A 115,343-nucleotide genomic window follows, 5' to 3' on the forward strand; every position below is an offset into this window, starting at 1 on the left:
GCGTAAAGTTCCAGTAGATTGCCGCGCGACATTTGGTGAAGTTGGTAATGCCGAGCACATGCTACGCCAGTTAGGCAAAGCAGGTGCTAAGCGCTGGAGAGGCGTACGCCCTACAGTTCGAGGTGTTGCAATGAACCCAGTAGACCATCCACATGGTGGTGGTGAAGGCCGTACTTCTGGTGGACGTCATCCAGTGAGTCCATGGGGTGTGCCGACTAAGGGTTATAAAACTCGTAGCAACAAGCGCACTGATAAGTACATCGTACGTCGTCGTAATAAATAGTAAGAGGATTCGCCATGCCACGTTCTCTCAAGAAAGGTCCCTTCATTGACCTGCACTTGCTGAAGAAGGTAGAGAAAGCGATGGAAGCGGGAGACAAAAAGCCAATTAAGACTTGGTCTCGTCGCTCAATGATCATCCCTAATATGATTGGGTTGACCATCGCTGTCCATAATGGTCGTCAGCACGTACCTGTGTTCGTAACTGACGAAATGATCGGCCACAAGCTTGGTGAATTTTCACCAACTCGCACTTATCGCGGCCATGCTGCAGATAAGAAAGCGAAGAAGCGTTAATACGGGAGGAATAAGATGGAAGTTTTAGCTAAACATCGTTTTGCTCGTACGTCTGCGCAGAAGGCCCGTCTAGTTGCTGATCAAATTCGCGGATTGCCTGTTTCTAAGGCACTCGAGATTTTGACATTCAGCCCCAAGAAAGCCGCCGTACTAGTAAAAAAAGTACTTGACTCAGCTATCGCAAACGCCGAACACAACGAAGGTGCTGACATTGATGAGCTTAAAGTTGGAGCCGTCTTCGTAGATGAAGGCCCAACAATGAAGCGTATCATGCCACGTGCTAAAGGCCGCGCTGATCGTATCATGAAGCGTACCAGTCACATTACTGTGGTTGTAGCAGATCGCTAGGAGAAGAGAGCAATGGGACAGAAAGTACATCCTAATGGTATCCGTCTGGGTATCACTAAGCCTTGGATCTCTACCTGGTACGCAGATAAGTCAGACTATGCAAATAATCTGAACAGCGACTGGGAAGTGCGTCAATATTTAACTGAAAAGTTAAAAGCCGCATCAGTATCTAAGATTGTTATTGAACGCCCAGCGAAAAGCATCCGCGTTACTATTCACACAGCCCGTCCAGGCATTGTGATTGGTAAGAAAGGTGAAGACGTTGAAGTATTACGTGCCTATGTGTCTAAAATCACTGGTACTACTGCTCAAATCAACATCGCTGAGATCCGTAAGCCTGAATTAGACGCTAAGCTCGTTGCTGACTCTATTGCTCAGCAGTTAGAGCGTCGTGTTATGTTCCGTCGTGCTATGAAGCGCGCAGTACAAAACGCAATGCGCATTGGTGCTCAAGGTATCAAAGTTCAAGTGAGCGGCCGTTTAGGCGGCGCTGAAATTGCGCGTGCAGAATGGTATCGTGAAGGTCGTGTACCTTTGCATACTTTGCGTGCTGATATCGACTATTCAACCGCAGAAAGTCACACTCAATACGGTGTGATTGGTATTAAAGTTTGGATCTTCAAAGGCGAAGTTCTAGACGGTTTAGTACCTGCTATTGAAGAGCCTAAGCAGCAACCTAAGCGTAAGCCTCGTGGTAAATAGGAGAAACTTTTATGCTGCAACCTAAACGTATGAAGTTTCGCAAGATGTTCAAAGGCCGCAACCGTGGTCTAGCGAACGGTACTGAAGTTAGCTTTGGTACTTTCGGTTTGAAAGCAGTCGGCCGTGGCCGTTTAACTGCTCGTCAAATCGAATCTGCACGTCGTGCCATGACACGTCATGTTAAACGTCAAGGACAAATTTGGATTCGAGTTTTCCCTGACAAGCCAATTACCTCTAAGCCTCTTGAAGTGCGTATGGGTAAAGGTAAAGGTAACGTTGAATACTGGGTATGTCAGATTCAACCTGGTAAGGTTCTTTATGAGATGGATGGTGTTCCTGAGTCGTTGGCTCGTGAAGCCTTCGCTTTGGCTTCTGCCAAACTTCCTCTGAAGACTACCTTCGTAACTAAGACGGTGATGTAATGAAAGCGAGCGAACTAAGAGAAAAGAGCGTTGAAGAACTTAACGCTGAATTACTTGGTCTGCTGCGTGAGCAGTTTAACCTGCGTATGCAACACGCTACTGGTCAGTTGACTCAAACGAATCAGTTGAAACTAGTGCGTCGTAACATTGCACGTGTTAAGACCATTATTACTTCTAAGGCAGGTGTGTAATGTCTGATAAAGCCCGTACTTTGCAAGGTAAAGTAATTAGCAACAAAATGGACAAGTCTATTACTGTTGCTATTGAGCGCCAAGTGAAACATCCTATTTATGGGAAGTACATTAAGCGTACAACTAAGATCCATGCACATGACGAAACTAATCAGTGTAATGAAGGGGATTTCGTGGCTATTAGCCAGTGTCGTCCTCTATCTAAGACTAAGTCTTGGACACTAGCTGAAGTAGTAACAAAAGCCTAATTTCGATTAGGTTAACGTAAACGGCCCCAGTATTTGGGGCCGTTTGTTTTTTTTGCTATGCATTCCAAAAATGTGTGTTATACTTGCGCGCCAATTTTGAGTAAATTATTACTTGAATTTGGTTCAAATATACTCCCATAGTGGGATTGTGTAGTAACGATAGCGGAGCACTTGAAATGATCCAAATGCAATCGACTCTAGACGTCGCATGTAACAGCGGCGCACGCAGAGTTCAGTGTATTAAGGTCTTGGGTGGCTCTCATCGTCGTTATGCCGGTATCGGCGACATTATCAAAGTTTCTGTTAAAGAAGCGATTCCTCGCGCTAAAGCGAAGAAAGGTGATGTATATAACGCGGTGGTAGTCCGTACTAAGAAAGGCGTACGTCGTCCAGACGGTTCTGTCATTCGCTTCGATCGGAATGCAGCGGTATTGCTTAACGCAAACCTTGCACCGATTGGTACTCGTATCTTTGGCCCAGTGACACGTGAATTGCGTAATGATAAATTCATGAAAATTGTCTCGCTGGCACCAGAAGTACTGTAAGGAGCTTCAAATGGCAGCTAAAATCCGTCGTGAAGACGAAGTAATTATATTAGCAGGTAAAGACAAGGGTAGCCGCGGTAAGGTTTCTCAAGTTCTACCTACTGGTAAGTTAATTGTTGAAGGCTTTAATCTTGTTAAAAAGCACCAGAAACCTAACCCTCAATTGGGTGTTGCTGGCGGCGTTATCGAGAAAGAAGCACCGATGCAAGCATCAAACGTTGCGATCTTTAACCAAGCCACAGGCAAGGCAGATCGTGTTGGTTTCCGATTTGAAGACGGCAAAAAAGTCCGTTTCTTTAAATCGAACAGCGAACTCGTTAAGTAATTTGGAGTAAACGATGGCGAAACTGCATGATAAATATCAAGAGACTGTAGTTGCTGAACTAGCTAAAAAGTTCGGCTACAGCAGTGTCATGCAAGTCCCTCGGATTGAAAAAATCACCCTAAACATGGGTGTGGGCGAAGCTGTTGCAGATAAGAAAGTTATGGAGCATGCGCTCCGTGACATGACTGCAATCGCTGGCCAGAAACCAATTGTAACTGTTGCTCGTAAATCAGTTGCTGGTTTTAAAATCCGTGAAGGCTACCCTATTGGCTGTAAAGTGACCCTACGCGGTGAGCGTATGTGGGAATTTTTAGAGCGTTTAGTTGACATTGCAATACCACGTATTCGTGATTTCCGAGGCTTAAGCGCTAAAGCGTTTGACGGCCGTGGTAATTACGCAATGGGCGTGCGTGAGCAGATCATCTTCCCAGAAATCGATTATGATAAAATCGATAAAATTCGTGGTATGGATATTGTTATCACTACTACTGCGAAGAATGATGAAGAAGGTCGTGCTTTGTTAGACGCTTTTAACTTCCCATTCAAGAAATAAGGGTAGCATAATGGCAAAAACATCTATGAAAGCACGTGAAGCAAAACGTGCGCAGCTCGTAGCTAAATATGCTGAAAAGCGTTTAGCACTTAAGGCTATAATCAGCAGCCCTGCAACTTCTGAAGAAGATCGCTGGGATGCCGTACTTAAGTTACAAGCTCTACCACGTGATTCTAGCGCTGCGCGTCAACGCAACCGCTGTAATCAAACTGGTCGCCCACATGGTTTTCTACGTAAATTCGGCTTAAGCCGTATTAAATTACGTGAAGCAACCATGCGTGGTGAAGTTCCTGGTCTGCGTAAGGCCAGCTGGTAAGCACTTGTCACGGAGTAAGCTAATATGAGCATGCAAGATCCTATTGCGGATATGTTAACCCGTATTCGTAACGGCCAAGCTGCTAACCACGTATCTGTTAAGATGCCTTCAGCTAAGTTAAAAGTAGCAATTGCGAAATTACTTAAAGATGAAGGTTTCATTACTGAATACGCCGTAGCAGATGAAGCTAAGCCTGAATTAGAAATTACGTTAAAGTATTTTCAAGGCAAACCAGTCGTTGAGACTATCCAGCGTGTAAGTCGCCCTGGTCTTCGTATTTACAAAGGTAAAGACGAGCTACCAAAGGTGATGGGCGGTCTGGGTATCGCAATTGTGTCCACTTCTCAAGGCTTGATGACTGATCGCGCCGCCCGCCAAAATGGCACGGGTGGCGAGGTTATCTGCTACGTAGCGTAAGGAGCTAGAAATGTCTCGTGTTGCAAAAGCACCAGTCACTGTTCCTGCTGGCGTAGAGGTGACTTTAAACGAACAGACCTTAACTGTTAAAGGCAGTAAAGGAAGTCTGACTCGAGTAATCAACAATGCGGTAAATGTTGTTATCGAAGATGCACAAGTAAAGTTTCTTCCTGTCGATGGCGTTTCTAACGCTTGGGCACAGGCTGGTACTGCACGTGCACTAGTAAACAACATGGTTGTTGGTGTATCTCAAGGTTTTGTGAAAAAACTTAAATTAGTTGGTGTAGGTTACCGTGCAAAGATTGCTGGTAGTGACTTAGATTTAACGTTGGGTTTCTCACATCCATTAGTACACAAACTGCCCGCAGGCGTTACTGCAGAGTGTCCTAGCCAAACTGAAATCGTGCTTTCGGGCGTTGATAAACAAGTTGTTGGTCAGGTTGCTGCTGAAATTCGCGGATATCGTCCACCAGAGCCTTACAAAGGCAAAGGTGTTCGTTATGATGACGAAATAGTACGCCGTAAAGAGGCTAAGAAGAAGTAGGTAACGCGATATGGATAAGAAAACATCTCGCTTACGTCGCGCGTTACGTGCACGTAAGAAGATCCAAGAGCTGGGCGTGAATCGTCTGGTTGTACATCGTACACCGCGTCACATTTATGCTCAGGTGATCAATCCTGAAGCTCAGGTGTTGGCAGTTGCTTCAACCGTGGAAAAAGCGGTTAAAGAGCTACTAAAGAGTACCGGTAACGTTGATGCGGCTAAAGCAGTAGGTAAAATTGTTGCTGAGCGTGCGATCGAGAAGGGCGTAGCAACAGTTGCGTTCGACCGTTCTGGTTTCAAGTATCATGGTCGTGTAGCTGCACTAGCAGATGCCGCTCGTGAAGCTGGCCTGAAGTTCTAAGGGGTTATAAAAATGGCTAAATTAGAAGCTCAGCAAAAAGACGATCTGCAAGAGAAATTAATTGCAGTTAATCGTGTTTCTAAAGTAGTTAAGGGCGGTCGTATCTTTAGCTTCACAGCACTAACAGTAGTGGGTGACGGTAACGGTAAGATTGGCTATGGCTATGGTAAAGCGCGTGAAGTTCCAGCTGCTATTCAAAAAGCAATGGAAAAAGCCCGTCGTAATATGGTGACAGTGGAGTTGAATGCAGGTACTTTGCATCACCCAGTTAAGGGTCGTCATACTGGTTCTAAAGTTTATATGCAACCAGCATCACAGGGTACCGGTATTATTGCCGGTGGCGCAATGCGTGCCGTATTGGAAGTAGCAGGCGTTCATAACGTTCTGTCAAAAGCATACGGTTCTACTAACCCGATCAACATCGTTCGCGCAACTGTCGATGCGTTGGTGCACATGAAGTCACCAGCTCAAATCGCAGCAAAACGTGGCCTGAATGTTGATGAGATTCGGGGGTAATGCACCATGGCTACTAAAACTTTAAAAGTCACACAGACTAAAAGCAGCATTGGTCGTTTACCAAAACACCGTGCAACCTTAACCGGTTTAGGCCTACGCCGCATTAATCACACTGTTGAAGTTGAAGATACACCTTCAGTTCGCGGTATGATTAACAAGGTGTACTACATGGTTTCGGTGGAGGAATTAGGATAATGCGTCTAAATACTCTATCTCCAGCAGCAGGTTCTAAATCTGCTCCTAAGCGTGTAGGCCGTGGTATCGGTTCAGGTTTAGGTAAAACAGCGGGACGTGGCCATAAAGGTCAGAAGTCTCGTTCAGGCGGCGGTGTTCGCGTCGGTTTCGAAGGTGGTCAAATGCCACTTAAGATTCGTTTACCTAAGTTTGGCTTTACTTCGCGTCGCGCTTTGGTAACAGCTGAAGTTCGTTTACTCGAACTAGCAAAAGTTAACGGTGATGTTGTCGATTTGAATGCACTGAAAGATGCGAACGTTATTACTCGCAACATCCAGTTTGCGAAAATCGTTCTTTCAGGTACCATTGACCGCCCAGTGACTGTAAAAGGTCTCAAGGTAACCAAAGGTGCTCGTGCAGCTATTGAAGCTGCCGGTGGCAAGATCGAGGAATAATACGTCGATGGCAAAACCAGGACTTGATTTAAAAAGCGCGAAAGGCGGTTTATCTGAACTGAAAACTCGTCTTCTGTTCGTGATTGGTGCGATTATCGTCTTTAGAGCCGGTTCGTTCGTGCCAATTCCTGGTATTGACGCAGCTGTATTGGCAGAGCTATTTGCTCAGCAAAAAGATACCATCCTTGGCATGTTTAACATGTTCTCGGGTGGTGCCTTAGAGCGTGCTTCTATCTTCGCATTGGGTATTATGCCGTATATTTCGGCATCTATCATAATGCAGTTATTGACTGTTGTGCATCCTGCACTCGCTGAATTGAAAAAGGAAGGCGAATCAGGACGCAAGAAAATTAGTCAATATACTAGATATGGCACACTCGTGTTGGGTACGCTGCAATCTGTCGGTATTGCAACGGGTTTACCAAATCTGATGCCTGGTCTTGTGGCCAATCCCGGATTTGGTTTCTACTTCGTTGCAGTTGTGAGCTTAGTAACAGGAACTATGTTCCTTATGTGGCTAGGTGAGCAAATTACCGAACGTGGTATTGGTAATGGTATCTCGATTTTAATTTTCGCAGGTATTGTTGCTGGTCTACCATCGGCCATCGGCTCAACAGCCGAGCAGGCGCGTCAAGGTGACATGAATGTATTGGTACTACTGTTGCTCGCAGTGATTGTATTTGCTGTAACTTATTTAGTGGTATTTGTGGAACGTGGTCAACGTCGTATTGTCGTTAATTACGCTAAACGCCAACAAGGCCGTAAGGTTTTTGCAGCGCAAAGCACACATTTACCATTAAAAATAAATATGGCAGGTGTGATTCCACCAATTTTTGCTTCCAGCATTATTTTGTTTCCAGGCACACTAGCTCAGTGGTTTGGTTCAAATGAGTCCATGTCATGGTTAAGCGATTTCGCTTTAGCTGTGTCTCCAGGACAACCGCTGTACTCATTATTGTATGCGACAGCAATCATCTTTTTCTGTTTCTTCTATACTGCGTTGGTATTTAACCCTCGCGAAACAGCTGATAACTTGAAAAAGAGTGGTGCATTCATTCCTGGGATCCGTCCCGGAGAACAGACTTCGCGTTACATTGATAAAGTCATGACACGTTTAACCTTAGCGGGTGCGTTGTACATTACCTTTATCTGCTTAATTCCGGAGTTCATGTTAATTGCGTGGAAAGTACAGTTCTATTTTGGCGGTACTTCACTACTTATTATAGTAGTCGTAATCATGGACTTCATGGCTCAGGTTCAGACCCATATGATGTCACATCAGTATGAGTCTGTGATGAAGAAAGCCAATCTTGTTAACAAAGCGAATTTAGATCGTTTTGGTAAATAAGATTTGTTTTACGGAGTGATGAAATGAAAGTTCGAGCTTCCGTTAAGAAGATCTGCCGTAATTGCAAGATCGTCAAGCGTAGTGGTGTTGTTCGTGTTATTTGTATTGAACCTAAACACAAACAGCGTCAAGGCTAGAAAGAAGTTTGGTCAGCTCAATAATGGGCTGACCAAAATATTGTTTGCAAATTTGTTGTCTGTCGAGTATCCTTTCGGGCTTTTCGCAGATAGCCTTTAACTTTAAGGAGTGCATAGTGGCCCGTATCGCTGGCATTAACATTCCTGATCAAAAGCATACAGTCATTGCGTTGACTGCTATTTTTGGTATTGGACGTACACGCGCTAGAGCAATCTGCGCATCTACTTCAATTGCTGAAGATGCTAAGATCAAGGAATTGAGCGAAGCTCAAATAGATATCCTACGCGAAGAAGTCGCCAAATACACTGTAGAAGGTGACTTGCGTCGTGAGATTTCAATGAACATCAAGCGTCTTATGGATCTTGGTTGTTATCGTGGTCTCCGCCATCGTCGTAGCCTGCCCCTTCGTGGGCAACGTACTAAGACCAATGCGCGTACGCGTAAAGGTCCACGTAAGCCAATCAGAAAGTAACGGGAAGGTAAACCAAAATGGCTAAAGTTCCGTCACGTTCTCCGCGTAAGCGCGTACGTAAACAGGTTGCAGATGGCATGGCTCATATCCATGCGTCTTTCAACAACACAATTGTCACCATTACGGATCGTCAAGGTAATGCGTTGTCATGGGCTACCTCAGGTGGTTCTGGTTTCCGTGGTTCACGTAAATCAACGCCATTCGCTGCGCAGGTTGCTGCTGAGCGTGCAGGTATTGCTGCTCAAGACTACGGTGTTAAAAACCTTGAAGTTTTCGTGAAGGGTCCTGGTCCAGGTCGTGAATCAGCCATTCGTGCGCTGAACGCTGTTGGTTATAAAATTACCAACATTACCGATGTGACGCCTATCCCTCATAATGGCTGTCGTCCACCTAAAAAGCGTCGTGTATAACACTGCGTATATAGGATAGTTGGAGAAAGATCATGGCAAGATACTTGGGTCCCAAGCTCAAGCTCAGCCGCAGAGAAGGTACAGACCTTTTCCTAAAAAGCGGTGTGAGAGCAATCGATTCGAAGTGTAAGCTAGAAACTGCACCTGGACAACATGGCGCTCGTAAGCCACGTTTGTCTGAGTATGGTATTCAGTTACGCGAGAAACAAAAAGTTCGTCGTATTTACGGTGTGCTAGAAAAGCAATTCCGTAATTACTACAAAGAAGCTGCACGTCTAAAAGGCAATACTGGTGAAAACCTGTTGCAACTTTTAGAAGTCCGCCTAGATAACGTCGTTTATCGTATGGGTTTCGGTTCTACTCGTGCAGAATCACGTCAGCTAGTAAGCCATAAATCTGTTATGGTTAACGGTCGTGTTGTTAACATTCCGTCATTCAAAGTGTCTGCGAATGATGTTGTAAGCATCCGTGAAAAGTCACGTACTCAAGCTCGTATTAAAGCGGCTTTAGAAGTGGCTGGTCAACGCGAAAAGCCTACATGGGTAGAAGTCGACAATGCGAAAATGGAAGGTGCTTTCAAGCGCGTTCCAGAACGTAGCGATTTGTCTGCGGATATTAACGAACAGCTGATCGTCGAGCTTTACTCTAAGTAAAGCTAACAAACAAGAGAGGACACAATGCAGGGTTCTGTTACAGAATTTCTTAAACCGCGTCTCGTTGATATTGAGCAGGTTAATTCAACTCGCGCCAAAGTTACACTAGAGCCACTAGAACGTGGTTTTGGCCATACCTTAGGTAACGCGTTGCGTCGCATCCTATTGTCGTCTATGCCTGGCTGTGCAGTTACTGAAGTCGAAATTGACGGCGTACTGCATGAATACAGCAGTAAGGAAGGCGTACAAGAAGATATCCTTGAGATATTGCTTAATCTTAAGGGATTAGCAGTGACCATCGAGGGTAAAGACGAGGCTTTGCTTACATTAAGCAAGTCCGGCACAGGCCCTGTTACAGCAGCAGATATCACGCATGATGGTGATGTTACCATCGTGAATCCTGATCATGTTATCTGTCACTTGACTGGTAACAATGATATCAGCATGCGTATCCGCGTTGAGCGTGGTCGTGGTTATGTGCCAGCTTCGGCTCGTGCACAGACTGAAGACGATGATCGCCCAATCGGTCGTTTGCTGGTTGATGCTTCTTTTTCACCTGTTGCTCGCATTGCTTATAATGTTGAAGCAGCTCGTGTTGAACAGCGTACTGACTTAGACAAACTTGTGATAGATATGACCACAAACGGTACTATCGATCCTGAGGAAGCAATTCGTCGTTCTGCAACTATTTTAGCTGAACAGCTAGATGCGTTTGTTGAACTACGTGATGTTACTGAGCAGGCTGTTGTAGAAGAGAAACCGGAGTTCGATCCGATTTTGCTGCGTCCTGTCGACGATTTAGAGCTAACTGTACGTTCGGCTAACTGTTTAAAAGCCGAAGCGATTCATTACATCGGAGATCTGGTACAACGCACTGAAGTTGAGTTGCTTAAGACCCCTAACTTAGGTAAGAAATCTCTTACTGAAATTAAGGATGTTTTAGCGTCTCGCGGACTGTCGTTAGGTATGCGTCTAGAAAACTGGCCACCGGCTAGTTTAGCTGACGACCTATAAGTCTCAGGTTAGTACAGATTTAGGTTATAAGGATTAGGTCATGCGCCATCGTAAGAGTGGTCGTCAACTAAACCGCAACAGCAGTCATCGCCAAGCTATGTTCCGTAACATGGCTTGTTCAATAGTTCGTCATGAGATTATCAAGACAACTGTAGCTAAAGCGAAAGAACTGCGTCGCGTTGTTGAACCTCTAATAACACTTGCTAAAGTTGACAGCGTTGCAAATCGCCGTTTAGCTTTCGCTCGTACCCGCGACGCTGAAGTTGTAGGTAAGTTATTTACTGAATTGGGTCCACGCTTCCAGGAACGTCCTGGTGGTTACACTCGTATTCTTAAGTGCGGTCTACGTACCGGTGATAAAGCCCCAATGGCTTACATCGAGTTAGTAGGTCGTCCTGAAGCTGCTGAAGCTGTTGAAGTTGAAGCTGCTGAGTAATTAATTACTCACCGAAAAACCGAGCTTAGGCTCGGTTTTTTTTTCTTCTTTTTTAACATAGACTGCGTTTTAAGCATCACCTTTATTTATCTGTAATCCATTCCTTTTTATTGTTCATCTTGGTACAGCGCCTGCTATTTACGTGTAACCTTCTATTTGATTATTTTTGCAATGATTCTCTATTCAGTAAGCGAGATGAACTAAACACTCATTTTCTAGATTCTCTGATCTATTAATTATTGTACAACTCCGTTTAGTAAATCGTATCATTAATGTGCTTGTATTAAGGCCATATTAGCAATATTAACCATGTCTAAGATTAAGTTGTTACTAACAAGAGTGAGATGCTTAAGCTGTTCTTATATAGCCCAAAAATAGGAGCTCCGTTTAATTCAATGTTCAGCGCCTGCGATCAGCATATTCTGTAGAGTTTATTCAAACCACTGATATATGGTGCGCGGTCATGCAACGTTGTTTTTTTAAAGAACATGATAAATTGAATAAGGAACTTTGTATTTATATTGAGTGACTCAGTAATTAGCATCATTGTTGTTAATAGTGATGCACAGTTTCCTCCTATCTTCCTGAAACAAGCTTTTATGTAGTCAATAATATTGTCTGTTATCGAGTTTACATTGACCATAGACGAATTTGCATCGATCTATCTGCTAAAGCCGTTGTTTAGCGGATTGGGAAGCTTGAATGTAGGCAGCTAATACCATTGGTTGGAAGGGGTTACTTAAACAAGCCTATCCCATATTTTAATACTTGTATTAAAAGCTCATTGCTCGTCTAATCGATAAACTAAGAGACTTAATTTGTTTCAGATAAGCGGTATGCGACGTTACAAGACATTCTTGTAGTTGCTTTAGTCACCAATACTTTTGTTCGTTTGTGCAGAGAGTCTACCTATAGCACTGATGACAGACATATATCCTCATTAAATGTACTCTAAATCCTTTCATTGTAATGAGTAGCTAAAATAATACTGATTATCCGTCGATTACAATTGGAATTTTGATCATAAAAAAAGCCTCCGAAGAGGCTTTTTATTACAAATAGATTTTATTTGTCTTCAAGAGCTTTTTGATTATATGTTGGTTTTTCATGCGTTTGTCCCATAGCTTCAGCAACTTCAGGTGGCATGTAATTTTCATCATGTTTCGCGAGTACTTCAGTGGCTTCTAGTTTTCCAGACTCAACCAGTACGCCTTGGGCAACGATACCTTGTCCTTCTCTAAATAAGTCCGGTAGTAAATCGTCATAGGTGACGAAAACGGTCCCACCCGCTGAATCATGTACTGCAAACTCCACGTGTAGGCTATCTGGATCGCGTTTCATCGATCCTATTGTTACCATGCCACCGACTCTGATCCGTTGTCCAACTTCAGGCATTACACCTGTATCGTTTTTCCCGTGGGTAATTTCATACGGTGTATAGAATAAATTCAAGTTTGAATTTAGCGCGTACAATAGTAATGAAGCAACGGCTGCAACGCCCGCAATTAATGCAACGGCGAGGGTTAATCTCTTTTTACGTCTTGGATTCACGGTTATTACCTCTTGTTTCTTTCAGGCGTTGTTCACGCGTTATCTTTTTAGCAATTTCGATCAGAACTTTACGTTTTTGTCTAATGCTTAGGGTTATCAATGTTGCCAGACAGCCGAACGTTACACCATAGGATAGCCAAACGTAAAATGCGTAACCGCCCATATCAAGAAAGTCTTTGAATGAATCAAATTGCATTATTTTGCCTCCTCTGCTGTAGCTAAATCTCTCACCCAAGGGCGCATACCATTGCGCGCAAGGATCTCTGTTCTATAACGGATCAAAGTAATCGCCCCAATCATCATACCAAAGCCAAAAATGTTAATTAGCAGTGGGTATAACATATCAGTCGACATCGTTGATTTTTCTGTGATTTTAATGGTAGATGGTTGATGTAAACTACTCCACCAATCCACGGAGTATTTAATAATTGGTATATTAATTACACCTACAATCGCCAGAATTCCAGAAGCCCTAGCGGCGAGGACTTTATCTTCAAATGATGCATACAGTGAGATCACACCAAGGTAAAGAAACAGCAATACCAATTCAGATGTCAAACGTGCATCCCATACCCACCAAGTTCCCCACATAGGTTTACCCCATGCAGCACCTGTTAATAAGGCAATAAAGGTAATTACGGCGCCAATAGGAGCAATTGCTGCAGCGGCCCAATCTGCCGACTTTATCTGCCAAACTAAGCCAATAAATGAAGCAATAGCCATACCCATATAAGCGGCCATTGACATAGACGCAGCAGGTACATGGATAAAGATGATTCGGTAACTGTCACCTTGTTGGTAATCTGTTGGGGCAAACAATAAACCCCAAATACTGCCTGTTCCAACCAGCAATATTGCCAGTGTACTAAACCAAGGCAACAATGTGCCTGACAATTTATATGCCCGTTCAGGGTCTGCGTAAGAATGTAACCATTTCCACATTAGTTTGTGCTCACACGTAAAGAGGCGCCAATTGCGAAAGGTGCCAAGATTAAAGAACCGACCAACATTGCAGCAAGAATCGCAAGTTGACCATCATAAGCCATATTCAGTCCTGCAGCGTCAATCGCACTAGTGGCAAAAATAAGTACAGGTATATATAAAGGTAGAATAAGTAAACTTAACAGCACGCCTCCTTTTCGAAGTCCTACTGTTAGTGCAACACCTATTGCACCAAGTAACGACAATATCGGTGTACCTAATGCTAATGTTGACATCAATGCACCGTAACTATTGTCTTCTAGATGCAACAGTACAGCCAGTAATGGTGCGACTAGAATTAATGGCACACCAGTAAGTATCCAATGTGCAAGTACTTTCGCCAGAACCATTAATGCTAACGGTTGTGGGCTCAGTAGCATTTGCTCTAAGCTACCATCGTTGTAATCTGCTTTAAATAAACGTTCCAATGACAACATCGATGCAAGTAAGGCCGCTACCCAGATAATGCCAGGTGCAACTCTAGTCAAAACTTGAGGTTCTGGTCCAATACCTAATGGGAAAAGAGTGACCACTAAAATAAAGAATAACAACGGGTTAAAAATGTCACCTCGATGTCGAATAGCAATTCTCAAATCACGTTGCAAAAGCGTCATGAATGCTGTTGTGTAACTAATTCCTCGTTTCATTCAAATACCTTATACAAAGCGATAGTCGAGAGTGATTTTACGTAACATGGCATCACTAATAATGCTCATATCCTGATGTGTGGTTAATATTACACATCCACCCGATTCTGCATGTTGAATAAAAAGTTGCTCTAATTCTTCTACACCTTTTTTATCAATAGCGGTAAAAGGTTCGTCGAGGATCCATATTTTACAATTACTGTGTTGTAATCTTGCTAATGCGGTACGTCGATGTTGTCCCGCAGATAAATGACCTGCTAGTGCTTCTTCAAAACCGGTTAAATTGACTTTCGCCAAAATTGCAGTGGTATCGAAATCATCATAGCCACTAATTCTTAAATTGAAGTTAAGATTTTCTTCTGCTGTTAGCTCACTTTTTACGCCAGCTAAATGCCCAAGATATAGTAAGTCGTGATTAAATTCGTCTCTACAGCGATTGATGTTTTCACCACTATATTCAACTTCACCAGCATAGGGACGTGACAAACCAGCAATAATTCGTAAAAGACTGGTTTTACCTGCACCATTAGGGCCTTCAATCTGGACAATATCCCCCGCATTGATATTAAAACTCAGTCCATCAAATAGAATGCGCTCTTCCCGAATACAGGTTAATTCGTTGGCACTTAATAGCACTTGTGATTGGTTTGATATGGTCACTTATCCCTCTTATTTTACTTGAGGATGAATTCGAAATGATATTAACACAAACACTTTTATCGGTTTAGCTTTGTCACTGATTAAGTGCTAGCAATTTGATATGGTTCCAAAATTATGTATTTAGTTTGAACTTTTTCATCGATTACTAATATATTACCTTAACTACACAGGTTGTCTTGATTTAGAGCCTAAGCTGAGATTGTTATCACAAAAAGATGAGTTTTTTTGCTAATTGTAGTAATCTAACGTTGCTAAAAATGAGTCTGCCTTCTAAATCAAAGGGCAGCGTTAAGCTTTGTATATTTGCAATTAGGAACGATGAATATGAAAAAATTGTTAGCAATGACTGCAGTAGCTGCCTTAACTTTGTCTGCAAATGTATTTGCTCAAGAAGGTGAAGCTATTTATAATAAAGCGTGTCAAGTATGTCACAGCATGGGTGTGGCCGGTGCGCCTAAAGTTCATGACACTGCGGCATGGGAACCACGTCTAGCAAAAGGTTTAGATGCCTTAGTGGGTTCAGTTAAGTCTGGTTTAAACGCAATGCCACCAGGTGGTATGTGTACTGACTGTACTGATGAAGATTACAAAAACGCAATTCAGTTTATGTCTAAGTAGTTTTCAACTAAATCAAAAAACCGGCTTTGTAGCCGGTTTTTTTATGGGTTAATTTCAGTGATGCTAACTTTTAACATCACTAATATTACACAGTGCTATTGCACTAAGGTATCCAGAGTTAGTGTAGCATTGCCACCCACCTTAACGGCTTTAATGTTACCCTTTAGGTCACCAGACTGTGGTTTCACGCTGCCATTTTTTGACAGTACTGCAATGATTTCTACTTCTCCGACAGAACTCAGTTTTACATCACCACCCATAGAAGTACTGTCATCTAGTGTGACAGTGACAGGTAAGCTGCTAGCACTGATTTTAGTTGCTGCTAGCGGTACTTTTGGGCCTTGAGTTGCTCGTGCGAAAATAAACACAGTATCGGTATCAGCTACTTTGTCTGCTAATTCTGGAGCAATAGAAATTTCAATTGCGACTGTATTAGCATTGCTCGTAACAGCTGGCTTTTGAGTTGACTCACCATTAGGCATTGCCGAGCCTTCATTAAGGCGCATGTTTGCAGATTCAATTGCATTCATTAATGCTGTTCTATCAACATCATCACGATCGCTGTCTAAGATCATCTGCCAAGCATTGATAGCTTTTTTGTAATCAGCGGTAAAGAATGCATCCATACCAACAAGAAGTAGTGTAGAAGGGTCTTGTGGGTCTAAGGCTAAAGATTGATCAATCACAGCTTGAATCGCCGGCGACATCTGCTGATTCGCTTTATAGTATAGCGCGGTTGCTTTAGGCCCAAGGAGTTCTGCTTGCGTGCCGACAAGTTCCATTACCTTATCAAATGCGCCAATGGCTTTATCATATTGATTGGCAGATATATAAGCATGGCCAAGGCTAAACCAAGCTTGGCTATCGTCTGGCTGTGCCTGCACCTTCGCTTCCATCATCTGCACCCGTTGCGACATAATTTGCGCAGGATCCATACCTTGATGAGGATTGCTTGCTTGTGGTGGGTTAGCTAATTCGTTGTAAGCACCGAGGTGTTGATATAAGTAACCAGATACTGCTAATAGACACAGGGTCATAAAAGCAGGCCATAATGCGGTTTTTGATTTAATTTCTACATCAAGGGAGTCATCACCCTTCTGGCTCATGTCCTGAAGTAGATTTATCTCTAATTCTTTCTTTAATGCCTCGAATTCGACCTGATCTAATAATTGGTCTTGCAATTCCTTTTCAAGAATGGAGATGCGTTCAGCAAAAAGTTCAAGGTTAGTTTGTCTACGAACACCTGATTCTTCAGCTTGTAACAGCTTTTGTTGGCGAAAATGTGGAACCCAAATCATGATTAGGCCGATGAGTACGACAAGCGCAATAAATATCCAAAATGTGGTCATTGTTTCAATATTCACTTTTAGGTTAACAGAGAAAGCGGTTTTTCCGCAGTGCTTGGAATCTTGATTATACGTAAAGATTATTAATTGAATAGTAATATAAGGAAGATATGAATCTAAATCCTGAGAGTTGCGTACTGGTTCACAGATTGAATTGTTTGTCTAACTTAAGACGAAACTTTGTTAAGGTAACCATGTCAGACTGGTTGTTATAAATTTTCGTTTTGATTGAATAGATACTCATAATGAGACTAGTGACCCAATTTTGTACGAAAATGGCAGACAGAAGCCATAGCAAGTTCTAAAATGCGTTAAAATTCGTTTAAGCTAATGTGCGTATATTAGTTTCACCGCATTAATTAGTACTGCCGTGATTTGTTTGTTTCAGATCCGCTAATTTTTTTAGACTAAGGAATACCCATGATTCCAGAACTTGGACATTTCTCGCTAATTCTCGGTTTGGCTTTTGCCTTACTGCTAGCTAGCGTGCCGTTATATGGTTCCGCACGTAAAGACCAGTATCTTGTTCGCTATGCCTGGCCACTGACATACGGAATGTTTTTTTTCATCAGTCTCTCCGTTATAGCGCTAGGGTACAGCTTTGCTGTTGATGATTTCTCTGTGGCTTATGTCGCCCATCACTCTAATTCTCAACTACCAATATTCTTTAAAATTGCGGCGGTATGGGGTGGTCATGAAGGTTCATTATTATTCTGGGTATTCGCGTTGTCTGTATGGACTGCATCAGTGGCACTGTTTAGTAAGGGCTTAGAAGAAGTCTTTACTGCAAGGGTGTTATCTGTTTTAGCGATGATCGTTGTTGGCTTCGGTTTATTCATGATCCTAACTTCTAGTCCATTTGAACGGATATTCCCTATTCCTCTAGAAGGGCGAGATTTAAACCCAATGTTGCAAGATGTTGGCTTAATCTTCCATCCGCCAATGTTGTATCTAGGGTATGTGGGTTTCTCGGTATGTTTTGCTTTTGCTATTGCAGCCCTTATGAGTGGCAGACTTGATTCTGCTTGGGCACGCTGGAGTCGTCCTTGGACTTTAGCTGCATGGATATTTCTAACTGGTGGTATTTCACTTGGTTCTTGGTGGGCTTACTACGAATTAGGTTGGGGCGGCTGGTGGTTCTGGGACCCAGTTGAAAATGCATCATTTATGCCTTGGTTAGTCGGTACTGCTTTAGTGCACTCATTAATTGTGACGGAAAAGCGTGGGGCATTCCGTAACTGGACTGTATTGCTGTCTATCTTTGCCTTCTCATTAAGTTTACTCGGCACCTTTATTGTACGTTCGGGCGTTCTTACTTCAGTGCATTCTTTTGCAGCAGATCCAAGTCGTGGCTTGTTTATCTTGTTGTTGTTAGGTATTGCCATTGGTGGTTCATTAACTTTGTTTGCCTTCCGAGCAAGCGAAATGAGTAGCCCTGCACGATTTGAGCTTAAATCGAAAGAAACCATGTTACTAATCTGTAATGTGTTACTCACTGTTGCGGCAGGTACCGTTTTGCTGGGTACGCTTTATCCGTTACTGATCGATGCATTAGGCATGGGTAAAATTTCTGTTGGCCCTCCATATTTTAATGCCGTATTTGTCCCTATCGTGTTAGTGCTATTTGGCTTTATGGGTATTGGTCCAATTATTCGCTGGAAGAAATCTAAACCGGGTGAAATTAAAAAGCAGTTACTTGTGCCTGCTATTATCGCGTTAGTGGTTGGTGTGTCGGCTCCATTTGTTGCTGATGGTCAATTTAATGCTTGGGTGATGTGTGGTGTAGCGGCTACAACGTGGATCATGCTATCAACTTTGCGGGCTGCTTATAATATTGTAAGCAACAAAGAAGGTGGTATCAGTCTTAATAAAATGGGCCGTAGCCAATTAGGTATGATCGTCGCTCATTTTGGTATTGCTGTGTCGGTAATGGGCGCAACTATCGTGTCTAATTACTCGATTGAAAAAAGCGTGCGTATGGGACCAGGAATTAGCCAAGAACTGGCTGGTTATACATTTAAGTATTTAGAAACTAAAAATGTAGTAGGTCCAAACTATACCGCTCAACAAGGTCAAATCGAAATCTACAAAGATGATGAATTTATTACCTTGTTAAAGCCTGATCGTCGTCAATATAATGTTCGAACTATGGATATGACCGAAGCGGGTATTGATTGGGGATTGTTCCGCGATTTATATGTCACTATGGGCGATCCAATTAGTTTAACTGAGTTTGCTGTGCGTCTTAATTACAAGCCATTTGTTCGTTGGTTATGGTTTGGCTCGATCTTCATGATGATAGGTGGGTTCCTTGCAGCATCAGATAAGCGTTATCGTGTGAAGCAGGTTGCAACAGAAGATGCAGCAAAAGCAAAATTAGCGACAGCTTAATATACTCGGAGACATTATGAAGAAGTTTGTACTGTTTATACCTTTGGTTATATTTTTGGGTATGGGCGTGTTTTTATACAAAGGATTATTTCTAAATCCTAAAGTGCTTGATTCTGCATTAGAAGGAAAGCCAGTTCCGGCTTTCCAACTTGAGCGCTTAGAAGTGCCTAGTGAAGTGTTAACTGAGAAAGATCTTCCAGCAAAAGTGTCTATGTTGAACTTTTGGGCAACTTGGTGTCCGGCATGTAAGTATGAACATCCTTATTTGATGATGCTGTCTAAACGTAACTTATTACCTATATATGGTATCAATTATCGTGACGAGAGAGCATTAGCTGTTAAGGAGTTAACTACTCAAGGTGATCCATACACAGTTAACATCTTTGACAAAGATGGTCGCTTAGGTCTTGATCTTGGAGTTTATGGAGCACCGGAAACTTTTATCGTCGACCACAACGGTATTATTCGTTATCGCTATGCCGGTCCTATAGATCAAACAGTATGGACACAAACCTTGTATCCAATGATCCAGCAATTACAAGCTGAAGCTAAAGTCGATGGAGCATCGTAATGAAATTCATATTTAAAATGATGGTGGCTTGTACGAGTTTACTTTTTACTCTGACGGTAATGGCGACACCTGTTGATACTTATGAATTTCAATCGGCAGATAATCAACAAAGAGCATTGTCACTAGCACACCAATTGCGTTGCCCACAGTGTCAGAATCAAAACTTAGTCGATTCAAACTCTCCGGTTGCCCAAGATTTACGTCTTGAGGTGTATACCATGGTCGATAGTGGTAAGTCAGATTCAGAGATTATTGAATTTATGACCAGCCGCTATGGCGATTTTGTCTTGTACAATCCAAAGTTAGACTCGAAAACTTATATTCTATGGCTTGGTCCATTTGGATTACTTGTTTTGGGTCTCTTTATTGGTTTTATCTTCGTGCGTAAGCAGCGTATCCAGGCAACAGAATCGACAACCTTGTCGACAGAGCAACAAGCCGAGTTAGATGCGCTATTAAATCGTAGTAAGACAACTAAGTAACATAATGGAGTATTAACCTTGAAACAGTGGTTTGCGTTTATATTCACTAGCTTCTTTCTTATGGGTACTGCAAGTGTGGCTAATGCATACCCCGGCATGCAAGCTGCGGCTAAGCAAACCTCTGAATCAACTCTCGAACGCATAAATATATTGCCGCAACCATTCCCAATTGCTCTGGTCGATTTTACTAATCTCGTTGGTCAGTCGGTTAACTTTGAACAATATAAGGGTAAAGTGGTTGTTGTTAATCTTTGGGCTACTTGGTGTCCGCCGTGTGTAAGAGAACTTCCTGCACTCAATCGATTAAATCAAACTCTAAATGCAGAACATTTTGCATTATTGCCCATTTCTATTGATGCAGAAGCTGTGGCTATTGTGCAACCATTTTTGGAGTCTCTTGGATTAGGCGAATTTAATTCGTATTTCGATCCGCAACAACAACTACGTGATGTCTTTCCGCTTGATACGATACCTGCAACATTTATCTTAAATGAGCAAGGTGAGCTGGTGGCTTATGTACGTTCGTATGTCGATTGGGATGATACAAGTGTGGCTACCTTCCTTGAACAGTTTCGCCAGAACGCTAAAGAAGTACAATAAACAGTCATAAAATAGCTTAAAATACGAAAAAGGATCGCTTTTGGTGAAAAGATCGCCAAGCGATCCTTTTTTATTAAAAAAGGCCTTGCGCAAAAACGTGTGGTGCCTATAATGCGCATCCACTGACACGGCAGACAGCGCAAGCGGTTACCGAGTCAGGTTGAATTAAGTGCTTCAAAACACTGATTTCAAGGTGAAAGGAAAGTTTGAAAAAACACTTGACGCCAACACGGGAAAGCGTAGAATACGCACCCCAAGCCAACGACCTAGCGTCTTATGGTGATGTCTGAAAAATTGATATCAACGTTCTTTAACAATCTAAACAAGAAATCTGTGTGGACATTCACAGGTATTGAGTTATTCGAAATTGTCTTCTGTTCTTCGGAATGTTGGCAATCAAAAAATTTAAACTCAATGCAACGATGAATGTTCATAGTAATATGTACAAACATTATTTAGATTCTTCCGAGTCTAATTAATGAAATCAGAATTCATTGAGCCGAAACCTTTTGGTTTCAAAAAAACTTTAATTGAAGAGTTTGATCATGGCTCAGATTGAACGCTGGCGGCAGGCCTAACACATGCAAGTCGAGCGGTAACACAAGGGAGCTTGCTCCTGAGGTGACGAGCGGCGGACGGGTGAGTAATGCCTAGGGATCTGCCCAGTCGAGGGGGATAACAGTTGGAAACGACTGCTAATACCGCATACGCCCTACGGGGGAAAGGAGGGGACCTTCGGGCCTTCCGCGATTGGATGAACCTAGGTGGGATTAGCTAGTTGGTGAGGTAATGGCTCACCAAGGCGACGATCCCTAGCTGTTCTGAGAGGATGATCAGCCACACTGGGACTGAGACACGGCCCAGACTCCTACGGGAGGCAGCAGTGGGGAATATTGCACAATGGGGGAAACCCTGATGCAGCCATGCCGCGTGTGTGAAGAAGGCCTTCGGGTTGTAAAGCACTTTCAGTAGGGAGGAAAGGTAATAGTTTAATAAACTATTACTGTGACGTTACCTACAGAAGAAGGACCGGCTAACTCCGTGCCAGCAGCCGCGGTAATACGGAGGGTCCGAGCGTTAATCGGAATTACTGGGCGTAAAGCGTGCGCAGGCGGTTTGTTAAGCCAGATGTGAAATCCCCGGGCTCAACCTGGGAATTGCATTTGGAACTGGCGAACTAGAGTCTTGTAGAGGGGGGTAGAATTCCAGGTGTAGCGGTGAAATGCGTAGATATCTGGAGGAATACCGGTGGCGAAGGCGGCCCCCTGGACAAAGACTGACGCTCATGCACGAAAGCGTGGGGAGCAAACAGGATTAGATACCCTGGTAGTCCACGCCGTAAACGATGTCTACTCGGAGTTTGGTGACTTAGTCACTGGGCTCCCAAGCTAACGCATTAAGTAGACCGCCTGGGGAGTACGGCCGCAAGGTTAAAACTCAAATGAATTGACGGGGGCCCGCACAAGCGGTGGAGCATGTGGTTTAATTCGATGCAACGCGAAGAACCTTACCTACTCTTGACATCCACAGAAGAGACCAGAGATGGACTTGTGCCTTCGGGAACTGTGAGACAGGTGCTGCATGGCTGTCGTCAGCTCGTGTTGTGAAATGTTGGGTTAAGTCCCGCAACGAGCGCAACCCCTATCCTTATTTGCCAGCACGTAATGGTGGGAACTCTAGGGAGACTGCCGGTGATAAACCGGAGGAAGGTGGGGACGACGTCAAGTCATCATGGCCCTTACGAGTAGGGCTACACACGTGCTACAATGGCGTATACAGAGGGTTGCAAAGCCGCGAGGTGGAGCTAATCTCACAAAGTACGTCGTAGTCCGGATCGGAGTCTGCAACTCGACTCCGTGAAGTCGGAATCGCTAGTAATCGTGGATCAGAATGCCACGGTGAATACGTTCCCGGGCCTTGTACACACCGCCCGTCACACCATGGGAGTGGGCTGCAAAAGAAGTGGGTAGTTTAACCTTCGGGAGAACGCTCACCACTTTGTGGTTCATGACTGGGGTGAAGTCGTAACAAGGTAGCCCTAGGGGAACCTGGGGCTGGATCACCTCCTTACCTATACGACTAACTCAATACCTAAAGTGCAGAGATGCATGTGAGTGTTCACACAGATTACTTGTTAACTTCTTCGGAAGTAGAGTGAAACACACCGTTTGCCGGTTAAGTGTTGTTCTTTAACAATTTGGAAAGCTGATAGTACTAACTAAAGGCGCATAAATGATGATTCGTTGTCGTTTGTGTGATCACGTTAGTGCGAAAAACGTTAATGCGAAAGCATTAACACTTGAGTTCTCAAAACACTGTTTAAGTGTCTTGAATATTCTAAAAAACTAAGGCGAGTCCACTTCCTACCCTGGAGGTGAGACAAGTAAAAACCAGCTGGTCATGATATGACCCAGAGCTCTTCTCTTGTTAATTCAAGGGTGTGAAACTCATTTGGGTTGTATGGTTAAGTGACCAAGCGTATACGGTGGATGCCTTGGCAGTCAGAGGCGATGAAGGACGTAATAACTTGCGAAAAGCGTTGGCGAGCTAGTAATAAGCATTTGAGCTAACGATATCCGAATGGGGAAACCCACATGCATAAGCATGTATCACAACATGAATACATAGTGTTGTGAGGCAAACCCGGGGAACTGAAACATCTAAGTACCCGGAGGAAAAGAAATCAACCGAGATTCCCCTAGTAGCGGCGAGCGAACGGGGATTAGCCCTTAAGTCTATGGGGTGTTAGTGGAATGTGTTGGAAAGCACAGCGGCACAGGGTGATAGCCCCGTACATGAAAACTAACCATAGATGAAAACGAGTAAGGCGGGACACGTGACATCCTGTTTGAATATGGGGGGACCATCCTCCAAGGCTAAATACTCCTGACTGACCGATAGTGAACCAGTACCGTGAGGGAAAGGCGAAAAGAACCCCTGTGAGGGGAGTGAAATAGAACCTGAAACCGTATACGTACAAGCAGTGGGAGCGGTTCTTGAGACCGTGACTGCGTACCTTTTGTATAATGGGTCAGCGACTTACATTTTGTAGCGAGGTTAAGCGAATAGCGGAGCCGTAGGGAAACCGAGTGTTAACTGCGCGTTTAGTTGCAAGGTGTAGACCCGAAACCGAGTGATCTAGCCATGGGCAGGTTGAAGGTTGAGTAACATCAACTGGAGGACCGAACCGACTTATGTTGAAAAATGAGCGGATGACTTGTGGCTGGGGGTGAAAGGCCAATCAAACTCGGAGATATCTGGTTCTCCTCGAAAGCTATTTAGGTAGCGCCTCGAGCGAATACCATTGGGGGTAGAGCACTGTTAAGGCTAGGGGGTCATCCCGACTTACCAACCCTTTGCAAACTCCGAATACCAATGAGTACTACTCGGGAGACAGACAGCGGGTGCTAACGTCCGTTGTCAAAAGGGAAACAACCCAGACCGTCAGCTAAGGTCCCAAAGTGTATGTTAAGTGGGAAACGATGTGGGAAGGCTTAGACAGCTAGGATGTTGGCTTAGAAGCAGCCATCATTTAAAGAAAGCGTAATAGCTCACTAGTCGAGTCGGCCTGCGCGGAAGATTTAACGGGGCTAAACATACCACCGAAGCTACGGGTGCATTTCATTAGAAGTGCGCGGTAGAGGAGCGTTCTGTAAGCGGTTGAAGGTGAAGGGGTAACCCACACTGGACGTATCAGAAGTGCGAATGCTGACATGAGTAACGATAAAGGGAGTGAAAAACTCCCTCGCCGGAAGACCAAGGGTTCCTGTCCAACGTTAATCGGGGCAGGGTGAGTCGACCCCTAAGGTGAGGCCGAAAGGCGTAATCGATGGGAAACAGATTAATATTTCTGTACTTCCGCTAACTGCGATGGAGAGACGGAGAAGGCTAGGCTAGCGCGGCGTTGGTAGTCCGCGTTTAAGGTGGTAGGTTGATTTCTTAGGCAAATCCGGGAAATCGTACTTTAATGTACAGGCTGAGAGCTGATGACGAGTCACTACGGTGATGAAGTAGTTGATGCCATGCTTCCAGGAAAATCTTCTAAGCTTCAGGTTAGCGGGAATCGTACCCCAAACCGACACAGGTGGTCGGGTAGAGAATACCAAGGCGCTTGAGAGAACTCGGCTGAAGGAACTAGGCAAAATGGTACCGTAACTTCGGGAGAAGGTACGCTGCTGTTGGTGATGGGACTTGCTCCCTAAGCTGACGGCAGTCGCAGATACCAGGTGGCTGCAACTGTTTATCAAAAACACAGCACTGTGCAAAATCGCAAGATGACGTATACGGTGTGACGCCTGCCCGGTGCCGGAAGGTTAATTGATTGGGTTATCTTCGGAGAAGCTCATGATCGAAGCCCCGGTAAACGGCGGCCGTAACTATAACGGTCCTAAGGTAGCGAAATTCCTTGTCGGGTAAGTTCCGACCTGCACGAATGGCGTAATGATGGCCACGCTGTCTCCAGCCGAGACTCAGTGAAGTTGAAATTGCGGTGAAGATGCCGTATACCCGCGGCTAGACGGAAAGACCCCGTGAACCTTTACTATAGCTTGGCACTGAACATTGAACCTACATGTGTAGGATAGGTGGGAGACTTTGAAGCTTGGACGCTAGTCTGAGTGGAGTCAATCTTGAAATACCACCCTTGTAGTTTTGATGTTCTAACTCTGGCCCCTTATCGGGGTTGAGGACAGTGCCTGGTGGGTAGTTTGACTGGGGCGGTCTCCTCCCAAAGAGTAACGGAGGAGCACGAAGGTTGGCTAAGTACGGTCGGACATCGTACGGTTAGTGCAATGGCATAAGCCAGCTTAACTGCGAGACATACACGTCGAGCAGGTACGAAAGTAGGTCATAGTGATCCGGTGGTTCTGAATGGAAGGGCCATCGCTCAACGGATAAAAGGTACTCCGGGGATAACAGGCTGATACCGCCCAAGAGTTCATATCGACGGCGGTGTTTGGCACCTCGATGTCGGCTCATCACATCCTGGGGCTGAAGTCGGTCCCAAGGGTATGGCTGTTCGCCATTTAAAGTGGTACGCGAGCTGGGTTCAGAACGTCGTGAGACAGTTCGGTCCCTATCTGCCGTGGGCGTTGGATGATTGAAGGGAGCTGCTCCTAGTACGAGAGGACCGGAGTGGACGAACCGCTGGTGTTCGGGTTGTCATGCCAATGGCATTGCCCGGTAGCTACGTTCGGAATCGATAACCGCTGAAAGCATCTAAGCGGGAAGCGAGCCCTAAGATGAGTCATCCCTAGAGCTTTAAGCTCTCTAAAGGGCCGTAGGAGACTACTACGTTGATAGGCAAGGTGTGTAAGCGTTGTGAGGCGTTGAGCTAACTTGTACTAATGACCCGTGAGGCTTAACCATACAACCCAGATGGGTTTTACTGACCTTAGTGTTAGAATGAGGCGCTTAAACAGTGTGAACTCAAGACTCTTGATAAGAGTAAAAGCAATCAGCTTTCCGAATTATTATTTAATGCATCAAGAATAGTGCGTTAGATAAACAAATTTGTCTGGAAACCATAGAGCTGTGGCACCACCTGATCCCATTCCGAACTCAGAAGTGAAACACAGTATCGCCGATGGTAGTGTGGGGTCTCCCCATGCGAGAGTAGGTCATTTCCAGGCGCCTAATTATCTCGTTAAGAGATGCTCGAAAGAGCAAGTCTCCTAGTTATGACATACTAGCGACTTAAAAAGCATTTAGCATCGTGCGCAAGCAATTTGCTAAAGGAGCGGTAGTTCAGTTGGTTAGAATACCGGCCTGTCACGCCGGGGGGCGCGGGTTCGAGTCCCGTCCGCTCCGCCAACTTAAGATGAAGGCCTCTGCAGCAATGCAGAGGCCTTTTTCGTATCAGAAAATACGAAAAAATTAAAGATAGAGTGGTATTTCTTGCCCACCCATGGTCCTCAAGGCATTTGAGCATACATGCTCTTCGTCGCTTAGCTGATTAGACTGCCAATAAACTGCAGGCAGCCTGTCACGCATTTGGGTGCGGGTTCATTCTTATGATAATCAGCGTCCGCTCCGCCAACTTAAGATGAAGGCCTCTGCAGAAATGCAGAGGCCTTTTTCGTATCAGAAAATACGAAAAGATTAAAGATAGAGTGGTATTTCTTGACTAACCATAGTCTTCACGACATGTGGGCATGCATGCTCTTCGTCGCTTAGCTGATTAGGCTGTCAATAAACTGCAGGTGGCCTGTCACGCATGGGTACGCGGGTTCACTCTTATGATATCAGCCTGCGCTCCGCCAACTTAAGATGAAGGCCTTTGCTGTAATGCAAAGGCCTTTTTCGTATCAGAAAATACGAAAAGATTAAAGGTCGAGTGGTCTTTCTTGACTAACCATGGCCTTCACGACATGTGGGCATACATGCTCTTCGTCGCTTGGTTGATTAGGCTGTCAATAAACTGCAGGCGGCCTGTCACGCCGGCGAACGCAGGCTCACTCTGATGATAATCAGCACCAGCTCCGCGAATGACATCGAAGCCTAGTCTCACGACGAGGATTTTTGTATCTGAAATTTATGATATTTCCCTATATAGACAGCAGTGCGCAGTGCGTAAACCGAACTATGTTGTTGAAATGGGTGAGTAGTCATCTCAGTTCTGGACTCTTTATAAATCAAATGTGCTTGGTCATGCCAAATACAGAGGATCACATTTGAAAATTTGTTTTTGAAATATTCATTTGATAGCAGCTTTGTCCCTCATAGATGTTTACTTATTTCTGTTTTATTAGTGTTTAATCACTTCAATTTAGTTATCTCAAGCGTTATACAGCTTTTATGCAGCTGTTTCCAAATGCATAACTATCGTTTTATTGAGCATGCCTATATTATTTGTATGCCTTATGTATTGCTGATAACTCGTACAAAGATCATTAGCTAAACGATCTAATTTAGTTATTTTGAGATGTTACTGTTGAGTTGTTGTAATTCATTCAGCTACTTATTAGTTAATTTTCTATAAATACGATCTATTTTCTTGCCATTCACATATTGGTCCCCTAACTTAAGTGCCAATAGCATGGGATAAGGAATAACAATGAAGTTAGAAATGATTTGTACTGGTGAAGAGGTACTATCTGGTCAGATAGTGGATACCAATGCTGCTTGGGTTGCTAATACCTTGATGGAATTAGGCATTGAGATGCAACATAGAGTGACAGTTGGCGATCGGATGGATGACCTTGTTGCCGCATTCCAAGAGCGTAGTAAGCATGCTGATGTCATTATCGTTAATGGTGGTTTGGGGCCTACTAGTGATGATATGTCTGCATTAGCCATGGCGAAAGCTAAAGGCGAAGAACTTGTCGAAAATGTACAATGGCGTGAACATTTAGAAGATTGGTTTACCCGTAATAATCGTGTAATGGCTAAGAGTAATTTGAAGCAAGCTTGGTTACCAGCTTCTGCTGTGATGGTTGATAATCCAGTCGGAACAGCATGCGGCTTTAGAGTGAAGTTGAATAATGCGTGGTTATTCTTTACACCAGGTGTGCCTTTTGAATTAAAGCACATGGTCACAGAGCAATTTATTCCATTTATTACTGAAGAGTTTGGTGTTCAAGAAAAGTCAGCTTTAGAAAAATTACTTACTATTGGTCATGGAGAGTCATCTTTAGCGGATACTCTATCAGAGATCACTTTACCAGCTGGAATTGAGTTAGGTTATCGTTCTTCAATGCCACACATTGAAATTAAGATATTTGCTCGTGGTGATAAAGCTATTCGTCAGTTACCTGATGTAACAAAGCAGGTTAAAGCTTTATTAGGTTGTGCGGTTGTTGCTGAAAATCGCCCAACATTAGCAGCAGAGATCCATCATCGATTATACCAGTCTGGTTTTAGCCTTAGTGTGGCAGAGTCTTGTACTGGTGGCATGATCACCAGTCAATTGATCGATTTTGCAGGTAGTTCTTCGTACTTGCATCATGGTTTAGTGACTTACAGTAATGAGTCTAAAGTGAAAGTGCTGGGCGTTAATCCACAGATCTTAGATGATCATGGTGCAGTATCTATTCCTACTGTTGAAGCAATGGCGCAAGGTGTTCGAGGCATTTTAGACAGTGATTTTGCATTAGCCACTAGCGGTATTGCAGGCCCTGATGGAGGATCTGATGACAAACCTGTTGGAACAGTTGCAATAGCATTAGCAACTAAACACGGTGTATATAGCCAAATGGTGAAGTTACCTAAACGATCACGCCAGCTTGTAAGAAGTATGAGTACGGCAATTGCTTACGATATGCTACGTCGTGCATTACTTGAAGAGGCCGTTATTGTTGATTATCCGTCAATACCTCGGTTTGCCAAGTAAGTTTATTCTAGCTTGCTTATCACTGTTATAAGCAAGCTAGATTTAATGACTAGGCTGTAAGGTCTTCAGGCAATTGATTGTTTTTAGCTTTTTGATAAAAGTAAGCAACCGTTAGTAAAATCACTCCAATCAAAATAAAGGCGACGATTTTTTGAATTAATTCAAATGACGCCATATCTACAAAAATCACTTTGATACACGCTAAAGTAAATAGTAATGCCGCTAACCTGACGAGGCTTGCTTGTTGAGGTCTCAAACTGATAAACATCACCGCACTTGCATGTACTACTAATAACACTGCACTCATTGGCGCAGCCATGCTGGTGTCTAATTGGTAACTCCAGAGTAAATAGCTTATTACCAATAAAGCATGCCATGCCCATTTTAGTGCGTTGTGAGAGACTATTTTTCTGTGTGCTCTAATGCCTAACTTAGCGGTTAGTAAATATCGAGCTAATAAAACAAGCACTCCAAACTCTGCTAAATTAATCAGTAAGCTATTAATGTTTAACGTCAGCTGTGTTTCACTGTGAAGCACAATCGGTAAAATGGCACAGATAAAGATTGCCGTGTAAGCCAAGCTATAACTAGGTGCTAAGGCCTGCTTTAAATGTCGACCTATACGAGTGCTTCTTTCGGTAATCACACTGAAATATCCGCAAATAATTAAAGCAGTAATTGCCCATGATGGGTGGATTAGGTTCGTAACTGTTTGACTCAATACAGCGATTACTAAGGCAATATAATATGGACCAATATGCCATTGAAGCGTAGTCATTTGCTGCCACTTCTCAGGTAACTGAGTATAACGCCAGCTAATGAGCCCAATAAATGATAAACCAAGCACCAATGCGATTAGTCCTTGCCACAGTTCTGCTAGACACATTGCTGCTGTAACCATGGTTGCTAATACCGTGAGTATTTGCGACTCATAGCGAAGACTCTTGTGATTAACAAGGTATGCTAATCCTAAGCTCATGAGGCTGCTTAGCCATAATGCGATAGCAATATAGTCTGGATAACTACGAACGATTTTAGGTAATAGCAGCAATGGTAAGGCTAAATAACATGCCAACTGAACATAGTAAGCAAAACGGATTAACTTAGCGTCGGCGTAATATTTTTTGTACCAATAATACGCGAGTAACAGTCCGGTAAAGAGCTCGATACGGGCTAACTTAGCGTTCATAGCTTGGTCTGCAAAACTCAAGCTATTGGCGTCTACCATGCCAATAATCACTAATCCTAGTAGAGGCAGTTGCACTATCCAGGCTAATACTTCGCTAAAGCGTAGGGTGTGTTTAGCACTCATGTACAGTAGTAATAAGCTGATTAATGGCAATGTATTAAGCCAATATTGCTCAGTGATAAAGAAGCTAATGAGTAATAAGGTAACCGTATAAAGCACTCCAAGTAACTCTCTGATAAACCGTACAGCTAGGTGCTCAAATGTCATTAAATCAGCTTGATGGCGGCTAAGAAGCTTTTGTGCTGCAAAAGTCATTGCACAGGTAAGTGCCATCGATAAGCTCAATAATGCTTGATACCCTAATAAGCCATTATTGTCATAGTGTGGCAGGGTTAGTACATCAAATACGTTAGCAAAACTGCTGATTATGCCCAGTATCAGCAAGACATAAGCTTCTGCTCTAATAGGGTTAAATTGTTGTTTACAGCCAATCCACAGTAACAATAATCCCTCTAATAACAACACTAATCCCATCAGTTCGACGCTGAGTAAAAACAGTGCGGCAAAACCAGCAAAGCTTCCGGCAAAAGCCAAGGCAAGTGCATTAATATCTTTATCGCGTTTAATTACCCAATATAACAACCCACACAGCAATGCATTAAGTGCAAATAGCTCACCAGCAAAAATACTCCATTCCGTTAGGGTGTAGAGAGTAAAAACCATGAGTGCGATTGGAACCGCTAGCAGTCTTGGTGTTAACGCAGACTTGATGACAAATAATAAGCTGGCAATACCGTAGAGGTAGAAGAGCCCATTGATCATCAATAATGCTAAGCCGGTTTGCCAATCAATGACAGACAGCGGCAATTGAATAAATAAGCTGAGTATTTGTATGCAAGCGATATGGAGTAATGCAGTTATTTCGATGAGTATCGGCCAAACTAATTTGTGGCTTTGTACCATCGAGCAGATACCGATAAGCATTAAATACGGCAGGTACAATAATGGTGTTTGACCACCATCAAGTAACATCAATGGCGCAAGTGAACCACCAAGTAAGGCGACAATGGCCACCACTTTGGTGTCGAGTTTAAATGATAAACCATAACCAAAAACGGTGTTGAGTAACAGTAAACCAAAGCAGGCTGTATCGGGAATAAGCTGAAAATACGGCCCTAAGAAATACAAACACAAGTAGTTAAGAATAAGCCCAAGACCAACAAGCCCTGAACCAAAATCTTGCATGCCCGGTCGTTTTTGTCGAATGAATACACCACCGACAATAATGCTATTTGCTACGCCTAAACCTAATAACGCTTTACCCAGCTCTGAAAACCAGTTGTTAATAGAAAACTGCAATAAGTAACCAAACCCAAGTGTCAGGGTAATGATGCCGGCAACGGTCATCAAAAATACAGCACCTAAACCCTTAGTTTGGTAATGTTGATAAAAGCTTTTTGCTTGTTCGGTTAACCCAGACAATGGTGCCAGCGCAGATGTGCTGAATTCGCCAATAGCTTCAGCTAATTGAGAGACCATGGCACTTAGCGCACTTTGTCTGGCTGGTGACTTTGTGACTATCGAGGTTTGTTGCGCTGTTATGGATGGCGCTGACGCTGAATGATTTGTGTCTAACGGTTGGCGTTCCCAAGCGGAAGAAGAGTATTGAGGTTTATCGGCAACGATATTGCCGCTCGAATCGTTTGCTCGACTCTCATACACAGGAACATGTAAGTTTTTGTCAGCCAAGCTAATGTGTTGTTCATTGTTGTTTTGCGCTTGTACTTGCAGGGCCAAAGCATCAAGTTGCTGGCTGAATTTAGCTAACTGCTGATTTACATCGGCCTGTTGTGCACCTTGCTGTGAGACTAACTCAGCCAGCTGTGCTTTTAATGTGGCTACGTCATCCATTAACGGCATCATTTATCCCATGATTATTATGCACTCCAATATTGCCAAGTTATTGTACGTGGTTCTGATTGATTAGGAAATGCTCAGTTTTCTGATACTTGAGATATTTAAGTGTTGATAGATGTATGGATTTCGATATGTTTGAAACAACAAAAAAGCACCTCGGAAGGTGCTTTCTGTTACTACGAAAATAACTTTAAAACTTAACCACTAGTTTGCCCTGTTGTACGGCAATTTCTTTGGTCATTTTAGCCATTAATGCTTGATTACTGTCGCGAGTGTCTAAAGTGTACACTGGCTGGTTTTCAAGATAATTACGTAAAAATCCCATTAGTTGTGGTGTTGCCTGGCTGATGTAGCGTTCAATATCAGCGGGTTCAGACTCAACTTTCACTAAGGTTAACTGTCGAAGATAGACACTCTTGGTATTACTGTCATACCAAGGCACTGCCTCAAAAGTCGTTTTCAGTTTTGCATGGATCGGTAAAAGTGGGTTGTTAACTGTAATCATTGTTGCTGCTGTCACTGCCATGGTATTTGGCTTAGCGCCCAACACGACCTGCATATCATTTAGCTTAAGTGATACACCAATTAACTTGTTGCCCTGTTTTACCTCAAAATGCATGTCTTTATTAAGGTACTGTTCAATTTCAGACTCGGTGATGCTGTACTGACTGGCACAGCCAGTCAGTAACAATAACAATCCCAGTCCAAGGGTTTTAACCAAGGTTATCATCCAGTGTTTCTCATTCCTGCTGCAACGCCGGCAATGGTCAGCATAAGTGCTAGCTGAACATCAGCAGACGGTTCAACTTCTCTACGTGTACGGGCTAATAGCTCGGTTTGTAAGAAGTTAAGTGGATCTATGTAAGGGTTGCGCAGTTTAACAGACTCACGGCTCCAAGGCGTATGTGACATTAACTCTGTCGCTTGGGTTAATGATAATACTGCTTCAATCCCCAATTGCAGACGTTGACGTAACTTCTCACCTAAATGATGTAACTCTGGCTTCACTAAACATAGCTCGTAGTACTTGGCTAAGTTAGGTTCTGCTTTGGTGTAGACCATTTCGAGCATTGAAATACGAGTTTCAAAGAAAGGCCATTGCTCTTCCATTTCACGCAATAATTCCAACTCGCCGCGATCTGCCGCATCTTGTAATGCTTCGCCAGCACCAAGCCAAGCGGGTAGCATTAAGCGGTTTTGTGACCAAGCAAAAATCCACGGAATCGCGCGTAAGCTTTCAATACCACCATCAACTTTACGCTTAGCTGGGCGACTGCCTAGTGGCAACTTACCGAGCTCAACTTCTGGTGTGGCAGATCTAAAATACTCAACAAAGTCCGGTTCTTCACGTACGATGCCGCGATAATGCAGTACTGACTCTTCAGCAATACGCTGCATGCAATCACGCCACGATTTTTTAGGCTCCGGTGGTGGTAACAATGTCGCTTCTAATACCGCTGAGGTATATAGCGCTAAACTTTGTACCGCTAATTTTGGTAAGCCAAACTTAAAGCGGATCATTTCGCCTTGTTCTGTCACACGGATGCGACCATCTACCGAACCTGGTGGTTGCGATAAAATGGCTTTATGAGCTGGTCCGCCCCCACGACCGATAGAACCGCCACGACCATGGAACAACATTAATTTAACGTCAGCTTTTTTACACACCGCAACTAACTGTTCTTGTGCACGATACTGCGCCCAGGCAGCTGCCATTACGCCGGCATCTTTAGCTGAGTCAGAATAACCAATCATCACTTCTTGCATGCCTTTGGTGTAACCACGATACCAATCAATATTCAGTAGCGAAGTCATACAGTCAGCGGCACCCTCTAAGTCAGCGAGGGTTTCGAATAATGGCACTACGCGCATTGGATTAGTGCAACCGGCTTCTTTTAGCAGTAATAATACGGTTAATACGTCAGATGGCTTGCTGGCCATTGATATCACATAAGAGCCCAGTGCATTAACAGGCTGCTGGGCGACTAAGTTGCAGGTTCTGACAACTTCAGCGACATCATCCGTCGGTTTCCAATTTGTTGGGATCAGTGGACGTTTACTGGTTAACTCGCGCAGTAAAAACGCTTGTTTTTCATTTTCGTCCCAATGGTTGTAATCACCCATACCCAAATAACGAGTCAGTTCAGCAATCACGTCACTATGGCGGGTAGCATCTTGGCGAATATCTAGGCGTAACATGTGAATACCAAAACACGCTAAACGACGTAAGATGTCGAGTAACAGGCCATTAGCAATCAGCTTCATACCACAATCGGTCAAACTCTTATAAAGCAGTTCAAGAGGTTCAAGCAAATCTGATTTATGCCAAATTAGCTCGCTGGTATCAACGTCAGGTTTTTTACCTTCAAGACGTGCGTTAAGGTAATCGATGGTGCCATGTAATTGGCAGCGTAATTTGCGTAACACATCGCGATACGGTTCTTTACTGTTATCTGTTAACGCTGATAATTCAGCATTCGCTTGTTCCATCGACAATTCGCCAAGCAAGCTCACAATATCTTTTAAGTACAATCTTGCTGCTGCATGACGATTGCGATCAAGTACTTCTTGGGTGACGAGAGACGTTACAAACGGATTTCCGTCGCGGTCTCCGCCCATCCAGCTTGAAAATCTCACCGGAGAGACATCAATAGGTAATTGCTGGCCGGTCTTTTGCTCAACTTGATCATTGAGTTGACGCAGAAAGTCAGGAATAGCTTGCCACAAAGACGTTTCGATAGTGCTTAAACCCCAACGTGCTTCATCTACAGGAGTTGGGCGTTCGTTACGAATTTCGTTGGTGTGCCAAATTTGGGCAATAAGCTGACGCAGACGCAGAGTGCTTTGTTGGCGTTCGCGATCAGTCAGTTGGCTGTTTTCTTGTTCCGTTAAGCAATCAACTACAGCCGCATATTTTTGAATTAGCGTGCGGCGTGAAATCTCGGTTGGATGCGCTGTTAATACTAAATCGATGTCTAAGTTTTTTAAGCTCTTAATTACATCTTTTTTATCTAAATCAGTATCAAGCATGCGTCCAAGTAGTTGCTCTACTGGATCGGGCACACACACGAGTTCGTCGCAATTACGGCTAATGGTGTGAAATTGTTCTGCGATATTGGCTAAGTTTAAAAATTGGTTGAAGGCTTTGGCGAAAGGGACCAGTTCTTCGTCTGGTAAAGCGGTTAATAATGCCAACATTTGCTCACGAGAGGCTTCGTCACCCTGGCGAGATTTTTTTGCTAAAATTCGAATTTGTTCTACTTTTTCTAAAAATGCATCGCCTAAATGGTTTTGCATTGTTTCGCCTAATATCTGGCCTAAATGCCCCACATTTGATCGAAGTGACGCATACATATCTGCCGTTTGCTCTGTCATACTTACTCCCGAAAAAAAGAACGATTTTGCCAATAACTCTTACATCACAATACCCAGCGTATCAAAATCGGTCAATACGCAGGCACTGTATTTTGTAATTTTATTTCGTAAAAAAGTTACATTTTGATTTAACTTTCACCGATTATTGATGTTTACTTAATGCAGGCATGAAAAATCATTTTTTTGATCAATTCTACCGTTGGCGTTAAGTATTCTAGGCCAATAAATTCATCTGGCTGGTGGGCTTGGTTAATGCTACCTGGGCCTAGTACTAAGGTTTGGCAACCTAGTTTGTTGATATAAGGTGCTTCAGTTGAATAGTTGACCACTTCTGCTTCGTTGCCAGACAATTCTGCAACGAGTTTGGTCCATGGATTATCTGCTTTTCCTGCAAACGATTCAGCGCCTGGGTACAAAGTACTGACACTTATGCTGCCAGGATACTCTTTACTGATGTCAGATAAGTAGTTCAACACCATTAATTCCAGATCCGCTAACTCCATTCCCGGTAAAGGGCGAATATCTAAGTGTAAATCACAACAACCACAAATACGGTTTGCGGCATCACCGCCATGAATATGGCCAAAGTTCATGGTTGGGTAGGGGACAGTAAACGCATCTTCGCGATAATTCTCGCTTAAGTGCTGCTTTAGCTTCATTAGCTGGCTAATGACTTTATGCATAACTTCAATAGCATTAAGGCCGCGAGCAGGATCAGATGAATGACCACTTCGACCAATCACGCGGATCCCTTGGGCTAAATGCCCCTTATGCATATAGACAGGTTTTAAGCTGGTGGGTTCACCAATAACCGCATAATCAGGTGCGATAACTTTTGAGTCGGCAAATGCTTTAGCGCCGCTCATGGTGGTTTCTTCATCTGCACTAGCAAAAATAGTCAGCGGACGTTTGAACTGATCCAACGGCATGTCTTTTAATGCTTCGAGTACCAACGCAAAAAAGCCTTTCATGTCGCAAGTGCCTAAGCCGTACCAACGATTGTCTTTTTCAACCATCTCAAATGGACTTTGGCTCCAACGGCCTTCATCAAAGGGCACTGTATCTGTATGGCCCGCAAGTAAAAGCCCACCACTGCCGCTGCCTATTCTGGCAATCAGGTTCTGTTTATTACGCGAGTCTTCGACCGTGGGGGTTTCGCATTCAAAACCCAGTTCACTGAACCAATTCTGCAACAAGTTGATAACTGCATGATTACTCATATCGTGTTCTGCTTCGAGTGCACTGACTGATGGTGCTGCAATCAGCTGTGTAAAACAACTTTTTAGATCTGGTAGTGTGCTCATGGGTTATCCTAAAAAATAATATGTAAAATACTTATTCACATATATTGCATAATTAATATTGTGTGATAGTCTAGCAAACAGCATTAACCGACACCATAAATAGAACGATAGAAATGAAAATAAACATGTGCTTTCTAACTGCTAAAACCACTATATCAATAATCAACGCGAACTTCCTGCGACGATAGTTCAAAATTAGGCGGCCCCCGTCTAAATAGGCTATGCTGACACTTTCTCTCATTATTTAAAAAGAAAACAAACTTATGAAAAGCATCGCAATTATTGGCGCCAGTGGTTATACCGGTGCACAAATTACCTCGTTAATTAACGCAGACTGCAACTTCAGCGTTCAAGGGTTGTATGTGTCGGAAAACAGTTTAGATAAAGGCCGTAAATTAGCCGACCTTTATCCTACATACAGCCACATGGCTTATACGCTTTCGCCGTTATCTGATGACGCTAAAAAGAAAATTGTTGCCGAAGCCGATGCCGTGGTTTTAGCGACTGAGCATTCAGTCAGCCTAGAGCTTGCTGCATGGTTTTACCAGCAAGGTTTAGCGGTATTCGATTTAAGTGGTGCATACCGTTTTGCCGATGTGGCGCAGTATCCTAAATGGTACGGTTTTGAACATACTCACCCTGATGTATTGGCTCAGGCGGTGTACGGTTTAGCAGAGTGGAACAGCGAACAAATTAAACAAACAAGAATGATTGCCGTACCAGGTTGTTATCCTACGGCATCACTTACTGCACTAAAACCGCTTAAACCATTCTTAACTGAAATGTACCCAGTCATTAATGCCGTTAGTGGTGTAACAGGTGCAGGCCGTAAAGCACAGTTACATACCAGTTTCTGCGAAGTTAGCCTTACACCATACGGTGTATTGGGCCACAGGCATCAGCCTGAGATAGCGACACATTTAGGTCAAGAAGTCATTTTTACGCCGCATTTAGGCAACTTTAAGCGTGGTATTTTGGCAACGATTACCGTGCAACTAAAACCAGGCACCACAGAAGCCGATGTCGCTAAAGCATATAGCGTGTACGACAACGCGCCAATTGTGACGGTAAAGCACAATCAATTCCCTAAAGTTGATGATGTGGTTAACACCCCCAATTGTCATTTAGGTTGGAAGTATGATGCCAACAGCGGTTATTTAGTGGTCGCCAGTGCGATAGACAATTTAATGAAAGGTGCTGCTAGCCAAGGGCTACAGTGCATTAAAATCCATTTCGGTGTGTAATTAACTCGCATTAGTGAAGGAATAAAAATAATGGCTACAAAATCAGTATTAGTCTTAAAAGTCGGTGGTGCGTTACTTCAATGCGAAATGGGCATGGCGCGTTTAATGGCAGCAGCAGCCGAAATGCTTGCAGCGGGTCAACAAGTCATATTAGTCCATGGTGGTGGTTGTTTGGTTGATGAGCAATTAACCGCTAACGGCAAAGAAACAGTTAAATTAGACGGGTTACGTGTTACGCCAGAAGATCAAATTCCTATTATTGTTGGCGCGCTAGCAGGTACCTCAAACAAAATTTTACAAGCAGCAGCTGCAAAAGCAGGCATTGTTAGTGTAGGCATGAGCTTAGGCGACGGCAATGTTGTTACTGCAAAAATCAAAGATGAACGTTTAGGACTCGTGGGCGAAGTTGAGCCAAAAGACGCCACCTACTTAAACTTTATTTTAAGCCAAGGTTGGATGCCAATTTGTAGCTCGATTGCCATTTCTAGCCAAGGCGAAATATTAAACGTCAACGCAGATCAAGCCGCAACAGCCTTAGCCAAATTAGTTAACGGTACGTTAGTGTTATTGTCAGACGTATCGGGTGTATTAGATGGTAAAGGTCAATTAATTCATAGTTTAAACAAAAGCGAAATCGAACATCTTGTTGCCCAAGGGGTGATTGAAAAAGGGATGAAAGTTAAAGTAGAAGCCGCATTGGAAGTTGCTCAATGGATGGGTAAACCCGTGCAAGTTGCTTCATGGCGCGATGCCGAACAGTTAAAAACCTTAGTCAAAGGTGGGTCCGTCGGGACTCAAATACAACCTTAATGGAGTAGTAGTATATGCAGCACCTATTGTCGATAAAAGAGTTAACTCAATCTCAGCTTTTAGCCATCATTGATCTGGCTAAAAAAATTAAGAATAACCCCGCTGAGTACCGTCGTGCTTTAGATGGTAAAAGCGTTGTGATGTTGTTTGAAAAGCCTTCACTGCGCACCCGAGTCAGCTTTGACATTGGCATTAATAAATTAGGTGGTCACTGCTTATACTTAGACCAACAAAATGGCGCGTTAGGTCAGCGTGAAACAGTAGCTGATTTTGCGACAAACATTTCATGCTGGGCCGATGCTATTGTGGCAAGAACATACTCGCACACCACCATCGAGCAATTAGCTCAACATGGCAGCGTACCGGTCATTAATGCTTTATCTGACTTGTATCACCCATGCCAAGCTTTAGCTGACTTTTTAACATTAGCTGAGCAGTTTGATGATGTAAGCCAAGCAAAACTGGCTTATGTTGGTGATGGTAATAACGTCACTCATTCATTGATTTATGGTGCAGCGATTTTAGGCATGACCATGACAGTGATTTGTCCTGAAGGGGCATTCCCTGATGCGCTAATCGTGACTGAAGCACAAGCGTTAGCAAAGCAAAATGGCGGCAAGTTAACCCTAAGCGCTGACATTAATGCCATTGAAGGCCATGATGCTATTTACACCGACACTTGGATTTCTATGGGTGATGAAACACCGCTTGCTGATATTAAAGCCCGTTTTGCACCGTACCAAGTTAATAGCGAACTAATGGCTCAAGCTGGCGCAAAATTCTTTATGCATTGCTTACCAGCACATCGTGGTGTGGAAGTGACAGATGAAGTGATGGATGGCGAAGGTTCATTGATTTTACATCAAGCAGAAAACCGCATGCATGCACAAAATGCAGTATTAGTGACCTTATTAAGTTAGTCACCTTATTTAAGTTATTCAAAAATTAAGACAATAATGCCGTTGGCGTTATTAACATTGACCATATACGTAATCGATTCTAGGAAATAAACATGTCTAATGCAGTGAAAAAAACCGGCGTTAAAAAAGTGGTATTGGCATATTCAGGTGGTTTAGACACCTCGGCTATTATCCCGTGGCTAAAAGAAACTTATGACGACTGCGAAATCATCGCATTTTGTGCTGACGTAGGCCAAGGCGAAGAAGAGCTCGTTGGTTTAACAGAAAAAGCCTTAGCATCAGGTGCTTCTGAGTGCCATATCGTCGATCTAAAAGAAGAGTTTGTTGCTGACTACATCTACCCAACTATCGCAACGGGTGCTATTTACGAAGGTACATACTTGCTAGGTACGTCAATGGCGCGTCCTATTATTGCTAAGGCGCAAGTAGAAGTAGCCCGTAAAGTCGGCGCTGACGCGGTATGTCATGGTTGTACTGGTAAAGGTAACGACCAAGTTCGTTTTGAAGGTTGTTTTGCTGCATTAGCACCAGACCTAAAAGTAATTGCACCTTGGCGTGAGTGGGAAATGCGTAGCCGTGAAGATTTATTGGCTTACCTTGCCGAGCGTGATATCAAAACTAGCGCATCAGCAACCAAAATTTACAGCCGTGATGCAAACGCATGGCACATTTCGCACGAAGGTGGCGAGTTAGAAGATCCATGGAACGAGCCATCAAAAGGCGTGTGGACATTAACAGTAGCACCAGAAGATGCACCAAATGAGCCTGAATATGTATCGTTAGCGGTTAAGCATGGTCGTGTGACTCATGTAAATGACGAAGCATTATCGCCATATGCCGCACTTATGAAGCTAAATGACATTGCTGGTAAACACGGTGTAGGTCGTATCGACATTACTGAAAACCGTTTAGTGGGCATGAAGTCTCGTGGTTGTTATGAAACACCAGGCGGTACTGTAATGTTTGCTGGTCTTCGTGCCATTGAAGAATTAGTGTTAGACAAAACTAGCCGTACTTGGCGCGAGCAAATTGCTGGCCAAATGTCGCACTTAGTGTACGACGGTCGTTGGTTTACCCCTTTATGTAAATCACTTATCGCAGCGTCAGAATCATTAGCTGAGTCAGTTAACGGTGATGTAGTGATTAAGCTGTATAAAGGCCAAGCGACAGCAGTTAAAAAGCGTTCGCCAAACAGCTTGTATTCAGAATCTTTCGCAACGTTTGGTGAAGATGACGTATACGATCAAAAACATGCTGAAGGCTTTATCCGTTTGTACTCTTTAGCGAGCCGCATTCGTGCGCTAAACACTAAATAGAGTAACGCCAACGATATAAAGGCGCTGCAAAGCGCCTTTCTTATAATGACTTTTGGCAAACAGAGAGTCATTACAAGAAAGAGAATATGACTTACAGCTATATTATTAAACACCCAGTTCTTAAAACAGTTTTCAAAACAGAGGATACCGACATGGCGTTATGGGGCGGAAGATTTCAGGGCGAAACCAGTGCACTTTTCAAGTTATTTAATGACTCACTGCCAGTGGATTACCGCTTATTTGAACAAGATGTAGTCGGTTCTATCGCATGGGCAGACGCCATTGCTAGCGTCGGTATTATTACTGCCAAAGAATGTACTGATCTAAAAGCAGCATTAAACGAATTGCTGGTGGAAGTAGGTAACGATCCTCAAGCTATTATTAGCAACGGCGCTGAAGATATTCACAGCTTTGTTGAACAAAAGCTGATTGCCAAAGTGGGCGATTTAGGTAAAAAACTCCACACGGGCCGTTCACGTAACGACCAAGTCGCCACAGATTTAAAACTGTGGTGCAAAAAAGAAGGCGCTGCATTACTTGCGCGTTTAGGTACATTACATGCAGAGTTGATTGCATTAGCCGAGCGTGAAGTTGACGCAGTGATGCCGGGGTACACCCATTTACAGCGTGCTCAGCCGGTTACATTTGGTCACTGGGCGTTAGCCTATGTAGAAATGTACGAGCGTGACATTAGCCGCCTGCAAGATGCTCTAAACCGTGCCGATTCATGTCCATTAGGTTCTGGCGCACTCGCTGGTACTGCTTATCCGATTGATCGCCACGCGTTAGCGGCGGCATTAAACTTTGCTCGCCCAACCTTAAACAGCTTAGACAGTGTGTCGGATCGCGACCATGTGGTTGAATTATGCAGCGCAGCGTCAATCAGCATGATGCATTTAAGCCGCATGGCTGAAGATTTAATCTTCTTCAACTCTGGCGAAGCTAACTTTATCTCACTAGCCGATGAAGTCACCTCTGGCTCATCTTTAATGCCACAAAAGAAAAACCCTGATGCTTTAGAGCTTATTCGTGGTAAAACCGGCCGTGTTTATGGCAGCTTAATGGGTATTTTAACCACCATGAAAGCCTTGCCATTAGCGTACAACAAAGACATGCAAGAAGACAAAGAAGGCTTGTTTGACGTAGTCGACAGCTGGGCTATTTGCTTAGACATGGCAGCATTAGTATTGTCGGGCTTAAAAGTGAATCGTCCACAAGCCTTGGTTGCAGCTCAGCAAGGTTATGCTAACGCAACTGAACTTGCAGATTATCTTGTGGCTAAAGGCATGCCGTTCCGTGAAGCACATCATGTAGTGGGCGAGGTGGTGGTATTTGCCATTGGTGAGCAAAAGCCGATTGAAGACTTAAGCGTGGCTGAGCTACAAAAATTTGCCAATGTGATTAGCGATGATGTGTATCCAAACCTTACGATTGAAGCGTGTTTAGAAAAACGTGATGTATTAGGTGGCACCGCCATCAATCAAGTGCAAGCGGTTATCGCGGCTAAAAAAGCATAGCCTTAAGAGCATAACGATAAGTATCTTTTTCGATAGCATCGAGATAGATATTAGTAATCAAGCCCTGTTGATATTTATCGGCGGGGCTTGTTTGTTTTCGCCACCAGAAACCATAAACCATAACTAGAGCACACTATAGAGCAGTCATTTATTTAGCCATGCAGCGTATGCAAGGTTGCGGTCGTTTGTATCGCTCTTATGTATTCAATTTAAGAACAATGCACATCAGGCTGTCACCACTCTAGCTATCGATTTTACTCATCGATTTTACTCATCGATTTTACTCATCGATATTACTCATCGATATTACTCATAAGATCGCCACGCCAACATTGGGTTAAATTTTTTTACAAGTTTGAGTAATTACTTAAAACATCTGTGTCAAATACTATAACGTCCCATTTAAGTTGTTATTGCCTACCACTAAATACTGGAATGCTAGCCTGTTTAAATTGTTATTTGTTAATTCAAACACTCGGTCTATTTTGACAATAAATAGGGCAATTTTTTGTGGTTGCATTGTTTTGATTCTGCTCTATGTTGATGTTGGAGTTGTAATAAAAAATCCAATATGAATAACAAAATAATAAAGTTCTGTTAACAGTGCTGTTAGCGCTGCAGCAGATAAAATAAGAGGACAACCCAATGACAAAATCGATATTTTTACTGTTGGCAGGCTTATTAACTGGCGCCGCTCAAGCAGCCGTTGGTAGCTACCCAGTAGTGTTAGTGCATGGCTTTCAACCGGATAATTTACAGAGTAAACCGACTGGTACGCAGGTAGCTGACAATGGCTCAGAGTACTGGGCGCAATATTGGCGTGATCGTGCTGATGCACGCATTGATTGGCCATCGCAAGAGCGCATTGCCAATAAAATAACCAGTCAGTATGTATGGCCTAAATTGCAACAGATGTCGCGAGAGGGGACATGTGCCAGCGGTTGTGTATTTGTGACCCATTCTACTGGCGATTTAGTGATGCGTTATATTATTGATAACCAAGCGCTATGGTTGCAAAACGCAGGTTTAAAGCCGCTTAATATTGTCGCCACATTTGACTTTTCTGGCGCGGGTGGTGGGGTTGAATTGGCTGATTTGGCGGTTAATGTCGCCAGTGGTTCAGGTTTGATAGATGCAACATTGAAACTAGCTGTGTCGTTATGGTTAGGAGAACTGCCGTCGTCATCCAATATTGGGGTATTGAATGATTTACGCGTAAATACTGCACGCCAATTGGCAGCGTTTCCTGAAAGTCGAGTACCACGTTTACGTTTTGCTGGGGCAGGGTCTGACTTTCTCGGTGTGACAGGGGCATTTTTACCCGGCGAAGATGATGGTGTTGTTGCCAGTCATTCTAGTTGTGGTGCCGCGGCCGTCGGCAGTTACAACAGTTGTTCGCGCAGTGTAGCATTTGATGGCAAGCTCACCTCTACTAATGGCCCTAGCGGATTTATGCCTTATCACTACCCAATGTTGATGAGTGAAGGCTATAGCCATGGCGACACTATTTTAAATAGCGCTAAAGATGAAGTAACTTCTGCCAATAGTAGTGCCAATTATCTCAATGGCGATAACTTGCAATTCAACACCTATGATGAAAAACGTGGCTGGTGGATATTTAGTTCACGTTATAGAGTGGTTAATCATTCGAATAAAACCAGTATGTCAGCGCTTGTGTATCAAGCGGCTAACTAAGCGTATATGAAATATAAAAAAATCATTATAACAATAGCCCTACTCGCTACGGCAGTAGGGTTTTGGGTTGACACTTCTGAGTCGGCACTTGAGCCACCTCAGAGTGCCGCTGTTATCGAGCAAGATGATACTGCGCCAACCAAGCCGAAAGTGGTAAAATCCATGCCAGCTAAAACGATGACCGTGGTTGAAAAGCTTCCACAACCGATCAGTAATAGTTTTCAGCTTATGGCAGAGGCTTATGCTAGCGAACTTGAGCTGCCATCTTACTCAATGCCTTTATCGGTTGATGATACGCACTTACTTAACCCCAATGCTTACATTCCTCAGCCGGTGCAACTCCAAGATGGAGCCAGTGCTAGCATTGTGTTGCCTAAGTATCGTTTCAGTTTTCCTGAACCAGTGGTCATTAATCTTGAAGTTAATGGCTTGCTCGTTACTGGGGCGAGTGCTGCATTACACAGCGAACTTACAAGTGGTTCGGAGCCGTTAATTAGCGAAACCATGCTAGGTGCCGATGGCAAATGGGCGATACAACTGAATGCTGAAGAGGATTGGAATGGTCCAATGGAGGTCAGTGTTACCTTTCGCGCTAAGGGCAAAAAGCAAACGTTAAAAACAGGCATAGAATATAGTCATCCTACGGCAACCATAACCGGAGTGGGGGATATCCGCGCTGAAGGTAGTGATATGTTGATACCGGTTAAATTGGATGTTGAGCAAGCGGGTTATTATCGTTTACGGGCCAATCTATATACAGCAGATAAGCAGCCGATTGCCTTGCTAACGGATTCCGACAAGCTGACTGAAGGCTCTGTGGTACTGGATCTTAAAGCCTATAAAGGGGTGTTAGCGCAATATAAAGGCCCTTATGTTCTGAGTACATTTGTATTGGAGCGCCGCCCAGCAGTACCCGGTGAATTAACTCAGTACGGCCACAGTGAGGAACCTGCCTACGAGTTAGGCGATTTTGCTGTTGAGTCGCTATCTGATGAGCCATGGCAACCCGATGAGCAAGAAATGCAGCGACTTGAGTTTTTGCAAAAAATGGCAGCAGACTAGGTTTTAACCATTGTTGTTTACATTATCTAAAGCCCGCATTAGCTAATAACGCAGGCTTAATTTATGTATATATAACGTCAAAGTAGCCATGTTTACAGTATTAATTTGTGCAAATAAGTAATGCGGTATGACTATAAAATGGATAGCCCACTTAGTTATTTTTGTTTCAACAGTATCAATGTGTTTTTAGATTATTTTGCGTTAAACATTTTATATTTTGTAGTGATACTACTGAAGAGCATAAACCTCGAATATATGAGGTTTATAATGTAAGGATGGTGTTAAATTGCCGCGGAATATGCAACCAAGTTACACAGGCTGTGTTTGCTGTACTTGGTTTCTGCCACCGCGTTTGGCGCAATACATAGCCATGTCTGCTCGGCTAAAAAGGTCTTGTATTACCTTGTCTCCGGCTGTTAAAGAGCTTACGCCAATAGACACAGTAACGTTAATGTTGTTATTTGTTTGAGTGGTGTGAAATGAGTGTTTGGCAATATGTTCTCGAATACGCTCAGCAATGATCATTGCACCTTCACCGTCGGTCATCGGTAAGATGATGGTAAACTCCTCACCACCGATTCTGGACAATGAATCTGATTGTCGCAGTAAATCACTGCATATTTGGGCAAACTGTTTGAGTATGCTATCTCCGCCATCATGACCAAAATTGTCATTAATCACTTTAAAGTAATCGATGTCGATAACCAACAATGATAACTGTTGATTAAACCTTATGGCTCTGGCGCATTCTTGTTTTGCCAGTTGGTTATATGAGCGACGATTATGCATGCCGGTTAGTTGATCGGTGTTAACTAAACTTTCGATTTGTTGATGTGCTTGTTCTAGTGATGTTTGTGCCTGTTTTAGGTTGGTGATATCTGCGCCCATAATAATGGTGTAACCACTGTCTAAGTTAATCCTGGTCATTTTAAACCAACGCCCATCAGACAGGTCTGTTTCATACTGGTTCAGAGCCTTTTCTGAATGCAGTTTATGCAGATTTTCCAGCCATTGTTCAAAATCATCAGTATTGATAATAACGCCTTGCTTAGTTTCCCAAGCGTGGCGTAATAAATCGCCTGATTTTTTGCCAATAGCATCTTCTGCGGTAGTGCCAAAGATGCTGGCGAAGTGCTGATTACAGTAGATAACTTCTTTATCTTGGTTGAGTACACCGAAACAATTTGGAGTGAGTTTTAATGCATCCAAGAGGATGGGCTCTAAATTGACTGGTGGACTTTGTGGCATAGGATACTCAACAATGTGACGATACTTGGGCGTAATTATAAAGGAAAAACGTTACTTTTTGGTAACAAACTAACCGGTGCTATGACTCTGTTGCTAGAGGAATAAAGCTTGTCCACTGTTTTTATTGACGTTTTTTAAATCGAGTAGGGGAAAATAAAATTATTTATCCCTCAGTCTAAAGAATGATAACGATGAGGCGCAGCAAGCATAAAAAAGCCCAGTCATTATCGCTAAGACTGGGCTGTTAATGCAGATTAATTACGCGTTAGTTAATGCGCTTTTTAGCTCGCTAGGTTTCATCGGAATTTTACGTAACCGTACACCCACAGCTTGATAGATTGCATTAGCAATCGCTGGAGCAACAGGGGTTACAGCCGGTTCACCTAAGCCAGATGGTGGCATTTTGCTTGGGATAAATTCGATGATAACTTCCGGTGTCTGACCTAAGCGCAGCGGAGTATAAGTATCAAAGTTTGAGTCTTTATACTGACCATTAAGCAGTTCAGTACCTTCATACAACGCCATAGATAATCCCCACAATGCAGCACCCTGGCATTGGGCCTCTGCGCCGTTAGGATCAACAATAATGCCGGCATCGATGGCGATAACCAATTTCTGCACATTGACAATACCGTTGCTTTTATCCACATGCACTTGTACTGCGCACGATACCCAGGTTGGCATATCACGTTCTTGGCCAAAGGTTGATGCAATGCCAAGCCCTGTATCTTTGGCTTGTGGCGTGCCCCAGCCAATCATCTCGGCAGCTTTTTTCAATACTGCGGCTTGGCGAGCAGCGCCACCTTCGGCAACGGGTGTGCTCCCAGCATTTCGGCCTTCGGCAATTAGCATGTCGAGGCGGAACTGTAATGGATCTTTACCCGCGTGATGCGCAGCTTCATCCATAAAGCTTTCAACAGCCCAACCTGTCCAGCCAGGTCCAACTGAACGTAACCAACCCGGTCTGAACGTTGCAATCGCAAGGTCATTCGATACAGCACGCACTTTTTGAGCGCCAACAGTGTACCAATGGTCTGCTCCGGCAATCGAAAACGGATCAAATGGTTCGCCATTAGTGCCTTTTGGCATAAACCCTGGTGCTAATACTTGAGTTGGCCAACCTGCTGTGGCGTGATGTTCCATTGCGGTAACCGCTTTTTTGTCATCAAACGCCATTTTTAACTGTTGAACAGATGCAGATCGCGCGCTATCAAATAACATGTCTTGTGGACGCATCATCACCATTTTAACGGGTTTACCGCCTAACGCTTTAGAGGTCAACGCAGCTGGAATGGTGTAATCGCCGTTAAGTCTGCGGCCAAAGCCACCGCCTAACATGTAGCTACGAATCACAATGTTAGCTTCTTCTTCGCCTAATGCCGTGGCCAATACGGGAAGGGTAAGCGATTGCCACTGACAACCTGAATGCACTTCCCATATGCCGTCTTGGTTTTTAAATACCAGTGCATTAAGCGGTTCCATTTGTGCATGGAGTACCGTGCTGGTGATGTATTCTTCTGCAATGGTACTTTTTGCACTCGCAAATACTGGACCAGTGTCAGTATTGCCTGTGTCTAAAATACTGCCTTTGGTTTGGTCGCCAAGTAATCGCTTACCATGAGCAATAATGTCTGCTTCAGACACGTTGGCCGTTTTACCTGCGTCCCATGTTACTTTCACGAGCTTCGAGGCTTTTTGGGCCGCATTAAAGCTGCTGGCGATAACCATTAACCAACCTGGCACACTGCCACTGGCATCATCTAGTATGATAGTTTGTTGATAACCCTTAACGGCTTTTGCAGCAGAGTCGTCAAACTTAACCACTTTGGAGCCATAACGTGTAGGAGGCAAAATAGGGTTGGCGTACACCATGCCATCAACTTTCGCGTCGATACCAAATATGGTTTTACCGTTAGTCTTGTTGGCAATATCAAGAGACGTCACCTGTTGGCCAACCAGTTTAAGATCGGCATTCGGCTTCAATGGCAGGGTTTTAAGTTCTTCTTCAGTAAACTGACGTGTTAAGCCTAGGGTGACTAACTCACCGTAAGACATTTCGCCTTTACTTGAGATTATTTTACCGTTACTGGCTTTACAGTCTTTTGCTGCAATACCCCATTTTTTAGCCGCAGCTTCAATTAACGCTGTACGGCCAGCAGCACCCGCTTGACGGTAAACTGGCCAGCTTTGCGAAATAGACCAACTGCCGCCGGTAACCATGTAACCCCAACGCGGGTCACTGTCGACATGGATAATCTCGACATCATCCCATAAAGCTTCTAGTTCATCAGCAAGAATACGCGCAATAGCAGTGCCGACATGTTGGCCCATTTCTGAGCGCATAATGTTGACTTTAATTTTGCCTGCGGTATCGATTGAGTACCATAAAGACGGTTCGTAAATATCGCCTTCGCTTGGGAGTACTTTACCGTCTGGGCTAGCAGGATCCATTGCCGCCATCAAATGGCGAGGAAAACCAAAGCTGACACCTACAGCGGTCATCGCAATTAAAAAACCACGGCGGGTTATACCAGCCGATCCACGTTTAGGCATTCTGCTCATCGTTGTTCTCCTTAATTGCGTTTGCAGCTTCATGAATGGCACCACGAATACGAACGTAGGTCATACAACGACATAAGTTTCCGCCCATCACTGCGTCAATGTCTTTGTCTGAAGGTTCAGGAATGTCTTTTAGTAGCGCTGCAGCTTGCATAATTTGACCCGACTGGCAGTAACCACACTGTGGTACCTGCAGCTTTTGCCAAGATATTTGCAATGGGTGATCGCCCTTTTCAGAAAGTCCTTCAATCGTAGTGATTTCGGCTCCTTCAACTGACGATATAGGGGTTATGCATGAACGTGTGGCACGTCCGCCAACATGGACGGTACAGGCACCACATGTACCAATACCACAGCCAAATTTTGTGCCGGTCATGTCCAGTTCATCACGAATAACCCACAGTAGAGGAGTATCACTCTCTACATCGGCAGTCATCGGTTTGCCGTTTAAAATAAATTTTGCCATTGTCACTTCTCCAGTGAATTAGTGCTCAAATCGGGGTTGATTGCGGATCTCGCCCACTTGTTGTTGTAATTTCGGCCAGGTGTTTTCCCCAGCTGCTTGACGTAAATAAGCCGCTATAGCAGTAATGTCTTCATCGCTAAGAGCATCACGGAACCCTGGCATTACCACACCGCTAATGCCTTGATCGCTGCGCACGCCATCCAGTATTACGTTAATTAGGTTAGTTGGATCATTAAGATGTGTTGCCGAGCCGATAGTAATTAATGGACGACCTTTAACTAACTGGTCGCTGTTGTAGTGGCATGCTTGGCAAGCTGTAGCATATAAGCGTGCACCTTCATCAATCCGCTGATCCGGTTGTTGATGTTGTGCCGCGATAGCTGCTTGTAACGTGCTACTTGAGTCAGGATCGTCGGTGTTGTTGGTACGGGCAATTTCAGCAAAGTAACCACTAATGGCTTCTATGTCACTGTCTGGAAGGGCTGATAAGCCTTTGTGCATAACTGGCGCCATTGGGCCTGCCGCACTTCCATGGTAAGGCGAGTTACCCGTAGTTAGGTATTCATAGAAGTCTTGTGCGCGCCACGGGATAGGTGAAGTGCTTGTTGATGTTAATGATGGTGCTATCCAACCATCAATGGCTGCACCTTGGTACATTTGGTCGTACTTTTCGCCGCCCAACGCATTACGTGGAGTATGGCATGCACCACAGTGAGCAATACCTTCCGCTAAGTAAGCACCGCGATTCCATTCGGCAGATTGCTTGCTGTTGACCTCAAAAGCTTGGGTATCAGCAAACAACAGTTTCCAACCCGCCTGAAACCAGCGGATGTTGAGCGGAAACGGAATACCGTTATCTTTTTTAACTTGGTTAACTGCTGGAACAGACGTCATGATGTAAGCGTAAATAGCGTTAATGTCATCATCGGTCATTTTATTAAAGTGTTCAAAAGGGAATGCAGGTAATAAATGGTGTCCATCGCGGCTCACACCTGTGCGCATGGCGCGAGCGAAAGCGGCTTGTGACCAGCCACCAATACCGGTTTCAACATCGGGAGTGATGTTACTTGAATAAATGGTGCCAAAGTCAGTATGCATTTCATAGTTACCAGCATAGGCTGTGCCACCAGGTGGTGTATGACAAGTACTGCAATAACCTGCTGCGGCAAGGATTTTACCCTGTTCGATAACTTGTGGAGAATAATCAGTTTGAGTTGGTACGACGGGATCAATTGCAGGGTGCCAAGCATATATACTGAATATACCGAGTCCAACAATAGCTGCGCCACATACGCCGTAAACGATGCGCTTTAGCATATTACATTGCCTTATTTTAAATAAAAAATGATATAGAGAAGGGAATATCTCATCTAAACATTCCCTGTTCGACTGCGTATTATTATTGTGATTGGTCAAATATTAATCCTATGCAAGGTATAGCCCTTTGTCCAGCATTGATATTGACTGATCTGTTATTGTATTAGAATAAAATAATACAGTACTGCGCTGACGAGTAACATGTGGATTGTTAAATAAATTGATTTCGTTAATTCACTGTTAATTCACAGTTTTCAAGGTTGCTGCTATGTTGCGGTAATCTTAGTTATCTATGATTAAAATGAGTAGCCATGCCAGATTCATAAAGTGAGGAAATACTGCCGAAAAAACGATTATTGGCCATTAAGATATATGTCGGTGTTTATTAACTATTTACTCATCTGTGACCAGATGATTTTATCGCTGAGCAGGTACTCAATATGGTGATTATGTACCTCGGCGATTATGTCCCCTCAATATGATTGTTCATTGCAATAGTTTCCACAATCATGATTAAGCCACAATATATCGCTACAGCACTTTTAGATCTCATTCTGACAGTTATTCCTTAGTGCTTGAGCACAATCAACTTGTATTTAGCAAAGATATTCTGGATAATTAATGCAAATCATTATCATTTGCGTTAAATGGCTGGAGATCGAATTAGATGGAACTCGTCAGTGTATCTTCTTTATGGCTTGGTTGTTTGTTTGCCTATTTGGCATCTGACAAGCAACAGCTTATTAGTTTGCCTTTTCCTAAATTACTGGCTTGGAGCTTATGCGGTTTATCGGTGGTATTTGCAGTATGGGGATTTAGCCATACTTACAGTGTATTAGTCGCCAGTTTGGTGGTGCTGATTTGCATGATGACCATGTGGATATTACTGGTGCTGGTGGCCTCGCACTATAAAGGTCGTAGTATCTGGGTGAGTTCGTTAGGCTTTGCGCTGTTTGTCAGTATCTTACTTGTTGGGGTTAAATAACCATGTGGCCTAAATCTGTTGCTGCATTTTTGTGGGGATTATTACTGGCGATCAGTTTAATGCTCATTGTTTTTCGAACATTACCGGCTGCAGTAGATGTAAAACTATTTGTTGGGCTAATGCTGGGTTTTTGTGTGTGGGTTGGGGTGATGACATTTTGTTATAGCCGCAACAGCGCAAAAGCGGCGAGTGTCGTATGCGCAAAATGGCTTGTGGCCAGTAGCCTTATTAATACGTTGTTATTTTATTCGCAAAACTAACTATTTTTTTCTCAAACCTAAGTCATGAATACCTCAATGAAACCAGACTCTCCCGTACAGCACAAAGTCGTTAAAAATCTCATCGAAGCCCACAGTTGGCTTGGGTTAATTATTTCACCTTTACTGTTTTTGGTATTTTGGGCTGGCGCGGTGACCTTGTTTCACGATGAAATTGCCCAGTGGGCCATTACGCCTCATCATCCAGTCGATAATACCCAAGCAGATATTCCTTTAGCGAAACTGGTAGAGCAAAAGTTGGCTGAATACCCAGTAGATCAAGCTGGCCGATTTCGAATAAATATGCCGACTGAGCTAGTACCTTATTATATTTTTTACTTCGATGTGTTTGGAGATACTCCGCAATCGGACCGCCAGTCGATGGCGATATTGGTTGACCCTAAAAGCGGCGAAACCGTTGCGGGCAAAGATGACTTTTACTTATCGCAATTTATTTACCGCTTGCATTACAACCTTGATTTACCCGGTGGCAGTTATCTTATTGGGGTCGTGACGCTGATTTTTTTGTTTGCACTCGTGTCAGGTATTTTTATCCATGCGCGTAAATTACTGAAACATTTCTTTTTGTATCGGGTTGATAAACAGCGCCGGGATAAATTACTCGATCTTCATACTGTAGTCGGAGTAATGACAATTCCCTTTACCTTGATGTATGCGCTAAGCGGCTTGATCCTTAACTTGGCCATAGTGTTCCAACTGGCTTTTGTGGTGTTTATTTATCAGGGCGATCGACAAGCATTGTTTAACGATGCCGGTTTTAATCGTACCAGCGAACCGCGAAGTGAAACGTCACTGGATATGAGCAATGCATTTACCTTAATTGAACAAACTAAACAGCAATCGAATTTTGAGTTACGTAATATTATTTTCCACCATTACGGCGCCGATAATGCTCTGGTACAAGTGCGTGGAACCGACACGGTTAATTTTGCTCAACGAGATGAAGTGACCTACCGGGTGCAGGATGGCACTGTGATGGATAAGGTTAATGCCGATAATTACAATGTATTCCGCCAGGGTAGAGATGTATTAGTGACATTGCATTTTAGTAATTTTGCTGGCTTAGATATCCGTATTTTGTACTTTATTTTGGCGATGGCCATCAGCGCCATGATTGTTACCGGCAATATGTTATGGATAAATAAGCGCAGTGCTCAGCGCCAATCTTCACAGCGCAGTATTGCTATAGTAACCGCGATGACGATTGGTGGCTGTGGTGGCATTATTGTCGCGACAGCAGTTGGATTTTTGTGTGAGCGACTATTACCTGCAACCTTATCAGGGCGAAGTGAATGGTTAGTGGGGTGTTTTGTAACGTCACTATTGCTCGTTATGTTGTGCAGTATAAAAGTGACCGATATTAAGCGTCATCTCAGCCAGTTGCTGTTACTCACCAGTGGCATATTAATCATCACGATTGTTGCAGATTGGCTGTTATTTTCTGAGCAAATAATAGCGTTATGGCAAAGTGGTTATCATGGGGTCATCGGGATACAAGTTGGCATGATGCTGGTAACGGCAGTGTGTTTATTGACCGCCAATAAGTTAGGTGTATCACCTCGGTCGCAGCCAGCAATGGTTAAAAATATTACTCCCGCTAATGGATAGCGGATTGTAATAAAACTAACCCTATTAAGCCTGTGAAGGAAACTATCACAGGCTTAATCATCAACTAAGCGCATCTAGGGTAAATCAAAAATCAATGCAGTTGCTTGAGTGTCCGTTGGGTTAACCAAGGTCACCGTGGTTATGTCGGTGAGTTTAGCGCCATCACCTATGGTTAACTGCTGATCTTCAATATTGAGCTCGCCAGCCACCTGATGAACATACATTTTACGGTCAGTTGCAATCTGATAGGTTATTTCAGATTTAGACGCCAAAATCAGTTGTGACAATGTCGCATTTTGCTTGATTTGCAAGGTACCGTTTTCACCCGTTGGCGTAGCAATCGTGGTTAACCCCACTGCTTGACCGAAGTTTTTTTGCTGATACCCTGGTGTATTGCCTAAGGTATTAGGCTGGATCCAAATTTGTAAAAACTTCAATGGGTCGGTTTTAGAGGCATTGTATTCACTGTGAGTTATGCCGCTGCCAGCAGACATAAGTTGGAACTCACCAGCAGGTAATACTTCAACGTTACCCTCACTGTCTTTATGGGCAATTGAGCCTTCAAGTACATAGCTGATAATTTCCATGTCACGGTGGCCGTGAGTGGCAAATCCGGCACCGGGGGCGACGCTGTCGTCATTAATCACTCGCAAGGCGGAAAAGCCCATATGATAAGGGTCATAATAACTCCCAAATGAGAAGCTATGTTTACTGTCTAACCAGCCAAAATTAGCTTTGCCGCGTTCGCTTGCTGGACGTAAAGTGATCATGATGTTCTCCTAAAGCTCAATGTAAATGTTTATACCAATCAGATCTTTGCTCTAATTTGATTGGTATTCATCGCAACTCGGGTTACTTAGTTAATCGAGTCGTAATCGCGTTATCGATGGCAAGTTTGCCTGAACCCGATAAGGCCAGTGACACGCTGGCGGCCAATAGTGCTAACGCAAATTCATAGCCGTTATTTGCCATAAATAAACCGTTGCTGATATGTACACTAGCAATGGCGATAATCATGGTGAATGCTAATAAAACTGCGGCAGGACGAGTCAGCAAGCCTAGTAGAATGAACAGTCCGCCAACCAATTCAGCGCTACCGGCTAAGAAAGCCATTAACACGCCAGGTTCGATGCCAATTGATGCCATCCATTGTCCTGTACCTTCAAGGCCATAACCGCCAAACCAACCAAATAGTTTTTGGCCGCCGTGAGCCATAAAAATAATCCCAACAGGTAAGCGTAATGCCAATGTGCTGAAACCTGCAGTAGAATTTGTGATGCGTTTAACGAGTGCTTTCATGGTATGTATCCTCAATAAATTTAAACATTGTTTGTTTTGTCGTGAGCCTTTCTCACTGGTTGATAAGAAGTATATTGAGACTTGATTGAATAAAAAATCGGAATAAACTGACGTAAAGATTCAAATTATTTGAATACGGAGGAATGATGCAAAATCCGATCACTATCGACGCATTACGCGCCTTAGATGCAATTGAACGTAAGGGCAGTTTTGCTGCTGCAGCAGCATCGTTATATCGAGTGCCATCAGCACTGACTTACACCATCAAAAAACTTGAAGATGATATGGGTACGGCGTTATTTGACCGTACAAAGCAAAAAGCACAACTGACACCCGCAGGTAAAATTGTATTAGAGCAAGGACGGCAGATTTTGTTAGCCACCAATCGGTTGGTTGATTCAGTGCAGCAATTAGAATCTGGCTGGGAAACCGAAATACGGTTATCACGCGACACGGTTATCCCTCAGGGGGTATTGTTTCAATTAATTGAACAATTTAATCAGCTAGAACATTCGGTCGACATTAGTGTCGATGTTGAAGCCGTCGGTGGTGGTTGGGATGCATTACATAGCCGACGCGCCGATATTGTGATTGGTGCATCTGGCGAGTTACCAAGAGGTGTATTTCAAACCCATAAAATAGGCGAGATTGAATTTGTGTTTGCGGTTGCGCCACATCATCCATTGGCGTTTGTTGATGGCATATTAGAAGCCGACAAATTAACAGATTATGCTTCGGTTGTGGTTGCTGATACATCACAACTTTTACCCACTCGAAGCAGCGGTATGTTCAACAGTAAGCAGGTAATTAGGGTCAACACCATGGAAACTAAAATAGCGGCACAGCGACAAGGTTTGGGGATTGGTTTTTTACCTAGGCACATGGTGCAATGTTATTTTGATAGTGGCGAATTGATTGAAAAATCCTGTTCAATTCCAAGACCAAATCAAAGTTTGTACATTGCTTGGCATAAAGATCATCAAGGCCGTGCATTTGACTGGTTTGTGGACCATTTACCTAAAGCCGACTGGGGTTTATAACATCTGAATGTGAGCACAATGATAGCGACCAATGTGAGATCGCAGATACGAGCTCACATTGGTGCTTATTGATCCCATCGTGATATTGAATATCAGCGTTGATGTCGTTGTTTAACTATTTTTTTTAACTATTCTTTTAACTACTTGCTTGAATACTCACTTGAGCATTCTTGCTAGCGTTAGTTTTCTTGTCTAGTGAGCCACTGAAACGTGTTAATGCTAGGGCAATAACCACAATCACCGCACCAACCCAAGGTGTATGCATTAGGCCAGCGTTAGCCACAATCAGCCCGCCACCCCAAGACCCAAGTGCAATACCGACATTAAAAGCGGCAATATTTAATCCTGAAGCCACATCAACGGCGTCGGGTGTGTACTTCTGTGCAAGTGAAACTACGTAAACTTGTAGCCCTGGTACATTACCAAATGCAAACGCGCCCCAGACCAAAATGGTGATCACAGCGGCAATAGGGTTAACCGCAGTAAAGTTAAATATCACTAATATGGTCGCAAGACCGCTGAAAATAATACTTAACGCTTTAATTGGGCCCATTTTATCGGCCATTTTTCCGCCCCAAATATTACCAATAGCGACCGATACCCCGTACACCAACATGATTAAGCCAATAGATTGAGATTCAAAACCAGACACTTGCTCTAAAATGGGGGCTAAAAAAGTAAAGGCCGTAAATGTGCCGCCATAACCTAATGCGGTAATAGCATAGACCAGTAATAACCGTGGTTGAGTGAGTACTTTTAATTGCGATGATAATTTTGCCGCGGGTGGCTGAGGTAAATTATTAGGAACCAACAAGCTACTGCCAATCAAGGCTACAAATCCAAGAATTGCGACAGTTAAAAAAGTGGCTTGCCAGCCAAAGGTCTGGCCAATATAGGTGCCCAAAGGGACGCCTGTCACTAAGGCGACGGTTAACCCCGTAAACATAATGGCAATCGCACTGGCGGCTTTTTCTTTGGGTACTAACCCAGTGGCAATGGTTGAGCCAATAGAGAAAAACACTCCGTGGGCTAACCCAGTGATAATGCGTGCAGCGATTAAGGTTTCGTAACCGGGCGCTTGCCAAGCCAATAGATTACCCGCAACAAATAAACTCATTACCGCCAGCAATACGTGTTTGCGATTCCATTTACCGGTTAATGCGGTGAGTACTGGTGCGCCAATGGCGACACCTAATGCGTAAAGACTGACCAATAAGCCAGCCGATGGTAATGATACGTTAAGGTCTTGTGCCATTGTGGGGATTAATCCCACAATGACAAATTCGGTGGTTCCAATAGCAAAGGCGCTAAGCGTCAATGCGAGTAAAGCTAACGGCATAATGTGTTCCTCTTAGGTTGTCGCTAGGATTTACCGTCGCGATAAATGTGTCAGTCAGTTGATGGGCGTCATTATTGATTAGATATATGTTGTTAAAAACAGTATGTTTAGCAAATGACTTTTGCTATAAATGCAATAAACAATGATGTTAGAGCGACTCTTTAGATCGACACAGCACAAGATGAGGTATGCATGCTTACGCGTTCAGATGATTTAGATATATTGCTGATGGTGGTCGACAGCGGCGGGTTTTCTGCAGCGGCCGATGCACTCAATATTCAGGTTGCACGAGTGTCACGCGCGGTAAGTAAAATAGAGCAACAGCTCGGGGTCACCATTCTCAATCGCACCACTCGGCGTGTTGAGTTAACCGATGAAGGCCGCCAATTTGTTGAATCTGTTCGGGGTGGATTACAACAATTACAACGCGCAGAAGATGAACTCGTACGTCGTGGTGAACTACCGCAAGGACGTTTGCGTGTGGACGCGGCAAGTCCGTTTGTGTTTCATCAATTAGTGCCTTTGATGAAAGACTTTCGCGCCGCTTATCCAGACATTGAATTAGCATTGACCTCGAACGAGGGCTATGTCGATTTACTTGAAAAGCGTACCGATGTGGCCATTAGAATCGGTAAGCTGGCAGACTCAACCTTGCATGCTCGACCATTAGGTAAAAGTGCCTTACATATTGTTGCCTCCGCTGAGTATTTAGCGCGTAGAGGTGTGCCACAAAAAGTATCTGATTTGGCTTGCCACGAGTTACTTGGGTTTACCGAACCTAAAATATTGAATCACTGGCCGCTAAAAGGTTGCGATGTTATTACCCCTACCATCAGCACCAGCAATGGAGAAACCTTGCGTCAACTAGCACTGGCAGGTAATGGCATTGCGTGTCTTTCAAGTTTTATGATTAATGATGATCTCGCGGCGGGTCGGTTAGTGCCCATACTTCAGTCGGAGAAGTTTACTCACATAGAACGTGAACAAGTGAATGCGGTGTATTACAAATCGTCTATTGTGGCGCGACGTATTTCTGCATTTATTGAGTTTATTCAACCAAGATTAACCTTATAACTAAGGGCTCAATTTAATCGTGTGTAGATATTTGCAGTTTGAGCAAAACAGATTTGCTTGGTTGACGGTTTATTTCTGTTGTTAGTTGGCGCACAGTGTTGGTTCAGATACCGTTTTTAGGAAGACAATATGACCACTATTCCATTGTTAGGCACAGGTACCTTCAGACTTAAAGATCAACTGGCATTTGATTCAGTGTTAATGGCGCTAAAGCAGGGTTCTCGCCACATTGATACCGCTCAGATTTACGCCAATGAGAAACAAGTTGGTGATGCAATTAACGCATCGGGTATCGCAAGAGCTGATATTTTCCTCACCACTAAGGTGTGGACAGATCGCTTTGCCCACGACCAACTGATTCAAAGCGTGCATGACAGCTTGGCTTTATTGCAAACCGACTATGTGGATTTGTTACTGATACATTGGCCCTTACGTGATGATTCTGTACCCATGCGAGAGTATTTGCTGGCATTAAAAGAAGTGCAAGGTGCTGGTTTGGCGAAGCACATTGGCGTGTCTAATTTCACTATTGCCCAGGTGACACAAGCGATTGAGATTTTAGGTGCAGACGCAATATTTACCAATCAGGTTGAAGTACATCCATATTTGCAAAATAATCGACTGGTCAAATTCTGTCAGCAGCACAATATTATGGTTACAGGTTATATGCCGTTTGCCTATGGTGCGGTATTAACTGATGACACTATTGTCGCGATTGCGAAAAAGCATCAAATGACACCCGCTCAAGCGGTATTAGTGTGGATGCGTCAAAAAGGTTATGTGACCATTCCATCGTCAACTAAGCTGGTAAATGTGCAAGCTAATATGGCCTCATTAGCGTTATCGCTTCCGTCTGAAGACATGGCGGCGATCAATAAATTAGATCGAAATCATCGTGTAGCTGCGCCAGATTTTAGCCCTGATTGGGATCAATAATCTATCAGCGAATGAGCCATTAGCGAACGTGCCAATGGCTTAAGTGGCCAGGGAGTTCGCACTCAGTTTTAGATGATTTGTATAGCAAGTATCCACGCCAACATGAGTGATCATATTGGCGTTTTTTATTTTCAGGGTTGCTAGCTGCTTGACATGGGTGTAAGACATAGGTTTACAGTCGTTGCATATGCTCAGTAGATTTATTTATGTAGATCTTATTTTTCAATAAAGTTGTTACCCCAAGGAGTGATTATGCAAGTCAGTGAACTCGCGACGTTATTGGGTGTTACCACAGACACAATTCGTTTTTACACCCGAATCGGCCTGCTCGCCCCAACAAAATCGCCTAGCAATGGTTATAAATTTTATCGTGACAAAGAAGTGTCGCGGATGCGATTTATTATGAGTGCCAGAAACTTAGGTTTTTCGGTGGATGAAATTAAAGTGATTTTTTCCAAAACGGATCACGGTGAAAGCGCTTGTACCATGGTGAAGCAGCTTATTAGCCAAAAGTTGGCCGAAACTGAAATACTATTCAATGAAACCCTAAAATTACGTAATAAGCTGACTCAAGCCGTAAGTGAGTGGGAAAATCTGCCAGCGTTGGCGCCTACAGGTGCCATGATTTGTCACTTGATTGAGGGATTTGATCCAAACCATGAAACCCCTTGTCAGGCTAGTGATAAGGAGTCTTTGTGATGAATACCCAAACAACAACACAATTATTGATAGAGGGTGCAGGTTGTGCCAGCTGTGTTGGCAAAATTGAGAAAGCCCTTAAAACAGTCGCGCAAGTAGAGCAGGCTGAAATGAACTTTGCTGATCGCAGTGTGATGGTCACCGGAGAGGTTGACGTTGCTCGTTTACTTGATGCTGTTGAGCAAGCCGGTTACCACGCAATTGTGATTAACGATCAAGGTGGTGCAGATGCCATTGATGAGAAAGAACAGGCCGATGCTGCCTACTATAAAAGCTTAATCAAACACACAGTCGTTGCATTAGCAGTGGGTATTCCACTGATGATCTATGGTTTATTGATTGGTGACATGACCGTTACCAGCCCAATGCAACAGCTGGTTTGGGGCGCAATTGGTGTGCTCACCTTAGGGATAATGTTTGTCTCGGGTAAGCATTTTTATACTGGCGCTTGGAAGTCATTTATTAATCATAGCGCCAATATGGATACCTTAATCGCCTTAGGTACCGGAACCGCCTGGGTTTATTCTATGGTCGTGGTGCTTGCGCCAGATTTATTGCCACAAATGGCGCGCCATGTTTATTTTGAAGCAACCGCGATGATCATTGGTTTAATCAACCTTGGACTTGCGTTAGAGGTTAAAGCGCGCGGTAAAACCTCGGCAGCCATTAAACGTCTTATTGGGTTACAAGCTAAAACGGCTAGGGTGATCCGCAATGGTAAAGCGGTCGATATCGATATTGCTCTGGTGCAATTAAACGATAAAGTCAGTGTTCGTCCAGGTGAAAAAATTCCTGTTGATGGTGTGGTCGTTGAAGGCAGCAGCTTTATTGATGAGTCGATGCTGACGGGTGAACCTATTCCGGTTGAAAAAGGCATTAACGATGACGTAGTCGCGGGCACATTAAATAAGCTAGGTTCACTTACCTTCACCACTACCCGAGTCGGTAAAGATACCGCCTTGGCGCATATTATTACTATGGTTAAGCGGGCACAAAATTCCAAACCGCCCATTGGCCGTATGGCAGATGTGATTTCGGGCTATTTTGTTCCCGCTATGATGATTATTGCCATTATTAGCGCCATGGTATGGCTCAATTTTGGTCCAGAACCGTCAATGGGATACGCCATCGTGTCGGCGATGACAATTTTAATCATCGCTTGTCCGTGTGCGTTAGGGTTAGCAACACCCATGTCGGTGATGGTGGGCGTAGGTAAAGCCGCTGAATCTGGCGTGCTTATTCGTAATGGTGAAGCCCTGCAAACGGCATCGACCATTACCACCATGATTTTAGATAAAACCGGCACGATTACCGAAGGCGCGCCAAAAATCACCGATATCATAGTGGTCAATGGTCGCGAACAAGAGCACGTATTGCAACTGGCGGCAAGTATTGAGCAACATTCTGAGCATCCACTTGCACAGGCCGTAGTTCAAGCCGCTGCGGATAAGGGATTAGCGTTATTCAATGTTGAACAGTTTACTGCAATAGCTGGTTTTGGGGTTCAAGCCCAATATCAATCAACACAGTTGTTATTTGGTAATGAAAAACTAATGCGCGAAAAAGGCATTGCCTTAAGCGATTATCAACAACAAGCACAAGCATTAGCAGCAGAAGCCAAAACGCCAATGTATTTTGCTATCGACGGTGAACTCGCAGCAGTGATTGCAGTGGCTGACCCGATTAAAGCAGACTCTGTTGCCGCCATCGCAAGGCTTAAAAATAGTGGCATTAAGGTCATTATGCTTACCGGCGATAACCATGCAACAGCCGCAGCAGTGGCGGCCAAAGTGGGCGTTGATGACTTTTTTGCCGATGTATTACCACAAGATAAAGCCAATAAAGTGGCCGAATTACAAGCCTTAGGTGAGGTTGTGGGTATGACCGGCGATGGCATTAATGATGCTCCAGCGTTGGCTCTGGCTAATGTCGGCTTTGCCATAGGCACCGGAACAGACGTGGCGATTGAAAGTGCCGATATAACGCTAATGCGAGGATCGCTACACGGTTTGGCAGATGCCATCGCGGTGAGTAAAGCGACGTTAGGCAACATTAGGCAAAATCTGGTTGGTGCGTTTATTTACAATATGGCGGGTATTCCGCTCGCTGCAGGGGTGTTATTTCCGGTATTTGGCGTATTGCTTAACCCAGTAGTTGCCGGTGCTGCAATGGCATTTTCATCATTAACCGTGGTGACCAATGCCAACCGTTTACGCTTTTTTACCCCTCAACAACACTAGGAGTGAATGATGCTATTAATTAACTTATTTTGTGTGGCATTGATTGCCCTTATCGTTTGGTGGTTTTGGTTATATAAACCCAAAGCCACCACTCATCAAGCAACAAACGCTATTGTGGTAAAAGACGGCGTTTACTCTCCGGCAAGGATAACTGTGCCGGCCAATACAGCGACACAATTAACCTTTTTACGACAGGACAAAGCCGGTTGCTCTGCCAGTTTGTTATTTCCTGACTTAGACATTAGCGAAGAGCTGCCTCTGGACAAATCTGTGGTTATTTCGCTGCCAGCGCTAGCCAAAGGAGAGTATCCGTTTCATTGCCAAATGCAGATGTACAAAGGGGTATTACTAGTTGAGTAATCCTAAATAGCAGCAATGCTAAGCAGGTATCACTCTTACCTTGATGCTTGTCGCTAGGCACATAAACTTTCAAAAAAGCCACACAATTACGTAAGTTAACATCTGTTTATTCAAGATGCTTACTTGCGTAATTGGTGATATTCTGACGATTCATTTACTACTGATTTTTCGATGACATCATGATACGACGTTTAATGGATTACTTTCGCTTAGTGTTGTTTATTTGTGGTGTCTTGATTGGTATTCAAGTCCCTGCGTTTGTCGAACAATACGGCCAACGACTTGAAGCTCATCAGCTTGAAGCTAAGCTCAGTTTGGCAGAATTTCAGCGTGATGCGGACCGTTTTTTTGCTGGAGACATCAGTAAACTTATCCGCCACTATCAACAAAATAACGATCCGGTTTTTAGTGCTGGTGGTGAAAGTATTGAGTCAATATACCAACGTTATACATCACTCACCGAAGCGTTGGGCCGTTTTAATCAACACAGTTATAGTCCTTATCAGCAAATAGCATTAGCCCCACAAAAAGACATTCAAGCTGAGGTCTGGCAGGCTTATAGCCATGTAATTTTATTGAAACCAGAGGCGATTGCCATTGGGTTGCTGCTAGGGTTATTGATCTCTATATTGTGTGAGTCAGTATTATCTATTTTGTATTTGGGTTGTCGCAGGGTGTTTGCCCCAAGATAATCTCTCGTGTTAACAAGGGTTAATAGCCCTCAATAATCAAGGATATATTATGATCGCTACAGGACAATCTTTACCAAAAGCTACCTTAAGCCAGCTGACAAAAGACGGCATGGTTAATCACGATGTTACTGAGCTTTTTGCCGGTAAAAAAGTAGTATTGTTTGCAGTGCCAGGTGCATTTACACCAACCTGTTCAGAAGCTCACTTACCAGGTTTTGTAGTATTAGCCGACGAGTTTAAAGCTAAAGGTGTTGACCTTATCGCTTGTGTATCTGTTAACGATGCATTCGTAATGAAAGCGTGGGGCGAAGCCCAAAATGCTTCTGAATTAATGATGCTAGCCGACGGTGATGCAAGCTTCGCTAAAGCGTTAGGCTTAGAAATGGACACCGCTGGTTTTGGCGGCGTTCGTTCACAACGTTATGCGATGGTGATCGACAATGGCGTAGTGACTTTACTGAATGTTGAGGAAGGTAAGTCATTTGAAGTCAGCACTGCTGAAGCGGTAATGGCTGCACTGTAATCTATATTATGCCTCAGAATTAGAGACTTAACAGTACAGCAAAATGGGCGCCAATAAGGCGCCCATTTTTATGAAAAAAAACAGTTATTAGTAAAGCTTGTTAGTATTGATTATCCGCGGATGCCTAAGTGTTGTTCAATGTTATCGACACTGTTACTGACCTCAAGCGCAATCGTTTCACTTTGTTCAAACGCATCTTTAGCATGCAGCATTAGGCTATCCATCGCGATGACAAACTCATCAAGATGCCCCACCTGTTGCTTAGCATGTTCACTCCCTTGGCTCGCACTGCTCGCCATCTCTTGAGCTTGCTGCTGTACTTGCAACGCAACATCTAACAAACTCTGGGCTCGACCTTTTTGCTGTGCAGATGCTTCGCTGATATCGTTAACGCTGTGGCTAAGTGCTGTGTTCGAGCGGGTTAGTTGCTCGAAAATAGCCATTATGTCTTTTAATGATTGTTGAGTCCGTTGCGATAAATTGCGTACTTCATCGGCTACCACAGCAAAACCACGACCTTGTTCACCTGCACGAGCGGCTTCAATGGCGGCATTTAATGCCAATAAGTTGGTTTGGTCAGCAATATTACCAATAACATCGACAATTTTAGCTGCGTCATTAACCGATGTACTGAGTTGGGTTAGTGAGTGGTTACATTGATTGACCTTGGTGACAGTGTGATCGGTCGCATCTAACACCGCCAGGGCTTCTTGTTGGCTTGCTTGCATATCATGCATGGTTTGCTCTGCACTGGCAGTTACCAAACTAGACGACCGGTTTACTTCATTGGCAAGAGTAATTAAATCAGCGGTTTGTGATTGAGTTTGTTGTACCACATCTTGCGTTTGTTGCGTGCTAGTTGATAAGGAACCAATTTTAGCGACTAATTCACTCAATGAGTTAGACACCTGTGCCATATTACTTTTTTGTTGTTCGTCATCTTGTTCAAATCGCTGTAACAGGCGATTAAAGTGTGCCGCAATTTGGCCTGTTTCGCATTGGCTGGTCACGGGTAATGGTTCACGTTGATTCGATTCGCTTAACATTGAAAAAGCACGGTTTAAACGTTTAAGCGGGCTAACGACTCGTCGTTGTTGTAACACTAAATAACCAATAGAAAATAATGCTATCAATATCACCATGGTGTATAGCAACCACTGCAAACGGATTTTAAGTTGTTCATCGGTTACGGCTTGTGTATTGGCCAGTGTCACTAGTTGCTGTTCTACTTGGCTGGTGGCGTTAATTAGCGCAGTTTGTACTTGTTGATTGTCGCTGAGCATTTGCTTGGTATTACTCACTTCTTTGCTATAGCGTTGAGTCAAACTCAGCAATTCTGCGCGAGGGGCTTCACCCGTTTCAATACGTTCCGGTTCGTCATCGCCTAAGGCGAATTCATCCACTTCTTCGGTGCGATAAATACCCAGCAAAGATAGCTTCTCCAAATCATCATGCCATGTGTTGAGAGAGTTTATCGAAAAGTTAAGGCTATTATTTGCTCCTGCATCTTGATCAATCAGTAAGGCCTGCGTCTGCTGTGATAGTTGATAAACTAGGTTAGGTAACTCAAGACTAAGCGCAAGATATTGCTCCACAGTATTTGAGTCATTCGGAGCTGATTGAGCATAACGATGTAGGCTGCGGCTGTAATCGATCATTTCTGATTCAGCAAAAGCCAGTAGTTGGCGTGGGTTACCGGCCAGTTTTCCAGCGGCACGGTATTTAGTGTCTAAGTCGCTAATTAATTGAGTCATTAAGCTGGTTAATGAAGCACTATCAAGCTGTGGATGAGCGGAACTCAGCTGGGTAATATTGTCGGTTATACGGGTAATATCGCTGCGGGCTTGTTCGAGATAATTGCTTTGGCCTGTTTGTAAGTAACTATCAATGTTCCGGCGAACATCATACTGAAAGGTATGTTGAATATGTTGTAAGTCTAGGTTTAATTTTTCACTGGTTTGCCGTTGTTGATTACTCCATAACACGGTAGCGGCGAGTAATGCCGCAAGCAGTAATAATAAGGCGGATGCACTAAGGGATAGGGTCGATATCTTCATAGGTAAGTGACTTCACATAAATGCCAATATGTGCATTTTATGGCACTAATGTTACAGTTTTTCGTGATTGCACTTTATCTATGAGTTGAATAATGTGTGCTGGAATGTGTCCGTTGTTAGTTGTAGAGATTTTTATCGATTAACGGCAGCCACACTTGTGCTTTTAAGCCGCCTTGAGGGCGGTTAGACAACTTCACCTTGCCATGATGGCGGTCAATAATACGTTTAATAATAGCTAGCCCTAAGCCAGAACCAATACTACCGCGTGCAGTATCGCCTTGGGTAAAAGGTTGAAATAGATGCTCAACTTCGGCTTCATTAATACCAGGGCCGTTATCTTCAACACTAAAACACACCGCGTTACCTTGATGATAAGAACTGATTTTTATCCAGCCATTGCCATAGCGGAACGCATTTTCGACCAAGTTGCTCAGTACACGTTTAATGGCGACGCTGTTCATGGGAACATCGGGGCAGTCTGCTAGCGACAGCTCGATGGTTTCTTCACGGTGTGATTCTTGTTGGCTAATTTCTTGGATCAAACGATTGATTTGGTCGGGCTCGCGTACACCTTCACGGTCGTTACGAATATAAGCAATAAATTGGTTAATAATCGCATCCATGTCTTCAATGTCGGTGACAATACCTTCTTTTAAATATTGGTCGTCTTCTACCATCATTTCAGATGCTAATCGAATGCGGGTCAATGGTGTGCGTAAATCGTGTGAAATCCCTGCCATTAATAAAGCACGGTCTTGCTCAAGCTGCTTCATGCTATGAGCCATTTGGTTAAACGCATGGGTTACTTCAACAATTTCAGTCGAGCCACTTAACGGCAGTGTTGGCGGAAAGTCGCCTTGAGAAACGGCCACCGCGGCTTTTTGTAAACGTTTTAAAGGCCTGTTTTGCCTACGGGCAAATAACCAGCCACCGGCGACACTGAGCCCGCCAATAACCAGCAAATACAAAGTTAATGGTGATAAGTCTGACTCGTTAATGCCCGTCAAAGGGACTTTTATCCACAATGTGGGGGCTTGCGGCGGTTTTATCCACACATCGAGCTTTTCACCTTGCGAAAAACGCACTTCGGCTTCGCCGCCAAGGTAAACCGACATTTGTTCTGACAAGAAACTGTAATAAGTGGCTTGGCCGAGTCCGGCTTCTTGTGCTTGTTTTTGGTTATAAATGGTCATGCCATCGTCACGCACTTTGGCGTTTAAGGCATCCACCATGGTGAGATGTTCACGGCCAACATCAACCCCATCAACAAATAATATATTGATTTGGCGGGCAATTAATTGGTTAATTTGCTCATAACTGGGCTTGATAAAGTAAACGGCGACAGACCAATATGACACTAATTGATTGATCAGCAGTAAGCTGCCGATCAGCAATACGGTTTGACTAAAAGCGCTTCTAGGTAAGAAGCGTTGCCACCATTTTAACTTTAGTTTCATGGATTACTTACGCGTGGTGCCGTCGGGCACAAACACATAACCTAAACCCCAAACTGTTTGAATATAACGTGGGTTAGCGGCGTCTTTTTCAATTAAACGACGCAAGCGCGATACCTGAACATCGATTGAACGCTCAAGGGCTGAATAGTCACGGCCACGGGCAAGGTTCATCAATTTGTCGCGCGATAATGGCTCACGAGGATGGTTTACCAGCACTTTAAGCACAGCAAACTCACCACTGGTAAGTGCAATGCTTTCATCGCCATGGAACATTTCACGAGTGGCTAAATTTAGCGAAAACTCGCCAAACTCAATCATTTCTTCTTGTTGCGCAGGCGCACCAGGTACTTCAGCAATTTGGCGACGCATTACCGCTTTAATACGCGCTAATAACTCACGTGGATTAAACGGTTTAGGTAAATAGTCATCAGCGCCAAGCTCTAGGCCAATAATACGATCAACTTCATCGCCTTTGGCGGTCAGCATCACGATAGGGATTGGGTTTTCTTGCTGGCGTAAGCGGCGGCAAATAGACAAACCATCTTCGCCTGGTAGCATCAGATCGAGTACTAATAAATGGAAATTTTCACGTTCAAGTAATCTATCCATTTGTTCTGCATTGGCAGCGCTACGAACTTGGAAGCCTTGCTCAATTAAGTAACGTTCTAATAATGAACGTAATCTCATGTCATCATCGACAACGAGAATCTTAGAGGTTTCTTGGCCCATGACATATCCTTTTAACACTAAATTGATACTAGCAATGACTCAGTATGAAGTGTAATCGCTTGAATTTGAATAGCTGATTGTGGCAGAAATTGTAACTAAATAGCTGTAAATGTTTGTTTATCGCTTAAATAGCAACAAATGGTCAGTCAAATTACCTTTATTGACGTTAAATGATAACGTCAATTGCTGTTTGCTAGGCTGATAAATCATGCTGGGAATATCACTGGGTAAGTTAGATGTATGTTGGGGATGGCTATTAAAAATGGGCTCAAGGGTTAGCTGATTTTGGTGTAATTCAAACCGTCCCCATTGTAAGTGAGTGACGTGCTCATTGGCTTGTGGGTCTTGGTGTAGGTTAATGTTCACCATGGCGTAATAGCCATTGTCGAGCAGTACTAAGCTACTCAGCGCTGGGGTAGACAATTGATGCCATACACCATAGATCGATTGGTTGGTCGTGAGGTTATAGTGATGTTGTTCATCAGCAATGCTGTCGGCATTAGTATCGATGGCTAATGCGAGTTGTAACGACAGTGATGTCAGCATCATGTTTAATTGCGGATGCTCGAATTGATATGCGACTAATCCTTGTTGGGCATTATTGCTGTAGCTAGGGATAAAGTGCGCGTCTGTTGATTGCAAATCCAAACGGCCCCATTCCGCCACGCTATCTTGTGGTGTGGTTAAGTTAAGTTCTAGGTGTAAGTAGCTGCTATTACGATTTAACTGCAACAAGGTAATACGTTCAGGGGTGTTGATTACCCAATCACCGAAGATGTTGTTATTGGTACTCGGTTGCGTAGCGGCATGCAGTGGATTTGCCTGCAATACACTGCATGCCAACATTAGCAAGATGAGGTTAACAGGGTTTAGTGACTGGATATGAGGCTTAATTCCCTTAAATACGGTAAACATAAGATCCCTTTATGTTTGATGATGCGGTTAAAAACGAATAATAGAACTGCATGCGGTAATTTTAATCAGTCTTAAACCTTAGTCTTTAATGCGGATTTATCAAATAAAAAAGCCCGCAGCATAATGCCGCGGACTTGAAGCCTTTATTAAACTTAGCTATTTATTGGGCTTAGTCTTTTTATTGGACGTAGCCTTTATTGAGCTTAATCGCCTATGGCACCAATGTGAGTAACGGTGTTTGGGCAACTACTTGAAAATCCAATGCCATGGTCACGCTTAATGCTGTGATAGTGATAATCGAAAATCCAAATACCTGTCTAGCCCAAGACTGCAAATTGATGTCGCGACGATAGCCTTTTAACGCCATGGCTAACCACCATAAGCTGGTGGCAAAGGTGACCGCCATAAAAGCAATACCTGTGTAACCGGCCAGTGGCAACAGCGCACTAACGACAGCAAATACCGCTATGTACAATACGATATGTAGTTTAGCTTTGGTCATGCCTTGGGCTACGGGCAATACAGGAATATTGGCCGCGGCATAATCGTCAAACCGAAAAATCGCAATCGCATAAGAGTGGGGCATTTGCCATAGACTAAACATCAACAGTAAAATAACCGCGCCCATGTCCATTTGCCCGGTGACAGCGCAATAACCCACAACGGGTGGAACCGCACCCGAAAAGCTACCGACTAAAGTGCCGTAAACCGAGTTGCGTTTCATATACAGGCTGTATACTCCGACATAAACCACATAACCAATGGCGGCAAATAATACCGCTAAACTATTAGTGAATATCGCCAGCATAGCAAAGCCAATAATCCCTAGCCCAATACCAAAGCTCAATACAGCTTGTACTGATATTTCACCGGTAACGGTAACTCGGTTACGAGTTCGCTGCATCTTGGCGTCGATGTCGCGATCAATGCAATTATTGACAGCGCAACCCGACGCTACCACCAAAGATAAACCTATCATGGTGGCGAACATCAAGGTCAAATCAACATTACCTTGAGCCGCGAGTAAAAAACCGCCCGCGACAGAAATTAAATTGCCCATGATGATGCCAGGTTTGGTGACCTGAACATATCCTCGTAAGCGTGAGGTTAATTGTGCTGACATAGATTGACCTTGATTATTCATGATAGCTGTCGGTTACATCATCAATTCATTGGCTGCGTAGATAATCCACACAGACAAACCCACCACCATGACAATAATCAAGGCCGTGAATAAGAACGAGAATGTATTGATTCTGCCTTCTTTAGAAAAGTCTAAATGGAGGAAGTATTTCAAGTGCACCACGATTTGCACTAACGCCGTTATCACCACAACCCATAGTGTTGTCATGTGGTCAAACTGGTGCGTCATCACCGACCAAAATGGAATACCAGTTAATACAACCGATAACACAAAGCCGACTAAATATGATTTAACGCTGGCAGAAAAATCGCCTTCGCCGTGGCTTGCATGTGCATTGCTCATCACAAGACTCCTAACAAATAAACTACGGTAAACACACACACCCACACGATGTCTAAGAAATGCCAGAACAAACTTAAGCAACTCAGGCGAGTGATGCTGCGATTAGTTAAGCCTGTTTTAAGCACTTCAACCATCATGATCAACATCCAAATTAAGCCCGCGGTAACATGCAACCCATGCATGCCAACTAAGGCAAAAAATGCAGATAAAAAGGCGCTGCGATCTGGGCCATTGCCGTGTTCAATTAAGTGATGAAACTCGTACACTTCCATCGCGATAAACACACAACCCAAAGCGAAGGTGATTAATAACCAGCCTAAAGTTGCTGCTTTCTTTTGGTGTCTTGCGCAAATCATGGCAAAGCCATAAGTAATACTACTGACCAACAAGGCGGCAGTTTCGATAAGCACGAAATCTAGTTCGAAAATATCTTTACCCGACACACCACCGTCGGTGTTCATAAACAACACCGCATAAGTCGCAAACACAGAGGCGAACAAAATACAGTCGGTCATTAGATAAATCCAAAAACCGAACAAGGTGTTACCGCTAGTGTCATGATGATCATCATGGTGTTGATCATTGTGCTCAGCAGAATGAGCTACCTGTAAATCTGCTTGAATAGCAATACTCATTATCGGCCCCTTGCTACGTTATCTAAGTGTGCATTTTCAATACGTGCGACTTCATCTGGCTGCACGAAATAGTCAACGTCATTGTCGTAAGCGCGCAGTAAAAACAACACAAACGTACCGGCAAACCCGACAATGGCTAACCACCAAATATGCCAAATAGCAGCAAACCCCATGGCCGTAATACACGCGGCCATAGCAATACCGCTGGCAGTATTTTTAGGCATATGGATCGGCTGGTATGTTTCACGACGTTGATAGGCGGTGCCTTTTTCTTTCATGTCGGTGAACGCATCAATGTCAGTTACAGGATCTAACTGAGCAAAGTTATAGAACTGTGGTGGTGAAGATGTTGACCACTCAAGCGTATGGCCATTCCATGGATCGCCTGTGGTATCCAGGTTTTGCTCACGGTCACGGAAGCTCACATACAATTGGACAAACTGTAAAATAATACCCACAAGAATGATAAATGCGCCGACTACGGCAAAGTAAAGCCAGAAGTTCCACGCTGGGTTGTCGGTTTGGTTAATACGACGTGTCATGCCCATAAAACCAAGCACGTACAACGGCATAAAGGCCACATAGAAGCCAATTTGCCAGCACCAAAATGATGCCTTACCTAAGCGTTCATTGAGTGTGAAACCCATCGCTTTAGGGAACCAGTAAGCAAAACCAGCCATGTAACCAAATACTGCACCACCAATAATGGTGTTATGGAAATGAGCGATTAAAAACAAGCTGTTATGCAGTACGTAATCGGCACCAGGTAATGCTAACAATACCCCGGTCATGCCGCCGATAGTGAAGGTCACCATAAAGCCTAAAGACCACAATACTGGCACGGTAAAACGTAAACGACCGCGATAAATAGTAAATAGCCAGTTAAACAGTTTTACCCCGGTCGGCACCGCAATCACCATGGTCATTACGCCGAAGAAGGCGTTAACGTTAGCGCTTGAACCCATGGTAAAGAAATGGTGTAACCACACAATAAAACCAAGCACCGAAATCGCACCGGTTGCCCACACCATTGAGGTGTAACCAAATAAACGCTTTGAGGTAAAGGTTGAAAACACTTCAGAGAAAATACCGAAAGCCGGTAATACCAAAATGTATACTTCAGGATGACCCCAAGCCCAAAACAGGTTGATGTACATCATGGCGTTACCGCCACCGTCATTGGTAAAGAAGTGGAAATCTAAATAACGGTCTAAGGTCAACATGCCTAAAACAGCGGTTAAAATGGGGAACGATGCAACGATTAACACGTTAGCCCAAGTACAAGCCCAAGTGAAAATAGGCATTTGCATTAACTTCATGCCAGGCGCACGCATTTTTAACACAGTGGCGATAAAGTTCACCCCGGTTAAGGTTGTCCCGATACCGGATATTTGCAAGGCCCAGATATAATAATCAACCCCCACCCCCGGGCTGTAGGCCAGCTCAGACAATGGCGGATAAGCTACCCAACCGGTTTTAGCAAACTCACCGAGTCCTAGCGATATGTTAATTAACACCGCGCCAGAGGTCGTTAGCCAAAAACTTAAGTTGTTTAAGAATGGGAACGCCACATCGCGGGCACCAATCTGTAGTGGCACGACCAAGTTCATTAAACCAATCATAAATGGCATTGCCATAAAGATAATCATGATCACGCCGTGGGCTGTGAAGATTTGGTCGTAATGTTCTGGTGGTAAATAGCCCGCAGCGCCGTTAGTGGCAAGTGCTTGCTGAGTTCGCATCATAATCGCGTCAGAAAAACCACGGACCAGCATTACCATCGCTAATACGATATACATAATACCGAGTTTTTTGTGGTCAACAGAGGTTAACCAGTCGTGCCACAGCACGCCCCATTTTTGATGTTTAGTAATTAAGGCCGCAATGATGACACCAATAATGGCGACAGCCGCTAGGGTCACCATAATAATGGGTTCGTGATACGGAATAGACTCGAGTGTTAATTTTCCAAGAAATGACATGATTACTCCGCCTCCCCAGAAGCAGTCGAAGAATGCTCTGTGGTTGAGTGTGTAGAGGATGAAAGTCCAGAATGTTGTTCAGCGTCCATGTCTGTCATATGCTGCATATGTTGAGTGTGGTCCATACCAGACATTGATTTCATGTTGCCCATGTCGTGCATGCCTTCCATACCGTCCATGCTACCCATTGATTTCATGTTCGAGTCTGGATGCATGTACTGCATAACAATGTAATTAAACATGCCTTTTTGCACTGACCCGTAATATTGCACAGGGTTGTTTTCACTTTTTTCAGCTAGCTGCTTATATTGCTCAACATCCAAGGTGTTACCTTGTTGTTTTACCTTAGCTATCCAGGCATCAAAATCGCCTGCTGTAGGTGTGGCAATGGCGTTAAACTTCATGCCCGCAAAACCAGCACCACTGTAGTTAGCTGAAATACCTTCAAAGGTACCCGGCTCATTAGCAATAAGGTGTAGCTTGGTTGCCATGCCTGCCATTGAGTATATTTGGCTGCCTAACTGCGGAATGAAAAAGGAATTCATCGCCGTGTCTGAGGTAATTTTAAAGTTAACCGGCACGTTCGCAGGGAAGGCCAATTCGTTAACCGACGCAATGCCATATTCTGGATAGATAAATAACCACTTCCAGTCCAGCGACACTACTTCAACCGTTACTGGTTTAGCATCATGTTCAAGCGGTTTATAGGGGTCTAAATCATGAGTTGAATTCCAAGTGATAACACCCAAAATGATCACGATAATAATGGGAACAACCCACACCACAATTTCAATTGCAGTTGAGTGTGCCCATTTAGGCGCATAAATTTCTTCATCGCGGCCATCACGGTATTTCCACGCAAAGTACAGCGTCATAAAAATTACCGGAATAACCACAATCAGCATCAGTAGCGTCGCCACAATAATGAGGTTTTTCTCATCTATGCCGATTTGACCTTTGGGATCCAGTACGCCGCCTTCACAACCGGCAAGCATAAATGCTAATGCCGCCAGCATTGGTTTACTTAAATTTCGAATTAACAAAGGAAGATTCCTCTCACCTTAAAAGCTTACTACGCTGCCAATAGGATCGGCAGTTGCAGAATAATCATCGAACGCAAATAACCACACCAAAGGACTAATCAAAATCAACTATCAGTGATTTTGGCGTAGCGCTTAAGGCTATATCGATTTTGCGAATAATGTAGTTAAATTAAAAACTTAAGCTTGTAGAGGAGGAGCGCGGCAACCGTGTGCCGTGTATTCAAGGGATTTAGGGGTAACAGCAGATAAAGCACTTAACGCGTAGCTAAGAGCAAGGAGATTACAAAAAGTAGAATTGAGATTGAATAAACGCCAGAATTGCTCGATCACCAATGGATTTAATATCAACAGGCCCAGTAAGCTAGCGCCCATAACTTCAGCTAATAAAGTGTCAACAACGGCAATAAACTCACTAATATCGACGACATGTCCCATCGACATCGATAATGAATCGGCTACAGGTTGCAGCAACAGTAACCCGAAACACAACGTTAAATGTGCTTTACTCAATTTGGAAAGCCTTGCGATGCTATTAAGCGGCTTAGCAAGGTATTGGCAAAGAGTGAATTTCAAGAAATGATTCCAAACGAGCTCAAAGGAGTGGGTAGTTGAATCAACAGATCCAGCTGGCAATTTTCATTGGCAGGAGAATAACAATAAGGGACTGGTCATTGGAAGTGAATCACGGTAGGGAAACCGTGAAATTATTAAATAAATCTTAATTAGAACAATATTTAAACGAATATTTTACACATTTAACCCTTTGATCATGATGCGGTGGCGCAAAACGCACAAATTTGTGACTAATAGCACTTATTTCAAATGAGAAACCGTGATCGGGTTTGCTGCCCTTTGGCCAGTAAAAACCAGCAGATACTGTTACAACTGGAACGTCATATTCGCTATTAAACATTATAGAGATGCGCTGATACTTCAAACCAATATGATAATAATGGCTATAAATTTGACAGAGTAGAACAAGTATTCTACCTTGTAGGTAGAATACTTGTTCTACTAAATGGTTGTTATGTTAAAACATCAAATTGCGGCGAGCCTTGAACAGGCTTTTAGCACCCACGGATTTGCTGAGCCGAACGTGGCTCAATTGAAAGCGGCATGTAATGTCAGCTTACGTACACTCTATAAACATTATCCATCAAAAGAAGCGATGATCGTTGCGGCGCTAGAGTACAGACATCAAAGATATCTGGATTTTTTACTTAACGACAATCCCCATAAAGGCATCGAATCTGTCATCCATATTTTTCAAATGCTCGAGCTATGGATGACAGAAAGTGCCCCGCATGGGTGCCTCTCAATGAATGCCATTGCAGCCTTTCCCGACAACGCGCTTATTAGTAAAGCGGTAAAAGAGCACAAAGCCGAAGTTCGTCATATGTTAGGTCAACAAAGCAACAGAGACGATCTTGCTACAGCCCTTTTTATATTGCATGAAGGGGTATCGAGTGCATGGCCAGTGTTGGGCACAGAGGCGGTAATATCTGCTCAAAAAACCCTATTACAATTTTTTAAACAGGAGCAATGAATATGATGATCCCCAAAACGATGAAAGGCGTTCTACTCACCGGCCATGGCGGCCCAGAAGTACTCCAATACCGAGATGATATTGCCGTGCCGTTACCGAGCCCAAACGAAGTGCTTATTCGGGTTCACGCAGCGGGGGTTAACAATACCGATATCAATACTCGAATTGCCTGGTATTCAAAAAACGATGGCGGTGACACCGACGCAAGTTGGTCTGGTAATGCGCTGGTTTTTCCTCGTATTCAAGGTGCCGACGTCTGTGGTGTGATTGTTGCTGTGGGCGATAATGTCAGTGCTGCACGGATTGGTGAGCGTGTATTAATTGAGCCTTGTATTCGTGAAGCTAATGGCGAGGCACTTGAATCTCCTTGGTATAATGGTTCTGAATGTGACGGTGGGTTTGCCCAGTACACTGTTATTGCAGCCAAACATGCATATGCAGTGAACAGTGCGTTGTCTGATATCGAACTGGCTTCATTTCCGTGCTCTTACTCAACCGCCGAAAATATGCTGACTCGCGCTAATGTTACCGCCCACGACCGAGTGTTGATCTCGGGCGCTTCAGGTGGTGTAGGTTCTGCTGCTATTCAACTTGCCAAAGCTCGCGGAGCGCAAGTTATTGCGATTACTAGTCCAAGTAAAAATCAGCAATTACTGGATTTGGGTGCCGACCAAGTGATATTGCGAGATGTTGATTTAGTCGACACCTTAGGTGAAAACAGTATTGATGTTGTTATCGATCTGGTTGCTGGTCCTCAATGGCCGCAGTTTTTACAAGTATTAACACCAGGCGGAAGGTATGCCGTATCGGGTGCGATTGGCGGCGCCTTAGTCGAGTTAGACATCAGAACACTTTATTTAAAAGACTTAAGCTTTTTCGGCTGCACAGTGCTTGAATCTAAGGTGTTCCAAAACTTAATTCACTGTATTGAACAAGGTAAAATAACCCCCATTGTGGCACAAACCTTCCCACTAGAAGCGATTGCTCAAGCCCAGGACGTGTTCTTGAAAAAGAAGCATGTGGGTAAAATCGTGTTAACTATTCCTGATTAGCTAATAATTACAATCCAGTTATTAATGCCAATCAGAGGATGGGTACTAATCATGTTCAAGTAGGGGCATTATATAGCTGAGGGATTATTCTTTTTTCATGTCACGATTTGGGTTCAATGACAGGTAGAATGGCCTTGTTCTCACACCGTATCAGCACAACGGTCCGTCAGGTGCGTACTCAATAATGTGATGAACTGCTACACTGTTTTTGGTTATTTTTGAATTTAAGATTATTTTTTTATGCAGCGTCCACCACTACGTCAAGCCAAAACCATCGATAACGTTTTTAATAGTGCTTATTGGCACCTTGGCCAGCAAGACTTTACCATTAACGAAATTCGCACCAAGCTTGAGCGTAAAACCGACAATCAACAATGGATTGATACCGTACTCGCCAGACTCATCGAGGGCGGATATTTAAAAAGTGATTTTGACTTTGCGGTACGTTACTGCGAGTTAGCTTTTAGTAACGAAATCGGTATCGGTGCCATAAGGCGTAAGTTACAGCTGCGCGGCGTGAGTGCTACAGAGATTGATACCGCGATAGAACAAGTGATGCACGAGCAAACAGTGGACCTTTTTGAGTTAGCCACATCGCGATTGCTGAGTCGGTTTGAAAATTTCTATGGCACCAACATAGAAAAAGTCTATTCCCAGATGACCACAAAAGGTTTCTCTCGAGCTGAAATTGATCACGCATTAGCACAACATCCACAACGTGAAACCCTGCGCAGTAAATTAGCCCTCAAAGCCGACAAAGCAGATTTAACCACTGAAATAATCAAGCTGTTTAATAAAGGCAAAGGTAAAACTCTTATCTTGCAGGAATTGAAGCAGCGACTGATTGATGTAAGCGACTTTGAAGAAACCTTGTACCAACTAACGCTAACAGAACATGTCGATTTTTATCAAAGCTGCAAAAATGAACTGGCTAAAAAACGCTATAACTTAGCGGACTATAAAGAAAAGTCGAAAGCGTATGCCTATTTATCCCGTAAAGGGTTTGGCAGTGATGAAATAAAAGAGGCAATGACGCTAGATGATGAGTCATAACGTTTACCGCCGATATCACTGAGACAACGGATATCGGCAAACTTCTTACGACTCACTACTCACGATTTTTTATTCACCATTCACCATTGCACTTTTACCGACTTAAACGATGGCTAACAGCTAACAGCTAACATCTACAACCTCATCATCATGTTATTCAACGAGTTATTTTCAGTTTGATGGGCGTTATTAATACGGCTTTGCCAGATGCAACGGGTCGAGTATCGCTTTGAGTTTCTCTTCGTCCAAATCGGTTTCTTCAAGTGCAATGGCTAATACTGATTTATGTTCTTTGTCTGCACGTTTAGCAATTTTTGCGGCCATATCGTAACCCACCACTGAATTAAGCGCGGTAGCCAGAATCGGATTTTTCTCCAATGCCTGGGTCAAATGCTCGACATTGGGTTGAAACTCGGCAAACACTTTGTCGGTCATGGCCTGGCAGGCATGGGTTAATAAATCAATACTGGACAGTAGCTTGTCGGCAATCAGTGGCAACATCACATTCAATTGAAAATTACCCGATTGTGCTGCGATGGTAATGGTAGTTTCATTGCCAATGACTTCAGCGGCAATCATGGCTACGGCTTCTGGGATAACGGGATTAACCTTACCGGGCATTATCGATGAGCCAGGTTGCAGTGCCGTTAAGCTAATTTCTTGTAACCCTGCTACAGGGCCAGAGTTCATCCAGCGTAAATCATTGGCTATTTTCAATAACGTAACCGCTAACCCTTTGAGCGCAGAAGCCATGGCTAAGGTGTGATCTTGGCTACTCATATACAACGCAGGCATTACCGCCGCCTGCCAAGGGATTTTATCTTGCTGTTGTAAATCATCACATGCAAGTTTGGCAAAATTGGGGTCACAATTAACGCCAGTGCCAACCGCTGTGCCGCCCAATGGCAATTGATGCAGGCTCAGCTCAACTTGCTGAATTCGAGCTTGAGCACTGTTGAGCTGTTGTTGCCAACATTGCAGTTCTTGGCCAAGCGTAATCGGCATGGCGTCCATTAAATGGGTGCGACCAGTTTTGACTGTATTGGAATACTCATCGGCCAAAAACGCTAATCTGTCATTCAAGCCCTTAATGGCCGGATACAATAAGCCCTTTAATTGCCTAACCGTACTAATATGAATACAGGCAGGCACCACATCGTTACTGCTTTGCCCCATATTGACATGATCATTAGGGTGAACCTTTGCCTGCAAAATATCGCTGGCGAGGCTGGCAATGACTTCATTAACATTCATATTAGAACTGGTGCCAGAGCCTGTTTGGAACAAATCAATCGGAAAATGCTGCGAAAAATGAAGCTTCTTAGCGGCGATAATCGCTTGTTGAATTGCTTTGGCCATGGCGCTATCTAATAAACCGAGTTGGCTATTAGCCTGTGCAGCAGCTGATTTTATATCGAGTAGGGCGAGTATCGCTGGCGTCGGAAAGCGCCGCTCAGAAAACTGAAAGTTATCTCGTGCGCGTTGAGTTTGCGCCTGATAATAAACATCATCTGGCACCTGTACTTTTCCCATACTGTCATATTCTATACGCATCTTACTCATAAGGTTTCCGACTCGATTTTTGATTTGGATATGTTAGTGTGTTCACTAAGCTTAGCAGGAAGTGCCAATAAACGTTTATAGGGAGATCAGTAATGAACCATTCTATGCAATTATTGAAACAGCTTGAAAGTAATGGAAAAACTTTCCGGTATTACAGCTTTGATCGATTAGCTGAACACTACGATTTAACCCGCTTACCCTTTGCGGCAAAAATATTATTAGAAAATCTACTGCGTTACGAAAATTCGGATTTTGTCCAGCCAGAGGATATTGAAATCTTGGCTCGCTGGGATCTGGATAACTGGTCAGAAACCGAAATTGCCTTTGTTCCTTCTCGAGTCATTCTACAAGATTTTACCGGCGTACCTTCAGTTGTCGATTTAGCCGCAATGCGTGATGCTATCGTGACATTGGGCGGCAATGCCGACGCGATTAATCCACTGAATCCGGTAGAGCTGGTGATTGACCACTCCGTGATGGTCGATGTATTTGCCGAAACAGGGGCATTGCAAAAAAATACCGCCATTGAGATTCAACGAAACCGCGAACGATATCAGTTTTTGCGTTGGGGTCAGCAAGCTTTCGACAACTTTAAAGTGGTACCACCAGGGCGCGGTATCGTGCATCAAATCAATCTGGAATATTTGGCGAGAGTGGTCTTTGTTAAAGAGGATGACGATAACCTATTGTATCCCGACACCTTAGTCGGAACAGATTCTCATACTACTATGATCAACGGTTTGGGGGTATTGGGTTGGGGCGTGGGCGGCATTGAGGCTGAGGCCGCGATGTTAGGCCAACCCGTGACCATGTTGTTACCCGAAATTGTCGGATTTGAGTTTATCGGTAAATTGCCCCCGGGAGTTACCGCGACTGATCTAGTGTTAACGGTAACCGAACAGCTGCGCTCATTTGGCGTGGTAGGTAAGTTTGTAGAATTTTTTGGTGCCGGTGTTGATCAATTAACCTTGGCCGATAGGGCAACCATTGCCAATATGGCGCCAGAATACGGTGCTACTTGTGGCATTTTCCCGATTGACCAACAAACGTTAGATTACCTCAAGCTTACCGGTCGTGATCCAGAGCGTATCGCGTTGATCAAAGCGTATCTTAAACAGATGGGCATGTGGGCCAGCGCATCCGACAACAAAGCCTGTTATCACGCCAGATTACAACTGGATTTAGGCAGTATTGTGCCTTCTATCGCTGGCCCCAAAAGACCACAAGACAGAATTGCACTTGAGCAAGCTGGAGTCAGTTTCCGCCAATGGTTGGATAGTCAAATCCCTGTGAGCCACATCGACGCCGAAGGTAAAGACGAGTTGGCAAGCGAGGGTGGTCCATCGGTGCAAGTACCCGTCGCCGATGGTAGTACTGGTGTTGCTTGTCGTTATCGAGATAAAGACTTTGTGCTGGAAGCCGGCGCGGTGGTGATAGCGGCGATAACCAGTTGTACTAATACCTCTAATCCATCGGTGTTAATCGCAGCCGGATTATTGGCCCGAAATGCGCGTAAAAAAGGCTTACAGGTTAAACCTTGGGTGAAAACCAGCTTTGCACCAGGGTCACAGGTAGTGACGGATTATTTAATAAAATCGGGTCTTAATGTTGATTTAGATGCCCTAGGTTTTCAGTTGGTTGGCTACGGTTGTACCACCTGTATTGGTAATTCTGGTCCATTGCCTCAGCCCGTTAGTGAAGCGATACAACAGGGCAGATTGAAGGTGTGTTCGGTGTTATCGGGCAACCGTAACTTTGATGGCCGCATCCATCCAGAAGTACAAGCCAATTACTTAGCATCGCCGCCGCTGGTGGTGGCGTATGCATTGGCCGGTAATATGAAAGCCGATATGGTCACAGAAGCACTTGGCGAAGATGTTGATGGTAATGCGGTTTATTTAAAAGATATCTGGCCAGATAATCAGGAAATCCAACAGGTCATGGCCAGCGCGGTGCAAAGCGAGATGTTTGTTTCCCGCTATGCCGATGTATACAGCGGCGACGCAGACTGGCAAGGGCTTGAAGTGGTGCAGAGCCAAAAATATAACTGGCCAGATTCCACCTATGTTAAACAGCCGCCATTCTTTGATGGGATCAGTGCTGAAGTACCGAAAATTATGGCTATCGACAATGCCCGTTGTTTGCTTAAGTTAGGTGATTCGGTCACTACCGACCATATTTCACCTGCGGGATCTATTGCACCAGACAGCCCTGCTGGAGACTATTTACAGCAAGCTGGAGTCGCCATTAAAGACTTTAACTCTTACGGTTCACGCCGTGGCAACCATGAAGTAATGATGCGCGGCACCTTTGCCAATGTAAGGCTAAAAAATCTGCTGGCACCGGGGACCGAAGGCTGTTGGACCCGTTTAATGCCTAACTGTGAGTCGATGACTGTATTTGATGCCGCTATGCAGTATCAGCAACAAGGTACGCCTTGTATTGTGTTGGCAGGGAAGGAATATGGCACTGGCAGCTCGCGGGACTGGGCGGCAAAAGGGCCTGCACTGTTGGGGGTAAAAGCGGTTATAGCGCAAAGTTATGAGCGTATTCACCGTTCTAATTTGGTTGGAATGGGTATCTTGCCACTGCAGTTTATGCCTGATGACAGCGCTGAATCGCTAAACCTCACAGGTGAAGAGCAATTTAGCATTCCTGCGGTAAGCGCCGAACAGAAAACCGTTAAGGTATCAGTGACCGACAAAGCGGGTAAGCAACATTCGTTTGAAGCTAAAATCCGCATTGATACCCCTAATGAGTTTAGTTATTACCGACATGGCGGCATCTTGCATTATGTATTGCGCAATTTAGCTAGGTAATTAGGTAGATCGTTTAGGTAGATAATTTAGATAGATCGTTTAGCTGAGTCAGCGAGGTGCTAGCGAAGTAATTAACTGCTTTAGATAACGTGTAAATACCCTGTAAATAGACCCATGTTTAACAATCTGGGTCTATTTTTTTTATTGTTTGATCATTGTATCTATTTGCATCCCGAATCAACCAATATGCTGGAAAACATAATACTTTCAGTCCTGTTTAAGCGTAAATCGCTCTTGGAAGCACAAAATGCGTTAGTGTTTTTTGCGTTAATCGAAACATGATATATATAGCAGGGCTAGTTAGATAAATAGGTGGTATGTTGTTCATGGGGTTATTGTTGAAGATAAAACGTATTATCTTCATTATTAGCCTATTGATGGGTTGATCAATCCATCAATATAAGCAAAATCCGTTATTTTACATGCAGCATTTAAAAGAATGAGTTTATTATTTTTCAGTAGCCCTCGCGTTAGTGAGACATTGCACGGCGTTGAGTCCCAAAGGGTATGGGTGAGGGATCTACAGCAGACTTTTGACTCCCTAGTAAGATTACCGTTAATTCAGAATGGCTAAAAATATTATGGAACATAAACGATACTTTCTAATCCTTTCAGTTATCTTTGGCATTGAATTCCTAGTTATTTCTATATCGCCTCATGACCGAGCCGATTGGGCGCTTGAGAATGTATTAGTTGTCTTATCTGCTATTTTCATTTTTTTTACGTATAAGAAATGCCCATTATCGCGACTCTCTTATAGTTTGATATTTGCCTTTATGAGCTTGCATGAAATAGGTTCATATTATACTTATTCCAATGTTCCCTATGATGCATTTTTAACGTCGTATTTTAACTTTAGCCTTAATGAATGTATGGGCTGGACCAGGAATAATTTTGATAGATTGATTCATTTGGCATACGGTCTTTTATTGGCATACCCGGTTAGGGATTTGTATTGTCGAATTGCTGGTTTGAAAGGCTTTTGGAGCTATTTAACGCCTTTAAATCTTATTATGGCAACATCGATGCTATATGAATTGATTGAGTGGGGCGCCGCCGAGACATTTGGTGGCGAGCTAGGAATGGCGTATTTAGGCACACAGGGAGATGTTTGGGATGCACATAAAGATATGGCCCTGGCAAGTCTTGGCGGTTTTATAGCTATGGCGATAACCCTTTTTATCCATTCACGTATTCAAAAAGACTTTCGAGAGCAATGGAAATTAAGCTTAACAGTAAAAAAATAAAAATATTAAGCAGAAAAATAAAGCCTTAGCTTGCAACTCGATTAGCAATAGACATTCTCACCTAAGAGTAGTGTTTTTTAGAATGTAACCTATTTTTTCCTTTGCTGTTAATCACGGAGCTAAAAACTGCAGGCTATATTGTTACTCTCAGTGTTAGCCCACAATTTTTAGACCAAATATCCCCCCAAGACACATCAAAATACACAATCTTGCATTTCACGATCGTTTGGTTATTGTTAACGGTAAACCATACCGCCATCGATCATCGGTGCTTGACCTGTCATATAATCAGAGTCAGGACCCGCTAAATATGAAACAAAGTTGGCGACATCTACAGGTGTTTGCGCACGACCTAGTGCGATACCTTTCACGTATTTTTTAAACGTTTCACCTATTGCTGCCCCAGTAATTTCAGAAAAACGTTTATCAATCTCAACCCACATATCGGTTCCGACCACACCAGGGCAATAAGCATTTACTGTAATACCTGCACTAGCATATTCCTGTGCTGCTGCCTGAGTTAGCGCGCGCACTGCAAATTTAGTCGCCGAGTATGCACCTAGTAAAGCAAACCCGTTATGGCCAGCAATGGAAGAGGCATTTATAATTTTTCCTTTTTGTTTGCGTTCGATGAATTTCTTTGCCGCGGCTTGAATGCCCCAAAGTGTTCCATCTACGTTGATCTTTTGGATTTTATCCATGTCTTCTTGGGTAATATCTGATATGGCTTGAACCTGCGCAATACCTGCGTTATTCACCATAATATCGAATCCACCTAAGGTTTTTTCTGCATGATTTATAGCGGCATAAACTTGTTCTCGGTCGCTTACGTCAGCTTTGAAAGTCGTTGATTTTCGACCAAAAGCTTCTACCTCAAGAGATACCGCGAGCATTTTTTCTTCGTTTAGATCAACGATGGCAACATTTGCCCCATCTTTTGCTAAACGAAGTGCAATGGCACGTCCGATGCCCTGACCAGCGCCAGTGACGAGAGCGACTTTTCCTTGTAATGACATATCTGACTCCTTTTTGATAATGGGAAAAGGAAGACCTTTGCATCGCCTTCCAGATAACGATTGAATGATCAGTTTACAAGGACGTAGAGCAATAAAATTAGATATAGATCAATTTGAGTCAGCATAGCGGTTAAAAATTAAACATGTTTAATCTCTAAGAATGACCTTTCAATATTAGTGATGTTAAGTTCGAAATTGTTTCATGTTGGGAAGGTCTGCTAGCTTATTTCTGCCTTAAAGTTGGTTAGGCCATAAATACATAAAGGCCATAAGTACAAAACAAAAAAACACCTGGATCCCGGCTCAAAAGCATTACCGGGACGACGAGAAGGCTGTTAGCAATCATCTGTTCATATATGAGTAGATGCCTTAGCTTGTAAATGTCCACTAGCACGTCAGCAAAACTGCAAGAATTGATAATGTTTTTCAAGGAAGAAACTACAATATGATCATGCTGGTTTAAACTGGTTAGGTGGAATGTCACCTGAGGTGATCAACCGTTATTGGGTGTGACGTTCCACTTTGTATCGAGAACAACAACCTTACCTAATAGTTGTTCGATGTACTCCGATGGGCGGGCTATCTCTCGTAATTTTGGCAATACATTGTTTGCGTATATTTCATGAGCTTCTGGTGATTCCCAATGCGTTACCACTAAGTAACAGTCATGGTGTTTAACATGGCGCCAAACGTGACCGCCTAAACATCCGAGTTGCGTTGACAGTTGAGGGTTCCAGATAAGTTGTTGATCTCGATTAAACCTATCAATGTCCAGTACTCTTGAGCAGTAAGCGATTCTTAATACTCCAGCACCTGAAAAATTAATCTGTAAGTCAGATATGGTTGAAACTAGTTCGAAGTAATTAACTGAACAATGACGATAAGTGGATTGTTGTTTATTACTTAAATAAATATCATCGTGGATAGTTCTCATGAATTCACTCACGTGAAACTGAGATTCCCAAAAACCTAAAATAATGGCTGTGCTTGACGATGCTTCCCATCCACCTGCTTGTCCAACAAAACCGTTACACGTCGACAGTTGACTCCAGGCACTCTGACTTTGTGAAAAAGCCTCTTGTTTACCGTCATCAACCTCGCACATAATCAATTTTGCTATAGTCAAAATGGCTCCTAATATTGATGGTTCATGAGTCAATATGGCTCTTCAAAGCTGAATCTATCAGGGAACAATATCTTTGTCGTATTGGAGTCACCACGCCCAGTGCTAGCAGCAAAGTTTAACTGTTCAATACTTCTTTTTGACGGAACAAAACCATAGCAACTAACGCCTTTGATTCCGTTTTCCTTGGATAAGTTATTTCTGTTCTAGTTTGTAACTAATCTTATTGATGTACCAGGTTTTATCGCCTTGAGGTGTGCTCACTACCGCTTCATCGTCGACTTGTTTTTTGAGTAACGCGCGGGCCATGGGCGAGTCGATGGAGATGTAGTCTTTACGTTCGTCGTAAATTTCTTCTGGGCCGACAATTTTAAAGGTTTTAATGTCACCGGCGTCGTTTTCAATTTCAACCGTGGCGCCAAAAAACACTTTGCCTTCTTGCTCTGGTGCGTAATAGACAATTTTGAGTTCGGGCAGCAGCTTGCGTAAATAGCGTACTCGGCGGTCAATTTGCCTTAATAAACGCTTATTAAAAGTGTAATCAGCATTCTCGGAGCGATCACCCAAACCAGCCGCCCAAGTGACAATCTTAGTGACTTCAGGACGTTGTTCTTTCCACAGGTAGTCGTGCTCAATTCTGAGTTTATTGTAGCCTTCTAAAGTGATTAACTTAGTTTTCACGCGGTTTACTCTTAATGTGGTCGAAGAACGGTGAGGTTTTATATAAGCCGTAATATTATCATCTGTGTTTTAGCACTTCATGCCCGATGATGCATTCTTTTTATCGATTATCTATAAAGACATCATAAAGCCTTTCGTACTAGCAGCGAACTGGTGGTCTTTATGGTATCTTTGGCATAATTTTATTTTAAACCATGTCGAATTCGATTGATTATGCATAATATTGCCCAGATTATCGCTCAAGAACTTAATGTCCGTGAACAACAGGTCACAGCGACCATTGCGCTATTAGATGATGGCGCCACCGTGCCGTTTATTGCGCGCTATCGTAAAGAAGCTACCGGTGGTTTAGATGACACTCAGTTGCGTAACTTGTTTTCTCGTTTAGGTTATTTACGTGAGTTACACGACCGCCGCCAAGTGGTGTTGTCGAGCATTGATGCGCAAGGAAAATTAACCCCAGCGTTAACTCAAGCGATTAATGACGCCGACAGTAAAACCCGCCTTGAAGATTTATATCTGCCATTCAAACCAAAGCGTCGTACTAAGGGCCAAATAGCCATCGAAGCGGGTATTGAGCCGCTTGTAGATGCAGTGCTAGCCAATCGTCAATTAGATATAGAAAGTAAAGCAACTGAGTTTATTAATCCTGATGCGGGTTTTGCCGACTCTAAAGCGGTACTAGATGGTGCGCGTTTTATTTTAATGGAGCGTTTTGCTGAAGATGCAGAGTTGCTGCGTAAAGTGCGCCAGCATTTATTACAGCAAGCTGTGCTTGAAAGCCGCATGGTAAAAGGTAAAGAAAAAGAAGGCGCTAAATTCCGCGACTACTTTGAACATAATGAGCTGATGAGTAAAATCCCATCTCACCGTGCTTTAGCCATGTTGCGCGGTCGTAACGAAGGCATGTTAAGCCTATCGATGAACGCCGATCCCGATACTCAAGCGACAGAAGGCAGTTATTGTGAAGTGATTATTAGCGATCACTTTAAGTTAGAACTGACTAACTCTAGCGTTGATGAATGGTTGAAAACGGTTGTGACCTCGACTTGGCGCATTAAAGTTGCCTTGCAAATGGAAACAGAGTTTATCGCTAAGATGCGTGAAAGCGCGGAAGAAGAGGCCATTAGAGTGTTTGCCCGTAACCTGGGCGATTTATTAATGGCGGCTCCTGCTGGTGCTAAAGCAACTATGGGACTCGATCCTGGTATCCGTACTGGTGTGAAAGTCGCGATTGTTGATAACACCGGTAAGCTGGTGGCCCACACCACTATTTTCCCGCATGCGCCACAGAACTTATGGGACAAATCGATTCGTACCTTAAGTAATTTAGTGACCATGCATAAAGTTGAAATTATTGCGATTGGTAATGGTACTGGCTCGCGTGAGACCGACAAGCTAACTGGCGAGTTAATCGCTGCCGTGAAAGAAACGCATCCGACGCTGACCAAAGTGATTGTGAGTGAAGCGGGCGCATCGGTATATTCGGCCTCTGAGTTTGCCGCTAATGAGTTTCCTAATCTTGATGTGTCAATTCGTGGTGCGGTATCAATTGCGCGTCGCTTACAAGATCCGCTGGCAGAGTTAGTAAAAATTGAACCCAAAGCAATTGGCGTAGGACAATATCAGCATGATGTAAGCCAAAGCCAGTTATCGCAGTCGCTTGAGGCCGTCGTTGAAGACTGTGTTAACGCTGTAGGTGTTGATTTAAATATGGCATCAGCGCCGTTATTAGCTCAAGTTGCTGGCTTAACCAAAACCTTAGCTAAAAACGTGGTTGATTTTCGTGACGCTAATGGTCAATTTACCAATCGTAAGCAGTTATTGAGTGTGGCTCGTTTAGGGCCTAAAGCTTATGAGCAAGCTGCGGGTTTTTTACGTATCCGTAATGGTGATAATCCATTGGATTCATCATCTGTTCATCCAGAAGCTTACAGCCTAGTTGAGTCGATTGCTGGTGCTAAGCAATTGCCATTAACTGAACTGATTGGTAATAGCGATTTGTTAAAACAGATTAATGCTGCCGATTTTGTTACCGACGCATTTGGTGTGCCGACCATTAATGATATTTTAGCCGAACTAGACAAACCAGGACGCGACCCGCGTGGTGAGTTTAAAACGGCTACGTTTAAAGACGGCATAGAAGAATTGAAGCACCTTAAAGTCGAGATGATTTTAGAAGGTGTAGTCACCAACGTGACCAACTTTGGTGCCTTTGTTGATGTGGGTGTGCATCAAGATGGTTTAGTGCATATTTCATCGTTAACCGACAAGTTTGTTAGTGACCCACATACAGTGGTTAAAGCCGGTGATGTGGTTAAAGTGAAAGTGATGGAAGTGGATATTGAGCGTCGTCGTATTGCGTTAAGCATGCGTCTTGATGAAAAAATTGATACTGAAAAAGCAATCAGACAGTCGCAGGGTAAGCCACAAAACAGTTACCAGAAAAAGCCTGCTGCGGGTAAATTTTCAGTCAATACCAAGAGTTCTGGTCATAATAAACCAGCCAGTAAACCGGTTAAAGCACCACAAAATGCGGCTATGGGTAATGCGTTTGCTGATGCCTTTGCCAAGATAAAAAAATAATCAATTATACGGTGTGGTAAAACACATTTAGCTAATATATTGATTATAAAGCCTTTGCACTTATGTGTAAGGGCTTTTTTTTAGCTCATTTTTATATTTTGAAACTGAATATAACCACACAGCAATAATTCAGTTTTTATTCAGTGGATCTTAAGTGTTTTAGTTGAATATCAGCGCCAGTCGAGTTTATTGCGAGTGGCAAAATTGAAATTACTAACGAAAACATTATCCAGTATCACCCCAAAGAGCATCAGTTACGAGGCGATGACCTGCATTATCGCTGTCTATTTTGGCTTGGTATTAAATTTTCCGATAATCCGTAAAATCTATCAGTTATCAGCAGATGGTCATGTGCTGTTTTCTTTGTCACCTGCATTGTTATTAAGCAGTTGTTTTATGCTTATTTTTAGCTTATTTGCTTTTAAATTTGTTTTTAAACCCGTGATGATTGTGTTGTTACTGACATCGTCAGCGGCCATGTATGCGATGTTGCAGTACAACGTGATGTTTGATTACGGCATGATTGAAAATATTTTTGAAACCAATTCTGGTGAAGCTTTTTCATATATAAGCTTACCTTCAATTAGCTATGTGATGGTGTTAGGGGTAATACCTTCTGTTTTGTTATACCGCACTAAATTATCGAGTGGTCCGTCACTGGCCAAAATAGTGCTTCGTCGCGCTGGCTTTACAATATTCAGCGTGGTGTTAGTCGGGTTGATGGTGCTGTTTTTTTACAAAGACTATGCGTCAGTGGGGCGCAATAATAATTATCTGAATAAGATGATTATTCCTGCACATATTTATAATACGGTTAAATACCTAAACAACCGTTACTTTACCGAAAAGTTAACCTTTGACCCTATTGGTCAAGATGCACAGCTAACCCCAAGCGTGAATGGCAAACCGACCCTTATGGTGCTTGTTGTCGGTGAAACTGCCCGTGCAGAAAATATGGCGTATAACGGTTACCAACGTAACACCAACCCATACACAGAAAACCTAGGCATGATTGCCTTACAGAATGTGTCGTCGTGTGGCACGGCTACCGCGCATTCGTTACCGTGCATGTTCTCAAACCTCATCCATGACAATTACAATCGTGAAGTTGCTGATGCACGAAATAATGTGCTTGATGTAGTTAAGGCGGCTGGTGTTAACGTGACATGGTTTGAAAACGATGGCGGCGATAAAGACGTAGGAGCCCGCATTAATAAGATTGATATTTCGCCGAGCGAGCCAAATCCATTATGTGATGGTTTAAGTTGTTATGACGAGATTTTAGTTGAAAAACTTAGCCAAAAATTACAACAAGACAGCCAAGCCAGTGCGCTGTCGGGTAAAGGTTTAGAAAATCAATTTATCGCTTTGCATACTATTGGTAGCCACGGACCAACATATTGGCAGCGTTACCCAGCCGATAAGGCGTTATTTACCCCAGCTTGTAGCCGCAGCGACATTGAAAACTGTAGTGACCAAGAGATTGTTAACGTTTACGACAATACTATTGCTTATACCGATTTTGTGTTGGCAGAAACGATTAATGTACTTAAGCAATATCAAGACAAATATAACGTCGCGCTGGTGTATTTATCTGACCATGGTGAATCATTGGGTGAAAGTGGAATGTATTTACACGGTACGCCTTACAGTATTGCGCCGAGCCAGCAAACTCATGTGCCTTGGTTTATGTGGTTACCACAAGACTACACACAAGCTAAAGACATTGACCGTGAATGTGTTGCCGAGCATGCATTAAGTGGCTCGTACTCACATGACAACTTGTTCCATACATTGTTAGGACTTTACGGCGTCAGCAGCTCGGTACGTGATCCTAAGTTAGATATCACCACCGATTGTAAAATGAACTAGGGATATACCGATGACAATTTCAGTTTCATCGTCTACGTCAGATGATAATGTTACAAAGAATACGGCAAAGAACGCGACAGCCAAGCAGCCAAAAATTGTGGTGAAACGCCATGGCATTATGCGCTTGCTGTATACCTGCAAACATACCTTTAATGGTTTAAAGTGGATGTGCCGTAATGAAGCGGCATTTCAGCAAGAGTTAATGCTGTTTATTCCATTAACTGTATTTGCTTATATGGCAAATATTAGTGCAGCGCAATCTGCCATGTTAGTGCTGGCGTTGCTATTTGTATTGTTTGCAGAACTGGTTAACACTGCAGTAGAAGTAGTGGTTGACCGTATTGGCCTGGAGTTTCATGAATTATCTGGGCTAGCCAAAGATATAGCCTCTGCATTTGTGTTTCTCAGCATGCTGATGGCAGCGATTGTTTGGTGGGTTGTTTTGTGGGCATAATTGCTTAGTTGAGCGTTAATCTGTCCGCAACGTGTCGGCTGTTAACTTAACTCTATGGCTAGCATAGAGATAAGTTTGCTCATGGTAGTTTGTTATCTCGAGTTTAGATTATTTTTCCATTTGGACTGCATCACTCGTAATATGGATATAGGCGCAATTATGATAAAGGACACTCAATGAAAGTGTTGTTAATTGAAGACTCTGAAGCACTTCGTCGCGGCATTAGAGTTGGGTTAGATCATTTAGGTTATACCGTTGATGAAACAGGTGATGGTTCTGAGGGCTTAAGCATGGCGCTCACAAATTCTTATGATTTCATTATTTTGGATCTCATGCTGCCTAATGTAGATGGTCTGAGTTTACTTAAGAGTATTCGTAAATTAGGTAATCAGTCTAAGGTCATTATTTTATCGGCTAAATCACAAGCCGAAGATCGTGTTACTGGCTTATTGGCGGGTGCTGATGATTATCTGAGTAAACCATTTTCGTTTGACGAATTACAAGCCAGATTACTTTGCCTAGGCCGCCGTGGTGAACTCAATCAACAAGTTAAAACTATTTGTGTTGCGAACTTTGTTTTAGACACAAATAACAAATCACTTCATGCAGATGGCCATTACATCGACTTAACCAAAAACGAATTTAAAATTGTTGAATATTTATTTAGTAACCCTAAGCAAGTACTTAATCCTGAACAAATCAGCGAAGCAGTAGTGGGTTCATTTAATCATTTATCGAAAAATACTATCGAGGCTCATTTATCGTCAGTGCGTAAAAAAGCTAAAGCCGTTGGGGTGACGCTACCGATAAAAAATAAACGTGGTTTTGGTTATTTTGTAGGTGAACATTAATGAGATCGTTAACCACAAACCTAGTCAATACCATGACCTATGTGGTATCAGGCATGTTGATTTTGGTGTTTTTGGCGATTGATATCAGTATCGATAATTGGGTCGATGTTGAATTTGATAGCGCGTTAACAGACAAGTCTAACTACCTAAAGACCTTAGTTAAAGTGACGCCAGAAGGCACCGAGTTTGATTTTGCTGGCGAGTTTATGCCTGAATTTGGCACCTCGACTAAAGCAAGCTTTTTTCAGTTGTGGCAAGGCTCAAGCGTGTTTGAACGATCTGAATCGTTGCGTAATTTCGAGGGGGTAGATTTACTTAAAAAAGACATGCCGATCAATAGTGCCTTTTTTGCTGATGTGGTGTTACCTGATGGTCGAGACGGTCGCGCTATGGTGTCTTATTTTGAGCCGCAAGTACCTAAAGTCGATCGTGAAATTATAGGTCAAGTCGAACCCATGTGGTTAACCATAGCCATTACCACAGAAGATTTATCGCAAATTTTGGTGATCATCGATTCTAGTTTAGCCATTGGCTTACTACTGGTGATTGTATTGATCCGCTGGGCCGTAGTGAAGGTGATTCATCGTGGTTTGACCCCGTTGAACGAATTAAACGTGTCGCTAAAAAGCGTTGATGTCACTAAAAAATACATCCCGCTGTCTAGCGAATCAGAACGTTATCTTGAAATTGAACCGATACGTAATGAGTTGAATAAGTTTGTCAAAATTAGCCAACAATACCTACAAACAGAAAAGCGCATTACTGCCGATATCGCTCATGAACTGAAAACGCCCATCAGTGAATTGATTAGCTTGAGTGAAATTTATATTCGTTATCCGGATGATCAGCGTATTGGCGTGAGCTATAAGCAAGATGTACTCAGTATTAGTTTACGGATGAAAACAATCGTCAATAATTTATTACTATTGCAGCAAGCCACATCAGAAAATATTAATCTGCATCGCCAACATATCAATATCAAAACCGTGATGGATCAGGTTATTAATGAGTTAGCATTTAAGTATTCGACTATTCACTCTCGTTTGAATATTGAAAATAGTGTTTTGGATCCAAGCTGCCTTGCCGATGAGTTTTCTTTGCATCTCATTTTGACCAATTTATTTGATAATGCACTGTATTACAGTCCGCCGAAGTCATCGATTAAAATAAGGTTAGTTGCTGATAATAAAGGCTTAAGATTCAGCATTGAAAATCAATTAGTCACCAGTATCAACGCGAATGATTTAGAGAGGCTTACTCTACCATTATTCCAGGCGGAGCAATCGCGTTCAAACAGCGAGAGGCATGGATTGGGGTTGGCCATTGTTGAAAACATTGCCAAAGTGAATGGATTTGAGTTTAGCTTTGAATTAGTTTCGGATGACAAAATTATGTTTGCTGTGTTGATTCCGAATGGTCATGCGGCAATGGTGTAAATCTATGCAAAAAATCTTCAAAAAAACAGAATTTAACTGACTGTAAATAAGATGTTAATATATGTTATTACGCCCTGAACTTAATGCCCTTGCTAAGGTCTTAGGCTCAGATGGTTTTTGTTACTGTGTCTTTTAGTCGTTCAGTTACGATAAAGATATTGAAAATTTTGCAAAAAATCCTGTTTTAAATCGCTGAGTAAACAAGATTTTCAGTAACACGATAAGCTTAAGTTGCCCTTAAGATAAGCATACTAGTCTATTACCCAGTAATAATGTTATTACATTTGGGATAGCTTGTTGCGAATTTAATTGCACATGAAGCCTAAAAATAATAATAATTTTGGAGCAATAAATGGCTGTAAATTTCTTTAGTCTTGGTACCAATTCAAGTGAGTTTAGTACAAAAAAGACTTCGAATAATTTATTTCAAGCAATTGTTATATTTAGTGTTATCTCTCTTCTTATAATGAGTTTGAGCCGTATTGGCTTGTCTTTATGGCAAGCTGAACGGGTATCCGATGCCCAAGGTTGGGGCTACATTTTACTGCAAGGTTTACGGGTCGATTTTGCCTCTTTATGTTGGCTGTGGGGTATTGCAGCACTCGGAACCGTGGTATTTGCTGGTGAGCATTTAGTTGGCCGTGTTTGGCTGATGATATTACGCGTATGGCTCACACTAGGTTTGTGGGTGGTAGTTTTTCTTGAGGCATCATCGCCGTCGTTTATTGCTGAATATGGTTTTAGACCTAACCGTTTATATGTTGAATATCTGGTTTATCCAAAAGAAGTGTTATCGATGTTATGGGCAGGGCGTAAAGGCGAGCTTATTTTATCGGCGCTGATCACCGTGGGTACCTTATGGGGTGGCTGGTGGTTAAGTGGAAAATTAACGCAATATATTCGTTTTCCTAAATGGTATTGGCGTCCAGTGCTTGCGGTTATCGTCATTGCTATTACGGTGCTAGGTGCGCGGTCATCATTGGGGCATCGACCTCTTAATCCTTCATTGGTGGCATTTTCAGACGATCCTTTAGTTAATTCTTTAGTGTTGAATTCCTCTTTCTCATTAATTTTTGCAATTAAGCAAATGAGTAACGAAGAAGATGCATCGAAAGTGTATGGCAAGTTAGCCGACGAAAAAGTGATCGACATTGTGCGCCGTGAAAGTGGCCGACCACTGAGTGCATTTACCTCATCGACCATACCGACGTTGTCATTTAATCAAGCCAGCTATACCGGTAAACCAAAGAACCTTGTGATCATTTTACAAGAAAGCTTAGGTGCACGTTTTGTGGGAAGTTTAGGTGGCTTACCGTTAACGCCTAATATTGATGAGCTTTCTCAACAAGGGTGGTTTTTTGAAAATTTATACGCTACTGGTACACGTTCAGTAAGAGGTATAGAAGCGGTGACAACCGGTTTTACACCTACGCCAGCACGTGCAGTTGTGAAACTCGGTAAGAGTCAAACAGGCTTTTTTACCATCGCTGATTTATTGAAGCAACATGGCTATACCACGCAGTTCATTTATGGTGGTGAAAGCCATTTTGATAATATGCGCAGCTTCTTTTTAGGCAATGGTTTTACTGATATTGTTGATCAAGGTGACTATAAAGACCCAGCGTTTGTGGCGTCTTGGGGGGTGTCTGATGAGGATTTGTTGTTTAGAGCCGACGAAGAGTTTTCGCGGATGCACAAAGAGGGTAAACCATTCTTTAGCTTAGTGTTTAGCTCAAGTAATCATGACCCATATGAGTTCCCTGATGACCGTATTGAGTTGTATGAACAACCACAATACACCATGCATAACGCGGTGAAATATGCCGATTATGCAGTGGGTGAGTTTTTCAAAAAAGCTAAAAAATCAGATTACTGGAAAGATACCTTATTCCTGATTGTTGCAGATCATGACAGTCGAGTGGGTGGTGCTGCACTAGTACCAGTGTCTCGTTTCCGTATTCCTGGGCTTATTTTAGGTGACGGGATTGATGCGAAGCGCGATCCACGTGTTGTGAGCCAAATTGATATGTCACCGACGTTAATTTCGTTGCTGGGTATTTCGGATAGTTATCCAATGCTAGGCCGTGATTTAACTAAAATGCCAGACTCATGGCCGGGTCGAGCGATGATGCAGTATGACAAAAACTTCGGTTTACTGGAGGGAGATAAAATGACTATTTTACAACCTGAATTACCTCCTGAAAGTGTTACTTATGATTTTGTTACTGAAAAACTGACTCCGACAACGTTGAATGAACCTCAAGCAGAAGCTGCATTAGGCTGGGCATTATGGGGCAGTTTAGCATACAACAAAATGTTGTACCGTACGGCTAATTCAGAGGCAAAACCGACACTGTCTGATATGGCTACCACGGAAGTATCACGCTAATATTTTTAGTTGAGACTCATTATTTGGAGCGGATTGCTGTTGATAAAATTGACCAATCCGTTGACCAAATTGTTGGTAGCTAGCTTTGGATACACCAGTGTCTAGCGCTTGGCGTTGACGAGGTTCAGGTGTTGTTTTAGCGTTTGTAGATTGTGTTTTTAGTTGAATATCTTTACGTTGCAGCGCCGGGGTTTGGCTCGCCATGATTCTAATGACTTGAGGCCGAATGACTGGCGAAGCAATTGCTTTAGACTCTACCGCTTGTTGAGTGGCACTTTGCTGTTGTCGTTTAGCTTGCTCTTGCTGCTGTTTTTTCTCTGCGACAGTGTAAGGCGTAGCACGTTCATTTTGTTGATTTAATGGACGTTCTGCATGCTCTTTTGTCGGTTCTTGTGGCGGGATAATCGGCGGTTTTTGTTGATTGTCCACTCGCGCAAGATCCGTCGCAACATTTGAAGTTGCTAACGGTATTTGTGGATAATGAGTGGTAATTATCATGTTGACCTTGTCAATACGACGCCTTGACCAAATTATAGACAACATTTGGCTAAGGCTAAAGTGCTATTAAGATATTTTTAGCGGTATTTTGTGATCCACGGTAATAAATGGTCTAAAAATGCATCAGGATGCGAAATAAACGGCGCATGGGATGCTTTATGGAGCAGCACATCTTCAATGTTGTCACTGCTTGGTAATGACGAGATAATCTTTCTCGGCACCAAACTATCTAACTTTCCCCAAATTCGTAACCATGGCCGCTGTATTTGAGTGATCGTGGCACGTAAATCCACCTGCGCTAACATATCCAATCCTTGGGATAAACCTTGTTGTGTCGGCAATGGCTTGCTTAACACTAAGCTTTTTATTTGTTGGATGTCAGCTTTGGGGTTATCACTTCCCATGGCTTGAATCGCCAGAAATCGTTCAACAGTACGAGACAAATCGCGACTTAATTGGCTTGAAAATTGTGCCAATACATCAGGCTGAATACCAGGCCAGGCGGGGCTGATATCATCTATTCCACTAGTCATAACACTTTCGCGGGCCATAAAACATGGGGATGAGGCAATAGTGACTAATGCAGCCACTGACTCTGGGTAATCGATGGCAATTTGGCTAGCGATTAACCCACCTAGCGACCAACCAATCCAAATCGCCTGCTGTGGAAGTTGCTCTGCAAGTGCTTGTGACCATTGCGTTATTCCTCCGTCGATATTAGGACTTAACCCAAAACCCGGCAAATCCACATAATGCACTCTATACTGGTGCAATGCGTTTTTTAATGGACTAAAGACTTGGTTATTCACCCCCCAACCGTGTAATAGCACTATGTCTTGGCCTTGTGAGCCAACGGTATCAATATGCAATGCAGGAAAACTCACGGTTAACACCTCTTTTGAGTCTATTTAATGGAATGAATAGCCAATGCCGCCAATCAATATTTCAATCGACATCACCCACATACTAGGCTTATGCCTCAAGCGCATTCAGCATGCTAGGGTGATTTTACTAGGCAGTTTACCCAACCGTTGCTTGCTGTGCCAGCAAAGGATAGATCAAACGGGTTATCAGCAATTGTTTCCTAATCAAGTCCTCACAGGTGTTTGCCAAGTGTGTTTAGCGGCGAGTTTGTATCAGCATGAAGTGTGCTTAGGTTGTGGTCGCGAAATAGCTCTGCTGCAGGCTTATTGTGGAAAGTGTTTGAAACAAGAGCCCAATTATGTGGTTGCACCTTGTAGTTATCATCAAGGACTGGGACCTGTTATTGCCGCCATTAAATACCAACAGCAATGTGCACCGCTTAACGCGATAACTCAGCAATTAGCCTGTCGAATCGCATTATTAATTAAGCACGGCATTATTAGGCGTCCACAAGTGTTAATCCCCGTTCCATTACATCCAAATCGTTTACGTCAGCGAGGTTTTAATCAAGCTTGGCTCATTGCTAAAGAGTTAAGCCTTTTAACGAATATTCCTCTAGATGATCGTTGCTTAATTCGAATTGTTGATACTTTGCCACAAACGGGACTAGCGGGTAAGCAGAGGCGTAAAAACTGCCATGGTGCATTTGCATTACAACCAAACATGACATATCAGCGTGTTGCGTTGATTGATGATGTGGTCACGACTGGAACAACCGTAGATGAAATTGCAGGTTTATTTAGTCTACAGTTTATCCATGTGCAGACTTGGTGCCTTGCGCGTGCTGAAGCGCCGGGATTGTTAGATTAAATCTTTTTAAGGGTAGATTAACCTAGGTTTAGGTTAGATTAATTCGATTTGAGTAATAACAAGATTTTTTGTAAATAAAAACAATTAATTAATATTTCTTGTAGCCCATGGTATGTGGGGCATTGCCGTTTTTTTAGGGTTAAAAAAAGTTGAACTGGATCATTTTTTCGAGATCAAATCCCACTGACACTACAAAGCCAATGCAACACAGAGTATCATAGGTCTAATTCTTACTAATTTACTCAGGTATACCCTGACGGAGCAGGTTTTTATGATTACCATTTCCGATACAGCTCAGGCCCATTTCGTCAAACTATTGGCCGACCAGCCGGAAGGTACGCACATTCGTGTGTTTGTTATCAGCCCAGGTACTGCACAAGCAGAGTGTGGTGTGTCTTATTGTCCACCTGATGCCGCTGAAGCTGATGATGTAGAACTTCCATTTAATGGCTTTAGTGCTATGGTCGATGAAAAGAGCGCACCATTTTTAGATGATGCCAGCATTGACTTTGTAACCGACCAGCTTGGTTCGCAACTAACATTAAAAGCACCTAACGCAAAAATGCGCAAAGTGTCTGGAGATGCGCCATTAGTTGAACGTATTGAATATATTATTCAGTCAGAGATTAATCCACAACTTGCTAGCCACGGCGGTAACATCATGCTGGTAGAAATTACCGAAGCTGGTGTTGCAGTATTGCAGTTTGGCGGTGGGTGTAACGGTTGCTCGCAAGTTGATATCACCTTAAAAGATGGTATTGAGAAGCAATTGTTAGATATGTTCCCAACGGAATTGACTGGTGTTCGTGACGTGACAGAGCATGAGCATGGCGAGCATTCTTACGCTTAATCGCGTGACGAATTACTGCTACTAGCAAAGCTAATAAACAAAAACGCGACCTCATTATGAGGTCGCGTTTTTTGTTGGTGTCGATTAGGTTTTCGCCATCTAGTGGCTTTAGTCGTCTCGAGTGAGTACTTCAAGTAATTCAATATCAAAAAATAAATCTGAGTGTGCTGGAATACGCTCACCAATCTGGCGTTCTCCATAAGCTAAATGAGCCGGAACTGATAGTTGTCGCTTGCCGCCGACATTCATACCAATAATACCCTGATCCCAGCCTTTAATGACTCTGCCCGTGCCAATGACACACTGAAACGCATCTGAAGCGTCAAACTGACTTCCGTCGGCTAATCGACCGCTATAACGAGTGGTAATTAGCGCGCCTTTAACTGCGGTTTTACCGTTGCCAACTTCAATGTCGGTAATAATCAATTCTTGAGTCATAGTATTCTCGTATGTGACGACTTGGGCTATTTGAGGTTATTTTACCCCAAGATTGGTCGCTAAGAAGTGTTCTATTGCAATGAATGTTGTAAGACGATGTTCATTATTACTTAAGTAATGATCGCCATTTTCCAGTTCGATATACTTTACGGGTTTATGTAAATCCTTAAGCGCATCATACATTTCTTCACTGTGTTGCACTCGCACCACGCGATCTTTAGTGCCGTGGATTAATAATACCGGCACGTTAATATTGGCTACTTTGCTAATAGGTGAGCGCTGATACAAATCGTCGTAATCATCACCAATTTGTTTTTTAACAATTTTGCTATTGTCGTACCGACGCGATGATTTAACTAAATATTCAAGGTCAGTTACGCCCGCGACACTAATGGCACATTGATACAGATCTGGGGTGATAGCTACGCCCATTAATGCGGCATAACCGCCGTAACTGGCACCGACAATACACACGCGTTTAGGATCGCTAATACCTTGTTCGATAAGCCAGTGAGTACCATCCTCAATGTCGGTTTGCATTTCTAGGCCCCAGTTTTTAAGACCCGAACTCATGAAATTGAAGCCATAGCCTGACGAGCCGCGAAAATTCATTTGTAGCACAGCATAGCCACGATTAGCTAAAAACTGCGCCCAATAATCAAACGTGGTTGAGTCGTAGCTAATAGGTCCACCATGGGGGAAAATTATGGTCGGTAAGTTTTTGGCGTCAATGTCTTTTGGAGTAGTGAGAAAGGCTTCAATGGCTAAACCATCACGAGCATTATAATGGACTGTTTGCGGTTGAGATAACACTTCTGGTGGCAATTGGCTGTAACGGTAAGCTATAGGGTAAAGTGCCTTTTGGTCTCTATTACCAAAGTAATACGCACCAGATTCTATAGGACCAGTTGCATAAACGATGTAACGACGTTCATCATCACTGAACTGAGTGATCACATTATGTGACTCTGGTAATGCAGTTGTAAGACCATTGTTCAACTTGATATAATCTTGGTCCCAGAACAGATATTCACCTTCAATGTCGGTGCTTAAACCAATGACCTTTTGTTTTAGTGCGGAATACACGAGCCAGCCTTCAATATCGTAATTTTCATTGTGAGAAACGAGTTCTTTAGTCAATGTCGGGTCAGTTAAGTTGACTTTAAAGATGGCTTTAAAACCTTGATGATAGGCGCTGATATATAAGATATTAGGATCATGGTCAAAACCGATAGGCCAAATTACGTCTTCTGCTAAAGCCTCGAACTCCCATAATTTGCGGAGATCTTCACCCGCTCCTTTTTGTTCGTAAATACGGTAGGTTGTGTCATCGCGATAAATACCAATACGCACATTGTGCTGCCTATCGGTTAACCAGTTTCCAATGTGCATACGTGCTGGTTGTAAAGTCTTGATACCGCCTGTTTTTAAACTGACTTTAACGACGCTTTCATATTGCGGTTTAGAACCTAAACCTTGAATTTGCATAAGGATGTGGTTTGGATCGGTGTCAAGATAATCAATAACCGATGCTTGTAATTGCGGTAAATCGACAAAACGCGATAGAGAACGATTAGAAAACACACTTGAGGTTTTATTGTCGCTCAGTGAGTATTTTATTAACCGTGTTTCGGTTGTGGGAACACCTCGACGGATGGCGGGATATTTAGACTCGATTAAGATGACATCATTATTTGCCCACGTTAACGATAAAATGACAAATTTCTGATTGTCAGTCTGTAATGGGTAAATATCTTTATTGGTTTGAATATCGCGAATAGTGAGTACTTGGCCCTCAAGCTCATTAGTACTGACTCGTACAAGAGACGCAATTTTTTTACCGTCAGGAGATAAGCTAACAAAGCGGACATCTGGGATGCTGGCAAAGGCTTCTATAGGCAGAGGTTTGGCAAATGAGCTAAGCGAAAATAGACATAAACTAATAACAACAAGCCATAAAATCCGTTTCATTAAAGGTCCATGTAATGCGATATAAAAATGTTATTTGGATGTTACATTTTTATATCAAGGTCTTCAATATATTATGCGGCCGCCAGTTGATATCTGAGTTTGTAGTAATAGTGCCAGCCAAGAGTTACGCTTCGGCATAGCATGAATATTGACATCGCAGCCCAAAGGCTGTGGTTGCCCCAATCTTGCAATAGATACCAACTCGGAAAGTAAACGCCAAAGGTAGCAATTATCATGCTGTTACGCATAATACTCCCGTGTGCAGCACCAATATACACGCCATCAAACAGATAACAGCCAAATGCCAAGATAGGCATAAAAATGAGCCAGATTAAGTAGATGTTTGCGGTGTTTTGTACCGCTTCAATATTGGTTAATAGCTGAATTATCCATGGTCCTACCGACCAAAAAAGCAGGCTAAATAACACCGCAACCATTGCCGACCAGCAAAAAGCCAATACAACACTGTCATGCAGTAGTGTTGGATTTTTTTGACCAAATGCGCGGCCTACTTCGGCTTCAGCATAATAGGCTATACCATCTAACGCATAAGAGATCAGCATCAGTAAATTAAGCAGTACTGCGTTGGCGGCAATAGTATTGTCGCCTAAACCGGCACCATAAAAGGTCATAAAACTAAAGGCGGCTTGCAAGCACAAACTGCGGATAAAAATATCACGGTTTAAGGTGAGTAAACGAGCATATCCGCGCCATGATAAATGTGCGATAACCTGGCTTAAATTAAGCCCACCAGTGTGCACCAGTTGGCGCTTTACCATAATCAATGCCACTGAAAAAGCACTGATATCAGCAATAACAGATGCCAATGCTGCACCTTGGACATTCCATTTAAAGATGATGACAAACACAATATCGAGAATAATATTAGCGCTGTTAGCGATAATTAATTGCCACATAGCAGCTTTTGGCGCTTGGCGTCCGAGTAACCAGCCTAATAACACTAAGTTGACGAGAGCAAAAGGCAGTGACCAGATTCGGATTTCGACGTATTGGCGGCAGTAGAACATCACTTGTTCGCTGGCATCGCTGAGGCTTAATGCTAAATCAAGTATGGGAGAGTGTAATATTACACAAGCTACACCCAAGGTTAATGCTAGGCTGCAACCTTGTATCAGTAATTGTTGTTGAGTTGAGGTATCATTAGCACCGTAGGCTTGTGCGACCAGCCCGGTGGTGGACATGCGTAAAAAGCCGAGTAACCAAATCATCAAGGTGATAATGGTACTGCCTAGCGCTACGCCACCAAGATAGTAAGCTTGTCCAAGATGACCAATCACCGCAGTATCAACTAATCCTAATAGCGGAATAGTGATATTCGACAGTATCATTGGTGTCGCTAAAGCCAATAATTGACGATTTTTTTGGCGGTTTAATAGTAATGCGCTAATTGACATAGGTATGGATAATCATGGTTAAAAAAATAGCTTTATTGTTGGCGGTGTTCAGCTTGAGTGTATTGCATTTTGATGCCAATGCAGTGGTCATTTTACAATATCACCACGTGTCGGACGATACCCCGAAAAGCACAAGTGTCACGCCAAGTCAGTTTTCTGAACAGATGCAGTACTTGGCTGATAATGATTTTACTGTGATTTCATTAGCTGAAGCTGTTGATTCAATAAAGCATAACACGCCAATAGCCGATAGACGTATTGTGATTACTTTCGATGACGGTTATGACAGCATTATCAACAATGCTGCGCCCATTCTAGCCTCACATCAATTTCCGTACACTGTGTTTATTTCTGTTGCCCCCATCGATGCCGGTTTCAAGGGCATGATGAGTTGGAAAGACATTACTGCCTTATCCGATCAAGGCGTGACGATTGCCAACCACAGCTGGGGACACGAACATTTAATTCGTCGTCAAGGCAAAGAAACCCAAGCCCAATGGCAAGCCCGTGTCGAAGATAATATCTTATCGACAGAAGCTGAAATATTAAAACGTACTGGCCAAAGTGTAAAAATGTTTGCCTACCCGTATGGTGAATACACTAACAAATTAGAAGCAATTTTGGCGAAACAGGGCTTTGTTGGCTTTGGTCAGCAATCTGGTGCCGCAGGGGAATATGCTTCACTAACGGCATTACCGCGCTTTCCGGTTGCCAATGCTTATGCTGATTTAGCGAGTTTAACGGTTAAGTTTTCCAGTTTACCGATGCCGGTGATTAAGCAGAACATCAGCGATCCATTATTGGTATCAGGTAAGTGGCGACCTAAATTGGAGTTAACTCTTGATACGCAGGATATTTACCCACATCAAGTGATGTGCTTTATTCAAGGCCAAGGACCGAAGAAACCTATTTGGTTAAGTGAAAATCGCTTATCGATTCAAGCATCATCAGATTTAGCTCCCGGACGTTCACGTTATAACTGCACTGCACCCAGCAAAACTAAAACGGGCTATTATTGGTTCTCACAAGCGTGGATCCGCCCGCAAGATAATGGTCAGTGGCTCGAAGAATAACGACAGTAGCGTGAATCACTAACGCCAAGATTGAACGATTTGGCTAAAGTCAGAAATTAGCTCAGCATTAAGAATTTGTGCGAGCTGCCCAGGCTGTGGTTTGGGTTTAAATACTGCTATTTTTTCTCCTCTTGGCGAAACCAACACATACGATGCGCTATGGTCTACTTGGTAATCACTGTCCTCTCCCACCATGGCATACACAAAGCCTAAGTCACGACTAAACGGAAACAAGTCGGTGTGTTCTGCGCTGACCGCTTTAAAGTCTTTATTGAAAAAATTTATGTAATCTAAACGTTTAGCTTGAGTGTCGCGTTTGGGGTCTGCTGACACAAACACCACTTGTACATTGCTGGCTATTTTTTGCAGTTGTGGATAAGCCGCTGCAAGTTTGTTCAGAGTGGTAGGGCATACATCTGGGCAAGCGGTGTAACCAATAAAGAACAAACTCCATTTACCTTGCACCGTTTGGTTAGTAAACGCATTGCCGTATTGGTCTGCTAATGTAAATGGTGCTAATGGGCGCTGCTGCTCAAATACATAACTGGTCTCCAATGGCATAGGCTCTGTTTGCGTCTGTTGATAAACGACACCACCCACTAGGGCTAATAACATTAGCCCTACCGCTATCATTATTTTCAATATATTTTCCTTTCTAATTTAAGCGTTTACCCAAAAGTAATGGTCAACTAATAATACAATAAACAACACCATTAAATGATAAATCGAGAATTTAAATACTTGCATAGACAGTTCTGGATAGTCATGAAACTTTAACTGCCACGCTTTATAAATAAAACCACAACTGAGTACCGTTGAACCCACCAAATATATTGGACCACACATGCCGACTAAAACGGGTAGTAGGCAGGCTATGGCTAATAGAATGGTGTAAAGCAAAATACAGGTTTTGGTAAATTCGACCCCGTGTGTAACTGGTAGCATTGGAATATCGACCTTGGCATATTCTTTACGGCGATGAATGGCTAATGCCCAAAAATGCGGTGGAGTCCAAGTGAAGATAATAATAACCAGTAGTAGAGCGTAACCATGCAGTTCATTGGTTATTGCGGTCCAGCCTAATAATGGCGGCATAGCGCCGGCTAAGCCACCAATGACAATGTTTTGTGAGGTCGCCCGCTTAAGGTAGGCTGTATACACCAAAGCATAACCAATCAAACTGGCAAAGGTTAACCAAGCTGTGAGGGGATTAACTAAGGTATATAACACCACAAAGCCGAGTGATCCAAGCGACACCGCAAAGGTTACCGCTTTAGTGGTGGAGATTTTACCTTTAGGCAGCGGACGATTATAAGTTCGAGCCATCAAACCATCTATTTTACGGTCAATTAAGTGATTAAACGCCGCCGCAGAGCCTGCCATCATCGCAATACCAGCCATTCCCGCAACCAAAGGTTGTAACGGTACAATGCCAGGCACAGATAAACACATGCCGACCAATACCGTAAGCAACATAAGTGCTACGACTTTGGGTTTGGTCATTTCAAAATAGGCGCGCCATTGTAGAGTTATCTTAGGTTGAACCTGACTAATAGTAAGAGGTTTTGTCATGGTTGATCCTCACTTATGCTTTACGCCACAAGGCGTAATTAATAAAGACTAAGGTAAGCAGCAATAAGGCTGCGCCTCCATTGTGTGATACCGCGATGCCTAAAGGTAAATTCATCACCACATTACTTATACCCAGTCCGACTTGAGCGATGACGAGTAACAGTAATAAGTAACCACTGTTACGCATTATGTGTGATTGTGCATAGCGTAATTTTAGTGCGAGTACGATTAGGGTTATGGCGGTTACCACAGCCCAAATTCGGTGACTGACATGAATGGTCATGCGAGTGGCATAGTCTAAAACGCCAAATTCAAAACTGGGGTGATCGCCTTGAAATGGTGAAAAAGCATCGGCAAAACGTAAGTTGTCGACCCAATTGCCTTCACAGATGGGCAAGGTAGTGCAGGCAAGCGCTGCGTAATTTGATGAGGTCCAGCCACCGAGTATAATTTGAATGACTAATACACCCAAACTGGCTAATGCTAATGGAATGAGCTTACGCGCATAGGTATCCCCTCCGGGGATCCTTAATGGTTTAAGCCGCAGATATAACAGCAGTAACAAGGCGAATAAACTAAAACCGCCTATAAGATGCGCCATAACGACAACAGGCATTAATTTCATGGTGACAGTCCACATTCCCAATGCGGCTTGAAACACAATGAGTACCGCAATAAATACGGGCAGTTTTTTGGGTGCTTGCGGCTGTTTAAGGCACATAATCAGAATGGCTAAAACCATTAACCCTAAAGTACCAGCGATATAGCGATGGATCATTTCAAGCCAAGCTTTTTCTGGCTCAATTTGAGCATCAGGAAATCGACTTTCAATGTTGGCTAAATCATGGCTTGCACTCGGCACCGCTAAATGGCCATAACAGCCCGGCCAGTCAGGACAACCTAATCCAGCATCAGACAGACGTGTATAGGCGCCCATTAGAATAACTGCCAAGGTAAACACTAAGGTGAATTTGATTAATCGCTGTATTGCCATTAGCCAACCCTCGACAACTTAAGCATTTTGCGCAAATCGGCAATCATGGCTTTGCCCTGAGCAATATTGGCGTCGTGACCTATTACGTTGTCATATTGCATGACTAAGCTACCTAGAGGGTCGACAATAATAAGCTGTTGATTGGTCAATAGTGCAGCAAGTGCGTCATTGGCATTTGCTTGGTCAAAAGAGATATTTAATTGCTTGAGGATTTTGGTGTCACTGTGGCTGTTTACTACAATGATTGGGGTAACACGATCCCTATCTTTGCCAAGGGCAATATAGCTCTGGTGTAAAATATACAGCCGTTCCTGGCATTGCTCATTGCAGGTTTCGGGTAAAAAAAACAGTACTTGCCATGCATGAGGTTTAGGATTCTCCATGGCTAAGTTAGCGTAGTTTATGTCGGGAGCGATTAATGCCCCTTTGTTGGTTGCCGCTCCGTTATACAGCTCTAGGCTTAACACTAATTTGGCTAAGGCAACTGGTAAAATAAATACCAGCAGTAAGACCAGTAGTGCTTTATTACTTTTTTTCGGTAGGGAGTTCATTCTATCTCCTCTTTATCATTTTGATATTATTGTTAAGTTAATTATGAACGACGATGCTTAGCGTCGAAATTGTCGAAATGCTATCCAACTCATTAGTCCTAAAAATACTGCTGCCATAGTGAACCATTGCAAGGCATACCCTTGATGTTTCTGTGCCGACAATGGAATGGGTATCCAAGGTTGAGGCAGGTGATAATTTGGAACATTGTCGGGTTGCAGCACCACAGACGTCAGCGTATGGCCAAACATGTCAGTGAGTGCGGGTATATTGATATTTTGAAAACGTACTGGAGTATGAGCATCTGCTAATTGCTCTGCATCGAGTCGGTCACTTAATGGGTTGGGTTGTTTTTGATAAACTCGGCCTACCAGTGTGTAGTAATTTGTTTTTAAGGGGGTGAGTTCGGGTAAAATTCGACGGTCTTTGTTTGCAGGCACAAAGCCTAGCTCGACCATTATCCAAGGTTGTTCAGGGGTTATTTCAAAAATTTGATAAGCTAAATATCCTACTTGACCTTGATACACTTGATTGTCTAATAACATCATCATGTTATTGACGGGTTTAGCGGAGATCTTCAGACGATAACCCGTGAGTAATCTCGTCTCCGGTTGAGAACTTGTTGAGGCTTCTGACGTTTCAACTATTGCCAACATTTCATCATAAGTGAGTGCTTGTTGCTGTTGGCGCTGAATAAGCGTGCTTTGCCACTCTTGTTTAAAGGTTGCTCGTGATAACTGCCATAATCCTAACTTGACCAACAAGCTAAACACGACCAAAGTAATGATTACGAATAACACCCGAGACACACCCACACTTTTAAAAGGATTGCCTGTGACAACACCTTTCATCGTTAAGTTAGTTTTAGTCTCGTTGCTTGTATTCATATTATTTAACTTAGGTAGGGCCTTATTTATTATGGTTAAGGGCGAGCATCAACAATCCATGAGTCGTTTTCTCGGCCGGCGCGTATTGTTTTCTGTTGTCGTTATAATGGTATTGCTGGTGGCTTTGGGGCTTGGTTACATTCAACCTAACCCCAGACCTTATTAGTCGTTAATACGTTGTTTTATAGTACGTATACGAAAATGAATAAGCATAACCACACCACATCAACGAAGTGCCAATACCAACTCCCCGCTTGAAAAGCGAAATGCTTGTCGTGCGTAAAGTGACCCTTCACAATTCTGAGTAATAAAATAATCAAGAACAGGGTACCGATAGTGACGTGCATGCCGTGAAAACCGGTTAACAAAAAGAAGGTGTTGCCGTAGACACCAGAAGAGAGCGTTAACCCCATTTCTTGGTAAGCATGGCTATATTCTTCAACCTGCAAACAGAGAAACGCAATCCCCAAAATTACCGTTAACGCTAACCAGATTATCAAGGGCTTACGATTGGCTTTTTCAAGGTTGGTATGAGCAAAGTGCAAAGTAACTGACGATGTTAGCAATATAATGGTGTTAATTAATGGCAATCCCGTCCATGGCATAGCTTCAGTTGCAGTGCCATCAGGTGTTTTAACCAATGGCCACATAGCTTCAAATGCAGGCCATAACACTTCATGGGTCATGGCATTGTTAGATGCGCCACCAAGCCAAGGTACTGAAATCATGCGGGCATAGAATAGCGCGCCGAAAAATGCCCCAAAAAACATAATCTCTGAAAAAATAAACCAACTCATTCCCTGTCTAAATGAACGATCCATCTGCGGTGAATACAGTCCAGCCATTGATTCATCAATAACGGTCTTAAACCAACCAAAAATCATAAAGATAATCACGGCCAAGCCAGTTATTAAAATGTAACCGCCAGAGGTTTTTTCAGTGGTTAATTGTTGTACATAATTTCCTGCGCCAAACGCAATTAAAAATAAACCTATAGCACCGATTATTGGCCAAGCACTTTGGGCTGGCACATAATAAGTTTGATACTTTGTTGTCATTTTGATGCTCCTTGCTCTATGACTATCGCCTGTCTATCGGTGATGTCGTAAAGGGTATAAGAGAGAGTCAATGTGTTAATGGACGCTGGTAAATCAGGGTCCACGTAAAAAATCAGTGGTAGTTCTGCTGTTGCTGCTGCAGCCAAAGGTTGTTGATTAAAGCAAAAACATTCCGTTTTATTAAAGTATGCCGCACCTTGGCCTGGTGATACCGAAGGGATTGCTTGGCCTACAGTGTCACGTGTCGACAGGTTTTTAACCAAAAATTGTGCGTGAGTGAGCTCCCCTGGATGCACGCTTATTTGGTTAACTTTAGGGCTAAATTCCCATGGCATACCTGACTGAACTTGAGTCACAAATTCAATGGTTACGGTCCGATTTTTATCAACCACCACCGCTTCATAACTACTGGCGCTATTTTGGGTTTTGCCATTAATCCCCAATGTATCGCAGAGCACGTCATAAAGCGGTACCAGCGCAAAACCAAACCCAAACATACCAATTGACCCGGCAATCAGGATGATTAATAGCTTACGATTTGATTTTGTTGGCTGTGTCATCTCATTTAATCTCCGGTGGAGTGGTAAACGAGTGATATGGCGCAGGGCTGGCAATCGACCATTCCAAGCCTTCGGCAGCTTCCCAGGGATTATCTCCAGCGGGTTTGCCACCCTTGATACATTTGAGTACCACAACAAGGAAAATTAGCTGAGATAAACCAAATGCAAAGCCACCAATCGATACAATTTGATTCACATCGGCAAACTGCACAGCGTAGTCGGGGATCCTACGTGGCATACCCGCTAAACCTAGAAAGTGCATTGGGAAAAACAACACGTTGACGGATATTACCGAACACCAAAAGTGCCACTTGCCTAAGGTCTCGTTATACATATGGCCGGTCCATTTAGGCAGCCAATAATAAGCCGCCGCCATAATGGAGAAGATCGCCCCCGTCACCAGTACATAATGGAAGTGAGCTACGACAAAGTAAGTGTCGTGGTATTGGAAGTCCGCAGGGGTAATTGCCAACATCAAACCCGAAAAGCCACCAATAGTGAACAGGATAATGAATGCCACAGCAAACAGCATTGGGGTTTCAAATGTCATAGAACCGCGCCACATAGTTGCGACCCAATTAAACACTTTCACCCCGGTTGGAATGGCAATCAACATGGTGCAATACATGAAAAACAATTCGGCAAAAACAGGCATACCAGTGGTAAACATGTGATGTGCCCATACCAAAAATGACAGAATGGCAATACTGGCAGTGGCGTAAACCATTGAGGAATAACCAAACAGCTTTTTACGGCTAAAGGTTGGTACTATCGCGGAGATAATACCGAAGGACGGTAAAATCATGATGTAAACTTCGGGATGACCAAAGAACCAGAAAATATGCTGGAACATCACCGGATCGCCACCACCTGCTGCATCAAAAAAGCTAGTACCAAAAAACTTATCGGTTAATACCATGGTGACCGCACCTGCGAGCACTGGCATTACCGCAATCAGTAAAAATGCGGTAATAAGCCAGGTCCACACAAACAAAGGTAACTTCATCCATGTCATGCCAGGAGCTCGCAAGTTTACAATGGTTACAATGACGTTAATTGCGCCCATTATCGAACTTATTCCCATGATGTGAATGGAGAAAACAAATAGGGCGGTACTGTCAGGGCTATAGGTGGTTGAGAGCGGGGCATAGAATGTCCAACCAAAGTTAGGACCGCCGCCTTCCATAAATAGCGAACCTAATAACATGGCAAAGGCGAAGGGTAAAATCCAAAAGCTCCAGTTGTTCATTCGCGGTAGTGCCATATCTGGTGCACCAATCATCATAGGTATTAACCAGTTAGCTAATCCGGTAAAAGCGGGCATCACCGCCCCAAACACCATGATGAGACCATGAACTGTGGTCATCTGATTAAAAAAGTTAGGCTCTACTAGCTGTAATCCAGGCTGAAACAATTCAGCTCGAATGACCATTGCCATGGCGCCGCCAGTAAGAAACATAATGAAACTAAACCATAAATATAGCGATCCAATATCTTTATGGTTAGTGGTGAGTAGCCAGCGCATTAGCCCCTTCGGAGCCCCGTGATGATGATCATCATGAGCGGTAGCCAGTGTATCGTGCGTTGTTGTGCTCATTGTTTTCCCCTACTGTCCATGGCTAGCGACATCGGCAGGTTGCACCGCCTCGCCAGAATTATTGCCCCACGCATTGCGCTCATACGTAATCACCGCCGCCATCTTGCGAGGGCTAAGTTGACCACTAAATGCCTGCATTGCGGTTCCTGGTTTACCGTGCATAACGATATCGATATGTCCGCTAACCGGTCCGGTAACAACAGGGCTGCCAATAAGTGAAGGGAAAGCGCCAGGTAAACCTGCGCCAGTGGCTTGGTGACACGCAGCGCATGTCGTAGCATAAACCTGCTCACCTTCAGCAATTAATTGCTCCAAGGTTAAAGTGGGCAGATCCTCTGGTACAACAGTTTCTGCTACGGCTTCGACAACTTGATTGGCTTTGTCGGTAACCGCATCGGTAATGTCAGTTGCCGTGGCTGCAATAGTACTTGCTGCATCGGTTACTGCTTTACTTGGTTCGGTGCTTGCCTCGTTACTGCCTAAAAAGTTGCCTATATCAACTGCTTGCACTACATCACCGCTATTATTGCCCCAGGCATTACGCTCAAAGGTAATTACTGCGGCAATTTCTTGGGCGCTAAGTTGTTTTGCAAAGGCTTGCATTGCGGTTCCTGGTTTACCGTTTAAGACGATATTCAGGTGATCTTCAACAGGCCCTTTTATGATAGGGCTGCCAATTAATGATGGGAATACACCAGGAAGACCCGCGCCATTGGGTTGATGACAAGCGGCGCACCTAGCAATATAGATTTGCTCACCTTGTGAGGTTAGCTCCTCAAGAGACAAGGTTTTAGACATTGATGCCGCAGCGGCTGCAGCAGCATTACTTGCTAGTTGTTTTTGCTCCACTAACCAATTATCAAAATCGGCCTCCGATAATGCTTGCACCACAATCGGCATGAAACCATGGTCTTTACCGCATAATTCGGCACATTGGCCGCGGTAAATACCGGGTTTATCAATGCGGGTCCACGATTCGTTAATAAAGCCTGGATTGGCATCTTTTTTAACGGCAAACGCCGGCACCCACCATGAATGAATAACATCATCAGATGTCATCAAGAAGCGCACTTTTTGATTAATAGGCAGTACTAATGGCTTATCGACTTCGAGGAGGTAATGTTCTCCTTTGGCCTCACTGCCATCAATTTGAGCTCTGGGGGTGGATAATGTGCTGTAAAATTCGATGTCTTTATCAAAATAGCTGTAATGCCACTTCCACTGCGACCCAGTAATTTTTATGGTGAGATCAGCATCACTGGGATCTTCCATAGCAATCAAGGTTTTGGTGGCTGGAATAGCCATGCCGATTAAGATGATGAAAGGGATGACGGTCCAAGCAATTTCCACTTTGGTACTTTCGTGAAAATTGGCCGCGACAGCGCCTTTTGATTTGCGGTGATAAATCATTGAGTAAATCATGATCCCAAACACCACTAACCCAATTACACAACAGATATAAAGAATTGTCATATGGAGGTCGTAAACCTTGCCACTGATATCTGTCACGCCTTGAGTCATGTTGAGGGGCATTTCTGTTGCCCCAAGCGGAAGTGCTACAAACACAACCAGTAAACAATACAACCATTGCTTCACAAGACTACTCCTCTGCTAATTGCAAATAGCAACTACAAAGAAGAGTCACACAGTAATTCTCTGCTCTATGCAAACTCTTCGGTTCCCGAAAAAAGTTTGATGACCTCAAAGTACTTTGGTGGCTGTAAACAGACGGTTTACGGTTTTATTGTTAGCTGTGCACCACGCTTGTACCTACGACTGAACTTATCAATTTTGATTTGGATCATTGGTCTGAAAGTAATCTTGATTACTGTCATTCCCGTCCAATTAAAGATAAAAAATGTTTCATCCTTGTTAACCACATTACTTGTAGATTAAACATTGATCAAGATCACTTTGTTGGCTAATAGGCTGAAAAAAGATGAAAAAAAACCCTGAATTCAATACAGGGCTTGGTAATGAAGGGTTCGTGCTTAGTGAAATGAGCAAAAATTACTTGTTCCATTTGTTAAAGTAGGGCTAACAAGTTGATGTTTGTGAGGTAAGTGAGCATTCACATCTTCAATTACCACCCCTAATGCACGTGCACTTTTAGCGACAATTTCTAAACGGCGACTATCGCGAGCATCAAGTGAGCTTGTCCAAGTCACTACTGCGCTCGATGTACCGCTAGTGAGCGCTTTCTCCATGGCCCATAATGTTTCGACTTCATCTTTGGTGTGCACCAGTAAAATGCGATCCATTCTTACACCAGCACTTGCCAGCATATGTTTATAGCCAATATGGGGCGGGCTAATTAATACAATCCATCTGCCTTGCTGGCTCAATATCGCTAACTGGCTGCACAATTGGCTCAGTTCAGCTTCACCTTGAGTGACAGTTTGTAATGTTTGAATGGTTTGGGTGCTATGCAGTTCTGTTTCAGTTAAATCTACCCATAAGCCCGGGTGGCGTGGCGCGATGCCCATTAGTTTGTTCATAACCAATCTCCATTACGGATAACGCCAACGGCAAGCCCTTCGATGGTTAGGCTTTGGCAACTTAAATCTACTTTTATCGGATTGTAATCTTCATTTTCGGCATGCAGATAAATCACATTACCTTTTTGTTCAAATCGTTTTACGGTGACGTCATCATCAACACGTGCCACAACAACCTGGCCATTACGTGCTTGCTGCATTTTATGTACAGCGAGTAAGTCGCCTTCTAAAATTCCGATATTTTTCATGCTGTCACCACGTACTCGCAGCAAAAAATCTGCGGCGGGCTTAAACATGTTTGGATCGACTTGATAGTATTGCTCTACATGCTCTTGAGCCAAAATTGGTTCACCAGCAGCAACCTGTCCAATCAGTGGCAGACCGGTTTCAACCTGTTCTTCTTGAGGTAAACGAATGCCTCTTGAGGTCCCAGGCATGATCTCGATAAAGCCTTTTTTGGCTAATGCTTTTAAATGCTCTTCGGCGGCATTAGCACTTTTAAAGCCAAGACGATTCGCAATTTCAGCACGAGTGGGTGGCATACCTGTTTCGGCGATATTGTTTTTAATTAAGTCTAAAATTTCTGCTTGGCGCGGCGTTAACGGTCTCATGATGATTCCTGTCTTTTTATACAGTGACTGTCATTATATACAGTGTTTATGTTCGCGCAAGTATTAACCAACTATTTTTTGTATTTTGTTGATTAAGTATCACTCAACAATATGTTTTAGTTAACTATTACTAATGTTCTGTCTTATGTTATTTCTGATAGTGAGAGCTTAAGCGTAAAGATAGATCGGTCTGATAGTGTAAGCAGGGTGGTTTCTGGTATCCTATACATCAATATTACAGTGGCTTATGTTGCGAAAATAACCATGTCAAAACCAGATTCAATATTTTTACGAGCATTAAGATGGATTCAAAAGTGGATGGTACAGACCATTGTGGTCCCTCACGATCCTTTTGATGACCTCAATATAGATCCAACTAAACCTTTGGTTTATTTAATGAAAACGGAATCTATTAGCGATATTGCCGCGTTGAGCGAAATCACCGAGGGCTTTGGTCTGCCCAGTCCTTATGAGCCATTACAGCTTGATGGCTTAACCGTGCCTCGTGTGGTCTGTTTAGAGGGCCGCAAACCACTATTTGGTAAACGTGAAAGTGGTGACAAATTCCTTAATTATTTTACCAGCTTATTGTCACTTCACAGTGAGAGTCCTGAATTAGATATACAGTTGGTTCCTGTTTGCCTTTATTGGGGACGTACACCCGGTAAAGAAGAAGACAGCATGAAAGCTGCAG

111 protein-coding genes, 1 tRNA gene and 3 rRNA genes (2 of these 115 running past the window's edge) are annotated in these 115,343 nt (G+C 43.4%); 68 read left to right on the forward strand and 47 right to left on the reverse strand.

Annotation, left to right across the window (positions count from 1 at the left end; all coding sequences use genetic code 11):
* The 24 genes from rplB to rplQ form a co-directional block, all read left to right on the forward strand.
* Positions 1-283 carry the end of a 50S ribosomal protein L2 gene (rplB, locus tag SFRI_RS00810; protein ID WP_011635643.1) on the forward strand. It extends 542 nt beyond the left edge of the window, so the window shows 283 of its 825 coding nt (coding positions 543-825); the start codon falls outside the window, past its left edge; its stop codon occupies positions 281-283.
* Between the two features lie 14 nt (positions 284-297).
* On the forward strand, positions 298-576 hold the full coding sequence (gene rpsS, locus SFRI_RS00815) for a 30S ribosomal protein S19 (protein ID WP_006083596.1): 279 nt from the start codon (positions 298-300) through the stop codon (positions 574-576).
* A 15-nt stretch (positions 577-591) separates the two neighbouring features.
* Entirely contained in the window at positions 592-924 is a 333-nt protein-coding gene (gene rplV / locus SFRI_RS00820; RefSeq protein ID WP_011635644.1) for a 50S ribosomal protein L22, read from the forward strand.
* A gap of 12 nt (positions 925-936) precedes the next feature.
* Positions 937-1,626 carry a 30S ribosomal protein S3 gene (rpsC, locus tag SFRI_RS00825; protein ID WP_011635645.1) on the forward strand — a complete coding sequence of 230 codons (690 nt, stop codon included), beginning with the start codon at positions 937-939 and terminating at the stop codon, positions 1,624-1,626.
* Positions 1,627-1,637: 11 nt separating this feature from the next.
* Complete coding sequence (rplP, locus tag SFRI_RS00830; protein WP_011635646.1) at positions 1,638-2,048, forward strand: 50S ribosomal protein L16; 411 nt, start codon at positions 1,638-1,640, stop codon at positions 2,046-2,048.
* Positions 2,048-2,239, forward strand: coding sequence for a 50S ribosomal protein L29 (rpmC, locus tag SFRI_RS00835; protein ID WP_011635647.1), 192 nt, complete (start codon positions 2,048-2,050; stop codon positions 2,237-2,239). The genes rplP and rpmC overlap by 1 nt, the downstream gene beginning before the upstream one ends.
* Positions 2,239-2,487: a 30S ribosomal protein S17 gene (gene rpsQ / locus SFRI_RS00840; protein WP_011635648.1), complete on the forward strand. Its 249-nt coding sequence runs from the start codon at positions 2,239-2,241 to the stop codon at positions 2,485-2,487. The genes rpmC and rpsQ overlap by 1 nt, the downstream gene beginning before the upstream one ends.
* Positions 2,488-2,663: 176 nt before the next feature.
* On the forward strand, positions 2,664-3,032 hold the full coding sequence (rplN, locus tag SFRI_RS00845) for a 50S ribosomal protein L14 (RefSeq protein ID WP_011635649.1): 369 nt from the start codon (positions 2,664-2,666) through the stop codon (positions 3,030-3,032).
* A 10-nt stretch (positions 3,033-3,042) separates the two neighbouring features.
* Positions 3,043-3,357 (forward strand): 50S ribosomal protein L24, encoded by a 315-nt coding sequence (gene rplX / locus SFRI_RS00850; protein WP_011635650.1) that lies wholly within the window; start codon positions 3,043-3,045, stop codon positions 3,355-3,357.
* A gap of 13 nt (positions 3,358-3,370) precedes the next feature.
* Complete coding sequence (rplE, locus tag SFRI_RS00855; RefSeq protein WP_011635651.1) at positions 3,371-3,910, forward strand: 50S ribosomal protein L5; 540 nt, start codon at positions 3,371-3,373, stop codon at positions 3,908-3,910.
* Between the two features lie 10 nt (positions 3,911-3,920).
* A complete protein-coding gene (rpsN, locus tag SFRI_RS00860) occupies positions 3,921-4,226 on the forward strand; it encodes a 30S ribosomal protein S14 (protein ID WP_011635652.1) in 306 nt (101 codons plus the stop codon).
* A gap of 24 nt (positions 4,227-4,250) precedes the next feature.
* Entirely contained in the window at positions 4,251-4,643 is a 393-nt protein-coding gene (gene rpsH, locus SFRI_RS00865; RefSeq protein ID WP_011635653.1) for a 30S ribosomal protein S8, read from the forward strand.
* 10 nt (positions 4,644-4,653) lie between these two features.
* Complete coding sequence (gene rplF, locus SFRI_RS00870; protein ID WP_011635654.1) at positions 4,654-5,187, forward strand: 50S ribosomal protein L6; 534 nt, start codon at positions 4,654-4,656, stop codon at positions 5,185-5,187.
* Positions 5,188-5,197: 10 nt separating this feature from the next.
* Positions 5,198-5,548, forward strand: a complete 351-nt coding sequence (gene rplR / locus SFRI_RS00875; protein WP_011635655.1) for a 50S ribosomal protein L18 — start codon at positions 5,198-5,200, stop codon at positions 5,546-5,548.
* Between the two features lie 12 nt (positions 5,549-5,560).
* Entirely contained in the window at positions 5,561-6,064 is a 504-nt protein-coding gene (gene rpsE / locus SFRI_RS00880) for a 30S ribosomal protein S5 (RefSeq protein ID WP_011494651.1), read from the forward strand.
* 6 nt (positions 6,065-6,070) lie between these two features.
* A complete protein-coding gene (rpmD, locus tag SFRI_RS00885) occupies positions 6,071-6,259 on the forward strand; it encodes a 50S ribosomal protein L30 (protein WP_011635656.1) in 189 nt (62 codons plus the stop codon).
* Positions 6,259-6,693, forward strand: a complete 435-nt coding sequence (rplO, locus tag SFRI_RS00890; RefSeq protein ID WP_011635657.1) for a 50S ribosomal protein L15 — start codon at positions 6,259-6,261, stop codon at positions 6,691-6,693. The genes rpmD and rplO overlap by 1 nt, the downstream gene beginning before the upstream one ends.
* Before the next feature lie 7 nt (positions 6,694-6,700).
* Positions 6,701-8,041 carry a preprotein translocase subunit SecY gene (gene secY, locus SFRI_RS00895; protein WP_011635658.1) on the forward strand — a complete coding sequence of 447 codons (1,341 nt, stop codon included), beginning with the start codon at positions 6,701-6,703 and terminating at the stop codon, positions 8,039-8,041.
* A gap of 23 nt (positions 8,042-8,064) precedes the next feature.
* Positions 8,065-8,178, forward strand: a complete 114-nt coding sequence (gene rpmJ / locus SFRI_RS21150) for a 50S ribosomal protein L36 (RefSeq protein ID WP_011635659.1) — start codon at positions 8,065-8,067, stop codon at positions 8,176-8,178.
* Between the two features lie 116 nt (positions 8,179-8,294).
* On the forward strand, positions 8,295-8,651 hold the full coding sequence (rpsM, locus tag SFRI_RS00900; protein WP_011635660.1) for a 30S ribosomal protein S13: 357 nt from the start codon (positions 8,295-8,297) through the stop codon (positions 8,649-8,651).
* Positions 8,652-8,668: 17 nt separating this feature from the next.
* Complete coding sequence (gene rpsK / locus SFRI_RS00905) at positions 8,669-9,061, forward strand: 30S ribosomal protein S11 (RefSeq protein ID WP_011635661.1); 393 nt, start codon at positions 8,669-8,671, stop codon at positions 9,059-9,061.
* Between the two features lie 32 nt (positions 9,062-9,093).
* Entirely contained in the window at positions 9,094-9,714 is a 621-nt protein-coding gene (rpsD, locus tag SFRI_RS00910; RefSeq protein ID WP_011635662.1) for a 30S ribosomal protein S4, read from the forward strand.
* Between the two features lie 24 nt (positions 9,715-9,738).
* Positions 9,739-10,728 carry a DNA-directed RNA polymerase subunit alpha gene (locus tag SFRI_RS00915; protein ID WP_011635663.1) on the forward strand — a complete coding sequence of 330 codons (990 nt, stop codon included), beginning with the start codon at positions 9,739-9,741 and terminating at the stop codon, positions 10,726-10,728.
* A 40-nt stretch (positions 10,729-10,768) separates the two neighbouring features.
* Positions 10,769-11,164, forward strand: coding sequence for a 50S ribosomal protein L17 (gene rplQ / locus SFRI_RS00920; protein ID WP_011635664.1), 396 nt, complete (start codon positions 10,769-10,771; stop codon positions 11,162-11,164).
* 1,065 nt (positions 11,165-12,229) lie between these two features.
* Here rplQ and ccmE read toward each other — a convergent pair.
* The 5 genes from ccmE to ccmA are packed head-to-tail and all read right to left on the reverse strand — an operon-like array spanning position 12,230 to position 15,003.
* Positions 12,230-12,715 (reverse strand): cytochrome c maturation protein CcmE, encoded by a 486-nt coding sequence (gene ccmE / locus SFRI_RS00925; protein ID WP_011635665.1) that lies wholly within the window; start codon positions 12,713-12,715, stop codon positions 12,230-12,232.
* Entirely contained in the window at positions 12,699-12,911 is a 213-nt protein-coding gene (gene ccmD, locus SFRI_RS00930; RefSeq protein WP_011635666.1) for a heme exporter protein CcmD, read from the reverse strand. Before ccmD ends, ccmE begins: the two co-directional genes overlap by 17 nt.
* Positions 12,911-13,657, reverse strand: coding sequence for a heme ABC transporter permease (locus SFRI_RS00935; RefSeq protein ID WP_011635667.1), 747 nt, complete (start codon positions 13,655-13,657; stop codon positions 12,911-12,913). Before SFRI_RS00935 ends, ccmD begins: the two co-directional genes overlap by 1 nt.
* Positions 13,657-14,343: a heme exporter protein CcmB gene (ccmB, locus tag SFRI_RS00940; protein ID WP_011635668.1), complete on the reverse strand. Its 687-nt coding sequence runs from the start codon at positions 14,341-14,343 to the stop codon at positions 13,657-13,659. The genes SFRI_RS00935 and ccmB overlap by 1 nt, the downstream gene beginning before the upstream one ends.
* A 9-nt stretch (positions 14,344-14,352) precedes the next feature.
* Complete coding sequence (ccmA, locus tag SFRI_RS00945; RefSeq protein ID WP_011635669.1) at positions 14,353-15,003, reverse strand: cytochrome c biogenesis heme-transporting ATPase CcmA; 651 nt, start codon at positions 15,001-15,003, stop codon at positions 14,353-14,355.
* 324 nt (positions 15,004-15,327) lie between these two features.
* Between ccmA and SFRI_RS00950 the strand changes: the two genes are divergently transcribed.
* Positions 15,328-15,621 (forward strand): c-type cytochrome, encoded by a 294-nt coding sequence (locus SFRI_RS00950; protein WP_011635670.1) that lies wholly within the window; start codon positions 15,328-15,330, stop codon positions 15,619-15,621.
* Positions 15,622-15,716: 95 nt separating this feature from the next.
* On the opposite strand, the gene ccmI is transcribed toward SFRI_RS00950, so the two are convergent.
* Complete coding sequence (gene ccmI / locus SFRI_RS00955) at positions 15,717-16,970, reverse strand: c-type cytochrome biogenesis protein CcmI (RefSeq protein ID WP_011635671.1); 1,254 nt, start codon at positions 16,968-16,970, stop codon at positions 15,717-15,719.
* Positions 16,971-17,387: 417 nt separating this feature from the next.
* Between ccmI and SFRI_RS00960 the strand changes: the two genes are divergently transcribed.
* From SFRI_RS00960 to SFRI_RS01000, 9 genes are all read left to right on the forward strand, one after another.
* The gene (locus SFRI_RS00960) at positions 17,388-19,358 is read left to right on the forward strand and encodes a heme lyase CcmF/NrfE family subunit (RefSeq protein ID WP_011635672.1); all 1,971 of its coding nucleotides are present in this window, start codon (positions 17,388-17,390) and stop codon (positions 19,356-19,358) included.
* 16 nt (positions 19,359-19,374) lie between these two features.
* Positions 19,375-19,929 (forward strand): DsbE family thiol:disulfide interchange protein, encoded by a 555-nt coding sequence (locus SFRI_RS00965; protein WP_011635673.1) that lies wholly within the window; start codon positions 19,375-19,377, stop codon positions 19,927-19,929.
* Positions 19,929-20,411 (forward strand): heme lyase NrfEFG subunit NrfF, encoded by a 483-nt coding sequence (nrfF, locus tag SFRI_RS00970; RefSeq protein WP_011635674.1) that lies wholly within the window; start codon positions 19,929-19,931, stop codon positions 20,409-20,411. Before SFRI_RS00965 ends, nrfF begins: the two co-directional genes overlap by 1 nt.
* A gap of 60 nt (positions 20,412-20,471) precedes the next feature.
* Complete coding sequence (locus tag SFRI_RS00975) at positions 20,472-21,011, forward strand: TlpA family protein disulfide reductase (RefSeq protein WP_011635675.1); 540 nt, start codon at positions 20,472-20,474, stop codon at positions 21,009-21,011.
* A 527-nt stretch (positions 21,012-21,538) separates the two neighbouring features.
* Positions 21,539-23,081, forward strand: a 16S ribosomal RNA gene (locus SFRI_RS00980).
* 392 nt (positions 23,082-23,473) lie between these two features.
* A 23S ribosomal RNA gene (locus SFRI_RS00985) occupies positions 23,474-26,378 on the forward strand.
* A gap of 147 nt (positions 26,379-26,525) precedes the next feature.
* Positions 26,526-26,641, forward strand: a 5S ribosomal RNA gene (gene rrf / locus SFRI_RS00990).
* The 16S, 23S and 5S rRNA genes sit together here with 1 tRNA gene alongside, the layout of an rRNA operon.
* Before the next feature lie 104 nt (positions 26,642-26,745).
* A tRNA-Asp gene (locus SFRI_RS00995) sits at positions 26,746-26,822 on the forward strand.
* 1,243 nt (positions 26,823-28,065) lie between these two features.
* Entirely contained in the window at positions 28,066-29,340 is a 1,275-nt protein-coding gene (locus SFRI_RS01000) for a CinA family nicotinamide mononucleotide deamidase-related protein (protein ID WP_011635676.1), read from the forward strand.
* Between the two features lie 49 nt (positions 29,341-29,389).
* Here the strand turns inward: SFRI_RS01000 and SFRI_RS01005 are convergent, their stop codons facing one another.
* The 4 genes from SFRI_RS01005 to argE form a co-directional block, all read right to left on the reverse strand.
* Positions 29,390-32,449, reverse strand: a complete 3,060-nt coding sequence (locus SFRI_RS01005) for a DUF2339 domain-containing protein (protein ID WP_011635677.1) — start codon at positions 32,447-32,449, stop codon at positions 29,390-29,392.
* A gap of 187 nt (positions 32,450-32,636) precedes the next feature.
* A complete protein-coding gene (locus SFRI_RS01010) occupies positions 32,637-33,176 on the reverse strand; it encodes a YceB family lipoprotein (RefSeq protein WP_011635678.1) in 540 nt (179 codons plus the stop codon).
* Positions 33,173-35,821, reverse strand: coding sequence for a phosphoenolpyruvate carboxylase (gene ppc, locus SFRI_RS01015; RefSeq protein ID WP_011635679.1), 2,649 nt, complete (start codon positions 35,819-35,821; stop codon positions 33,173-33,175). Before ppc ends, SFRI_RS01010 begins: the two co-directional genes overlap by 4 nt.
* Before the next feature lie 152 nt (positions 35,822-35,973).
* Entirely contained in the window at positions 35,974-37,125 is a 1,152-nt protein-coding gene (gene argE / locus SFRI_RS01020) for an acetylornithine deacetylase (RefSeq protein WP_011635680.1), read from the reverse strand.
* Between the two features lie 263 nt (positions 37,126-37,388).
* Between argE and argC the strand changes: the two genes are divergently transcribed.
* The 7 genes from argC (at position 37,389) to SFRI_RS01055 (ending at position 45,689) form a co-directional block, all read left to right on the forward strand.
* Complete coding sequence (gene argC / locus SFRI_RS01025; RefSeq protein ID WP_011635681.1) at positions 37,389-38,369, forward strand: N-acetyl-gamma-glutamyl-phosphate reductase; 981 nt, start codon at positions 37,389-37,391, stop codon at positions 38,367-38,369.
* 30 nt (positions 38,370-38,399) lie between these two features.
* Complete coding sequence (gene argB / locus SFRI_RS01030) at positions 38,400-39,179, forward strand: acetylglutamate kinase (RefSeq protein ID WP_011635682.1); 780 nt, start codon at positions 38,400-38,402, stop codon at positions 39,177-39,179.
* A gap of 14 nt (positions 39,180-39,193) precedes the next feature.
* Positions 39,194-40,099 carry an ornithine carbamoyltransferase gene (locus SFRI_RS01035; protein WP_011635683.1) on the forward strand — a complete coding sequence of 302 codons (906 nt, stop codon included), beginning with the start codon at positions 39,194-39,196 and terminating at the stop codon, positions 40,097-40,099.
* Between the two features lie 92 nt (positions 40,100-40,191).
* On the forward strand, positions 40,192-41,415 hold the full coding sequence (locus tag SFRI_RS01040; RefSeq protein WP_011635684.1) for an argininosuccinate synthase: 1,224 nt from the start codon (positions 40,192-40,194) through the stop codon (positions 41,413-41,415).
* A 152-nt stretch (positions 41,416-41,567) separates the two neighbouring features.
* The gene (gene argH / locus SFRI_RS01045; RefSeq protein ID WP_041413279.1) at positions 41,568-42,932 is read left to right on the forward strand and encodes an argininosuccinate lyase; all 1,365 of its coding nucleotides are present in this window, start codon (positions 41,568-41,570) and stop codon (positions 42,930-42,932) included.
* 645 nt (positions 42,933-43,577) lie between these two features.
* The gene (locus SFRI_RS01050; RefSeq protein ID WP_011635686.1) at positions 43,578-44,627 is read left to right on the forward strand and encodes a hypothetical protein; all 1,050 of its coding nucleotides are present in this window, start codon (positions 43,578-43,580) and stop codon (positions 44,625-44,627) included.
* Between the two features lie 6 nt (positions 44,628-44,633).
* Complete coding sequence (locus tag SFRI_RS01055) at positions 44,634-45,689, forward strand: hypothetical protein (RefSeq protein ID WP_011635687.1); 1,056 nt, start codon at positions 44,634-44,636, stop codon at positions 45,687-45,689.
* A gap of 309 nt (positions 45,690-45,998) precedes the next feature.
* On the opposite strand, the gene SFRI_RS01060 is transcribed toward SFRI_RS01055, so the two are convergent.
* The 4 genes from SFRI_RS01060 to SFRI_RS01075 form a co-directional block, all read right to left on the reverse strand.
* Entirely contained in the window at positions 45,999-46,937 is a 939-nt protein-coding gene (locus SFRI_RS01060; protein WP_011635688.1) for a sensor domain-containing diguanylate cyclase, read from the reverse strand.
* Between the two features lie 258 nt (positions 46,938-47,195).
* Positions 47,196-49,499 carry a xanthine dehydrogenase family protein molybdopterin-binding subunit gene (locus SFRI_RS01065; RefSeq protein WP_011635689.1) on the reverse strand — a complete coding sequence of 768 codons (2,304 nt, stop codon included), beginning with the start codon at positions 49,497-49,499 and terminating at the stop codon, positions 47,196-47,198.
* Positions 49,483-49,962, reverse strand: a complete 480-nt coding sequence (locus SFRI_RS01070; protein WP_011635690.1) for a (2Fe-2S)-binding protein — start codon at positions 49,960-49,962, stop codon at positions 49,483-49,485. Before SFRI_RS01070 ends, SFRI_RS01065 begins: the two co-directional genes overlap by 17 nt.
* Before the next feature lie 18 nt (positions 49,963-49,980).
* Positions 49,981-51,279 carry a cytochrome c gene (locus SFRI_RS01075; RefSeq protein ID WP_011635691.1) on the reverse strand — a complete coding sequence of 433 codons (1,299 nt, stop codon included), beginning with the start codon at positions 51,277-51,279 and terminating at the stop codon, positions 49,981-49,983.
* 667 nt (positions 51,280-51,946) lie between these two features.
* Here SFRI_RS01075 and SFRI_RS01080 point away from each other — a divergent pair.
* The 3 genes from SFRI_RS01080 to SFRI_RS01090 are packed head-to-tail and all read left to right on the forward strand — an operon-like array spanning position 51,947 to position 54,150.
* Positions 51,947-52,264 (forward strand): hypothetical protein, encoded by a 318-nt coding sequence (locus SFRI_RS01080; RefSeq protein WP_011635692.1) that lies wholly within the window; start codon positions 51,947-51,949, stop codon positions 52,262-52,264.
* 2 nt (positions 52,265-52,266) lie between these two features.
* A complete protein-coding gene (locus SFRI_RS01085; protein WP_011635693.1) occupies positions 52,267-52,524 on the forward strand; it encodes a hypothetical protein in 258 nt (85 codons plus the stop codon).
* Positions 52,525-52,560: 36 nt separating this feature from the next.
* Complete coding sequence (locus SFRI_RS01090; protein ID WP_049763501.1) at positions 52,561-54,150, forward strand: PepSY-associated TM helix domain-containing protein; 1,590 nt, start codon at positions 52,561-52,563, stop codon at positions 54,148-54,150.
* Positions 54,151-54,224: 74 nt separating this feature from the next.
* Here the strand turns inward: SFRI_RS01090 and SFRI_RS01095 are convergent, their stop codons facing one another.
* Together SFRI_RS01095 and SFRI_RS01100 are read right to left on the reverse strand one after the other, a co-directional pair.
* A complete protein-coding gene (locus SFRI_RS01095; protein ID WP_011635695.1) occupies positions 54,225-54,920 on the reverse strand; it encodes a pirin family protein in 696 nt (231 codons plus the stop codon).
* 82 nt (positions 54,921-55,002) lie between these two features.
* The gene (locus SFRI_RS01100) at positions 55,003-55,449 is read right to left on the reverse strand and encodes a DoxX family protein (protein ID WP_011635696.1); all 447 of its coding nucleotides are present in this window, start codon (positions 55,447-55,449) and stop codon (positions 55,003-55,005) included.
* A gap of 146 nt (positions 55,450-55,595) precedes the next feature.
* Between SFRI_RS01100 and SFRI_RS01105 the strand changes: the two genes are divergently transcribed.
* On the forward strand, positions 55,596-56,489 hold the full coding sequence (locus SFRI_RS01105; protein ID WP_011635697.1) for a LysR family transcriptional regulator: 894 nt from the start codon (positions 55,596-55,598) through the stop codon (positions 56,487-56,489).
* A 136-nt stretch (positions 56,490-56,625) separates the two neighbouring features.
* Here SFRI_RS01105 and SFRI_RS01110 read toward each other — a convergent pair whose 3' ends face one another.
* Entirely contained in the window at positions 56,626-57,828 is a 1,203-nt protein-coding gene (locus tag SFRI_RS01110) for an MFS transporter (protein WP_011635698.1), read from the reverse strand.
* A gap of 192 nt (positions 57,829-58,020) precedes the next feature.
* Here SFRI_RS01110 and SFRI_RS01115 point away from each other — a divergent pair, with 192 nt between their 5' ends.
* The 7 genes from SFRI_RS01115 (at position 58,021) to SFRI_RS01145 (ending at position 64,352) form a co-directional block, all read left to right on the forward strand.
* Positions 58,021-58,902, forward strand: coding sequence for a LysR family transcriptional regulator (locus SFRI_RS01115; RefSeq protein WP_011635699.1), 882 nt, complete (start codon positions 58,021-58,023; stop codon positions 58,900-58,902).
* A gap of 129 nt (positions 58,903-59,031) precedes the next feature.
* Positions 59,032-59,838, forward strand: a complete 807-nt coding sequence (gene dkgB, locus SFRI_RS01120) for a 2,5-didehydrogluconate reductase DkgB (RefSeq protein ID WP_011635700.1) — start codon at positions 59,032-59,034, stop codon at positions 59,836-59,838.
* Positions 59,839-60,090: 252 nt separating this feature from the next.
* Complete coding sequence (locus tag SFRI_RS01125) at positions 60,091-60,537, forward strand: MerR family transcriptional regulator (protein WP_011635701.1); 447 nt, start codon at positions 60,091-60,093, stop codon at positions 60,535-60,537.
* The gene (locus SFRI_RS01130) at positions 60,537-62,777 is read left to right on the forward strand and encodes a heavy metal translocating P-type ATPase (protein ID WP_011635702.1); all 2,241 of its coding nucleotides are present in this window, start codon (positions 60,537-60,539) and stop codon (positions 62,775-62,777) included. Before SFRI_RS01125 ends, SFRI_RS01130 begins: the two co-directional genes overlap by 1 nt.
* A gap of 9 nt (positions 62,778-62,786) precedes the next feature.
* Positions 62,787-63,137, forward strand: a complete 351-nt coding sequence (locus SFRI_RS01135) for a cupredoxin domain-containing protein (protein WP_011635703.1) — start codon at positions 62,787-62,789, stop codon at positions 63,135-63,137.
* A gap of 194 nt (positions 63,138-63,331) precedes the next feature.
* Entirely contained in the window at positions 63,332-63,829 is a 498-nt protein-coding gene (locus SFRI_RS01140; protein ID WP_244262849.1) for a DUF2937 family protein, read from the forward strand.
* A gap of 49 nt (positions 63,830-63,878) precedes the next feature.
* Positions 63,879-64,352: a peroxiredoxin gene (locus SFRI_RS01145; RefSeq protein WP_011635705.1), complete on the forward strand. Its 474-nt coding sequence runs from the start codon at positions 63,879-63,881 to the stop codon at positions 64,350-64,352.
* Positions 64,353-64,462: 110 nt separating this feature from the next.
* On the opposite strand, the gene SFRI_RS01150 is transcribed toward SFRI_RS01145, so the two are convergent.
* The 10 genes from SFRI_RS01150 to SFRI_RS01195 all read right to left on the reverse strand — a co-directional run bounded on the left by SFRI_RS01150 (position 64,463) and on the right by SFRI_RS01195 (position 75,166).
* Complete coding sequence (locus SFRI_RS01150; RefSeq protein WP_011635706.1) at positions 64,463-66,409, reverse strand: methyl-accepting chemotaxis protein; 1,947 nt, start codon at positions 66,407-66,409, stop codon at positions 64,463-64,465.
* A 116-nt stretch (positions 66,410-66,525) separates the two neighbouring features.
* Positions 66,526-67,866 (reverse strand): two-component system sensor histidine kinase EnvZ, encoded by a 1,341-nt coding sequence (gene envZ, locus SFRI_RS01155; protein WP_011635707.1) that lies wholly within the window; start codon positions 67,864-67,866, stop codon positions 66,526-66,528.
* 3 nt (positions 67,867-67,869) lie between these two features.
* Positions 67,870-68,595, reverse strand: coding sequence for an osmolarity response regulator transcription factor OmpR (gene ompR, locus SFRI_RS01160; RefSeq protein ID WP_011635708.1), 726 nt, complete (start codon positions 68,593-68,595; stop codon positions 67,870-67,872).
* A gap of 117 nt (positions 68,596-68,712) precedes the next feature.
* Positions 68,713-69,510 (reverse strand): hypothetical protein, encoded by a 798-nt coding sequence (locus SFRI_RS01165; protein WP_011635709.1) that lies wholly within the window; start codon positions 69,508-69,510, stop codon positions 68,713-68,715.
* A gap of 211 nt (positions 69,511-69,721) precedes the next feature.
* Positions 69,722-70,654 carry a heme o synthase gene (gene cyoE, locus SFRI_RS01170; RefSeq protein WP_041412707.1) on the reverse strand — a complete coding sequence of 311 codons (933 nt, stop codon included), beginning with the start codon at positions 70,652-70,654 and terminating at the stop codon, positions 69,722-69,724.
* Between the two features lie 12 nt (positions 70,655-70,666).
* Entirely contained in the window at positions 70,667-70,996 is a 330-nt protein-coding gene (cyoD, locus tag SFRI_RS01175) for a cytochrome o ubiquinol oxidase subunit IV (RefSeq protein WP_011635711.1), read from the reverse strand.
* Positions 70,996-71,631 (reverse strand): cytochrome o ubiquinol oxidase subunit III, encoded by a 636-nt coding sequence (gene cyoC, locus SFRI_RS01180; RefSeq protein WP_011635712.1) that lies wholly within the window; start codon positions 71,629-71,631, stop codon positions 70,996-70,998. The genes cyoD and cyoC overlap by 1 nt, the downstream gene beginning before the upstream one ends.
* Positions 71,631-73,613 carry a cytochrome o ubiquinol oxidase subunit I gene (gene cyoB / locus SFRI_RS01185; RefSeq protein WP_011635713.1) on the reverse strand — a complete coding sequence of 661 codons (1,983 nt, stop codon included), beginning with the start codon at positions 73,611-73,613 and terminating at the stop codon, positions 71,631-71,633. Before cyoB ends, cyoC begins: the two co-directional genes overlap by 1 nt.
* Before the next feature lie 2 nt (positions 73,614-73,615).
* Positions 73,616-74,656, reverse strand: a complete 1,041-nt coding sequence (gene cyoA, locus SFRI_RS01190; RefSeq protein ID WP_011635714.1) for a ubiquinol oxidase subunit II — start codon at positions 74,654-74,656, stop codon at positions 73,616-73,618.
* A 177-nt stretch (positions 74,657-74,833) separates the two neighbouring features.
* A complete protein-coding gene (locus tag SFRI_RS01195; protein ID WP_244262850.1) occupies positions 74,834-75,166 on the reverse strand; it encodes a hypothetical protein in 333 nt (110 codons plus the stop codon).
* 517 nt (positions 75,167-75,683) lie between these two features.
* Here SFRI_RS01195 and SFRI_RS01200 point away from each other — a divergent pair.
* The 3 genes from SFRI_RS01200 to SFRI_RS01210 all read left to right on the forward strand — a co-directional run bounded on the left by SFRI_RS01200 (position 75,684) and on the right by SFRI_RS01210 (position 78,307).
* Entirely contained in the window at positions 75,684-76,202 is a 519-nt protein-coding gene (locus tag SFRI_RS01200) for a TetR/AcrR family transcriptional regulator (protein WP_041413281.1), read from the forward strand.
* A gap of 2 nt (positions 76,203-76,204) precedes the next feature.
* Complete coding sequence (locus SFRI_RS01205) at positions 76,205-77,254, forward strand: alcohol dehydrogenase family protein (RefSeq protein ID WP_011635717.1); 1,050 nt, start codon at positions 76,205-76,207, stop codon at positions 77,252-77,254.
* Between the two features lie 240 nt (positions 77,255-77,494).
* A complete protein-coding gene (locus SFRI_RS01210) occupies positions 77,495-78,307 on the forward strand; it encodes a RecX family transcriptional regulator (RefSeq protein WP_011635718.1) in 813 nt (270 codons plus the stop codon).
* 189 nt (positions 78,308-78,496) lie between these two features.
* On the opposite strand, the gene SFRI_RS01215 is transcribed toward SFRI_RS01210, so the two are convergent.
* Positions 78,497-79,870, reverse strand: a complete 1,374-nt coding sequence (locus SFRI_RS01215; protein ID WP_011635719.1) for a class II fumarate hydratase — start codon at positions 79,868-79,870, stop codon at positions 78,497-78,499.
* A gap of 92 nt (positions 79,871-79,962) precedes the next feature.
* On the opposite strand from SFRI_RS01215, the gene acnA reads away from it, so the two are divergent.
* Positions 79,963-82,689, forward strand: coding sequence for an aconitate hydratase AcnA (gene acnA / locus SFRI_RS01220; protein ID WP_011635720.1), 2,727 nt, complete (start codon positions 79,963-79,965; stop codon positions 82,687-82,689).
* 581 nt (positions 82,690-83,270) lie between these two features.
* Positions 83,271-83,936: a DUF2238 domain-containing protein gene (locus SFRI_RS01225; protein ID WP_041412718.1), complete on the forward strand. Its 666-nt coding sequence runs from the start codon at positions 83,271-83,273 to the stop codon at positions 83,934-83,936.
* 236 nt (positions 83,937-84,172) lie between these two features.
* Here SFRI_RS01225 and SFRI_RS01230 read toward each other — a convergent pair whose 3' ends face one another.
* From SFRI_RS01230 to greB, 3 genes are all read right to left on the reverse strand, one after another.
* Positions 84,173-84,952: an acetoin reductase gene (locus SFRI_RS01230; protein WP_011635722.1), complete on the reverse strand. Its 780-nt coding sequence runs from the start codon at positions 84,950-84,952 to the stop codon at positions 84,173-84,175.
* Between the two features lie 493 nt (positions 84,953-85,445).
* Entirely contained in the window at positions 85,446-86,078 is a 633-nt protein-coding gene (locus tag SFRI_RS01235; protein ID WP_049763502.1) for a DUF4937 domain-containing protein, read from the reverse strand.
* Positions 86,079-86,270: 192 nt separating this feature from the next.
* On the reverse strand, positions 86,271-86,756 hold the full coding sequence (gene greB / locus SFRI_RS01240; RefSeq protein ID WP_011635724.1) for a transcription elongation factor GreB: 486 nt from the start codon (positions 86,754-86,756) through the stop codon (positions 86,271-86,273).
* A 213-nt stretch (positions 86,757-86,969) separates the two neighbouring features.
* Here greB and SFRI_RS01245 point away from each other — a divergent pair, with 213 nt between their 5' ends.
* The 6 genes from SFRI_RS01245 (at position 86,970) to SFRI_RS01270 (ending at position 96,344) form a co-directional block, all read left to right on the forward strand.
* Complete coding sequence (locus SFRI_RS01245) at positions 86,970-89,342, forward strand: Tex family protein (protein ID WP_011635725.1); 2,373 nt, start codon at positions 86,970-86,972, stop codon at positions 89,340-89,342.
* A gap of 204 nt (positions 89,343-89,546) precedes the next feature.
* The gene (locus tag SFRI_RS01250) at positions 89,547-91,214 is read left to right on the forward strand and encodes a phosphoethanolamine transferase (RefSeq protein ID WP_041412721.1); all 1,668 of its coding nucleotides are present in this window, start codon (positions 89,547-89,549) and stop codon (positions 91,212-91,214) included.
* Between the two features lie 10 nt (positions 91,215-91,224).
* Positions 91,225-91,668, forward strand: coding sequence for a diacylglycerol kinase (locus SFRI_RS01255; RefSeq protein WP_011635727.1), 444 nt, complete (start codon positions 91,225-91,227; stop codon positions 91,666-91,668).
* A 176-nt stretch (positions 91,669-91,844) separates the two neighbouring features.
* Positions 91,845-92,519 carry a response regulator transcription factor gene (locus SFRI_RS01260; protein ID WP_011635728.1) on the forward strand — a complete coding sequence of 225 codons (675 nt, stop codon included), beginning with the start codon at positions 91,845-91,847 and terminating at the stop codon, positions 92,517-92,519.
* On the forward strand, positions 92,519-93,955 hold the full coding sequence (locus SFRI_RS01265) for a sensor histidine kinase (protein WP_011635729.1): 1,437 nt from the start codon (positions 92,519-92,521) through the stop codon (positions 93,953-93,955). The genes SFRI_RS01260 and SFRI_RS01265 overlap by 1 nt, the downstream gene beginning before the upstream one ends.
* Positions 93,956-94,307: 352 nt before the next feature.
* On the forward strand, positions 94,308-96,344 hold the full coding sequence (locus SFRI_RS01270; protein ID WP_011635730.1) for an LTA synthase family protein: 2,037 nt from the start codon (positions 94,308-94,310) through the stop codon (positions 96,342-96,344).
* Here SFRI_RS01270 and SFRI_RS01275 read toward each other — a convergent pair.
* Both SFRI_RS01275 and bioH read right to left on the reverse strand, forming a co-directional pair.
* Positions 96,336-96,842, reverse strand: coding sequence for a hypothetical protein (locus tag SFRI_RS01275; protein WP_011635731.1), 507 nt, complete (start codon positions 96,840-96,842; stop codon positions 96,336-96,338). The genes SFRI_RS01270 and SFRI_RS01275 overlap by 9 nt on opposite strands.
* Before the next feature lie 77 nt (positions 96,843-96,919).
* Positions 96,920-97,726 (reverse strand): pimeloyl-ACP methyl ester esterase BioH, encoded by an 807-nt coding sequence (gene bioH / locus SFRI_RS01280; protein WP_011635732.1) that lies wholly within the window; start codon positions 97,724-97,726, stop codon positions 96,920-96,922.
* 43 nt (positions 97,727-97,769) lie between these two features.
* On the opposite strand from bioH, the gene SFRI_RS01285 reads away from it, so the two are divergent.
* Both SFRI_RS01285 and nfuA read left to right on the forward strand, forming a co-directional pair.
* Complete coding sequence (locus tag SFRI_RS01285; RefSeq protein WP_011635733.1) at positions 97,770-98,576, forward strand: ComF family protein; 807 nt, start codon at positions 97,770-97,772, stop codon at positions 98,574-98,576.
* 271 nt (positions 98,577-98,847) lie between these two features.
* On the forward strand, positions 98,848-99,426 hold the full coding sequence (nfuA, locus tag SFRI_RS01290) for a Fe-S biogenesis protein NfuA (protein ID WP_011635734.1): 579 nt from the start codon (positions 98,848-98,850) through the stop codon (positions 99,424-99,426).
* A gap of 108 nt (positions 99,427-99,534) precedes the next feature.
* Here the strand turns inward: nfuA and SFRI_RS01295 are convergent, their stop codons facing one another.
* From SFRI_RS01295 to SFRI_RS01305, 3 genes are all read right to left on the reverse strand, one after another.
* The gene (locus tag SFRI_RS01295) at positions 99,535-99,864 is read right to left on the reverse strand and encodes an FKBP-type peptidyl-prolyl cis-trans isomerase (RefSeq protein WP_011635735.1); all 330 of its coding nucleotides are present in this window, start codon (positions 99,862-99,864) and stop codon (positions 99,535-99,537) included.
* Between the two features lie 36 nt (positions 99,865-99,900).
* Positions 99,901-101,835 (reverse strand): alpha/beta hydrolase family protein, encoded by a 1,935-nt coding sequence (locus tag SFRI_RS01300; protein WP_011635736.1) that lies wholly within the window; start codon positions 101,833-101,835, stop codon positions 99,901-99,903.
* Between the two features lie 71 nt (positions 101,836-101,906).
* Complete coding sequence (locus SFRI_RS01305; protein WP_011635737.1) at positions 101,907-103,250, reverse strand: MATE family efflux transporter; 1,344 nt, start codon at positions 103,248-103,250, stop codon at positions 101,907-101,909.
* Between the two features lie 14 nt (positions 103,251-103,264).
* Here SFRI_RS01305 and SFRI_RS01310 point away from each other — a divergent pair, with 14 nt between their 5' ends.
* On the forward strand, positions 103,265-104,323 hold the full coding sequence (locus SFRI_RS01310; RefSeq protein ID WP_011635738.1) for a polysaccharide deacetylase family protein: 1,059 nt from the start codon (positions 103,265-103,267) through the stop codon (positions 104,321-104,323).
* A gap of 18 nt (positions 104,324-104,341) precedes the next feature.
* On the opposite strand, the gene SFRI_RS01315 is transcribed toward SFRI_RS01310, so the two are convergent.
* From SFRI_RS01315 to SFRI_RS01335, 5 genes are read right to left on the reverse strand one after another with little or no spacing between them, the layout of a single operon-like run.
* Positions 104,342-104,956: an SCO family protein gene (locus SFRI_RS01315; protein WP_011635739.1), complete on the reverse strand. Its 615-nt coding sequence runs from the start codon at positions 104,954-104,956 to the stop codon at positions 104,342-104,344.
* A gap of 27 nt (positions 104,957-104,983) precedes the next feature.
* A complete protein-coding gene (cyoE, locus tag SFRI_RS01320) occupies positions 104,984-105,895 on the reverse strand; it encodes a heme o synthase (RefSeq protein ID WP_011635740.1) in 912 nt (303 codons plus the stop codon).
* Positions 105,896-105,908: 13 nt separating this feature from the next.
* Positions 105,909-106,889, reverse strand: coding sequence for a COX15/CtaA family protein (locus tag SFRI_RS01325; protein ID WP_011635741.1), 981 nt, complete (start codon positions 106,887-106,889; stop codon positions 105,909-105,911).
* Entirely contained in the window at positions 106,889-107,440 is a 552-nt protein-coding gene (locus SFRI_RS01330; protein ID WP_011635742.1) for a hypothetical protein, read from the reverse strand. The genes SFRI_RS01325 and SFRI_RS01330 overlap by 1 nt, the downstream gene beginning before the upstream one ends.
* A 57-nt stretch (positions 107,441-107,497) precedes the next feature.
* The gene (locus SFRI_RS01335; RefSeq protein ID WP_011635743.1) at positions 107,498-108,325 is read right to left on the reverse strand and encodes an SURF1 family protein; all 828 of its coding nucleotides are present in this window, start codon (positions 108,323-108,325) and stop codon (positions 107,498-107,500) included.
* Between SFRI_RS01335 and SFRI_RS01340 the strand changes: the two genes are divergently transcribed.
* Positions 108,273-108,491: a DUF2909 domain-containing protein gene (locus SFRI_RS01340; protein WP_041412724.1), complete on the forward strand. Its 219-nt coding sequence runs from the start codon at positions 108,273-108,275 to the stop codon at positions 108,489-108,491. The genes SFRI_RS01335 and SFRI_RS01340 overlap by 53 nt on opposite strands.
* 16 nt (positions 108,492-108,507) lie before the next feature.
* On the opposite strand, the gene SFRI_RS01345 is transcribed toward SFRI_RS01340, so the two are convergent.
* The 6 genes from SFRI_RS01345 to lexA all read right to left on the reverse strand — a co-directional run bounded on the left by SFRI_RS01345 (position 108,508) and on the right by lexA (position 114,649).
* Positions 108,508-109,383 (reverse strand): cytochrome c oxidase subunit 3, encoded by an 876-nt coding sequence (locus tag SFRI_RS01345; RefSeq protein WP_011635745.1) that lies wholly within the window; start codon positions 109,381-109,383, stop codon positions 108,508-108,510.
* On the reverse strand, positions 109,380-109,943 hold the full coding sequence (locus tag SFRI_RS01350; RefSeq protein WP_011635746.1) for a cytochrome c oxidase assembly protein: 564 nt from the start codon (positions 109,941-109,943) through the stop codon (positions 109,380-109,382). The genes SFRI_RS01345 and SFRI_RS01350 overlap by 4 nt, the downstream gene beginning before the upstream one ends.
* 1 nt (position 109,944) lies before the next feature.
* Complete coding sequence (ctaD, locus tag SFRI_RS01355) at positions 109,945-111,540, reverse strand: cytochrome c oxidase subunit I (protein ID WP_011635747.1); 1,596 nt, start codon at positions 111,538-111,540, stop codon at positions 109,945-109,947.
* 9 nt (positions 111,541-111,549) lie between these two features.
* Positions 111,550-113,136, reverse strand: a complete 1,587-nt coding sequence (gene coxB, locus SFRI_RS01360) for a cytochrome c oxidase subunit II (RefSeq protein ID WP_011635748.1) — start codon at positions 113,134-113,136, stop codon at positions 111,550-111,552.
* A gap of 395 nt (positions 113,137-113,531) precedes the next feature.
* Positions 113,532-114,038 (reverse strand): cell division inhibitor SulA, encoded by a 507-nt coding sequence (locus SFRI_RS01365; RefSeq protein WP_011635749.1) that lies wholly within the window; start codon positions 114,036-114,038, stop codon positions 113,532-113,534.
* Positions 114,035-114,649: a transcriptional repressor LexA gene (lexA, locus tag SFRI_RS01370; protein WP_011635750.1), complete on the reverse strand. Its 615-nt coding sequence runs from the start codon at positions 114,647-114,649 to the stop codon at positions 114,035-114,037. The genes SFRI_RS01365 and lexA overlap by 4 nt, the downstream gene beginning before the upstream one ends.
* A gap of 264 nt (positions 114,650-114,913) precedes the next feature.
* Between lexA and plsB the strand changes: the two genes are divergently transcribed.
* Positions 114,914-115,343, forward strand: the start of a protein-coding gene (gene plsB, locus SFRI_RS01375) for a glycerol-3-phosphate 1-O-acyltransferase PlsB (RefSeq protein ID WP_011635751.1). Its footprint extends 1,994 nt past the window's final position; only the first 430 of its 2,424 coding nucleotides appear in the window; its start codon is at positions 114,914-114,916; the stop codon falls past the right edge of the window.

It is taken from the genome of Shewanella frigidimarina NCIMB 400 (assembly GCF_000014705.1).
GTDB lineage: Bacteria > Pseudomonadota > Gammaproteobacteria > Enterobacterales > Shewanellaceae > Shewanella > Shewanella frigidimarina.

Excerpts from the sequence above, each read along its gene's own strand:
- rplP (WP_011635646.1), top strand. The coding sequence starts at position 1,638 with ATGCTGCAACCTAAACGTATGAAGTTTCGCAAGATGTTCAAAGGCCGC.
- SFRI_RS01345 (WP_011635745.1), bottom strand. The coding sequence starts at position 109,383 with ATGACAACAAAGTATCAAACTTATTATGTGCCAGCCCAAAGTGCTTGG.
- SFRI_RS01150 (WP_011635706.1), bottom strand. The coding sequence starts at position 66,409 with ATGAAGATATCGACCCTATCCCTTAGTGCATCCGCCTTATTATTACTG.
- SFRI_RS01255 (WP_011635727.1), top strand. The coding sequence starts at position 91,225 with ATGACAATTTCAGTTTCATCGTCTACGTCAGATGATAATGTTACAAAG.
- SFRI_RS01075 (WP_011635691.1), bottom strand. The coding sequence starts at position 51,279 with ATGCTAAAGCGCATCGTTTACGGCGTATGTGGCGCAGCTATTGTTGGA.
- SFRI_RS00965 (WP_011635673.1), top strand. The coding sequence starts at position 19,375 with ATGAAGAAGTTTGTACTGTTTATACCTTTGGTTATATTTTTGGGTATG.
- SFRI_RS01130 (WP_011635702.1), top strand. The coding sequence starts at position 60,537 with ATGAATACCCAAACAACAACACAATTATTGATAGAGGGTGCAGGTTGT.
- SFRI_RS01305 (WP_011635737.1), bottom strand. The coding sequence starts at position 103,250 with ATGTCAATTAGCGCATTACTATTAAACCGCCAAAAAAATCGTCAATTA.
- rplV (WP_011635644.1), top strand. The coding sequence starts at position 592 with ATGGAAGTTTTAGCTAAACATCGTTTTGCTCGTACGTCTGCGCAGAAG.
- SFRI_RS01100 (WP_011635696.1), bottom strand. The coding sequence starts at position 55,449 with ATGAAAGCACTCGTTAAACGCATCACAAATTCTACTGCAGGTTTCAGC.
- SFRI_RS01245 (WP_011635725.1), top strand. The coding sequence starts at position 86,970 with ATGCATAATATTGCCCAGATTATCGCTCAAGAACTTAATGTCCGTGAA.
- SFRI_RS01365 (WP_011635749.1), bottom strand. The coding sequence starts at position 114,038 with ATGAACAAACTAATGGGCATCGCGCCACGCCACCCGGGCTTATGGGTA.
- SFRI_RS01275 (WP_011635731.1), bottom strand. The coding sequence starts at position 96,842 with ATGATAATTACCACTCATTATCCACAAATACCGTTAGCAACTTCAAAT.
- ccmI (WP_011635671.1), bottom strand. The coding sequence starts at position 16,970 with ATGACCACATTTTGGATATTTATTGCGCTTGTCGTACTCATCGGCCTA.
- SFRI_RS00950 (WP_011635670.1), top strand. The coding sequence starts at position 15,328 with ATGAAAAAATTGTTAGCAATGACTGCAGTAGCTGCCTTAACTTTGTCT.
- SFRI_RS01105 (WP_011635697.1), top strand. The coding sequence starts at position 55,596 with ATGCAAAATCCGATCACTATCGACGCATTACGCGCCTTAGATGCAATT.
- SFRI_RS01265 (WP_011635729.1), top strand. The coding sequence starts at position 92,519 with ATGAGATCGTTAACCACAAACCTAGTCAATACCATGACCTATGTGGTA.
- SFRI_RS01285 (WP_011635733.1), top strand. The coding sequence starts at position 97,770 with ATGCCGCCAATCAATATTTCAATCGACATCACCCACATACTAGGCTTA.
- SFRI_RS01215 (WP_011635719.1), bottom strand. The coding sequence starts at position 79,870 with ATGAGTAAGATGCGTATAGAATATGACAGTATGGGAAAAGTACAGGTG.
- rpsE (WP_011494651.1), top strand. The coding sequence starts at position 5,561 with ATGGCTAAATTAGAAGCTCAGCAAAAAGACGATCTGCAAGAGAAATTA.
- secY (WP_011635658.1), top strand. The coding sequence starts at position 6,701 with ATGGCAAAACCAGGACTTGATTTAAAAAGCGCGAAAGGCGGTTTATCT.
- rplQ (WP_011635664.1), top strand. The coding sequence starts at position 10,769 with ATGCGCCATCGTAAGAGTGGTCGTCAACTAAACCGCAACAGCAGTCAT.
- SFRI_RS01090 (WP_049763501.1), top strand. The coding sequence starts at position 52,561 with ATGAAACCAGACTCTCCCGTACAGCACAAAGTCGTTAAAAATCTCATC.
- SFRI_RS01060 (WP_011635688.1), bottom strand. The coding sequence starts at position 46,937 with ATGCCACAAAGTCCACCAGTCAATTTAGAGCCCATCCTCTTGGATGCA.
- cyoD (WP_011635711.1), bottom strand. The coding sequence starts at position 70,996 with ATGAGCAATGCACATGCAAGCCACGGCGAAGGCGATTTTTCTGCCAGC.
- ctaD (WP_011635747.1), bottom strand. The coding sequence starts at position 111,540 with ATGAGCACAACAACGCACGATACACTGGCTACCGCTCATGATGATCAT.
- cyoE (WP_011635740.1), bottom strand. The coding sequence starts at position 105,895 with ATGACAAAACCTCTTACTATTAGTCAGGTTCAACCTAAGATAACTCTA.
- argH (WP_041413279.1), top strand. The coding sequence starts at position 41,568 with ATGGCGTTATGGGGCGGAAGATTTCAGGGCGAAACCAGTGCACTTTTC.
- rpsQ (WP_011635648.1), top strand. The coding sequence starts at position 2,239 with ATGTCTGATAAAGCCCGTACTTTGCAAGGTAAAGTAATTAGCAACAAA.
- SFRI_RS01115 (WP_011635699.1), top strand. The coding sequence starts at position 58,021 with ATGCTTACGCGTTCAGATGATTTAGATATATTGCTGATGGTGGTCGAC.
- dkgB (WP_011635700.1), top strand. The coding sequence starts at position 59,032 with ATGACCACTATTCCATTGTTAGGCACAGGTACCTTCAGACTTAAAGAT.
- SFRI_RS01300 (WP_011635736.1), bottom strand. The coding sequence starts at position 101,835 with ATGAAACGGATTTTATGGCTTGTTGTTATTAGTTTATGTCTATTTTCG.
- SFRI_RS01010 (WP_011635678.1), bottom strand. The coding sequence starts at position 33,176 with ATGATAACCTTGGTTAAAACCCTTGGACTGGGATTGTTATTGTTACTG.
- rpsK (WP_011635661.1), top strand. The coding sequence starts at position 8,669 with ATGGCTAAAGTTCCGTCACGTTCTCCGCGTAAGCGCGTACGTAAACAG.
- nrfF (WP_011635674.1), top strand. The coding sequence starts at position 19,929 with ATGAAATTCATATTTAAAATGATGGTGGCTTGTACGAGTTTACTTTTT.
- rplN (WP_011635649.1), top strand. The coding sequence starts at position 2,664 with ATGATCCAAATGCAATCGACTCTAGACGTCGCATGTAACAGCGGCGCA.
- SFRI_RS00935 (WP_011635667.1), bottom strand. The coding sequence starts at position 13,657 with ATGTGGAAATGGTTACATTCTTACGCAGACCCTGAACGGGCATATAAA.
- SFRI_RS01330 (WP_011635742.1), bottom strand. The coding sequence starts at position 107,440 with ATGAACTCCCTACCGAAAAAAAGTAATAAAGCACTACTGGTCTTACTG.
- SFRI_RS01295 (WP_011635735.1), bottom strand. The coding sequence starts at position 99,864 with ATGACTCAAGAATTGATTATTACCGACATTGAAGTTGGCAACGGTAAA.
- SFRI_RS01325 (WP_011635741.1), bottom strand. The coding sequence starts at position 106,889 with ATGGCAATACAGCGATTAATCAAATTCACCTTAGTGTTTACCTTGGCA.
- SFRI_RS01000 (WP_011635676.1), top strand. The coding sequence starts at position 28,066 with ATGAAGTTAGAAATGATTTGTACTGGTGAAGAGGTACTATCTGGTCAG.
- SFRI_RS01055 (WP_011635687.1), top strand. The coding sequence starts at position 44,634 with ATGAAATATAAAAAAATCATTATAACAATAGCCCTACTCGCTACGGCA.
- rpsH (WP_011635653.1), top strand. The coding sequence starts at position 4,251 with ATGAGCATGCAAGATCCTATTGCGGATATGTTAACCCGTATTCGTAAC.
- SFRI_RS00975 (WP_011635675.1), top strand. The coding sequence starts at position 20,472 with ATGGGTACTGCAAGTGTGGCTAATGCATACCCCGGCATGCAAGCTGCG.
- SFRI_RS01230 (WP_011635722.1), bottom strand. The coding sequence starts at position 84,952 with ATGTCATTACAAGGAAAAGTCGCTCTCGTCACTGGCGCTGGTCAGGGC.
- ompR (WP_011635708.1), bottom strand. The coding sequence starts at position 68,595 with ATGGGCCAAGAAACCTCTAAGATTCTCGTTGTCGATGATGACATGAGA.
- rplE (WP_011635651.1), top strand. The coding sequence starts at position 3,371 with ATGGCGAAACTGCATGATAAATATCAAGAGACTGTAGTTGCTGAACTA.
- acnA (WP_011635720.1), top strand. The coding sequence starts at position 79,963 with ATGAACCATTCTATGCAATTATTGAAACAGCTTGAAAGTAATGGAAAA.
- SFRI_RS01145 (WP_011635705.1), top strand. The coding sequence starts at position 63,879 with ATGATCGCTACAGGACAATCTTTACCAAAAGCTACCTTAAGCCAGCTG.
- SFRI_RS01080 (WP_011635692.1), top strand. The coding sequence starts at position 51,947 with ATGGAACTCGTCAGTGTATCTTCTTTATGGCTTGGTTGTTTGTTTGCC.
- rplR (WP_011635655.1), top strand. The coding sequence starts at position 5,198 with ATGGATAAGAAAACATCTCGCTTACGTCGCGCGTTACGTGCACGTAAG.
- argB (WP_011635682.1), top strand. The coding sequence starts at position 38,400 with ATGGCTACAAAATCAGTATTAGTCTTAAAAGTCGGTGGTGCGTTACTT.
- cyoB (WP_011635713.1), bottom strand. The coding sequence starts at position 73,613 with ATGTCATTTCTTGGAAAATTAACACTCGAGTCTATTCCGTATCACGAA.
- cyoE (WP_041412707.1), bottom strand. The coding sequence starts at position 70,654 with ATGAATAATCAAGGTCAATCTATGTCAGCACAATTAACCTCACGCTTA.
- SFRI_RS01005 (WP_011635677.1), bottom strand. The coding sequence starts at position 32,449 with ATGCCGTTAATGGATGACGTAGCCACATTAAAAGCACAGCTGGCTGAG.
- SFRI_RS01125 (WP_011635701.1), top strand. The coding sequence starts at position 60,091 with ATGCAAGTCAGTGAACTCGCGACGTTATTGGGTGTTACCACAGACACA.
- SFRI_RS01335 (WP_011635743.1), bottom strand. The coding sequence starts at position 108,325 with ATGAATACAAGCAACGAGACTAAAACTAACTTAACGATGAAAGGTGTT.
- SFRI_RS01310 (WP_011635738.1), top strand. The coding sequence starts at position 103,265 with ATGGTTAAAAAAATAGCTTTATTGTTGGCGGTGTTCAGCTTGAGTGTA.
- SFRI_RS01135 (WP_011635703.1), top strand. The coding sequence starts at position 62,787 with ATGCTATTAATTAACTTATTTTGTGTGGCATTGATTGCCCTTATCGTT.
- ccmD (WP_011635666.1), bottom strand. The coding sequence starts at position 12,911 with ATGCAATTTGATTCATTCAAAGACTTTCTTGATATGGGCGGTTACGCA.
- SFRI_RS01070 (WP_011635690.1), bottom strand. The coding sequence starts at position 49,962 with ATGGCAAAATTTATTTTAAACGGCAAACCGATGACTGCCGATGTAGAG.
- envZ (WP_011635707.1), bottom strand. The coding sequence starts at position 67,866 with ATGAAACTAAAGTTAAAATGGTGGCAACGCTTCTTACCTAGAAGCGCT.
- SFRI_RS01200 (WP_041413281.1), top strand. The coding sequence starts at position 75,684 with ATGTTAAAACATCAAATTGCGGCGAGCCTTGAACAGGCTTTTAGCACC.
- rplX (WP_011635650.1), top strand. The coding sequence starts at position 3,043 with ATGGCAGCTAAAATCCGTCGTGAAGACGAAGTAATTATATTAGCAGGT.
- rpsN (WP_011635652.1), top strand. The coding sequence starts at position 3,921 with ATGGCAAAAACATCTATGAAAGCACGTGAAGCAAAACGTGCGCAGCTC.
- SFRI_RS00960 (WP_011635672.1), top strand. The coding sequence starts at position 17,388 with ATGATTCCAGAACTTGGACATTTCTCGCTAATTCTCGGTTTGGCTTTT.
- SFRI_RS01350 (WP_011635746.1), bottom strand. The coding sequence starts at position 109,943 with ATGACACAGCCAACAAAATCAAATCGTAAGCTATTAATCATCCTGATT.
- rpmC (WP_011635647.1), top strand. The coding sequence starts at position 2,048 with ATGAAAGCGAGCGAACTAAGAGAAAAGAGCGTTGAAGAACTTAACGCT.
- lexA (WP_011635750.1), bottom strand. The coding sequence starts at position 114,649 with ATGAGACCGTTAACGCCGCGCCAAGCAGAAATTTTAGACTTAATTAAA.
- argE (WP_011635680.1), bottom strand. The coding sequence starts at position 37,125 with ATGAGCACACTACCAGATCTAAAAAGTTGTTTTACACAGCTGATTGCA.
- SFRI_RS01225 (WP_041412718.1), top strand. The coding sequence starts at position 83,271 with ATGGAACATAAACGATACTTTCTAATCCTTTCAGTTATCTTTGGCATT.
- SFRI_RS01140 (WP_244262849.1), top strand. The coding sequence starts at position 63,332 with ATGGATTACTTTCGCTTAGTGTTGTTTATTTGTGGTGTCTTGATTGGT.
- SFRI_RS01050 (WP_011635686.1), top strand. The coding sequence starts at position 43,578 with ATGACAAAATCGATATTTTTACTGTTGGCAGGCTTATTAACTGGCGCC.
- SFRI_RS01040 (WP_011635684.1), top strand. The coding sequence starts at position 40,192 with ATGTCTAATGCAGTGAAAAAAACCGGCGTTAAAAAAGTGGTATTGGCA.
- SFRI_RS01315 (WP_011635739.1), bottom strand. The coding sequence starts at position 104,956 with ATGATAGCGGTAGGGCTAATGTTATTAGCCCTAGTGGGTGGTGTCGTT.
- rplO (WP_011635657.1), top strand. The coding sequence starts at position 6,259 with ATGCGTCTAAATACTCTATCTCCAGCAGCAGGTTCTAAATCTGCTCCT.
- rpmD (WP_011635656.1), top strand. The coding sequence starts at position 6,071 with ATGGCTACTAAAACTTTAAAAGTCACACAGACTAAAAGCAGCATTGGT.
- SFRI_RS01085 (WP_011635693.1), top strand. The coding sequence starts at position 52,267 with ATGTGGCCTAAATCTGTTGCTGCATTTTTGTGGGGATTATTACTGGCG.
- nfuA (WP_011635734.1), top strand. The coding sequence starts at position 98,848 with ATGATTACCATTTCCGATACAGCTCAGGCCCATTTCGTCAAACTATTG.
- SFRI_RS01035 (WP_011635683.1), top strand. The coding sequence starts at position 39,194 with ATGCAGCACCTATTGTCGATAAAAGAGTTAACTCAATCTCAGCTTTTA.
- cyoC (WP_011635712.1), bottom strand. The coding sequence starts at position 71,631 with ATGAGTATTGCTATTCAAGCAGATTTACAGGTAGCTCATTCTGCTGAG.
- SFRI_RS01270 (WP_011635730.1), top strand. The coding sequence starts at position 94,308 with ATGGCTGTAAATTTCTTTAGTCTTGGTACCAATTCAAGTGAGTTTAGT.
- rpmJ (WP_011635659.1), top strand. The coding sequence starts at position 8,065 with ATGAAAGTTCGAGCTTCCGTTAAGAAGATCTGCCGTAATTGCAAGATC.
- SFRI_RS01165 (WP_011635709.1), bottom strand. The coding sequence starts at position 69,510 with ATGTTTACCGTATTTAAGGGAATTAAGCCTCATATCCAGTCACTAAAC.
- SFRI_RS01110 (WP_011635698.1), bottom strand. The coding sequence starts at position 57,828 with ATGCCGTTAGCTTTACTCGCATTGACGCTTAGCGCCTTTGCTATTGGA.
- ppc (WP_011635679.1), bottom strand. The coding sequence starts at position 35,821 with ATGACAGAGCAAACGGCAGATATGTATGCGTCACTTCGATCAAATGTG.
- SFRI_RS01205 (WP_011635717.1), top strand. The coding sequence starts at position 76,205 with ATGATGATCCCCAAAACGATGAAAGGCGTTCTACTCACCGGCCATGGC.
- rpsS (WP_006083596.1), top strand. The coding sequence starts at position 298 with ATGCCACGTTCTCTCAAGAAAGGTCCCTTCATTGACCTGCACTTGCTG.
- SFRI_RS01065 (WP_011635689.1), bottom strand. The coding sequence starts at position 49,499 with ATGAGCAGAATGCCTAAACGTGGATCGGCTGGTATAACCCGCCGTGGT.
- rpsD (WP_011635662.1), top strand. The coding sequence starts at position 9,094 with ATGGCAAGATACTTGGGTCCCAAGCTCAAGCTCAGCCGCAGAGAAGGT.
- SFRI_RS00915 (WP_011635663.1), top strand. The coding sequence starts at position 9,739 with ATGCAGGGTTCTGTTACAGAATTTCTTAAACCGCGTCTCGTTGATATT.
- rplF (WP_011635654.1), top strand. The coding sequence starts at position 4,654 with ATGTCTCGTGTTGCAAAAGCACCAGTCACTGTTCCTGCTGGCGTAGAG.
- SFRI_RS01095 (WP_011635695.1), bottom strand. The coding sequence starts at position 54,920 with ATGATCACTTTACGTCCAGCAAGCGAACGCGGCAAAGCTAATTTTGGC.
- SFRI_RS01210 (WP_011635718.1), top strand. The coding sequence starts at position 77,495 with ATGCAGCGTCCACCACTACGTCAAGCCAAAACCATCGATAACGTTTTT.
- ccmB (WP_011635668.1), bottom strand. The coding sequence starts at position 14,343 with ATGAAACGAGGAATTAGTTACACAACAGCATTCATGACGCTTTTGCAA.
- rpsC (WP_011635645.1), top strand. The coding sequence starts at position 937 with ATGGGACAGAAAGTACATCCTAATGGTATCCGTCTGGGTATCACTAAG.
- argC (WP_011635681.1), top strand. The coding sequence starts at position 37,389 with ATGAAAAGCATCGCAATTATTGGCGCCAGTGGTTATACCGGTGCACAA.
- SFRI_RS01260 (WP_011635728.1), top strand. The coding sequence starts at position 91,845 with ATGAAAGTGTTGTTAATTGAAGACTCTGAAGCACTTCGTCGCGGCATT.